This is a genomic window from Streptomyces sp. NPDC024555 (assembly GCF_055559335.1).
Genome location: NZ_JBVHKV010000022.1, coordinates 1 through 115,343, shown reverse-complemented (window position 1 = coordinate 115,343; position 115,343 = coordinate 1). Strand labels below are relative to the sequence as shown.

Here is a 115,343-nt window from a genome sequence, read left to right as displayed (position 1 = left end):
ACGGAAGGAGCGCTCGCAGCCGTCGCAGGTCACGAGGGGAATGACGACGATCTTGCGACGTGGCGGCGGGACGAGGTCGGCGGTGCCGGGGAGCGGCGGTGGCAGAAGCGCGGTGATCCGGCTGCGGACGAACTTCGCCGGGTGTTTGACGGGGACCGGAAGGTCGCTGGTGAGGGCATGGCGTACGGCGTCGGGGTGCGCGTCCCGTTCGAGCCAGGTTGCGACGCCGGGTGCGAGATTCGCGATATCCGCCTCGGACAGGGTCAGCTGGGGCGCGTGACGGCGCAGGTCGGCGAGCAGCGCCGTGGCGGCCCGGTGAAGCTCCTCGGTGGGTGAGTGGGGCCGGGGCAGCGGTGCGGGCCGCTTCCTCGGAGCCGTACGAGCCGGTACGTGGACGAACGCAGCGGGGGCGGGAACCGTCGGAGGTGGGGACGCCGGGGGCTGGAGCGGGGACGGGGGCGGCGGGGGAGCGGCCGGTGTCTGCGGAGGCGGTGGCGGTGGTGGGGCCGTTGTTTCGTCGTGGACGTCCGCGTCAGGACGTGGGGGCGGCAGCGTGGTGATCTTGGGGGCGGTGGTCTTCCGAGTGGCGGGTTCGGGCTTGGCGGGCCTCGGTTCGGCGGATTCGGGTCCGATGGTGCGCGGCTGGTTGTACGAGACCGTACGGGTGACCAAGCGGCCCGTACGGAGCCGTACGCGGCTGCGGTGCAGATAGCCGACCGCCTCCAGTTCGCGCAGGGCGGCCGCGATCCGCGTCTCGCTCTCCGGGAAGCGCTCGGCGAGGACCTTGATGCCGACCTTCGCCCCGGCGGGCAGCGACTGGATGTGCACGGCGAGCCCGATCGCGACGAGCGAGAGCGCGCGGTGCTGGGCGAGGTGGTTGCCGATGACCACGAAGCCGGAGACGTGGCGGACGTTGACGTGGATGACGCCGGAAGTCGGCGTGACGTCGGTCTGAGGCCCGGGTGAGGGTGAGCTGCGCCGGGCGGGCGGGGGCGCGATAGCCTGCGAGGTATCCATTGGGAAGTGCTGTCTTCCTCGTGGTCAGGCCCTCGTTCGAGATTGTCAGTCTCGCCGGGGGCCGTCTCATGTTCTGGGGTGATCGGTCGCCGCGAGCATATGCCAGCCAACCCGCCCCGAATCCAGCCCGATTGCCCTTTGTCACCCGTGCGAGTGATGCAGGTCAGGACGGGGGTGGGGTGGGGTTTGGTTGGGTTTTTTCCCCAAGTTCTTTAAAAGCCTTTAGACGTCGTGGGCCACCACGTCCCGGGCAGCCGGGACGCGGTTCACCGGGTCGTGGAAACCCACGATCCGGTGGTGGGCTGTGGTCAGTGGTCGCCAGCAACGTCGTATCGAGCTTCAGCGACGTGCTTGCCGCTGCCGCCGGGATCGTCCTCGGCCAGCGTGGCCGTGGCGCCCTTGTGGCCGTTCTGTGAGGCGTCAGGTCACAGGACTGGTGTGACCGGTTCTCGGGGGTGCTCACGCCGGTTGCGAGTCACTGCCTGCGAAGGAGATCGTCCGCCCCTCTGATTTTCATCATCCGCGGGCTATTAGGGTTGTCATACAGGCCTTGAGCTGCGGCAGCGGTGTCACATGAAGAAGGGGGGTCTGGTGCTGGAGAAGTCCTCTCCGCTGTGGTGGTTGTTTGCCGCGGTCAGTGTGGTGCTGTACCTCGCCCTGTTTTTTCCAGGGATGGTCAACCGGCGGCAGATGATCTGGGTGTCGTGCGGTCCGGTGGCGGGGTTCCTCGCGATTGCGGCCTTCAGCGCCAACTACGACTGGTCTCTGAACGAACTGCTTCCCGTCTACTGCGGGGGATCCTGGGCATCGCTCTGGGCATCGTGGGCCATTGGGAGGCGATGCGGGCCTTCATGACGTGGCGTGCGGAGAACCCCGGCAAGCCTGACGACGAGGGGCCGGGTGTTCCCTGGATGCTCCAGATAGCCTTCACACTGCCGATTTTCCTCGGTGGCGCGCTCTGGTACGTGAAGACCTACTGACCCTAAGCGGTCCGGGAGCGGAGCCGCCACTCCCCGCTGCGCCGGTCCGTGCAGCATCACGCCCTCGGTGAGGGGGGAGGCAGGCCGGATCGCCCTCCCAGCGGGCGGCGAAGATCCGGACGGGCGTGTCAGCCCGGCTGGGCCCGCGACTTCCGCGTTGAGGAGCGATGCGGCGGGGGATTCGCGGTCGACGACCGGCTCTGCCGTTGCGACCGGGCCAGATCACGGCTGTGGGTGGGGACTGCGCTGAGCAGGGATGGCCGGCACGGCTACGCGGCCCCGCGATGATGGCCTCCACGTCCTCGACAAGGCCGCGACCATGGCCGCCCGCTTCGGGCTGTCCCACCTGCCGGCCAGCATCGAGAACATCAAGGGCACGAGCACGGGGCTGTCCAGCCCCGCCGGCCGGTGAACAGGGAGACAGCAGGCGTGGGCGAGAAGCAGATCATCACCGAGGACCAGTGGTGCCGGGTCAAGCTGATCTGGGACTACCACCTCATGGGCCACCCGCTGCGACCCGCGGACGTGGCGATCGGCCTGGGCAGCCACGACCTCGGCGTCGCCGCGGCTTCCGCGGACCTCTATCACCGCGGCCTGTTCCCGACGCTGGTCTTCACCGGCGGAAACAGCCCCACCACGAAGGCCCGGTTCCCTCGCGGTGAAGCCGTCCACTTCCGTGAGCACGCTCTCGAACTCGGCGTCCCCGATGAGGCGATCGTCGTCGAGCCGAACGCCGCGAACACCGGCCAGAACATCGCCCTCACCCGCGACCTCCTGGCCGCGGCGGGCATCGTCCCGACGACGGTCATGCTGGTCTCCAAGCCCTATATGGAGAGGCGATCCTTCGCCACCGCCCGCAAATTGTGGCCCGGCGTCGAGGTCGTGTGCGCCTCGGAGCCTCTCGAACTGGACGACTACGTCAAGTCCATCGGCGATGAGAAGCTCGTGGTGGACATGCTCGTCGGCGATCTCCAGCGAGTGATCGAGTACCCCAAGCGGGGCTTCGCCATCGCCCAGGACGTCCCGGAGGACGTGCATGCCGCGTACGAGTCCCTCATCCGCGACGGCTTCACCAGCCGCCTCATCTCCTGAGCAGCCCGCCGCCGTCGCCGAGACCTCCACCGTCATCCCGCCGGTCCCGCACAGATACGTGCCGGCGGGATGACGTGTCTCGACCCGGCCCCGTTCGCCGTCCGACCCCGCATCAACGCAAGAGTGGAACGCTCAATGTCATCCCCGCACCCCCTCACCCCCGGCGACAAGCTCCCCGACGCCAAGCTCGCCGAAGCCAAGAAGCTCCTCGGCCTTCCGCGCATCGTCGTGATCTGCGGATCCACCCGCTTCATGGCCGAGATGGCCGAGGCGGATCTGCGGGAGACCGCGGCCGGCCGGATCGTCGTCAAGCCGGGCTGCGACATGAAGTCGCCGCATGAGCTCTGGGCCGATCCCGCCGGGGCGGAGGCGTTGAAGGCGCGGCTCGACGGGCTTCATCGGGCGAAGATCCGGCTTGCCGACGAGGTGCTGGTGGTCGGGGACTACATCGGGGAGAGCACGCGGGCGGAGATCGCGTACGCCCGGTCGCTGGGGAGGCCCGTGCGGTTCACGCATCCCGATGTCGACCCCGGCGGTGAGGCGGGTGACGGGCGCTAGGCACCCAGCTCCAGCGCCGCCGACCGTACTGCGTCCACGACCAGTTCGACGGCTACGTCGGACATATGGGGGCCGATGGGCAGGCTCAGGACCTCGTTGGCGAGGCGTTCCGATTTCGGGAGGGTGGGGGAGGGGGTGTGGTCGGCGTAGGCGGGGGTGCGGTGGACGGGGACCGGGTAGTGGATGAGGGTGCCGATGCCCGCTTCGTCCAGGCGTTGCTGGAGGAGGGTGCGGTGGGGGGTGCGCAGGACGTACTGGTGCCAGACGTGTTCGGCCCAGGGTTCGGTGCCGGGGGTGAGGAGGCCGGGGAGGCCGGTGAAGGCCTCGGTGTAGCGGTGGGCGATGGTGCGGCGGCGGTCGTTCCAGGCGTCGAGGTGGGGGAGCTTGGCGGCGAGGACGGCGGCCTGGATCTCGTCCAGGCGGGAGTTGGCGCCCTTGATCTCGTGGACGTACTTCTCGCGGGAGCCGTAGTTGCGGAGGAGCCGCAGGCGGTCCGCGAGGGCCGGGTCGTCGGTGACGACGGCGCCGGCGTCGCCGAGGGCGCCGAGGTTCTTGCCGGGGTAGAAGCTGAAGGCGACCGCGTGGCCGCTGCCGACGCGGCGGCCGCGGGCGCGGGCGCCGTGGGCCTGGGCGGCGTCCTCCAGGACGGCGAGGCCGTGGCGGTCGGCGAAGCGGCGGAGGGCGTCCGGGTCGACCGGGTGGCCGTAGAGGTGGACCGGCATGACGGCCCGGGTGCGCGGGGTGACCGCGGCGTCGAGCTGGTCGGTGTCGATGAGGAAGGAGCCCTCGGCCGGCTCCACGGGGACGGGGCGCGCGCCGGTCGCCGAGACGGGGAGCCAGCTGCCGACGAAGGTGTGGGCGGGGACGATCACCTCGTCGCCCGGTCCCACGCCGAGCGCCCGGAGGGTCAGCTCCAGGGCGGCGAGACCGCTGGCCGTCGCGACGCAGTGGGCGTTGCCGCAGTAGGCGGCGTAGGCCTCCTCGAAGGCCTCCAGCTCGGCGCCGAGGATGTAGCGGCCGGAGCGCGAGACCCGCAGCACGGCCGCGTCGATCTCCTCCTGCACGCCGGTGGCCCCGTGCATCTCGCGCAGGTCGAAGAAGGGAACCTTGGTCACGTCTGCCTCCGGCTGTCCCGCAGGAATTCCTGGTACTCGCGGTAGTAGTCCGCTTCGTCGTAGTGGTGCGACGCCAGGACGAGGCAGACCCCGCCCGGGGTGAAGTCGCTGAGGTCCCGCCAGACCATCGGGCCGACGTACAACGCCGTCCCGGGGGTGTCCAGGCGGTACTCGGCCTGCTGGAAGCCGTCGTCCAGGCGCAGGGTGAAGCCGCCGTGCGCGGCGACGAAGAGCTGCTCCAGCTCGCGGTGGGCGTGCCCGCCGCGGGAGGTGCCCGCCGCCAGGTCGTGCAGGAAGTAGACCCTGCGGATCTCGAACCCGGCGGTCCACTCCGACTCGGCGACCGAGACGCAGCCGCGTTCGTCCCTGTGCTGTCCGAGTTCGACGATCCGGCTGGGCTTGACCCTGCCGACGGGTGTCTCGGTGATACTCGCTGCCATCGCAGCCACTCCTCGATCGTGTCCGGCGCGCGCGGGGGGATGGCTGTGCCGGTCGGGTCGCTATCGGTCCGTGGTGCCTGCCGTACGGGCCTGCCCCAGCGCGGTCACCTCCGGTCCGTGGGCGACGGCGACGCGGATCGCGTCGCTGATGGTCTCGATGTCGTCGGCACCGACCGCGGGGCCGGTGGGCAGGGCGAGCAGCTGCCCGCAGAGCGCCTCCGCGTGCGGCGCCTCGACCGGCCCGTCCTCGGCGTACGGCTGGAGCTGGTGCATGGCCTGCGCGAAGTACGGCTGGGCCAGGATGTGTTCGGCGCGCAGCACGTGGAGCAGCATGTCCCGGTGGAGTCCGGCGGCCTCCCGGTCCACGGTGACCATCAGGTAGTGGTGGGTGTTGCGGTGCCGCTCGTCGTACTCCAGGACCCGCACGCCGGGGATGCCGGCCAGCGCGACCCGGTAGCGCTCGTAGTTGGCGCGGTTGTGCGCGACGGTCTCCGGAAGCGCGTCGAGGGACGTCAGGCCCATGGCGGCGGCGGCCTCGTTCAGCTTGCCGTTGGTGCCGACGTGCCCCACCCGGCCGTCCGGGCTGAAGCCGAAGTTCCGTACGGCCCGCATCCGGTCGGCCAGCGCGTCGTCGTCGGTGACGATGGCACCGCCCTCGAACGAGTTGACGACCTTCGTGGCGTGGAAGCTGAAGACCTCCGCGTCGCCGAAGCCGCCGACCGGGGTGTCGCCGTAGCTGCACCCCAGGGCGGGAGCCGCGTCGAAGTAGAGCCGCAGCCCGTACTTCTCGGCGATCTTCTCCAGCCTCGGCACGTCACAGGGCTGCCCCCACAGGTGGACGCCGATGATCGCCCGGGTCCGGGGGGTGATCAGCGCCTCCACCCGGTCGGGGTCGATGAGCCCGGTCACCGGATCCACGTCGCAGACCACGTGCCGCAGTCCGCGCCAGCGCACGGCGTGGGCCGTGGCCGGGAACGTCAGGGCCGGGACGATCACCTCGTCACCGATCGCGCCGCCGGTCGCCTCGTCCCCCACGAGCATCTGCAGCGCCACGGTGGCGTTGCAGAGGGAGACGCAGTGCCGCACCCCGGCCAGTTCCGCCACCCGCGCCTCGAACTCGTGCATGAGGGGGCCCATGTTGGACAGCCACTCGTTGTCGAGTACCTGGTTCATGCGGTCGAGGAACCGCCGGCGGTCGCCCTGGTTCGGCCGGCCGACCCGGCGGTCCTCCACGAACGCCGGTGGGCCGCCGAACAGTGCCAGATCCTGTGTGCCGTGCTTCATCCGAACATCCCCCTCTGAAAGCGGACCGGGTCTCCTCAGACCCGTCGCCGATACGCTTGTATGGCCAGTGGGGCGAAGACCGCGGTCATCGCCACGGCCCAGCCGGCCGTCCACCACACCGAGCTTCCGACCGGACCGCCCGTGACCAGCGCGCGCAGCGCGGTCGCCTCCTGCGAGATCGGGTTGATGTCGGCCCAGGTCTGCAACCAGCCCGGCATGGTGTCCGTCTTGACGAACACGTTGCTGCAGAAGGTCAGCGGGATCGCCAGTACCCCGCTGAACATGTGCACGGTGGTGGCGGACTTGGCGGCGAGGCCGACCAGCATGGACAGCCAGGCCAGGCCCGCGGCGAACACCATGGCCAGCACCAGCCCGGCCAGCAGCTTCCAGACGCTCGTGCGCACCTCGAAGCCCTGGAGCGCGCCCACCGCCAGCAGCATCAGCAGCCCGACCCCGACCCGCACCAGGGTGCCGATCAGATGGCCGATCAGCGGGGCGATCCGGGCGATGGGCAGGCTGCGCAGGCGGTCGAAGAGACCGTTGGCGATGTCCTGGTGCAGTCCGGTGCCGGTGGTGAGGACGGCGGTGACCGACGACTGCACGATCAGGCCGGGCAGCGCGAACTGGAGGTAGGCGTCGGTGTCCCCGGCGATGGCCCCGCCGAAGACGTACACCAGCAGCGCGATCACGATCAGCGGCTGGACGACGGCGAAGCCGATGATCTCGCCCGGGTTGGCCTTGAGGTGCATCAGGTTGCGGCCGCCCAGGGTCAGGCAGTGCCGGGTCACCGTCAGCAGGCTCAGCCGGTGCTTGGGTGCGGGCGCGGTGAGCGCGGTCATCGGATGCTTCCTTCCGCCGGCGCGGCCGGCGCGGTTCCCGCGGTGGCCAGCTCGGCCACCCGGTCGCGTTCCTTGCGGCCCTTGCTCCCGGTCAGCGACAGGAACACCTCGTCCAGGCTGGGCCGGCGCAGGGCCAGTTCGGTGACCTCGATGCCCGCCTCGTCCAGGCGGCGCAGCACCGCGCTCGGCAGGGCCGTGTCGTTGATCTGGATGCGGAGCGTGCCGCCCTCCCCGGCGGGGCGGATCCCGCTGATCTCCTCGACGATCCGCCGGGTGGCGTCCAGATGGACGGCGTCCGCCGGCTGGATCTCCAGCGTCTGCCGGTCGGTCTTCGCCTTGAGCTCCTCGGGGGTGCCCTTGGCGATGGCCGTGCCGCCGTCGATCACCACGATGTCGTCGGCCAGCTGGTCGGCCTCGTCCATGTACTGCGTCGTCAGCAGCACCGTCGAACCGTTCGTGACGAGCCGGCGCACGATGTCCCACAGCTCGTTGCGGCTCTCCGGGTCGAGACCGGTCGTCGGCTCGTCCAGGAACAGCACCGACGGCTCGCCCACCAGACTGACCGCCAGGTCGAGCCGGCGGCGCATCCCGCCCGAGTACGTCGTCGCCTTGCGGTCACCGGCGTGGCTGAGCCCGAACCGCTCCAGCAGCTCCGCCGCCCGCTGCCGGGCGGCCGCCCGCTTCAGGCCCAGCAGCCGGGCCACCAGGGCGATGTTCTGGGCGCCGGTGAGCTGTTCGTCGATCGCCGCGTACTGGCCGGTGAGGCCGATGACGCGGCGCACCTCGTGCGGTTGGCGGGCGACGTCGTACCCGCAGACGCGGGCGGTCCCGCCGTCGGGCGACATCAGCGAGGCGAGGATCCGCACCGCCGTCGTCTTCCCCGCCCCGTTCGGGCCGAGGACCCCGAGGACGGTGCCCTCGCGGGCCTCCAGGTCGAGCCCGCTGAGCGCGGTGACCTCGCCGAACCGTTTGACGAGGCCCTCGGTCTCGATGGCGTACGTCATCGGACACCCGCGTTCGCCGGGGCGCCGGGCAGAGCTGCCGTGTCCTTCATGATGGTGTCTCCAGGTGTCGCGTAGGAATCGTTGAGCCAGCCGTCGATCACCTGCGCGGCCCGGCCCGGTCCTCCCGCGGCCAGCAGGTCCATGCGCATCCGGGCGACGCTGCGGCGGATCGCGGGATCGGTGGCCACGTGCTCGACCGCGGCCCGCACCCGCTCGGCCGTGACGTCCTCGCCCGGCAGCTCCACGCCCAGCCCCAGTTCGGTGACGCGCGCCGCGTTGACGCGGTCCTCCGGGGTGTAGGTGACGATGACCAGCGGGGTGCCGAACGACAGGGACTCCAGGATGGTGCTCATCCCGGAGTGGCAGACCACGGCCGACGCGTGCGGCAGGACGGTCCCGAACTCCAGCCACTCGTGCATCTCCACCCGGCCGGACGCCGGCGGCTCCTCGGGCAGATTGCCGGGGCCGACCGCCACCACCAGATGCCAGTCCGTGTCCGCGAAGGCCGCTCCGCAGGTCGTGAAGAAGTCCGGGCGGTCATTGACCTCGGTGCCGAGCGTGATCAGCGCCACCGGTCCGTCCCCGCTCCCGGACGGCCGCTGCCACGAACCCGTCCCGGTCCGGCCGGCCGGAACACTGTGCCCGGTGAACGTGTACCGCTCGTCGAAGGTCTCGCCGAACGGCTGGAACTCCCTCGGCAGCAGCACCAGATTGCGTGCGTCGAAATTGGCCATGAACGGCCACACCGCGTCCCGCTCCTCGCCCTCCCCGGCCAGGAAGTCCGCCACCAGGTCGATGCACTTCCCGAGGTTCTCGTCGGCCCCGGAGAACACCTCCATGGCCAGCGAGTAGTGCTCGTTCGAGGCGACGTACGGGAACAGCTGCGCCGTCGGCCGGCCCCAGCGCCGGGCCGCGGTCCGCGCGGTGAAGAAGCTCTCCAGGTCGTACAGGATCAGATCCGGTACGTCGTCCGCGAACGCCTCCAGCGTGCGCGGCAGGATCACGTCCATCGACTCCCGCAGGAACCCCAGCCCCAGCGCGCCGATGTCCTCACCGGTCACATAGCCGGTGCCGAGCCGGCCGCGCCGCGAGGGATAGCCGACGAAACCGGCCCCGGCCGCCGCCACCGGCCCCGCCATGCGCTCGTCCAGCACATAGCTGACCCGGTGGCCGAGCGCCATCAGCAGACGGCTGAACTCCAGCGTCGGATTGACGTGCCCGTGCCCCGGGAAGACCAGGATCGCGATGTGCTTCGCGCTCATGGATGACTGCTCCTGACTCGTCGGCCGGCCGCTCATCGCAGGGCCGGCTCGTGCAGCCGCTCGCCGATGACCTTGATGACGTCGGCGGCGTGGTCGATCAGGTAGAAGTGACCGCCCGCGTACGTACGCAGCTCGAACCCGCCGTCCGTGTGCGCGCTCCAGGCCGCCACCTCGTCGTGGTCCGCCTTCGGGTCGCTGTCGCCGGCCAGGACGGTGACCGGGCAGCGCAGCGCGGGGCCCGGGGTGTAGCGGTACGTCTCCGCCGCCCGGTAGTCGTTGCGGATGGCCGGCAGCACCATGCGCAGCAGCTCCTCGTCGCCGAAGACCCGCTGGTCGGTGCCGCTCAGCCCGCGCAGCTCGCGGATCATGCCGTCGTCGTCGCGCTGGTGCACCCGCTCGTCGCGGACCCGCGACGGGGCGCGCCGGCCGGAGGCGAACACTCGAAGCGGGAACAGCCCCCGGCGCTCCAGCCGGACACCCACCTCGAACGCGAGCGTCGCGCCCATGCTGTGCCCGAAGAGCGCGAACGGCCGGTCGACGGAGGCCGCCACGGCCTCGCACACCCGGTCGGCCAGCACGCCCAGGTCGTCGATCATCGGCTCGTTGCGCCGGTCCTGACGGCCCGGGTACTGCACGGCCAGCGCCTCGACCCGCGGGCTCAGCGCCTGCGCGACCGGGCGGTAGAAGGAGGCCGAACCTCCCGCGTGCGGCAGGCACACCAGCTGGACCGCCGCTTCGGAACTCGGAAAGTAGCGCCGGATCCACACATCGGTGTCGCTCATGTCGGCCTCTCTCGTCGCGAGCACGGCCGGGGTCCGGGGAGGGGCGGGAGCACATGTCCCGTCGGCCGCTGCTGTCTAGGGAAAGTGGCCGACCGGCCTCGCGGCAGTGCCTCGGCGGGGATCTGAGTGAACACCTAGACCGGCCCGGACCCTCTGGGTCAGCTCCCGGGGCCGTGTTCACCTGGTACGCGACGCCATGGGCCGGACCCGGTCGACCGACCGGAACAGGAGCGCCGCCCCACCGACAGACGAACCGGGGGAGACACCATGCCGCTGACCACCGGGCCGCGCGTGCTGCGTCATGCGGACACGACCCTGCAGACCCGTCTCGCGGAGTCGGCCCGTGCCACGGAGGGCGTGGCCACCAGTCCCGAACAGTTCGAGAAGTGGTACGCCGAACGCTGCGCGGCCCAGGTCCAGGAGGTCACCCGGGTCCCGTTCGACCAGCTGCGCAACTGGTCCTTCGCCGAGGACACCGGCCATCTGGTGCACGACAGCGGCCGGTTCTTCTCCGTGGCGGGCCTGCGCGTCGAGGTCGACGAGGACCCGGTGCGCGAGTGGGCCCAGCCCATCATCCTCCAGCCGGAGATCGGCCTCCTCGGCATCGCCGTACGCGAGATCGACGGCGTCCTGCACCTGCTCATGCAGGCCAAGGCCGAGCCCGGCAACCCCAACGGCGTCCAGCTCTCGCCCACCGTGCAGGCCACCAAGAGCAACTACACCGGCGTCCACCGGGGCCGGCTCGTCCCGTACGTGGAGCACTTCGCGAAGGCCGACCCGCGCACCGTGGTCGCCGACGTCCTCCAGTCCGAGCACGGCGCCTGGTTCTACCGCAAGCGCAACCGCAACATGGTCATCGAGGTCGGCCCCGACGTCGAGGCGGGCGAGGACTTCTGCTGGCTGACGCTCGGCCAGGTGCGCGAGCAGATGCGCATCGACCACCGGGTCAACATGGACGCCCGCACCGTCCTGTCCTGCCTCCCCGGCGCCACCGCCGACGAGGGCAGCCTGCACACCGACACCGAACTCCTCAGCTGGATCACCTCGAACCAGGCCGTCCACGATGTGCAGACCACCGTCGTCGGCCTGCGGGACCTGCCCGGCTGGAAGCTGACGGACTCGTCGATCTCCCACGAGCGCGGCCTCTTCTTCAGCGTCATCGGCGTGGACATCGTCGCCAACAGCCGCGAGGTGGGCGGCTGGACCCAGCCGCTCATCGAACCCCACGGCGTCGGCGTCGCCGCCCTGCTCGTCAAGCGGTTCGACGGGGTGCTGCACGTCCTGCTGCGCGCCCGCATCGAACCCGGCTACATCGACGCCATCGAACTCGCCCCGACCGTGCAGGGCACCCCGGAGAACCACGCCTACCTCGGCGGCCTCGTGCACGCGCAGCTGATCGACGCCGAACGCCGGATGCGCACCGACCGGGTGCTGTTCGACGCCGAGATGTCGGAGGAGGGAGGCCGCTTCCACCACTCCCGCAGCCGCTACATGATCATCGAGGTGGGCGACGACCACCCGGACGAGGAGCCGCCCGGCTTCCTCTGGACGGCACTGCCCCAGATCACCTGGCTGCTCCAGCACCGCCACTACCTCAATGTGCAGGCCCGCACCCTCATCGCCTGCCTGCACGCCTGCACGGACTGACCCATCCGTCGTCCGACACCGCACCGTCACGATCCCGGCAGACAGAAGGGGTATCCCATGAGCGGAAAAACCGAGCAGAGCGAGGCCGTCCGCACCGTCCGCGTGACGCTGGTCGGAGGCCCGGCCGACTTCCCCCAGGCCGACCGGACGATCCACGTCAGCGAGGCCGAGGCGCAGCAGAAGATCAAGATCAAGTACTACGGCGGCTACCAGCACTTCGAGCCCTCCGACGAGCTGGGCGGCTCCAGGGGCCCGGCGTCGAGGATCTTCCGCTGGACCGGTTTCACCAAGATCGCGGAATAGTCGGGAGCAGCGCGCCCTATGGACACCTTGCGATCCAACGACCCCCGCACCGGGAACCCCGCGACCCCCGTCCCGTCATCTGACGGGACCGTCGGGACCCCGGTCGCGATCGTCGGGATCTCCTGCCGGCTGCCGGGGGCGCCGAATCCCGGAGCGTTCTGGACGCTGCTGAGCGGCGGGGAGCGCGCGGTCGGCCAGGTGCCCGCCGGGCGCGAACCGGTCGGCGGGGACTGGGGGGCCTTCATCGAGGGCGCCGACCGGTTCGACGCCGCCTTCTTCGGGATCACCCCCCGGGAAGCGGCCGTACTGGACCCGCAGCAGCGGCTCATGCTCGAACTCGCCTGGGAGGCCTTCGAGGACGCCCGGATCGTCGCCGCCGACCTCAGCGGCAGCGCGACGGGCGTGTTCGTGGGCGCCATGCGCGACGACTACGCCCAGCTGCTGGCCCGCGCCGGCCGGGACGCCGTCAACCACCACACCATGCCCGGCGTGAGCCGCGGCGTCATCGCCAACCGCGTCTCCCACCTCTTCGGCCTGCACGGCCCCAGCCTGGTCCTCGACACCGGCCAGGCGTCCTCCCTCGTCGCCGTGCACACCGCGATGGAGAGCCTGCGCCGCGGCGAGACCACCCTCGCCCTGGCCGGCGGCGTCAACCTCAACCTGGCCGCCGAGACGGGCGTCGCCGCCGAGGAGTTCGGCGGCCTCTCCCCGGACGGGCACAGCTACACCTTCGACCACCGGGCCAACGGCTTCGTCCGCGGCGAGGGCGGCGTCGCGTTCGTCCTGCGGCTGCTCCCGGACGCGATCGCCGCGGGCGACCGCATCCACGGCGTCCTGCTCGGCGGTGCCGTCAACAACGACGGCGCCACCGCCCAGCTGACCACGCCCAGCCGTGAGGCCCAGGCCGAGGTCCTGCGCCGTGCCTACGCCGCCGCCGGGGTCTCCCCGGCCCGCGCGCGGTACGTCGAACTCCACGGCACCGGCACCCCCGTGGGCGACCCGATCGAGGCCGCGGCCCTGGGCGACGTCCTGGGCAGCGCCCGCGAGGACGGTGACCCGCTGCTCGTCGGCTCCGTCAAGACCAACCTGGGCCACCTGGAGGCCGCGGCCGGTGCCACGGGCCTCCTCAAGACCGTGCTGTCCCTGTCCCACCGGCACATCCCCGCCAGCCTCGACTTCGAGGAGCCCAACCCGGACATCCCGCTGGACGCGCTCAACCTGCGCGTCGCGGACCGCCCGACCGCATGGCCCGAGGACGGCCACCCCCGGATCGCCGGCGTCAGCGCCTTCGGCATGGGCGGCACCAACTGCCACCTCGTCCTCACCGAGGCCCCCACCGCCCCCGAAACCCCCCGCCCGGCCACGGACGCCACCCCGTCGGTGGTCCCGTGGCTGCTGTCGGGCCGGAGCGCCGCCGCGCTGCGGGGGCAGGCGTCGGCGCTGGGTGCGCCGGCGGCCGATGCCGATCCGGTCGCGGTGGGCTGGTCCCTCGCGACGACCCGGGCCCGGTTCGAACACCGCGCCGTGATCCTCGGCGCGTACGGCTCCGGCCTCGCGGCCCTGGCTGCGGATGAGCCGTCGGCCACCGTGGTGTCGGGGGTGGCCGGTCCGGTGGGCCGGTCGGTGTTCGTGTTCCCGGGGCAGGGTGCGCAGTGGGTCGCCATGGGCGCCCGGCTCCTCGATGAATCCCCGGTGTTCGCCGATGTGGTGGCCGCGTGCGAGGCCGCGATGGGTGACCTCGTGGACTGGTCCGTCGCCGATGTGCTGCGGGGCGGTGCGGATGCGCCGTCGCTGGAGCGGGTCGATGTGGTTCAGCCCGCGTCGTTCGTGGTGATGGTGGCGTTGGCGGCGGTGTGGCGGTCGTACGGGGTGACGCCTTCCGCTGTGGTCGGGCATTCGCAGGGTGAGATTGCTGCCGCGTATGTGGCGGGTGCGTTGTCGCTTGAGGACGCGCTGCGGGTGGTGTGTGTGCGGAGCCGGGCGATTGCGGGTCTGGCCAGTGGTAACGGGACGATGGCGTCGGTTGGTGCCGGGGTCGCTCAGGTCGAGGAGATCCTGGAGGCGTGGGGCGGCCGGGTGTCGGTCGCCGCTGTCAACGGGCCGTCCCAGGTGGTTATTTCGGGTGAGATCGAGGCCGTGGAAGAGGCCGTGGCCCGGTGTGTGGAGCTGGGGCTGCGGGCGCGTCGTATCGCGGTGGACTACGCCTCCCACTCGCCCGCGATGGACGTGCTGCACGATGAGCTGACCAGCAGTCTGACCGGGATCAGCCCGCGTGCGGGGACGATTCCGCTGCTGTCGACGGTGACGGGTGAGTTCACCGACGGCTCGGACATGACCACCGACTACTGGGTCACCAATCTCCGCTCCCAGGTTCGCTTCGCCCAGGCGATCGAGAAGCTGGCGGCGGAGGAGGGCTACGGCGTCTTCGTCGAGGTCTCGTCCCATCCGGTGCTGTCGGCCGCGATCGAGGAGATAGCCGACGAGGGAATCATCACCGGGTCGCTCCGCCGTGACGACGGCGGGCTCGACCGGTTCCTCGCGGGCGTCGCCGAGCTGTGGGTCCAGGGCGTGGACGTCGACTGGACGGCCGCGTTCCCCGAGACCCGTCCGGCGCTCGTCGACCTCCCCACGTACGCCTTCCAGCGCCGGCGCCACTGGTTCGACTCCGTGGCCCCGGAGGCCGAGGACGGGGCGGCGGCGGCCAGTGCCGTGGCCGGGCGTCTGGCGGCGGCCGAGGGGGAGGCGGAGCAGCGGCGGATTCTGCTGGAGCTGGTGCGTACGCACGCTGCCGCGGTGCTCGGGCACGCGGACGCCGGCGTGATTCCGGCCGGGACGCCGTTCAAGGACCTGGGCTTCGACTCGCAGTCGTCGGTCCTGCTGCGCAACCGGCTGCGCAAGGCGCTCGCCCTGGACCTGCCCACCACGCTGCTCTTCGACCACCCCACTCCGGTCCGGCTGGCCGCGCACCTTCAGCGCGCCGCCGGGGCCGACGCCGCCCCGCGGCTGCCGGAGGCGGCGGGCCGGGCCTCGTACGACGAGCCGATCGCGATCGTCGGCATGGGCTGCCGCTTCCCGGGCGGGGTCAGCTCCCCGGACGACCTGTGGGAGCTGGTGCGCTCCGGCACCGATGCCGTGGCGCCCTTCCCCACGGACCGGGGCTGGGACATCGGACGGCTGCTCGCCGACCCGGACGCACCGGGCGGATCGGCGGTCGCCCAGGGCGGATTCCTCTACGACGCGGGCGACTTCGACGCGGACTTCTTCACGATCAGCCCCCGCGAGGCGCTGGCCATGGACCCGCAGCAGCGGCTGCTGCTGGAGACGGCCTGGGAGGCGCTGGAGCGGGCGGGGATCGACCCCTCGCGGCTCGGCGGCAGCCGTACGGGTGTCTTCGTCGGCGCGATGCAGCAGGAGTACGGGCCCCGCCTGGACGAGGCGGCGGACGGGCTGGAGGGCTATGCGCTGACCGGGACGACCGGCTCCACCGCCTCCGGCCGCATCTCCTACGTACTGGGCCTGGAAGGGCCCGCACTGACCGTCGACACGGCCTGCTCGGCCTCCCTGGTCGCGCTGCACCTGGCCGCGCAGTCCCTGCGCAACGGCGAGTGCTCGCTGGCCCTGGCCGGTGCGGCGACCGTGATGTCCCGGCCCGGCATCTTCGTCGAGTTCAGCAGGCAGGGCGGGCTCGCGCCGGACGGGCGGTGCAAGGCGTTCTCGGACGAGGCCGATGGCACCGGCTGGGCCGAGGGCGTGGGCACCCTCGTCCTGGAACGGCTCTCCGACGCCCGCCGCAACGGCCACCGCGTCCTCGCCGTGGTCGAGGGCACGGCCGTCAACTCCGACGGCGCGTCCAACGGCCTCACCGCACCCAACGGCCCCTCCCAGCAGCGCGTCATCCGGCAGGCCCTGGCCAACGCCGGACTGCGCCCCGACCAGGTCGACGCCGTGGAGGCGCACGGCACCGGCACGGTGCTCGGCGACCCGATCGAGGCCGCCGCGCTGATCGAGGTGTACGGGCGCGGGCGCGCCGCCGAACGGCCCCTGTGGCTGGGTTCGTTGAAGTCCAACATCGGGCACGCGCAGGCCGCCGCCGGTCTCGGTGGTGTCATGAAGATGGTTCTCGCCCTGCGCCACGGACTGCTGCCCCGCACCCTGCACGCGGACACGCCGTCCTCGCACGTCGACTGGTCCGCCGGTGAGGTCCGGCTGCTGACCGACGCCGTGCCGTGGCCGGCCGAGGACCGGCCGCGCCGGGCCGGAGTCTCGGCCTTCGGCGTCGGCGGCACCAACGCCCACGTGATCCTCGCCGAGCCCGCTGGCCCTGCCGGGTCCGTCGAGCCTGTTGAGCCCGCTGGTTCCGTTGAGCCTGTTGAGTCTGCTGAGCCCGCTGGTTCCGTTGAGTCTGCTGAGTCAGCTGGTTCGGTTGAGCCCGACCGGCTCCCCCTGCCCTACGTCCTTTCCGCTCCCACGCCCACTGCCCTGCGCGAGCAGGCCCGGCGGCTGCGGACCGTACTGCGTGGCGAGGAGCCGGCCCGGCCCGCCGACATCGCGTACACCCTGGCCAACGGCCGGGCCCGGTTCCCGGAGCGGGCCGTGGTGCTCGCGGACGGACCCGACGAGCTGGACCGGACCCTCGCCGTGCTCGCCGAGGACGGCGAGACCGACGCGCTGGTACGCGGCCGGGCCGCGGGTGACGACCGGGTGGTGTTCGTCTTCCCCGGCCAGGGCGGCCAGTGGCAGGGCATGGCCACCGAACTGCTCGACTCCTCCCCGGTGTTCGCCGCCCGCATCACCGCGTGCGCGGAGGCGCTGTCGGAGTTCGTGGACTGGTCGCTCCTCGATGTGCTGCGCGGCGCCGAGGGCGCTCCGCCGGCCGACCGGGTCGACGTGGTGCAGCCCGCGCTGTGGGCGACCATGGTGGCGCTGGCCGAACTCTGGGAGTCCCGGGGCATCCGCCCGGCGGCGGTCGTCGGACACTCGCAGGGCGAGATCGCGGCGGCCTGTGTGGCCGGGGCCCTCACCCTGCGGGACGCCGCGCGCGTCGTGGCGCTGCGCAGCCGCGCGCTGCTGGCCCTGGCCGGCACCGGCACCATGGCCTCCGTCTTCGAGTCCCCCGACCGGGTCGCCGCACTCGTGGAGGAGACCGGCGGCCGGGTCTCCGTCGCCGCGGTCAACGGTCCCCGCTCCGTCGTGGTCTCCGGCGAGACCGACGCGGTCGCCGGTCTCCTCGCGGAGTGCGCGCGCCAGGACATCCACGCCCGCGCCGTCCCCGTCGACTACGCCTCCCACTCCGCGCAGGTCGAGCCCATCGAGGCCGAACTGGCCCGGCTGCTCGCCCCGGTCGAACCCCGGCGGGCGCGGGTGCCGTTCCACTCCACGCTCACCTGCACGGTCCTGGACGGCACCGAACTCACCGGCGACTACTGGTACCGGAACCTGCGCGGCACCGTCCGCTTCGAGGAGGCCGTACGGTCCCTCGCCGCGTCCGGGCACCGGATCTTCCTGGAGTCGAGCCCGCACCCGACGCTGACCATCGGCATCCAGCAGACGCTGGAGAGCGCCGGGGCCGACGACGGAGCCGCCGTCGCCTCGCTGCGCCGCGGCGACGGCGGCGAGCGCCGGCTCCGTACCGCGCTCGCCCAGCTGCACGTCCACGGGGTGGAGCCGGACTGGGACGGCCTCCTCGCCGGTACCGGCGGACGCCGGACCGATCTGCCCACCTACCCGTTCGCCCGCCGCCGCTACTGGTGGACGCCGCCCGCCAGCGTCCCGACCGCCGCGGCCCCGGCCCTCCCGGCCGGGGACCGGCGCTACGACGTCGTCTGGCGGCCGCTGGCCGACGCCCCCGCTTCCCCGGCCGCGGGCACCTGGCTGCTCGTCGCCCCGGCCGCTCCGTCCGCCGACCACGACGAGGCCGCCGACGCGCTGCGCGCGGCCGGTGCCGACGTCGTGCTGTGCCGGCTGCCGGACGGCGCGCCGGACGCGGCGGCCCTCGCCCGCGCGGCCGAAGGCGTGGACGTGACCGGGGTGCTGTCCCTGCTGGCCCTGGACGGTGCGGAGGAAGCCGCGCCGGGAGCGGCCGCGACCGTGGGCCCGGACGGTGCGTCGGACGTGGCCGCGACCATGGCTCTGGACGGTGCGTCGGGGGACTCCTCGGCCATCGGCCCGGACGGTGTGCCGGGCGTCGCGTCGGGTGTGGCCGCGACCGCGGCTCCGGACGGTGCGGCCGCCGGCCCGGACGGTGCGCGTGATGTCGCACCGGGCGTGGCCGCGACCGTGGCGCTGGTGCGCGCCCTGGACCGGGCGGGACTCACCGCCCAACTGTGGTGCGCCACCCGGGGCGCCGTGTCCACCGGCCCCTCCGACCCGGCCCCCGATCCGGCGCCCGCCGCCGTCTGGGGCGTGGGGCGCGCGGCGGCCGTCGAGCACCCCCGTACCTGGGGCGGTCTCGTCGACCTGCCGCCGCGCTGGGACGGCCGGGTCCGCGAACGGCTGGCCGCCGTCCTCACCGGGCACGGCGACGAGGACCAGATCGCGATCCGGCCCGCCGCCGTGTTCGCCCGCCGGCTGGTCCGGGCCCTGCGCCCCGCCACCGGGCGGCGGACGTACACCCCGAGCGGCACCGTCCTGATCACCGGAGGCACCGGGGCACTCGGCCGCCGGCTCGCCCGCCGCCTCGCGGAGGGCGGGGCCGCCCATGTCGTCCTGCTCAGCCGGGGCGGCGGCGACCCCGAGGAGATGGCCCGGCTCGCCAGCGAACTGCGCGAGGCGGGCGCCGGACTGACGGCCGCGACCGGCGACGTCACCGACCGCGCCGCCCTGGCCGCCCTGCTCGACTCCATCGGCGCGGACCATCCGCTGACCGCCGTGTTCCACGCCGCGGGCGTCTGCGAACTCGCCCCGCTCGGCGACCTCGCCCCCGAGGACCTGCCCGCCCTCATGGCCGCCAAGGCCGAGGGCGCACGCCTCCTGGACGACCTGCTCACGGACACCCCGCTCGACGCGTTCGTGCTGTTCTCCTCGATCTCCGCCACCTGGGGCGTCGCCGACCACGCCGCGTACGGAGCGGCGAACGCCTGCCTGGACGCCCTGGCCGTCCGGCGGCGCGCCCGCGGGCTCTCCGCCACGTCCGTCGCCTGGGGCCCCTGGAGCGGCGGCGGCATGATCGACGAGGACCGGGAGGCGGCCCTGGCCGCCACCGGGCTGCCGCTGCTCGAACCGGACCCGGCACTCGACGACCTGATGACCGTCCTGGACCACGACGAGACGGCGATCGTCGTCGCCGACGTCGACTGGGAGCGCTTCGCCCCCGTCTTCACCGCCACCCGCCCCAGCCCGCTGCTCCGCGAACTGGTCGCCGCCCCGGCGGACCCGGCCCCCGCCGACGACCCCGGCACACCCGCCTCCGCCCTGCGCGCCGAGCTGGCCGGCCTCACCGAGGAGGCCCAGCGCGATCTGGTCCTGGACCTGGTGCGCCGGCACACCGCGCAGGTGCTCGGCCACAGCGAACCCAAGGACCTCGCCGCCGACCGGGCGTTCAAGGAACTCGGCTTCGACTCGCTCACCGCCGTCGGGCTGCGCGACCGGCTCGCCAAGGCGCTGGGCACCCGGCTGCCCACCACCCTCGTCTTCGACCACCCGACCCCCGCCCTGCTCGCCGAGCACCTGCGGCGCGAGGCCCTGGGCGTGCGGCCCGCCCCGGACGGCGACGCACCGGCCCGTGCCGCGGGCGCCGACGACGAACCGCTCGCCATCGTCGGCATGTCCTGCCGGCTGCCCGGCGGCGTCGACGGACCGGAGGCGCTGTGGCGGCTGCTCGTGGACGAGGGGGACGCCGTCGGCGGCCTGCCCACGGACCGGGGCTGGGACATCGAGTCGCTCTACGACCCCGACCCCGACCGGCACGGCACCAGCTACACCCGGGGCGGCGGATTCCTGCACCGGGCCGCCGAGTTCGACCACGACTTCTTCGGCGTCTCCGCCCGCGAGGCGCTGGCCATGGACCCGCAGCAGCGGCTGCTGCTGGAGACCTCGTGGGAGGCGTTCGAGAACGCCGGAATGGTCCCCGCCGACCTCAAGGGCAGCGCCACCGGGGTCTTCGCCGGAATCCTCGCCAGCGACTACGGCCGGCTGCACGGCATGCCCGGCGAGCTGGAGGGCTACCACGTCACCGGCGGCGCGCCGAGCGTCGCCTCCGGCCGCCTCTCGTACACCTTCGGCTTCACCGGCCCCGCCCTCACCATCGACACCGCCTGCTCCTCGTCGCTGGTGGCCCTGCACATGGCCGCCGGTGCCCTGCGCTCCGGCGAATGCGAACTCGCCCTGGTCGCGGGCGCGTCGGTGATGTCGACGCCCACCCCGATGATCAGCTTCAGTCGGCAGCGCGCCCTGTCCGCCGACGGCCGCTGCCGGTCCTTCGCCGAGGACGCCGACGGCTTCGGCATGGCCGAGGGCGTGGGCGTCCTCCTCGTGGAGCGGCTGTCCGACGCCCGGCGCCACGGCCACCGCGTCCTCGCCGTGGTGCGCGGCAGCGCCGTCAACCAGGACGGCGCGTCCAACGGACTGACCGCCCCCAACGGCCCCGCCCAGCAGCGCGTCATCCGGCAGGCCCTCGCGACGGCCGGTCTGACGGCCGCCGACGTGGACGCGGTCGAGGCGCACGGCACCGGCACCAGGCTCGGCGACCCCATCGAAGCGCAGGCCCTGATCGCCACCTACGGCCAGGACCGGCCCGACGGGCGGCCGTTCTGGCTGGGCTCCGTCAAGTCCAACGTGGGCCACACCCAGGCCGCGGCCGGAGTCGTCGGCATCATCAAGATGGTCCAGGCACTCCGGCACGAGACTCTGCCGAAGACCCTGCACGTCGCCGAGCCCACCTCGCGCGTCGACTGGTCGGCCGGTGAGGTCCGGCTGCTGACGGACCCCGTGCCGTGGCCGGCCCAGGACCGCCCGCGCCGGGCCGGTGTCTCCGCCTTCGGCATCAGCGGCACCAACGCCCATGTGATCCTGGAGGAGGCCCCCGAACCGGCCGCCCCCGCCGACGCCCGGCCCGAGGGCGCCGTCCCCTGGCTGCTGTCCGCCCGCGAACCCGAGGCGCTGCGCGCCCTCGCCGCCGCCCTCGCCCCACTGGCCGGCACCGCCGACCCCTACGACACCGCACACGCCCTCGCCGCGACCCGCGCACGGTTCGAGCACCGCGCCGTCGTCGTCGGGGAGCCCGGCCCCGCCCTCACCGCCCTCGCGGCCGGCGAACCCGCCGGGCAGCTCGTCTCCGGCGCGGCCGGGCCCGTCGGCCGCACCGTGTTCGTCTTCCCCGGCCAGGGCGCCCAGTGGGCCGGCATGGCCGTCGAACTCGCCCGCTGGTCCCCGGTGTTCGCCGCACGCCTCGCCGCGTGCGAGACGGCCATGGCCCCGTACGTCGACTGGTCGCTGACCGAGGTGCTGGCCGGGGCGCCCGGCGCGCCTTCCCTGGACGCGGTCGACGTCGTCCAGCCCGCCTCGTTCGCCGTCATGGTGTCGCTCGCCGCGCTCTGGCAGGCGTACGGCGTCGAGCCCGCCGCCGTGGTGGGCCACTCCCAGGGCGAGATCGCCGCCGCCTGCGTCGCCGGAGCTCTCACCCTGGAGGACGCCGCCCGCGTCGTCTGCGTCCGCAGCAAGGTGCTGACCAAGGTGACCGGGCGCGGTGCCATGGCCATCGTCGCCCTGCCCCAGGATCGCATCGACGCGCTGCTCGCCCCATACGGGGAACGGCTCTCCGTCGCCGCCGTCAACGGGCCCTCCTCCGTCGTCCTCTCCGGCGACCGCGACGCCCTGGAGGACCTGGCCCTCGTCTGCAAGGAACGCGAGATCCGGGTCCGGACGATCCCCGTCGACTACGCCTCGCACTGCGCCCACGTGGAACCCGTCCTGGACGAACTGGCCGCCCTGCTCGCCCCGGTGGCACCGCGCCCGCCCCGCATCCCCTTCTACTCCACCGTCACCGGCGAGTGGATCGACACGGCCGCGCTCGACGCCGCCTACTGGTGCGCCAACCTGCGCCGCCCCGTCCGCTTCGCCGACGCCGTGGGCGCACTCGCCGCCGAGGGCTACGACGCCTGGATCGAGAGCAGCCCGCACCCGGTGCTGCTCGCCGCCGTGGAGGAGACCCTCGACGGCCGCGAGGACGCCTTCGCCGTGGGCTCCCTGCGCCGCGACGACGGAGGCGGCGACCGTTTCCTGCTCTCGCTGGCCGAGGCCTGGGTGCGCGGCGTCCCCGTCGACTGGGACCGGGCGTTCACCACCGCACCCGGCTCCCGCGTGGACCTGCCCGCCTACCCCTTCCAGCGGCGCCGCCACTGGATCGAGGCCCCCGCCGACACCGCCGCCCAGCGGGAACGCGCGCTCGTCGACGGCTGGCGCTACCGCGTCACCTGGACCCCGGTCCCGGCCACCGGCGCCACCGCCCTCACCGGCGACTGGCTCGTCGTCACCCCCGACGCCGGGGTGGACACCGCCCTCGTGCGGACCGTCCTCGACGGACTCGCCGCACACGGCGCGACCGTCCACCCCGTCGGCGTACGGGAACTGACCGGCGGCACCGCCCGGCTCCCCGCCCGCGTCGACGGCGTGCTCTCGCTCGCCGCCCTCGACGACCGCCCCCGCCCCGACGAGCCGGCGCTCTCCACCGGACTGGCCGACACCCTCGCCTGCGTCCGGGCCCTGACCCCGGACGCCCCGCTGTGGCTGGCCACCCGGGGCGCCGTCGGACCCTCGGACGACGACCCCGTACGCCACCCGGTACAGGCCCAGGTGTGGGGGATCGGCGTGGTCCTCGGGCTCGACGAACCCGACCGGCTCGGCGGACTGGTCGACCTCCCGGACCGGCTCGACGACGACGCCCTCGGCCGGCTCGCCGAGGTGCTGTCCGGGACGACCGGGGAGACCGAGGTCGCCCTGCGCGGCCCCGCCGTCCTCGCCCGGCGCCTCGTCCGGGACCCGGCACCCGCCGCCGCCCCGTGGCGCCCGCGCGGCACCGTCCTGATCACCGGCGGCACCGGCGCCCTCGGCTCCCACGTGGCCCGCTGGGCCGCCCGCAACGGCGCCGCGCACCTGCTGCTGACCAGCCGCCGGGGCGCCGACGCCCCCGGCGCCGCCGCGCTGACGGAGGAACTGACCGCGCTCGGCGCCCGGGTGACGGTCGCCGCCTGCGACATCGGCGACGCGGACGAGGCCGCCGCCCTCCTGGCCTCCGTCGACCCGGCCGAACCGCTGACCGCCGTCGTCCACACCGCCGGGCTCACCCAGCCCGAGATCCCCGTCCGCGAGCAGTCCGCCGACGGCCTCGCCCGCATCCTGCGCGGCAAGGCCGAGGGCGCCCGCCACCTGGACGCCCTGACCGCCGGACTGGACCTGGACGCCTTCGTGCTGTTCTCCTCCGGCGCCGGCACCTGGGGCGACGCGGGCAAGGCCGGATACGCCGCCGCCAACGCCTACCTCGACGCCCTCGCGCAGCAACGACGCGCCCGCGGCGAGACCGCCACGGCCATCGCCTGGGGCGCCTGGGACGGCGGTGGCATGGTCGAGGGCGAGGTCTCCGACCTCCTCACCCGGCGCGGCATGCGCCTGATGCGGCCCGAAGCGGCCGTACGGGCCCTGGCCCTCGCCGTCGGCAACGGCGACACCACCCTCGCCGTCGCCTCCATCGACCTGAGCCGCTTCCTCCCCCTCTACACCATGACGCGCGACCGCCGCCTCGTCGCCGCCCTCACCGAGGCCGCCGACCGGGCCGGGGCGGAGACCGCGTCCGGACCGGGCGACACGGCGGGCAAGGCCCGCGCCGACGCGTCCACGGCCCTCGCGGACCGGCTCGCCGGCCTGAGCGCCGACGAACAGGAGAGCACCCTGGTGGACCTCGTCCGCCGGGAGGCCGCCGCCGTCCTCAAGGCGGGACGCCCGGAGGAGATCCGGCCCCGCCGGGCCTTCAAGGAACTCGGCTTCGACTCCCTGACGGCCCTGGAGTTCCGCAACCGCCTCAACACGGCGACCGGCCTGAAACTGCCCGCCACCCTCGTCTTCGACCACCCCACCCCCGCCGCGCTCGCCCGCCGGCTGCGCGACGAACTGGGCGGCGGGACCGACGACGTACTCACCGGGCTGACCCAGCTGGAGGCGCGGCTGGCGGCGCTTCCGGACGAGGAATGGACCCGCCTGGACCTGGACGGCCGGCTGGCCGCCCTGCTGCGCCGGACCGTACCGGTGGCGGCCGCACCGACCGACGCCCCGCACCAGGACCTTGCAGCGGCGACGAACGACGAGATCTTCGACCTGATCGACCGGGAGTTGGGCATCCGATGAGCAGTGGCGCGAACGAACAGCGGCTGCGGGACTATCTGAACCGCGTCACCGCGGACCTGCAGACGACGCGCAGGCGGGTCAGGGAGCTGGAGGACCAGCGGACCGAGCCCATCGCGATCGTGTCGATGGCCTGCCGCTTCCCCGGCGGCGCCGACACCCCCGAGGAGTTCTGGGACCTGATCGCCGCCGGTTCCGACCTCGTCGGCGAACTGCCCGGCGACCGGGGCTGGGACCTGGACGGGCTCTACCACCCCGACCCCGCGCACCCGGGCACCAGCTACACCCGCAACGGCGCGTTCCTGCCCGGCGCCGCCGCGTTCGACGCCGACTTCTTCGGGATCTCGCCGCGCGAGGCGCTGGCCATGGACCCGCAGCAGCGGCTGCTCCTGGAGACGTCCTGGGAGGCCGTCGAACGGGCCGGCCTCGACGCCGAGCGGCTGCGCGGCACACGGGCGGGCGTCTTCGTCGGAGCGAGCCACCAGGGCTACGGGGAAGGCGTCCGCACCGCCCCCGAAGGCGTCGAGGGCCATCTGCTGACCGGCGGTTCGGGCGCCGTCCTCTCCGGACGTATCGCGTACACCCTGGGGCTGGAGGGCCCCGCCGTCACCGTCGACACCATGTGCTCGTCCTCCCTGGTCGCCCTCCACCTCGCGGTGCAGGCGCTCCGCAACGACGAATGCTCCCTGGCCCTCGCGGCCGGTGCCACCGTGATGGGCTCGACCCGCAACTTCACCGAGTTCAGCCGCCAGTCCGGGCTCGCGGTCGACGGCCGGGTCAAGGCCTTCTCCGACGACGCCGACGGCACCGGCTGGGGCGAGGGCATCGGCGTCCTGCTCCTGGAACGCCTCTCCGACGCCCGGCGCCACGGCCACCACGTCCTCGCCGTCGTGCGCGGCTCGGCCGTCAACCAGGACGGCGCCTCCAACGGCCTGACCGCCCCCAACGGCCCCTCGCAGCAGCGCGTCATCCGCCAGGCCCTGACCAACGCCGGAGTCGCCTCGTCCGAGGTGGACACCGTCGAGGCGCACGGCACGGGCACCTCCCTCGGCGACCCGATCGAGGCGCAGGCCCTCCTCGCCACGTACGGCGTGGGCCGCCCCGACGACCGGCCGCTCCTCCTCGCCTCCGTGAAGTCCAACATCGGCCACACCCAGGCCGCGTCCGGTATCGCCGGGGTCATCAAGACGGTCCTCGCGATGCGGCACGGACTGCTGCCCCGCACCCTGCACGCCGAGAACCCCTCCAGCCACGTCGACTGGTCCTCCGGCGCCGTCGAACTGCTCACCGAGGAGCGGTCCTGGCCGCGCGGCGAGCAGCCGCGCCGGGCCGGGGTCTCCTCGTTCGGCGCCAGCGGGACGAACGCGCACGTCATCCTTGAGGAAGCCCCGGACGAGACCGACGCGGACGGGTCGGACACGGACGCTCCGGCCGCCGCTCCCCGGTCCGCCCTTCCCGTCGTCCCGTGGCCGGTCTCCGCCCGGACCGCCTCCGCCCTGCCCGCCCAGGCCGCACGGCTCGCCCCGGTGGCCGCCGCCCTGGACCCGGCGGACCTCGGCCTGTCCCTGGCCACCACCCGCACCGCCCTCGACCACCGCGCCGTCGTCCTCGCCACGGACGCCGAGGACCTGCGGATCCGGCTCGCCGCCCTCGCGGCCGGAGAACCCCTCCCCGGCACGGTGACCGCGACGGCCGGCGACGGCTCCACCGCCTTCGTGTTCTCCGGCCAGGGCGGCCAGCGGCTCGGCATGGGCCGTGAACTGGCCGATGCCTTCCCGGTGTTCGCGGAGGCATTGGACGAGGTGTGTGCGCACTTCGACGGTTTGCGCGAGGTGATGGACGGCGACGCGGAGGCGCTGAAGAACACCGGTTGGGCGCAGCCGGCTCTCTTCGCCGTCGAGGTGGCGCTGTTCCGCCTGGTCGAGTCGTGGGGTGTCCGCCCTGACTATCTCGTCGGTCACTCGGTGGGTGAGCTGGCCGCCGCGCATGTGGCCGGGGTGCTGTCCCTCGCGGACGCCGCCCGCCTGGTCTCGGCCCGCGCCGGTCTCATGCAGGCGCTGCCCTCCGGCGGTGCGATGTGGGCCGTACGCGCGACGGTGAACGAGGTCTCTCCGCTGCTGGTGGAGGGTGCGTCCCTGGCAGCGGTCAATGCCCCCGGCCAGGTCGTCGTCTCCGGCACCCGCGAAGCCGTGGAGGCCGTCGCCGCGCGGCTCACCGACCGTCAGTCGCGGTGGCTGGAGGTCAGCCACGCGTTCCACTCGGCGCTGATGGACCCGATGCTGGCCGAGTTCCGGGCAGCGGCGGACGAGCTGACGTACGCGGCACCCCGCATCCCCATCGTGTCGACGCTGACCGGTGAAACCGTCACCGAGTTCACCGCCGCCTACTGGGCCGACCAGGTGCGCGGCACCGTCCGCTTCGCCGACGCCCTCACCCGCCTCAGGGACCTCGGCGTCACCCGGCTCCTCGAACTCGGCCCGGACGCGAGCCTCGTGGGCGCGATCGACGAGACGTACGACGGTGACGCGCTCGCGGTCCCCGCCCTGCACCGCAGCCGCCCCGAACCCACCACCGCCGTCACGGCCCTGGCCCGCCTCTGGGCGGACGGCGCCGACGTCGACTGGGCGGCCTATTTCGCCCCCGCGGGCGCCCAGGTCGCCGAGCTGCCCACCTACGCCTTCCAGCGCCGCCACTACTGGCTGGAGGACCGGAACGCACCGGCACGCCCCACCGCCGACCCGCTGGACGCATGGCGCTACGGAGTGGAGTGGGTGCCGGGAAGCGCGATCGCCGCTGGTGGGCGGCTCTCGGGCCGCTGGCTGGTGGTGAGTTCCGCCGGTGCCCGGGGCGCCGACGCCGACGCCGTGGTCGAGGGTCTGGGAGCGCGGGGTGCGGAGGCGGTGGAGCTGGTGCTCCCCGCCGACGCGGACCGCGAACGGATCGGCGGCCTGCTCGCCGAGCAGTCCGGGGCCGTCGGTGTGGTGTCGTTGCTGGCCTTCGACGAGGAGGTCTGCGCCGAGCACCCCGCGCTGACGGTCGGGCTGGCACTGAACGTGCTGCTGACCCAGGCGCTCGCCGACCGGGACCAGCCGGTCTCGGTGTGGATGTGTACGCGCGGCGCGATCTCCGCCGTACGGGGTGACGAGGTCGGGCACCCGCTCCAGGGCAGCACCTGGGGTCTCGGGCTGGTCTTCGGGCTGGAGTTCCCGCAGTGGTGGGGCGGCCTGGTCGACCTTCCCGAGGCGACGACCCCGGGGGACCTGGACCGCTTCCTGGACGTCGTGGCCTCCGACGGCGTGGAGGACCAGATCGCCGTTCGCGGCGGCGACGCCCTCGTACGCCGGCTGCGGCGCGAGCCGCAGGGTCCCGGGACGCGGGAGCCGTGGCGTACGAGCGGAACGGCGCTGATCACCGGCGGTACGGGCGGCCTGGGCGCGCACACGGCCCGCTGGCTCATCGAGGCCGGTGCCGAACACCTGGTGCTGACCTCGCGGCGGGGCGCGGACGCGCCCGGGGTCGCCGAACTCGTCGAGGAACTCGGCGCCACCGGCACCCGGATCACCGTCGCCGCCTGCGACGTGTCCGACGCGGCGGCCCTGACCCGGCTCGTCGAGCGGATCGAGGCGGACGGCCCGCCGATCCGCACGGTCGTGCACAGCGCCGGAGTCGGCGGGACCGCCCCGCTCACCGGCACGGACCTGGACGCGTTCGCGGCCGGGGCGGACGTCAAGCTCGCCGGGACCGCCCACCTCGACCGGCTCTTCGACCGCACGGAGCTGGACGCGTTCGTCCTCTACTCCTCCGTGGCCGCCGTCTGGGGAGCAGGCGGACACGGCTCGTACGCGTCCGGAAACGCGTACCTCGAAGCCGTCACCCGCAACCGGCGGGCCCGGGGCCTCACCGGCACGACGATCGCCTGGGGCCTGTGGGCCACGGACGACGGCACCGGACTCGGCGGCACCGTCGACACCGGAACGCTCAACTGGCACGGCCTCACCCCCATGGACCCGCGCACCGCGATCGACGGGCTGCGCCGGGCGATGGCCGACGGGCGGCCGTTCCTCGCCATCGGCGACGTGGACTGGGACGCCTTCACCCCCGCCTACACCGCCGCCCGCCCCCGCCCGCTGATCGAGGGCGTCCCGGAGGCCCGCGCGGCGCTCGGCACCGGCCCGGACGACGCGGCCGACCCGCACACCACCGGGGCGGACACCCTGCGCGAACGGCTGCGCCCCCTGCCGCAGGAGGAGCGCGAGCGCGCCCTGCGCGACCTCGTACGGTCCCACGCCGCCACCGTCCTCGGACACTCCTCCCCGGACGCCATCGACGAGGGACGCCCGCTGCGCGACCTCGGCTTCGACTCGCTCCTCGCAGTGGAGCTGCGCAACGCCCTGATCGCCGACACCGGCCTCAAGCTCGCCACCACCCTCGTCTTCGACCACCCGAACGTCACCCGCCTCGCCGAGCACCTGCACGCGACCCTCTTCGGCGAACAGCCCGGCGCCGAGCCCGCGATCGCCCAGATAGCCACCCGGGGAGCCGACGCCGACGACGCCATCGCGATCATCGGCATGGGCTGCCGCTTCCCCGGCGGCATCGAGACCCCCGAGGCGCTGTGGCAGCTCGTCGCGGCCGGCGGCGAAGTGCTCGGCGGCTTCCCCGACAACCGGGGCTGGGACCTCGACCGGCTCTTCGACCCCGACCCGGACAACGAGGGCCACAGCTACGTCCGCACGGGCGGCTTCGTCCGCGACGCCGGCGACTTCGACCCCGCCTTCTTCGGCATCTCGCCGCGCGAGGCGCTGGCCATGGACCCCCAGCAGCGGCTGCTCCTGGAGACGGCCTGGGAGGCCATCGAGCAGGGCCGGATCGACCCGCACAGCCTGCGCGGCAGCGAGTGCGGTGTGTTCATCGGCGCCGGAAACGGCGGCTACGGCACCGGGCTGCGCCAGCTCCCGGAAGGCGTGGAGGGCCACCTCCTCACCGGGACGGCGACGAGCATCGCCTCCGGCCGGATCTCGTACACCCTCGGTCTGGAGGGCCCGGCGGTCACCGTCGACACCGGCTGCTCCTCGGCCCTCGTCGCCGTACGGCTGGCGGCCCAGGCCCTGCTGACCGGTGAGTGCACGATGGCCCTGGCCGGGGCGGCCTCCATCGGATCCTCGCCGCTCGGATTCATCGAGTTCAGCCGCCAGCGCGGCCTCGCGGAGGACGGCCGGTCCAAGGCGTTCTCCGAGGACGCGGACGGCATGGGCATCTCCGAGGGCGCGGGCGTCTTCGTCCTGGAGCGCCTGTCGGACGCCCGCCGCAACGGCCACCAGGTCCTCGCCGTCGTCCGTGGTTCCGCCATGAACCAGGACGGCGCGTCCAACGGCCTCACCGCCCCCAACGGGCCCTCCCAGCAGCGCGTCATCCGCCAGGCCCTCGCCAACTCCGGCCTGACCGGCGCGGACATCGACGTCGTCGAGGCCCACGGCACGGGCACGAAGCTCGGCGACCCGATCGAGGCCCAGGCCCTGCTCGCCACCTACGGCCAGGACCGGCCCGAGGGCCGCCCGCTGTGGCTCGGCTCGGTCAAGTCCAACCTGGGCCACACCCAGGCCGCCGCCGGTGTCGCGGGCATCATGAAGATGATCCTCGCCCTGCACCACGGCGAACTGCCCCGCACCCTGCACGTCGGCACCCCGTCCTCGCGCGTGGACTGGACGGCCGGAGCGGTGGAGCTGCTGACCGAGGCCCGGGAGTGGCCGCGCGGCGAGCAGCCGAGGCGCGCGGGCGTCTCCGCCTTCGGCGTCAGCGGGACGAACGTCCACCTGATCCTGGAGGAGCCCCCCGCCGAGGACGCGCCCGCGACACCGGCCCCGGCCCCGGCGGTCGTGCCGTGGGTCCTGTCCGGCCGGGGCGCGTCCGCGCTGCGGGAACAGGCGGCCCTCCTCGGATCGCCGACCGCCCTGGACGCCGACCCGGCCGCCGTCGGCTGGTCGCTGGCCACGACCCGGGCGCGGTTCGAGCACCGGTCCGTGGTGCTGGGCTCGTACGAGTCCGCGCTGAACGCGCTGGCCTCGGGCGAGCCGTCGGCCACCGTGGTGTCCGGGGTGGCCGGTCCGGTGGGCCGGTCGGTCTTCGTGTTCCCCGGCCAGGGTGCGCAGTGGGTGGCCATGGGGGCCCGGCTGTTGGACGAGTCGGCGGTGTTCGCCGGGGTCGTGGCCGCGTGTGAGGCCGCGATGGGCGGGCTGGTGGACTGGTCGGTGACCGATGTCCTGCGCGGCAGCCCGGACGCGCCGTCGTTGGAGCGGGTCGATGTCGTCCAGCCCGCCTCCTTCGTGGTGATGGCCGGGCTGGCTGCGGTGTGGCAGGCGTACGGAGTGACGCCTTCCGCTGTGGTCGGGCATTCGCAGGGGGAGATCGCCGCTGCGTATGTGGCGGGTGCGTTGTCGCTTGAGGACGCGCTGCGGATCGTGTGCGTGCGGAGCCGGGCGATTGCCGGGCTGGCCAGTGGTAACGGGACGATGGCGTCCGTCGGTGCCGGGGTGGACCGGGTCGAGGAGATTCTGGAGGCATGGGGCGGCCGGGTGTCGGTCGCCGCTGTCAACGGGCCCTCGCAGGTGGTTATTTCGGGTGAGGTCGAGGCCGTGGAAGAGGCCGTGGCCCGGTGTGTGGAGCTGGGGTTGCGGGCGCGTCGTATCGCGGTGGACTACGCGTCGCACTCGCCCGCGATGGATGTCCTGCACGACGAGCTGACGAGCAGTCTTGCGGGGATCAGCCCGCAGGCCGGGACGATTCCGCTGCTGTCGACGGTGACGGGTGAGTTCACCGACGGCTCCGACATGACCACCGACTACTGGGTGACCAATCTCCGTTCCCAGGTCCGTTTCGCCCAGGCCATCGAGAAGCTGGCGGGGAAGGGCTACGGCGTCTTCGTCGAGGTCTCCTCGCACCCCGTGCTGACCGCCGCCGTGCAGGAGATCGCCGAGGCGGCCGCCGAACGGGCCGGGGTGGAGCCGGGTGTGGTCGCCGGGTCGCTGCGCCGCGACGACGGCGGGCTCGACCGCTTCCTCGCGGGCGCCGCCGAACTCTGGGTGCGCGGTGTGGACATCGACTGGACGGCCGCCTTCCCGGCCCCCCGCCCGGCGCCCGTGGCCCTGCCCACGTACCCCTTCCAGCGTCAGCACTACTGGCTGGAGGACGACTCCACCGTCCCGCTGAGCGAGCCGAGCCCCGTGGACGCCGAGTTCTGGGCGGCCGTCGGCAGCGGAGACGCACAGGCCTTCGCCGACGAACTGGGCGTCGAGGAGGAGACGCCGCTGAGCGCGATGCTCCCGGCCCTCCACGCCTGGCGGATGCGCCGCGCCGAGGCCTCCACGCTGGACGCGTGGCGGTACGCCGTGGACTGGGTGCCGGGGGAGGCGGTCGCCGCCGGCGGGCGGCTTTCGGGCCGCTGGCTGGTGGTGAGTTCCGCCGGTGCCCGGGGCGCCGACGCCGAGGCCGTGGTGCAGGGTCTCGGGGCGCGGGGTGCGGAGGCGGTGGAGCTGGTGCTCCCCGCCGATGTGGACCGTGAGCGGCTGGGCGGCCTGCTGGCCGAGCAGTCCGGGGCCGTCGGTGTGGTGTCGTTGCTGGCCTTCGACGAGGAGATCTGCGCCGAGCGTCCCGCGCTGACGGTCGGGCTGGCGCTGAACGTGCTGCTGACGCAGGCACTGGCCGACTGGGACCAGCGGGTCTCGGTGTGGATGTGCACGCGCGGCGCGATCTCCGCCGTGCGCGGGGACCGGGTGGAGCATCCCGTCCAGGGCAGCAGCTGGGGCCTCGGGCTGGTCTTCGGGCTGGAGTTCCCGCAGTGGTGGGGCGGTCTGGTCGACCTCCCCGAATCCGTGGACGCGGCAGACCTGGACTGCTTCCTGGACGTGGTCGCCTCCGACGGTGTGGAGGACCAGTTCGCCATCCGGAACGGTGGGGCCCTCCTGCGCCGGCTGCGGCGGGACCCGTTGCGGGAGAAGGCGCGCGAGCCGTGGCGTACGAGCGGGACGGCGCTGATCACCGGCGGTACGGGCGGTCTGGGCGCGCACGCGGCCCGCTGGCTCATCGAGGCCGGTGCGGAGCACCTGGTGCTGACCTCGCGGCGGGGCGCGGACGCGCCCGGGGTCGCCGAACTCGTCGAGGAACTCGGCGCCACCGGCACCCGGATCACCGTCACGCAGTGCGACGTCTGCGACTACGACGACCTCGCGCGCATGGTCGACGAGGTCGAGGCCGACGGGCCGCCGATCCGTACGGTCATCCACTGCGCGGGCGTCGGCCACCTCGCCGCGCTGACCGGGACGGACCTGGACGAGTTCGCGGCCGGTGCGGAGGCGAAGCTCGCCGGTACCGCCAACCTCGACCGGCTCTTCGACCGGGACACCCTCGACGCGTTCGTCCTCTACTCCTCCGTGGCCGCGCTCTGGGGCGCCGGGGAGCACGGCTCGTACTCGGCGGGCAACGCCTACCTCGACTCGGTCACCCGCAGCCGCCGCGCCCGGGGCCTCACCGGCACCACCATCGCCTGGGGCCTCTGGTCCGCGGACGACGGCGGCATGGCCGACAAGGTGGACCCGGGATCGCTCAACTGGCGCGGTCTGGCGTTCATGAACCCGCAGACCGCGATGGCCGGACTGCGGCAGGCCATGGCCGACGACGAGGAGTTCCTGGCGATCGGCGAGGTGAACTGGGAGGCGTTCACGCCCGCGTTCACCGCCATGCGCGAACGCCCCCTGCTCGACGGCGTCCCGGAGGTCCGGGCCTACCTGGAGCGCAACGCCGCGCCCACGGCCCGCGAGGAGACGGCCGACGACAACGCGCTGCGCGAGCGGCTGCGGCCCCTCCCGCAGGAGGAGCGCGAGCGCGCCCTGCGCGACCTCGTACGGTCCCACGCCGCCACCGTCCTCGGGCACTCCTCCCCGGAGGCCATCGAGGAGGGCCGGCCGCTGCGCGAACTCGGCTTCGACTCGCTCCTCGCGGTGGCCCTGCGCAACGCCCTGGTCGCCGCCACCGGGCTCAAGCTCGCCGCCACGCTCGTCTTCGACTACCCCAACGTCGCCCGGCTGGTGCGCCACCTCGACGAGGAACTGTTCGGCGGGGCCGCGCCCGAGCCCCGGGCCGTCGCCGCCGCCCCCGGGGCGGACAGCGACGACGCCATCGCGATCGTCGGGATGAGCTGCCGGTTCCCCGGCGGGATCAACGCGCCGGAGGACCTGTGGCGGCTGGTCACCGCCGAGGACGAGATCCTGAGCGCCTTCCCCGACAACCGTGGGTGGGACCTCGACCGGATCTTCAGCCCCGACCCCGACGAGGAGGGCCGCACCTACGTCCGCTCCGGCGGGTTCGTGCACGACGCGGGCAACTTCGACCCTACGTTCTTCGGGATCTCGCCGCGTGAGGCGCTGGCCATGGACCCGCAGCAGCGGCTGCTGCTGGAGGTCTCGTGGGAGGCGATCGAGCACGGCCGGATCGACCCGCACAGCCTGCGCGGCAGCGAGTGCGGTGTGTTCATCGGCGCCGGGAACGGCGGCTACGGAAGTGCCGTGCGCCGGCTGCCCGAGGGCATGGAGGGCCACCTCCTGACCGGTACGGGCCCGAGCATCGCCTCCGGCCGGATCTCGTACACCCTCGGTCTCGAAGGCCCGGCCGTCACGCTCGACACCGGCTGCTCCTCGGCCCTCGTCGCCCTCGATCTCGCCGTCCAGGCGCTGCGGTCCGGCACCTGTTCGCTGGCCCTGGCCGGGGCGGCCTCCATCGCCTCCACCCCGGACGGGTTCATCGGCTTCAGCCGTCAGCGCGGCCTCGCGGAGGACGGCCGGTCCAAGGCGTTCTCCGAGGACGCGGACGGCATGGGCCTCTCGGAAGGCGTCGGCCTCTTCGTGGTGGAGCGGCTGTCGGACGCCCGGCGCCACGGCCACCAGGTCCTCGCCGTCCTCCGTGGCTCGGCCATGAACCAGGACGGCGCCTCCAACGGTCTGACCGCCCCCAACGGCCCGTCCCAGCAGCGCGTCATCCGCCAGGCCCTCGCCAACTCCGGCCTCACCTCCGCCGACGTGGACATCGTCGAGGCCCACGGCACCGGCACCAAGCTCGGCGACCCGATCGAGGCGCAGGCCCTCCTCGCCACGTACGGCAAGGACCGCCCGGCCGACCAGCCGCTGTGGCTCGGCTCGGTCAAGTCCAACATCGGCCACACCCAGCTCGCCGCCGGTGCGGCGGGCGTCATGAAGATGATCCTCGCCCTCCGGCACGGTGTGATGCCGAAGACCCTGCACCTCGGGACGCCGTCCTCCCGCGTGGACTGGGAGGCCGGCGCGATCGAACTCCTTGCCGAGGCCCGTCCGTGGCCGCGCGGCGAACAGCCCAGGCGCGCGGGCGTGTCGGCCTTCGGGATGAGCGGGACGAACGTCCACGTGATCCTGGAGGAGGCCCCCGACGAGGACCTTCCCGCGACGCCGTACGCCGAGATCCCGCCGGTCGCCCCGTGGCTGCTCTCCGGCCGCAGCGCCGAGGCCCTGCGCGAGCAGGCGGCGGCGCTCGGCATCCTCGCGGAGGACACCGACCCGGTCGCGGTGGGCTGGTCCCTCGCGACGACCCGGGCGCGGTTCGAGCACCGTGCGGTGGTGCTGGGTTCGTACGGCTCCGGCCTCGCGGCCCTCGCCGCGGGCGAGCCCGCCGGCCAGGTGGTGTCCGGCGTGACCGGCCCGGTGGGCCGCTCGGTCTTCGTCTTCCCGGGCCAGGGTGCGCAGTGGGTGGCCATGGGTGCCCAACTCCTGGACGAGTCGCCGGTGTTCGCCGAGGTCGTGGCCGCGTGTGAGGCTGCGATGGGCGGGTTGGTGGACTGGTCGGTGACCGATGTGCTGCGCGGCAGCCCGGAGGCGCCGTCGCTGGAGCGGGTGGATGTGGTCCAGCCCGCGTCCTTCGTGGTGATGGTCGCGCTCGCGGAGGTGTGGCGGTCGTACGGGGTGACGCCTTCCGCTGTGGTCGGGCATTCGCAGGGTGAGATTGCTGCAGCGTATGTGGCGGGTGCGTTGTCGCTTGAGGACGCGCTGCGGATCGTGTGCGTGCGGAGTCGGGCGATTGCTGGGCTGGCCAGTGGTAACGGGACGATGGCGTCGGTCGGTGCCGGGGTCACCCAGGTCGAGGAGATCCTTGCGGAATGGGGTGACCGGGTCTCGGTTGCTGCCGTCAACGGGCCCTCGCAGGTGGTTATTTCGGGTGAGATCGAGGCTGTGGAGGAAGCGGTCGCCCGGTGTGTGGAGCTGGGGCTGCGTGCCCGTCGTATCGCCGTGGACTACGCCTCCCACTCGCCCGCGATGGATGTCCTGCACGACGAGCTGACGACCAGTCTTGCGGGGATCACCCCGCAGGCCGGGACGATTCCGCTGCTGTCGACGGTGACGGGTGAGTTCACCGACGGCTCGGACATGACCACCGACTACTGGGTGACGAATCTCCGTTCCCAGGTCCGCTTCGCCCAGGCGATCGAGAAGCTGGCGGGCGACGGCTACGGCGTCTTCGTCGAGGTCTCGTCCCACCCCGTCCTCTCCGCCGCGATCGAGGAGATGGCCGACCGGAGCGTCGTCACCGGGTCGCTCCGGCGCGACGACGGCGGGCTCGACCGCTTCCTCGCGGGCGTCGCCCAGCTGTGGGTGCACGGTGTGGACGTCGACTGGACGGCCGCGTTCCCGGAGACCCGCCCGGCGCTCGTCGACCTTCCCACGTACGCCTTCCAGCACCGGCACTACTGGCTGGAGGACGAGTCCGCCGCCCCGGAGGACGCGTCCGCGCCGGTCGACGCCGCGTTCTGGGCGGCGGTCGAGGGCGAGGACGCGGACGCGCTCGCCGCGACGCTGGGCGTCGAGGACGCCGCGCCGATCGCGACGCTGCTGCCCGCGCTCTCCGACTGGCGCCGCCGCAGGCGTCAGGAATCCGAAGTGGACTCCTGGCTCTACGACGTCCAGTGGCAGCCCCTTCCGCACGGCGCGGCCCCGCGCCTCGACGGTGAGCGGTGGCTGCTGCTCGTCGCGGACGGCGGGCACCGCTGGGCGGACCGGGCCGCGCAGGTCCTGGGCGCCGCCGGCGCCCGGGTGCGGGTCGCCGAGGTGACCGCCACCGACCGGGCCGGGCTGGCCGCGCACCTGCGCGAGGCCGGGTCCGACAGCACCGGGGTGCTCTCCCTCCTGGCCTCCGGCCGGGAGACGGACCTCGAACGGAGCGCGCTGCTCGTCCAGGCCCTCGGGGACGCGGGCCTCACCGCCCCGCTCTGGCTCGCCACCCAGGACGCCGTCTCCGTCGGCGCCTCCGACCGCACCGTCGACCCCGGCCAGGCCCGGCTGTGGGGGCTGGGGCGGATCGCCGCCCTTGAGTACCCGCAGCGGTTCGGCGGCCTGGTCGACCTGCCGGACGCCCCCGACGCACGGGCCGCCGAACGGCTCGTCCGGGCGCTGACCGCACCCGACGGCGAGGACCAGCTCGCCGTGCGGGCCGGCGGTACGTACGTACGCCGCCTGGTCCGCAAGCCGCTGGCCGCGCTGACCCCCGTACGGGACTGGCGTCCCACCGGCACCGTGCTCGTCACCGGGGGCACCGGCGGTGTCGGGGCCGAGATCGCCGCATGGCTCGCGGAGAACGGGGCCGAGCACCTGGTGCTGACCAGCAGGCGCGGCGACCGGGCCCCGGGCGCCGCCGAACTGACGGAGCGGCTGACCGGCCTCGGCGCCCGGGTGACGATCGCCGCCTGCGACGTCACCGACCGGGAGGCGCTGCGCGCCGTCCTCGACGCCGTACCGGCCGATGTGCCGCTCACCGGCGTCGTGCACGCGGCGGCCGTCCTCGACGACTGCCTGATCGACGAACTGACCCCGGACCGCGTCCGCACGGTGCTCGGCCCCAAGGCCGTCGCCGCGCACCACCTGCACGAACTCACCAAGGACGCCGGGCTCGACGCCTTCGTCCTGCTCTCCTCGATGGCCGGGACGCTCGGCGGCCCCGGCCAGGGCAGCTACGCCGCCGCCAACGCGTATCTCGACGCGCTGGCCCTGCGCCGGCGGGCCGAGGGGCTGCCGGCCACCTCGCTGGCCTGGGGCGCCTGGGCGCGGGTCGGGCTCGCCACCGGGGACATGGCCGAGCGGATGGGCCGCAGCGGGGTCGCGCCGATGGCGCCCGAGACGGCCCTGCGCGCGATCGGCCACGCCCTCGACCACGATCTGGGCTACCTCATGGTCGGTGACATCGACTGGCCGGTCTTCGGCCCGAACTGCACGGCGGGCCGCGCCGGGAAGGTCCTCGACCGGCTGCCCGAGGCGCACCCCGCCCCGGCGACCGGCACCGCCGCCAAACCGGCCGAGGAGGGCTTCGCCGCCGGGCTCGCCGGACGGACGCCCGCCGAGCGCGAGCAGGCCCTGTCCACGCTGGTCCGCACCCAGGCCGCCGCCGTGCTCGGGCTGACCGGGCCCGAGGCCGTCGACCCCGACCGGGCCCTGCGCGACCTCGGCTTCGACTCCATCACCGCCGTCGAACTGCGCAACCGGCTCAACACCGTCACCGGGCTGCGCCTGCCCGTCACCGTGGTCTTCGACCACACGGCCGCCGGACCGCTCGCCCAGCACCTGTACGAGCAGCTGTTCGGCCAGGAGTCCGGTGCGGCGCCCGCCGCCCTCCCCGTTCCGGCCGCCGTGCCGGCGGGCGGCGAGGACGACCCGGTCGTCATCGTCGGGATGGGCTGCCGCTTCCCCGGCGGGATCGAGACCCCCGAACAGTTCTGGCAGCTGCTGGCCGAGGGCGGCGACGCCGTGACGGAGTTCCCCACGGACCGGGGCTGGGACCTGGAGGGACACTACGACCCGGACCGGGACCGGCCCGGCACGTACTACGCCCGGGGCGGCGGATTCCTGCGGGACGTCGGCGCGTTCGACCCGGTGTTCTTCGGGATCTCGCCCCGGGTGGCGCCCGCCATCGACCCGCAGCACCGGCTGCTGCTGGAGACCTCGTGGGAGGCGTTCGAACGGGCCGGGATCGACCCGGCGACGGTGAAGGGCACCCCCGTCGGCGTGTTCGTCGGCTCGAACTACAACGACTACGGGCACCGGCTCCTCGGCGTCCCGAGCGAGTTCGAGGGGCAGCTCGCCACCGGCAGCGCGTCCAGTGTGACCTCGGGCCGGGTGGCGTACACCTTCGGGCTCGAAGGGCCCGCCGTCACCGTGGACACCGCCTGCTCGTCCTCGTTGGTCGCCCTGCACCTGGCCGCCCAGTCCGTGCGCTCCGGCGAATGCGCCATGGCGCTGGCCGGCGGGGTCACCGTGATGTCCACCCAGGACACCTTCATCGAGTTCAGCCGGCAGGGCGCCCTCTCGCCCGACGGGCGCTGCCGGGCCTTCTCCGCCGACGCGGACGGGGCCGGCTGGGCCGAGGGCGTCGGCATGCTCCTCGTCGAGCGGCTGTCCGACGCACGGCGCCACGGGCACCCCGTCCTCGCGGTGGTGCGCGCCAGCGCGGTCAACCAGGACGGCGCGTCGAACGGGCTGACCGCGCCCAACGGGCTCGCCCAGCAGCGGGTCATCCGGCAGGCCCTGGCCAACGGCGGGCTCAGCCCCGCCGACGTGGACCTGATGGAGGCCCACGGCACCGGCACCTCGCTCGGCGACCCGATCGAGGCCGACGCGCTCCTCGCCACGTACGGGCAGGGCCGCTCCGGCGACCGGCCGCTGTGGCTCGGCTCGGTCAAGTCCAACATCGGGCACACCCAGGCGGCGTCCGGCGTGGCCGGGGTCATCAAGACCGTGCTGGCCATGCGGCACGGCACCATGCCGGGCACGCTCCACGCCTCCGAGCCGACCCCGCACGTCGACTGGTCGGCGGGCACCGTACGGCTGCTCACCGAGGCCCGCGCCTGGCCGGAGGGCGACACGCCCCGCCGCGCCGCCGTCTCCTCGTTCGGCGTCAGCGGCACCAACGTCCACATGATCATCGAGCAGGCCCCGGCGGAACCGGCCGCACCCGCCACCGGCGAGGACGGCCCCGCCGACGGAGCCGTACCGCTGCCGTTCGTCCTGTCCGCCCGCAACGCCGCCGCGCTGACCCAGCAGGTCGACCGGCTGAAGGACGTGCTCGACCGGCGCCCGGAGACCGGCCTCGCGGCCATCGGGCGCGCGCTCGCGGCCCGTTCCCGCTTCGAGCACCGGCTCGTGGCCTGGAGCGGCGACCGCGCCGGGCTGCGCGAGCAACTCGACGCCTGGCTGGACGGGCGCACCACCGCCCCCTCGGCCGCCGGTACGGCGAGCGGCGGACGCACCGCGTTCCTGTTCTCCGGCCAGGGTGCGCAGCGGCTCGGCATGGGCCGCGAGCTGTACGGGACGTTCCCCGTGTACGCCGACGCCTTCGACGAGGTCTGCGCCCATGTGGACCTGGAACTCCCGCTGCCGCTGCGCGACATCGTGTTCGCCGCCGAGGACGGGGAGCGGGCCGGACTGCTCGACCGCACCGAGTACACGCAGCCGGCGCTGTTCGCCGTCGAGGTCGCGCTGTACCGGCTCCTGGAGTCCTGGGGCGTCCGCCCCGACTACCTGATCGGGCACTCCGTCGGCGAACTGGCCGCCGCCCATCTGGCCGGGGTCTTCACCCTTCCCGACGCCTGCCGCCTGGTCGTGGCACGGGGCCGGCTCATGGGCGAACTGCCCGCCGGGGGTGCGATGGCCGCCCTGGCCGCCACCGAGGACGAGGTGCTGGCGCTGCTCGCGGGCCTGGAGGACCGGATCGCGGTCGCCGCGGTCAACGCCCCGGACGCCGTCGTGGTCTCCGGCGACACCGCCGAGGTCGACCGGATCGCCGCCCACTTCGCCGAACTCGGCAGAAAGACTAGGCGTTTGCGGGTCAGCCATGCGTTTCACTCGCCCCATATGGACGCGATGCTGGACCGCTTCGCCGAGATCGTCCGGGACATACCGATGTCACCGCCGACGATCCCGCTGGTGTCGGACGTGACCGGGGAGACCGCCACGGCCGACCGCCTGTGCACGCCCGCGTACTGGGTGGACCAGCTGCGCGGCGCCGTCCGGTTCGCCGACGGCGTCCGCACCCTCTCCGAGGCGGGCGTCACCCGCTTCCTGGAGGTCGGGCCCGACGCCGTGCTCGCCGCGATGGCCCGGGACTGCCGTGCCGACGACGCCCCCGGCACGGTCGTGCCGCTGCTGCGCCGGGGCCGCGACGAGACGCGCTCCGCGCTCGGGGCCCTCGCCGAGCTGTACGTCCACGGCGGCGGCTGCGACTGGCCGGCCCTGCTGCCGGACACCCCGCCCGCCGAACTGCCCACCTACCCCTTCCAGCGCCAGCGCTACTGGCTGGACGCACGGCCCTCGGGCGATGTGCGGGAAGCCGGACTCGACGCGGCGGGCCACCCGCTGCTCGGCGCCGCCGTGCGGCTCGCCGACGACGGCGCGCTGTTCACGGCCCGGCTCTCGCGCCGGAACCACCCCTGGCTCGGCGACCACGTCATCGCCGGCCGCGCGCTCCTGCCCGGCACGGCGTTCCTCGAACTCGCCGTGCGCGCCGGTGACCAGGTCGGCTGCGGCGGTGTCGGCGAACTGACGCTCCAGGAGCCGCTGGTGCTCCCGGAGACCGGGGCCGTGCAGGTCCAGGTCCGGGTGGGCGCCGCCGACGCGGACGGGGCCCGTACGGTCGAGGTGCACTCCCGGGCCGACGGCGAGGGCGCCGACGCGCCGTGGCGGCGCCACGCGGGCGGCACCCTGCTGCCCGGCACCCCGGCCGCCGGACCGGCCCCCGAGGCCTGGCCGCCGGCCGGCGCCGACCCCGTCGCCCTCGACGGCTTCTACGGGCGGCTGGCCGAGGCCGGCAGCGACTACGGGCCGGTGTTCCAGGGGCTGCGCGCCGCCTGGCGCCGGGACGCCGAGGTCTTCGCCGAGGTGTCCCTGCCCGAGGGCACGGACGCCACCGGCTTCGGCCTCCACCCGGCGCTGCTCGACGCCGCCCTCCAGGCGGTGTCCCTCGGCGCGCTCGGTGACGCGGGGCGCAGTGTCGTCCCGTTCTCCTGGCAGCGGGCCGCCCTGCACAGCACGGGCGCCACGGTCCTGCGGGTCGCGCTCACGGACATCGGTGAGAACACCGTGTCCGTCCGCGCCTGGGACCCGGCCGGCACCCCGGCCGTGTCCGCCGACGCGCTGGCGTTCCGCCCGGTCAGCGGTACGGCGGCGGCCGGTCCGCGCACCGATCTGCTGATGCGCACCGCCTGGCAGCCGCTCCCGGCCGCCGAACCGCGCGGCCACGCCTGGGCCGTCGTCGGGGACGCCGCGTCGTCCGGCCCGACGGCCGCCCTCGGCCGGGCCGTCGTCCTCACCCCGTACCCGTCCCTGTCCGGTCTGGCCGACGCGGTCGCCACCGGCACCGCCGCCCCCGACCGGGTCCTGATCGCCGTCCCGGCCTTCGACGGCGAACCGGCCGCCGCGGCCCGCGAGGCCACCCACTGGGCCCTGGAGCTGGTGCAGGGCTGGCTCGGCCACGCGGGGCTCGCCGGGTCCCGGCTCGTCCTCGTGACCCGGGGCGCCGTCGCCGTCGGCTCCGACACCGAACTGACCGATCTGCCCGCCGCCACCGTCCACGGACTGGTCCGGGCCGCGATCACCGAACACCCCGGCCGCTTCGCCCTCCTCGACATCGAGGACGGCGAACCGGCGGCCGCCGCCCTGGCCGCCGCGCTCACCTCCGACGAGCCGCGGACCGTGCTGCGCGGCGGCACCGCGCTGATGGCCCGGCTGGCCCGGGTCCGGCAGGACGCGGAGCCCGCCGCGGCCCCCGTCTGGAACCCCGCCGGCACCACCCTGGTCACCGGAGCCACCGGCACCCTCGGCCGGCTGGTCGCCCGCCACCTCGTCACCGAGCACGGTGTACGCCGGCTGCTGCTCATCAGCCGCAGCGGATCCGCCGCACCGGGGGCCGCCGAGCTGGAGGCCGAACTCACCGGCCTGGGCGCCGAGGTGACGGTCGCCGCCTGCGACGCCGCCGACCGGGACGCGCTGCGCCGGCTGCTCGACGCCGTCCCCGCCGCGCACCCGCTGACCGCGGTCGTGCACGCCGCGGGCGTCGTCGACGACGGGGTGATCACCTCGCTGACCCCGGAGCGGATCGACGGGGTGCTCGCGCCCAAGGCCGACGCCGCCGTGAACCTGCACGACCTCACCGCGGAGCTGGACCTCGACGCGTTCGTGCTGTTCTCCTCCATCGCCTCCACGTTCGGCGGCGCGGGACAGGGCGCGTACGCCGCCGGGAACGCCTTCCTGGACGCGCTGGCCGTCCACCGCAGGGCCCTCGGACTGCCCGCGGTCTCCCTGTGCTGGGGGCCGTGGACCGAGCTGAGCACGATGACCGGGAAGCTCGACGCGGCCGACCACGCACGGTTCGCCCGCGCCGGCATCGTCTCGCTGTCCACGGCCGAGGGGCTGGAACTGCTCGACGCCTCGCGCACCGTCGACGAGGCGGTCCTCGTACCGGTCCGGCTGTCGCTGGACGGGCTGGACGCCGAGCAGGTGCCGCCGCTGCTGCGCGGACTCGTCCGGGCCGCGTCCCGGCCGGCCGCCGCGCACACCGTGCGGGAGAGCGCCCCCGAGGCCCCGGCCGACCGCTTCGCGGGCATGACCGGACCCGAGCGGGCCCGCGCCCTGACCGGCCTGGTCCGCGACGAGGCGGCCGTCGTCCTCGCCTACGGGCCCGGCGAACGCGTCGACATGGACCGGGGATTCCTGGAGATGGGCTTCGACTCGCTCAGCGCCGTCGAACTGCGCAACCGGCTCGGCAAGGCCACCGGTCTCACCCTGCCCGCGACCCTGCTCTTCGACTACCCGACCCCGGCCGCGCTCGCCGCGCACCTCGACGAGATCTTCCCGTCGGACAGCGCGCGCGTCCTGGCCCCGCTCCTGCTGGAGCTGGAGAAGCTCGGCGCCAACCTGCCCGACACGACCGCCGACGACGAGCTGCGCGGCGCCGTCGAGAGCCGGCTGCGCGACCTGCTGGACCGGGTGGCCGGGCCCGGCGCCCCGGCGCCGGCGCCCGTGGCGCCGGACGCGGTGATCGACGACGTCGACGCCGCCTCCGACGACGAGATCTTCAAGTTCCTCGACGGGCTGGACCGGTGAGCGGCGGACCGGAGGAGGAGAACGTGCATCAGGCCGGCTGGTCCGGACGAGGGGGAGACCGATGAGCAGTCCCATGAACGAGGAACGGCTGCGCGACTACCTGAAGCGGGCCACCGCCGACCTGCAGCGCACCCGCCGCAGGCTCGCGGAGTACGAGGCGAAGGACACCGAGCCCGTCGCCATCGTCGGCATGAGCTGCCGGCTGCCCGGCGGGGTCACCTCGCCCGACGAGCTGTGGCAGCTGGTCGCCGACGGCACCGACGCCGTCTCCGAGTTCCCCACGGACCGGGGCTGGGACCTCGCCGCGCTCTACGACCCCGACCCCGACCGGCCCGGCACCTGCTACTCCACCCAGGGCGGCTTCCTCCACGAGGCCGCCGAGTTCGACGCCGAACTCTTCGGGATGAGCCCCCGCGAGGCCCTGGCCACCGACCCGCAGCAGCGGCTCCTCCTCGAAGCGTCCTGGGAGGCCCTGGAACGCGGCGGGATCAACCCCGCCTCGCTGCGCGGCAGCCGCACCGGCGTCTACGTCGGTGTCATGTACAACGACTACGGGGGGCGGGTGCGGCAGCCCCCGCGCGGCCTGGAGGGCTACATCGGCAACGGCAGCTCCCCGAGCATCGCCTCCGGCCGCATCGCCTACACCCTCGGCCTCGAAGGGCCCGCGGTCACCCTCGACACCGCGTGCTCCTCCTCGCTGGTCGCCCTGCACCTGGCCTGCCAGTCCCTGCGGTCCGGCGAAGCCGACCTGGCCCTGGCCGGCGGCGTCACCGTCATGTCCACCCCGGTCACCTTCGTCCAGTTCAGCCGGCACCGGGGCCTGGCCCCCGACGGGCGCTGCAAGTCCTTCGACGACGGCGCCGACGGAACGGGCTGGTCCGAGGGGGTCGGGCTGCTCACCCTGGAACGCCTGTCCGACGCCCGGCGCAACGGCCACCCCGTCCTCGCCGTGATCCGCGGCTCCGCCATCAACCAGGACGGCGCCTCCAGCGGCCTCACCGCCCCCAACGGCCCCTCCCAGCAGCGCGTCATCCGCCAGGCCCTGGCCAGTGCCGGACTCACCCCCGCCGACGTGGACGCCGTCGAGGCGCACGGCACCGGCACCAAGCTCGGCGACCCCATCGAGGCCCAGGCCCTCATCGCCACGTACGGCAAGGACCGCCCCGAGGACCGGCCGCTGTGGCTCGGCTCCCTGAAGTCCAACATCGGGCACGCCCAGGCCGCCGCCGGAGTCGCCGGGGTCATCAAGATGGTCCAGGCGATCCGGCACGGCAGCCTGCCCCGGACCCTCCACGTCAACGAGCCCTCCCGGCACGTCGACTGGTCCGCCGGACGGGTCCGGCTCCTCACCGAGACCCGGCCGTGGACCGCGACGGACCGCCCCCGCCGGGCCGGCGTCTCCGCGTTCGGCGTCAGCGGCACCAACGCCCATCTGATCGTCGAACAGGCCCCGCAGGAGGAACCGGCCCCGCAGGACGCGGACGCGCCCGCCCCCCCGCGCACCCTGCCCGTGATCCCCTGGGTGGTCTCCGCGAAGACCGCCGAAGGCCTCGCCGCCCAGGCCCGCGCCCTGCTCCCCGGCGTCACCGGCCACCACCCCCGGGACGTCGGCCACGCCCTCGCCGTCACCCGCGCCGCGCTGGAACGGCGCGCCGTCGCCGTCGGCACCGGCGCACAGGACCTGACCGCCGCCCTCACCGCGCTCGCCGACGGCGACACCACCGCACCCGGGGCCGTGACCGGGCAGCTCCTCGACGGCCCCGTGGCCTTCATGTTCAGCGGCCAGGGCTCCCAGCGGGCCGGCACGGGCCGCGAACTGTACGCCGCGTACCCGGTGTTCGCCCGTGCGCTGGACGAGATCTGCGCCCACTTCGACACGGGGACGGGCACCCCGCTGAAGACCGTCATGTTCGAGGACACCGGGCTCCTCGACCGCACCGAATACACCCAGCCCGCGCTGTTCGCCCTCGAAGTGGCCCTGTTCCGGCTGCTGGAGTCCTGGGGCGTGCGGCCCGACCACCTCATCGGCCACTCCATCGGCGAACTCGCCGCCGCCCACGCCGCCGACGCGCTGTCCCTGGCCGACGCCTGCCGGCTGGTCGCCGCCCGCGCCCGGCTCATGCAGGCACTGCCCGGCGGCGGCGCCATGCTCGCCGTACGCGCCACCGAGGCCGAGGTCACCGGACTGCTCGGGCCCCGGGTGTCCATCGCCGCGATCAACGCCGCCGATTCCGTGGTCCTCTCCGGCGACGAGGACGAGGTGGAGCGCGTCGCCGCCGAACTCACCGGCCGCGACACCCGACGCCTCACCGTCAGCCACGCCTTCCACTCCGCGCACATGGACGGAATGCTGGAGGAGTTCCGTGCCGTGGCCCGGACCGTGGAGCACCGCAGGCCCACCGTCCCGGTCGTCTCCAACCTGACCGGGCAGCCTGTCGAGGAGTTCACCGCCGACCACTGGGTGCGCCACGTCCGCGACGCCGTCCGCTTCGCCGACGGCATCGACCGGCTGCACGCCCTCGGCACCCGCCGGTTCGTCGAACTCGGCCCCGCCGGCCCGCTGTGCGCGGCCGTCGCCGACGACCGGACCGCGCAGGCCCTCGTACGCCCCCTGCTGCGCAAGGACCGGCCCGAGGCCGAGACCCTGACCGAGACCGTGGCCCGGCTCTGGGCCAGCGGCGTCCCCGTCGACTGGGCCGCCTTCTACGAGGGCACCGGCACCCACCGGCCCACCCTGCCGACCTTCGCCTTCCAGCACCGGCGGTTCTGGCTCGACGCCCCCTACCCGCAGCGCGACACCTCGGCCGGCCACCCCGTCCTCGGGGCCGGAACGGAACGCGCCGACGCCGACGGCCACGTCTTCACCGGCGAACTCTCCGTCGCCACCCACCCCTGGCTCGCCGACCACCGCGTCGCCGACCGCATCCTGGTCCCCGGCACCGCCTTCCTCGAACTCGCCCTGCGCGCCGGCACCGACATCGGCTGCCCCCGCGTCGACGAACTCGTGCTCGCCGAACCCCTCGTGCTGGAACCCGCCGACCGGATCACCGTGCAACTGGCCGTCGGCGCCGCCGACCCGTCCGGCCGGCGCACCGTCACCGGCTACGCCCGGCCCGAGACCGACCTCCCCGACCAGCCGTGGACCCGCCACTTCACCGGCAGCCTCACCCCGGACGCGGACCCGGCCCCCTTCCCGGACCCCGCCGACTGGCCGCCCGCCGGCGCGACCCCCCTGGACACCACCCACCTCTACGACGAACTGGCCGAAGCCGGACTGGCGTACGGGCCGCTGCTGCGCGGACTGCGCGCCGCCTGGCGGCTCGGCGACACCGTCCACGCCGAGGTCGAACTCCCCGAGTCCGCGCACATCGAGGCCGAGCGCTTCGGACTGCACCCGGCGCTCCTGGACGCCGCCCTGCACGCCTCCGCGCTCGCCGGGGACACCTCCGACGCCGCGATCCCCTTCACCTGGACCGGCGTCGCCCTGCACACCCCCGGCACCACCGCACTGCGCGTCACCCTCGACCGGTCCGGGCCGCGCTCCCTGACCCTGACCGCCACCGACACCGCCGGAACCCCGGTCGTCTCCGTCGAATCGCTGCTCGTCCGCCCCCTGCCCGGCGACCGGCTGCGCGCGCTGCCACGCCACCGCGACGCCCTGTTCCGCGTCGAATGGCCCGAGGTCCCCGCCGGCCCCGCCCCCGCCTCCGTCCCCGAGGTCATGGACCTGCCGGGCGGGCCCGCGCTCCCCGACGACCCGCACGCCGCCCTGCGCGAGGCCCTGCACCGCACCCTCGCCCTCCTCCAGGACCAGCTGTCCCGGCCGGAGAACCCCGACGGCACCCCGCTCGTCCTGCGCACCCGCGCCGCCGCCCGGCTGCCCGGCGAGAGCGGCGACATCGACCCCGTCGCCGCCGCCGTCCAGGCCCTGGTGCGCAGCGCCCAGTCGGAGAACCCCGACCGGTTCGTCCTCGTCGACACCGTCGACACCGCCGACTCCGCAGACATCCCGGTGACGGCCCTCCCGTACGACGAACCGTCGCTGCTGTGGCGCGAGGGCCGCTGGTACGCGCCCCGCCTCGCCCGCCCCGAACCCCGCACCGAGGAGACCGCCCCGGCCTTCGCGCCCGGGGGCACGGTCCTGGTCACCGGAGCCACCGGCCTCCTCGGCCGCGCCCTGTGCCGGCACCTGGTCGACCACCACGGCGTCCGCCACCTGCTGCTCACCAGCCGGTCCGGGCCCGGCTCGGCGGACGCCGCCGAACTGACCGGGCTGGACGCGGACGTCCGCCTGGTGTCCTGCGACGTCACGGACAAGGACGCCCTCGCGGACCTGCTCGCCACCGTGCCCGCCGCCCACCCGCTCACCGGGGTCATCCACCTGGCCGGTGTCCTGGACGACGGCATCATCCAGTCCCTGACGCCCGATCGCCTCGACTCCGTCCTCGCCCCGAAGGTCGGCGGCGCACTCCACCTGCACGAACTGACCCGCGACCTGCCCCTCACGGCGTTCGTCCTGTTCGCCTCGGCCGCCGGCACCTTCGGCGGCCCCGGCCAGGGCAACTACTCCGCGGCCAACGCCTACCTGGACGCGCTCGCCGAGCACCGGCGGCGCCAGGGGCTCCCCGGCCTCTCGCTGGCCTGGGGCCTGTGGGAGGGCCAGGACGGCATGGTCGGCGGGCTCTCCGACGTCGATCTGCAACGCGCCGCCAGCATCGGCGTCCTCAGCCTCGGCGGCGCCGAAGGACTCGCCCTCTTCGACACGGCACTCGGCCGGCCCGAGAGCAACCTGGTGCCCGCCGCCTTCGACTTCCCCGTCCTGCGCGGCCAGGACGGCAAACAGGCCATGCACGCGCTGCTGCGCGGACTCGTCCGCCACGCCAAGCCCGCCGCCGGCCCCGCCGCCACCCGCCAGATCCGGATGATCGACCTGGTCCGGGCCCGGGTGGCCGCCGTCCTGCGGCACACCTCGGTGAACGCCGTCGACCCCGACAAGTCGTTCTCCGAACTCGGCTTCGACTCCCTGATGGCCGTCGAACTGCGCAACACCCTCAGCGAACAGACCGGCCTGCGCCTGCCCGCCTCCGTCATCTTCGACCAGCCGACCCCGGCCGCGCTCGCCGCCCACCTGGAGTCCCTGACGGCCGGCCCGGCGACCGCACCCGGCACCCCCGCGCCCGCACCGGCCGCCGCCACCACGGACGACGAGCCGATCGCGATCGTGTCCATGGCCTGCCGGCTGCCCGGCGGCGTCGCCACTCCCGAAGCGCTCTGGGACCTCGTGCTGCGCGGCGAGGACGCCGTCGGACCGATGCCCCGGGACCGAGGCTGGGACCTCGAAGCGCTCCTGGACCCGGACGCCGACCGGCCCGGCACCAGCTACGCCTCCGAGGGAGGCTTCCTCACCGGGGCCGACCGCTTCGACCCCGCCCCCTTCGGGATCTCCCCGCGCGAAGCCCTCGCCATGGACCCCCAGCAGCGGCTCCTCCTCGAAACGTCCTGGGAACTCTTCGAACGCGCCGGACTGCCCGTGCGCTCCCTGCGCGGCACCGACACCGGCGTGTTCATCGGCCTGATGTACACCGACTACCCGTCGCTGCTGCACGGCCGCGACCACGACCTCGAAGGCCACCTCGGCACCGGCACCGCCGCCAGCGTCGCCTCCGGCCGGCTCGCGTACACCTACGGCCTGGAGGGCCAGGCCGTCACCGTCGACACCGCCTGCTCCTCCTCGCTCGTCTCCGTCCACATGGCGGTGGCCGCGCTGCGCTCCGGCGAGTGCTCGCTCGCCCTGGCGGGCGGCACCACCGTCATGTCGACGCCGACCGTCTTCCAGGAGTTCAGCCGGCAGCGCGGACTCGCCGCCGACGGCCGCTGCAAGCCGTTCTCCGAAGGCGCCGACGGCACCGGCTGGGGCGAGGGCGTCGGCCTGCTCCTCCTCGAACGGCTCTCCGACGCCCGCCGCAACGGCCACACCGTCCTCGGCCTGGTCCGCGGCTCCGCCGTCAACCAGGACGGCGCCTCCAACGGGCTCACCGCCCCCAACGGGCCCTCCCAGCAGCGCGTCATCCGCCAGGCCCTCGCCGACGCCCGGCTCGACGCCGCCGACATCGACGCCGTCGAGGCGCACGGCACCGGCACCCCGCTCGGCGACCCCATCGAGGCCCAGGCCCTCCTCGCCACCTACGGCCAGGAACGCGGCGACGGCACCCCGCTGCTCGTCGGGGCCCTCAAGGCGAACCTCGGCCACACCCAGGCCGCCGCCGGAGTCGCCGGAATCATCAAGACCGTCCAGGCCATGCGCCACGGCGTCCTGCCCCGGATCGTCCACCTGGACGCGCCCTCGTCCCGCGTCGACTGGGACTCCGGAGCCGTCCGCCTCCTGGACGGCAACGAGGAGTGGCCCGACACCGGACGGCCGCGCCGCGCCGCCGTGTCCTCCTTCGGCATCAGCGGCACCAACGCCCACGTCGTCCTCGAACAGGCACCGGACGAACCGGACACCGCCCCCGCCGAGGACCGCGAACCGCCCGCCGCCGTCGCCTGGACCCTGTCCGCGCCGAGCGAGGCCGCCCTGCGCGCCCAGGCGGAGAGCCTGCTCCCCGCCCTGCGGGACACCGCACCCGCCGACGCCGGACTGACCCTGGCCACCGTCCGCACCCCCTTCGAGCACCGCGCGGTCGTCGTCGGCGCCGACCGGGACGAACTCCTCGGCGGACTGGCCGCACTGGCCGCCGGCGAACCGGGCGCCCACCTCGTCGAGGGCACCGCCCGCCCGGCGAGCCGCCCGGTGTTCGTCTTCCCCGGCCAGGGCTCCCAGTGGGCCGGCATGGCCGCCGAACTGATCGACACCTCCCCGGGGTTCGCCCGCTCCATCGCCCGCTGCGAGGACGCCCTCGCCGAGTTCGTCGACTGGCGCCTCACCGACGTCCTGCGCGGCGCGCCCGGCGCCCCCGGCCTCGACACCGACGACGTGGTCCAGCCCGCGACCTTCGCCGTCACCGTCTCCCTCGCCGAACTGTGGCGCTCCTACGGCGTCGAACCCGCCGCCGTCATCGGCCACTCCCAGGGCGAGATCGCCGCCGCCTGCTTCGCCGGGGCCCTCACCCTGCGCGACGCCGCCCGCGTGGTCTGCCTGCGCGGCCGCGAGGTCACCGCCCTCGCCGGACTCGGCGGACTCCTCTCCGTCGCCGCCCCCCTCGAACGGGTCGGGGAACTGCTCACCCCGTACGAGGGCCGGCTGCACATCGGCGCGGTCAACAGCCCCCGCGCGGTCATCGTCTCCGGCGACGCGGACGCCCTGAAGGAGTTCGCCGCCGACTGCACCGGACACGACCTCCGCACCCGGACCGTCCCCATCAACTACGCCTCGCACTCCCCGCACGCGGACGCCGTCGAGGACCGTCTCGCCGAGGTCCTCGCCCCGGTCACCCCCACGGCCCCCGAGGTGCCGTTCTTCTCCACCGTGACCGCCGACTGGGCCGACGGCCCCGTCTTCGACGCCGGGTACTGGTTCCAGAACCTCCGCCGCCCGGTCCGCTACGCCGACTCCGTGCGGGCCCTCGCCGAGCAGGGCTTCGGGCCGCTGATCGAGGTCAGCGCCCACCCCGTGCTCACCGCCGCCGCCGAGGAGACCCTCGCCGACCGCGACGACACGGTGGCGCTCGGCACCCTGCGCCGCAACGACGGCGGACTCGCCCGCTTCCTGCGCTCCGTCGGCGAGGCCCACATCGCCGGTGTCTCCGTCGACTGGACCCGCGTCTTCGAGGGCACCGGCGCCCGGCGCACCGCCCTGCCCCCGTACACCTTCCAACAGCGCCGCTTCTGGCCCGAGTTCGCCCCGCTCGCCGCGTCCGCCGCCGACCCGGCCGAGGCCGAGTTCTGGCGGGCCGTCGGCCACCAGGACCTCGACGCGCTCACCGCGCACACCGGCCTGGACCGCACCGAACTGGCCCCCGTCCTGCCCGCCCTGTCCCGCTGGCACTCCGGGCGCCGGCTCCGCACCACGCTCGACGACTGGCGCTACCGCACCGCCTGGGAACCGGTGACCGCCCCCGAGGCCCCCCTCACCGGAACCTGGCTGGTCCTGCGCCCCACCGACGGCCCCGACGCCCTGACGGACGCCACCGTCCGGGCCCTGACCGCGGCGGGCGCCGACCTCGCCGACGTCACGGTGGACACCGCCGAGAACGACACCGACCGGCTGGCCCGGCGGATCACCGACGCCCTCGACGGCCGCCACCCGGCGGGCGTCCTCTGCCTCACCGGACTCGACGACAGCCCGCACCCCGGCCACCCCGCCGTGACCGCCGGACTCACCGCCGCCCTCACCGCGGTCCGCGCCCTGAGCGCCCTGGACCTGGACGCCCCGCTCTGGCTGGCGACCTCGGGCGCGCTCGGCACCGGCCCCGGCCGCCCGCCCCGCAACCCGGCCCAGGCCACCGTCTGGGGCACCGGAGCCGTACTCGGCATCGACCTGCCCCGGGACCGCTGGGGCGGACTCGTCGACCTGCCGGACGACCTCGACGCGGACAGCGCCCGCCATCTGTGCGCCGTGCTCGGCGGCACCACCGGCGAGGAACAGCTCGCCGTCGACACCACCGGCGTCCGGGCCCGACGCCTGGTCCACGCCCCCGCCGAGGGCCCGGCCACCCCCTGGCAGCCCCGGGACACCGTGGTGATCACCGGCGGCACCGGGGCGCTCGGCAGCCGGCTGGCCCGCTGGGCCGCCCGGTCCGGGGCCGACCGGATCGTCCTGGTCAGCCGGCGCGGCGAGGCCGCCGACGGCATGCCCGAACTCATGGACGAACTCGTCGACCTGGGCGCCGACGTCGTCGTCGCCGCCTGCGACCTGGCCGACCGGGCCGCCCTCGGCGACCTGTTCGCCAAGATCGGCTCCGACGGCCCGCCCGTCCGCGCGGTCCTGCACACCGCAGGCACCAGCGGACGCGCGCTGACCACGGACGCGCTCACCCCCGCCGACCTCGCCACCGTCCTCGGCCCCAAGGTCACCGGCACCCGCCACCTCGCCGAGCTCACCGAAGACCTGGAACTCGACGCCTTCGTCCTGTTCTCCTCCGGCGCCGGCACCTGGGGCGACTCCGGCCGCATCCCGTACGCGGCGGCCAACGCCCACCTCGACGCCTTCGCCGTCGAACGCCGCGAAGCGGGCCTGCCCTACCTCTCCGTCGCCTGGGGCGCCTGGGACGGCGGCGGCATGGTCGACACGGACACCGCCGCCCATCTGCGCCGGGCCGGAAACCGGCCGATGGACCCCGACACCGCCGTCGCCGCCCTCGCCGACGCCGTCGGCCGCCGGGACCACAACCTGGTCGTCGCCGATCTCGACTGGGAGTCCTTCGCCCCCGCCTACTCCGCCGCCCGCCCCCGCCCGCTCATCCTCGGCGTGCCCGAGGCACGGCAGGCCCTCACCGACTCCGGCCCGTCCGACACCGACGGCGACACCGCGACCGCGCTCGTCCGCGAACTCTCCGCCCTGGACGCCGCCGCACGCCAGCGGCTCCTCCTCGACCGGGTCCAGCGCGAGGCCGCCGTCGCCCTCGGCCACGACTCACCCGCCGAACTCCGCGCCGACCGCTCCTTCCGGGACATCGGCTTCGACTCCCTGACCGTGGTCGCCCTGCGCAACCGGCTCTCCGCGCTCACCGGACTGAAGCTCCCCACCACACTCGTCTTCGACCACCCCACCTTCCCCGACCTCACCCGCTACCTCATGGACCGGCTGTTCGGAGACGGCCAGGAGACGGCGGCACAGAGCCCCGAGGAAGCCGCCACCTGGTCCACGCTCCGCACCATCCCGCTCAGCCGGCTCCGCGAGACCGGCCTCCTGGACGCCCTGCTGGAACTGGCCGCCGCCCCCCAGCAGCCCGCCGCCGCCCCGGAACCGGACACCGGGGAGCGCATCGACGACATGAATCTGGCCGACCTGGTCGAGCTGGCGCTCGGCACGGACACCACCGCACAGGAAAGCTGACATGACCGCACCCTCGGACAAGATCGTCGACGCCCTGCGTGCCGCGCTGCGCAGCAACGAACAGCTCAAGCAGCGCAACGAGCGCCTCGAACAGGTCGCGCGCGAACCGATCGCGATCGTCGGCATGGGGTGCCGGCTCCCCGGCGGAGCCGACAGCCCCGAGCGGCTGTGGGAGCTGCTGGCCGGCGGCGGGGACGCCATCTCGCCGTTCCCCGACCGGCCCGGCTGGGAGACCGACTCCCTCGTCGACCCCGACCCCGACCGGCGCGGCACCACCTACGTCAGCGAGGGCGGCTTCCTCCACGACGCCGACGGCTTCGACGCGGGCTTCTTCGGCATCTCCCCGCGCGAGGCCCTGGCCATGGACCCCCAGCAGCGGCTGCTCCTCGAAGTCGCCTGGGAGACCCTGGAGAGCGCACGGATCTCCCCGGCCTCGCTGCGCGGCACCGCCACCGGGGTCTTCACCGGGGCCACCGGCCAGGACTACGGCCCCTTCGTCCACGAGTCGGGCATCGACACCGAGGGCTACCTCGCCACCGGCGTCGCCACGAGCGTCGCCTCCGGCCGCATCGCCTACGTCCTGGGCCTCGAAGGCCCGGCCGTGACCGTGGACACCGCCTGCTCCACGTCCCTGGTGGCCCTGCACCTGGCCGTGCAGTCCCTCAGGTCCGGCGAATGCTCACTGGCCCTGGCCGGCGGCGCCCAGCTGATGACCAGCCCGTCCACCTTCCGCGAGTTCAGCCGCCAGCGGGGCCTGGCCCCCGACGGCCGTTGCAAGCCCTTCTCGGAGGACGCCGACGGCACGGCCTGGAGCGAAGGGGTCGGCCTGCTCCTCGTCGAACGCCTCTCGGACGCCCGCCGCAACGGCCACCGCGTCCTGGCCGTGGTGCGCGGCACGGCCGTCAACCAGGACGGCGCGTCCAACGGCCTCACCGCCCCGAGCGGCCCCGCCCAGCAGCGCGTCATCCGCCAGGCCCTCGCCAACGCCCGCCTGACCTCCGCCGATGTGGACGCCGTCGAGGCCCACGGCACGGGCACGAAGCTCGGCGACCCCATCGAAGCCCAGGCCGTCCTGGCGACCTACGGCCAGGACCGCCCCGCCGACCGCCCCCTGTGGCTCGGCTCGGTCAAGTCCAACCTCGGCCACACCCAGGGCGCCGCAGGTGTCGCCGGTGTCATCAAGATGGTCCAGGCGATGCGCCACGACCTCCTGCCGAAGTCCCTGCACCTCGGCACCCCGTCGTCCCATGTCGACTGGTCGGCCGGAGCGGTGGAGCTCCTGGCCGAGGCCCGGGAGTGGCCGCGCGGCGAACAGCCCCGGCGCGCGGGCGTCTCGGCGTTCGGCATGAGCGGCACGAACGCCCACGTGATCCTGGAGGAGGCCCCCGCCGAGAACGCCCCTGAGGCCCCGTCCCCGGCCCCGTCCGTGGCCCCGTGGTTGATGTCGGGGCGGAGTGCCGCCGCGCTGCGGGGGCAGGCCGAGGCGCTGGGTGCGCTGGCGGCCGATGACGATGCCGATCCGGTGTCGGTGGGCTGGTCGCTGGCGACGACCCGGGCGCGGTTCGAGCACCGGTCCGTGGTGCTGGGCTCGTACGGCTCTGGCCTTGCGGCCCTGGCTGCGGGCGAGCCGTCGGCCGCCGTGGTGTCCGGGGTGGCCGGTCCGGTGGGCCGGTCGGTCTTCGTGTTCCCCGGCCAGGGTGCGCAGTGGGTGGCCATGGGGGCCCGGCTGTTGGACGAGTCGGCGGTGTTCGCCGAGGTCGTGGCCGCGTGTGAGGCCGCGATGGGCGGGCTGGTGGACTGGTCGGTGACCGATGTGCTGCGCGGCAGCCCGGACGCGCCGTCGCTGGAGCGGGTCGATGTCGTCCAGCCCGCGTCGTTCGTGGTGATGGTGGCGCTCGCGGAGGTGTGGCGGTCGTACGGGGTGACGCCTTCCGCTGTGGTGGGTCACTCGCAGGGTGAGATTGCTGCCGCGTATGTGGCGGGTGCGTTGTCCTTGGAGGACGCGCTGCGGATCGTCTGCGTGCGGAGCCGGGCGATTGCGGGTCTGGCCAGTGGTAACGGGACGATGGCGTCCGTCGGTGCCGGGGTCGCTCAGGTCGAGGAGATCCTGGAGACGTGGGGCGGCCGGGTATCGGTCGCTGCCGTCAACGGGCCCTCGCAGGTGGTTATTTCGGGTGAGGTCGAGGCTGTGGAGGAAGCGGTCGCCCGGTGTGTGGAGCTGGGGCTGCGGGCCCGTCGTATCGCCGTGGACTACGCCTCCCACTCGCCCGCGATGGATGTCCTGCACGACGAGCTGACCAGCAGCCTGACCGGGATCAGCCCGCAGGCCGGCACGATTCCGCTGCTGTCGACGGTGACGGGTGAGTTCACCGACGGCTCGGACATGACCACCGACTACTGGGTGACGAATCTCCGCTCCCAGGTCCGTTTCGCGCAGGCGATCGAGAGGCTGGCCGCTGACGGGTACGGGGTCTTCGTCGAGGTTTCCTCGCATCCGGTGCTGTCGGCCGCGATCGAGGAGATAGCCGACGAGGGAATCGTCACCGGGTCGCTCCGGCGCGACGACGGCGGCCTGGACCGGTTCCTCGCGGGCGTTGCCGAACTCTGGGTGCACGGCGTGGACGTCGACTGGACGGCCGCGTTCCCCGAAACCCGCCCGGCGCTCGTCGACCTCCCCACGTACGCCTTCCAGCGCAGCTCCTACTGGCCCGAGGTCCGTGCCGAGGAGGCCGCCGCCGGTGGTGAGGGGACCGCCGCCGACCGGGAGTTCTGGGCGGCGGTGGAGCGGGCCGACGCGGAGGCACTGGCCGGGACGCTGGACGCGGAGGCGGCGGTCATCGATCCGCTGCTGCCCGCGCTCGCGGACTGGCGGCGCAAGCAGCGCGAGCAGGACACCACCGACTCCTGGCGCTACGAGGTGAAGTGGCGCCCGTGGCGCGCCGGTGACGGGCGGCCCGAGCTGGCCGGGGACTGGCTGGTGGTCCTGCCCGAGGGCGAGGCCGGGACCGAGTACACCGCCGGTGTTCTGGACGCCCTGCGCACGCACGGGGCCGAGGTGCGGACCCTGGTGACGGCGGACGGTGACGGCGGACGGGAGGCGCTGGCCGAGCGGCTGCGCGCGCTCGTGCCGCAGCCGGCCGGGGTGCTGTCGCTCCAGGCGCTCGACGAGCGCCCCTGCTCCGGGCAGCCGGCCGTGCCGTCCGGGCTCGCGGCCACGGTCGCGCTGGTCCAGGCACTGGGGGACGCGGACATCGCCGCTCCGCTCTGGATCGCCACCCGGGGCGCGGTGGGCATCGGCTCCTCCGACCCGGAGCCCAGCACGGCGCAGGCGGGGATCTGGGGGCTCGGCCGGGTCGTCGGGCTCGAACACCCCGACCGCTGGGGCGGGCTCGTCGACCTGCCCGCGCTCCTCGACGCACGCGGCGCGGCACGGCTCGCCGCCGTGCTGGCCGACGGCGGCGAGGACCAGATCGCGCTGCGCGCCTCGGGTTCCTTCGTACGCCGTCTCGTCCACGCCCGGCCCGAGGACGCCCGGGTCCGCCGCTGGCGCCCGCACGGCACCGCGCTGGTCACCGGGGCCACCGGCGGCATCGGCGCCGAACTGGCCCGCTGGCTGGCGGCCGAGGGCATCGACCATCTGATCCTGACCAGCCGCCGCGGTGCCGAGGCGCCCGGGGCGGCGGAGCTGCGCGACGAGCTGACCGGGCAGGGTGTCGGCGTCACGCTCGCGGCCTGCGATGTCGCGGACCGCGCGGCCCTGGGCGAGGTCCTCGCCCTGGTGCCCGAGGCGCATCCGCTGACGGCGGTCGTGCACGCGGCGGGCGTCGGGGAGTTCGCGCCCCTGTCCGAGCACCGCGCCGACGGCCTCGCGGACGTCCTGGCGGCGAAGACGCTCGGGGCCACCCACCTCGACGCGCTGCTCGGTGACCGGCCGCTGGACGCGTTCGTGCTGTTCTCGTCCAGTGCCGGGGTCTGGGGCAGCGGTGGCCAGGCGGTCTACGCGGCGGCCAACGCCCACCTCGACGCCCTCGCCCACCGCCGCCGGGCGGCGGGCCGGACCGCCACCTCGGTCGCCTGGGGCGCGTGGGGCGGCGCGGGCATGGCCGCCGACGACTCCATGGCCCGCCATCTGGGGGCCCGGGGCATCCGGGCGATGGCGCCCGCCTCCGCGTTCGCCGCGCTGCGCGCCGCCGTCGAGCGCGACGAGACCGCCGCGATCGTGGCGGACATGGACTGGGAGCGCTTCGCGCCCGCCTTCGCGTCCGCCCGTCCCCGCCCGCTCCTCGACGAACTCCCCGAGGCCGTACGCGCCCTGGCGGGCGGGCAGCCGGAGGGCACCGGGCCGGACGCCACCGACGACACCCTGCGCCGCCGCCTCGCCGGACTCACCCCGGCCGAGCAGCAGCGCGAACTCCTCGATCTGGTGCGCGCCCACGCCGCCGCCGTCCTCGGCCACGCGGACGCCGACGCGATCGAACAGGGCCGTGCCTTCCGCGAGCTGGGCTTCGACTCGCTCACCGCCCTGGAACTCCGCAACCGCCTGGGCACCGCCACCGGGCTCCGGCTCCCCGCCACCCTGGTCTTCGACCACGCCCAGCCCCGGCTGCTGGCCGCCTTCCTCCGTACCGAACTCCTCGGCGACACCTCCGCCGCCCAGCACACCGGCACCCCGGGCACCGGACCGGCGGCGGCCGACGAGCCCATCGCCATCGTCGGCATCGGCTGCCGCTACCCGGGCGACATCCGCTCGCCCGAGGACTTCTGGAAGCTGCTCGCCACCGGGACGGACGCCCTGTCCGCACTGCCCACCGACCGGGGCTGGCCCACCGACGTCGCCGGGGTCCGCGAAGGCGGATTCGTGTACGACGCGATCGACTTCGACGCCGGTTTCTTCGGCATGAGCCCGCGCGAGGCCCTGGCCACCGACCCGCAGCAGCGGCTCCTGCTCGAAACGGCCTGGGAGGCGTTCGAGCACGCCGGGATCGACCCGTCCTCCGTGCGCGGCAGCCGTACGGGCGTCTTCATCGGCTGCAACAGCATGGGCTACGGCAGCGGGCTGCCGTCCGTCCCCGAGGAGGTCAAGGGGCATCTGCTCGTCGGCAACGCCACGAGCGTCGTCTCGGGCCGCGTCGCGTACAGCCTCGGCCTGGAGGGCCCGGCGGTCACGCTCGACACGGCCTGCTCCTCCTCGCTGGTCGCGCTGCACTGGGCCGCCCAGTCCCTGCGCTCCGGCGAGTCCACGATGGCCCTGGCCGGCGGTGTCGCCGTCCTGGTGACCCCTGACAGCTTCACCGAGTTCAGCCGCCAGGGCGGTCTCGCCGGGGACGGCCGGTGCAAGGCGTTCTCGGACGACGCGGACGGTACGGGCTGGGGCGAGGGCGCGGGCGTCCTCGTCCTGGAACGGCTCTCGGACGCGCGCCGCAACGGCCACCGCGTCCTCGCCGTGGTGCGCGGCACCGCCACCAACCAGGACGGCGCCTCCAACGGGCTCAGCGCCCCCAGCGGCCCCGCCCAGCAGCGCGTCATCCGCCAGGCACTGGCCACCGCCGGGATCTCGGCCGCCGAGGTGGACGCGGTCGAGGCGCACGGCACGGGCACCCGCCTGGGCGACCCGATCGAGGCGCACGCCCTCCTCGCCACGTACGGCCAGGACCGGCCCGAGGACCGCCCGCTGTGGCTCGGTTCCGTGAAGTCGAACTTCGGCCACACCCAGGCCGCCGCCGGGGTGGCCGGTGTCATCAAGATGGTCCTCGCGATGCGCCACGGCGAACTCCCCAGGACGCTGTACGCGCAGACGCCGTCCACGCACGTCGACTGGTCGGCGGGCGCCGTGGAACTGCTGTCCGAGGCACGGGCCTGGCCCGCCGGCGACCGGCCGCGCCGGGCCGGGATCTCCGCCTTCGGCATCAGCGGCACCAATGCGCACATCATCCTCGAAGAGGCGCCCGCCGCACCGGAACCCGTCCGGGCCGAGGCCCCGCTGCCCGTCGTCCCGTGGCTCGTCTCCGCCCGGTCCCGCGAGGCCGTCGCCGCCCAGGCCGCCCGACTGCGCTCCGGCGCTGTGGAGGCGGGCGCGGCGGACGTGGCCCTCTCCCTGGCGACGACCCGGGCCGCCCTGGAGCACCGCGCCGTCGTCCTCGGCACCGGCACCGACGACCTGCTCGACGGGCTGGGCTCCCTGGCCGACGGCGCCCCCGCCCCCGGCACGGTGACCGCGACGGCCGGTGACGGCCTCACCGGGTTCGTGTTCTCCGGCCAGGGCGGGCAGCGGCTCGGCATGGGCCGCGAACTCGCCGATGCCTTCCCGGTGTTCGCGGAGGCGCTGGACGAGGTGTGCGCCCACTTCGACGCCCTGCTCGACCGGCCCCTGCGCGACGTCGTGTTCGGGGACGCGGAGGCGTTGAAGAACACCGGCTGGGCACAGCCGGCGCTCTTCGCCGTCGAGGTCGCCCTGTACCGCCTGGTCGAGTCCTGGGGTGTCCGGCCGGACTACCTGGCCGGACACTCGGTGGGTGAGCTGGCCGCCGCGCATGTCGCCGGGGTGCTGTCCCTGGCCGACGCGTGCCGGCTGGTGGCGGCCCGTGCCGGTCTGATGCGCGCACTGCCGTCCGGTGGTGCGATGTGGGCCGTACGCGCCACGCTCGACGAGGTCACCCCGCTGCTGGTGGAGGGCGTTTCCGTGGCTGCGGTCAACGCGCCCGGCCAGGTGGTGCTTTCGGGCACCCGTGAAGCCGTCGAAGCGGTGGCCGGGCAGCTCACGGGGCGTCAGTCGCGGTGGCTGGAGGTCAGTCACGCCTTCCACTCCTCGCTGATGGACCCGATGCTGGACGCCTTCACGGCCGTCGCCGCCGAGCTTTCGTACGAGACACCCCGCATTCCGATCGTGTCGACACTGACCGGCGAGCAGGTCAGCGGGTTCACCGCCGCGTACTGGACCGAGCAGGTGCGTGGCACGGTCCGTTTCGCGGACGCGGTGATCCGGCTGAAGGATCTCGGGGTCACCCGGTTCCTGGAGCTGGGCCCGGACGCCACCCTCACCGGCGCCATCGACGAGACGTACGCGGACGCCGCGTCCGTGGGTGCGCTGCTGCGCCGGGACAAGCCGGAGCCCGTCACCGCCGTCACCGCGCTCGCCCAGCTGTGGGCGGCCGGGGCCGAGGCCGACTGGGAGGCGTTCTTCGCCCCGGCCGGGGCACGGGTCACCGATCTGCCCACGTACGCCTTCCAGCGGCGGCGCTACTGGCTGGGCGCGGGAGCGGAGTCCCGGGACAGCTGGAACCACCGGGTCGTCTGGCGCCCCCTCGCCGAACGGCCCGGACCGCTCGCCGGGCGCTGGCTGGTGCTGGCGCCCGGGACCGGTGACGACCCGCTCGTCACCGGGCTCGCCGACGCGCTCCGGGCCGCGGGCGCGGACCCCGAGGCGGTCGCGCTCGCCCCGGACGCGGACCTCGCGCCGCAGCTCGCCGCGTACGCGGGGGCGGCCGGAGTCGTCTGCCTGCCGACCGGCGCCGCCGGGGACGGGGCCGCCCGCACCGGCTGGCTCGCGGACGTGGTGCGCGGGCTCGGCGAGGCCTCCGTCACGGCACCGCTGTGGTGCGTGACCAGCGGGGCCGTCGCCACCGGGGACGGCGACGAGGCACCCGACCCCGAGCAGGCCGCCGTCTGGGGGCTGGGCCGGGTCGCGGCGATCGAACACCCCGACCGCTGGGGCGGACTGGCCGACCTGCCGGCCCGCCCGGCCGCACCGGACCTCGAACGGCTCGCCGGTGTGCTGGCCGGGGAGACCGGCGAGCACGAGATCGCCGTCCGCGCCACCGGGCTGTCCGTGCGGCGGCTGGAACGCGTGACCGGCCCCGCCCGCCCCGCGGGCGAACTGCCCCTGGGCGCCACCGTGCTGGTCACCGGCGGCACCGGGGCGCTCGGCGGCCACGTCGCCCGGTGGCTGACCGGCCACGGCGCCCGGCACCTCGTCCTCGTCGGCCGCCGGGGCCCGGACGCGCCCGGCGCCGCCGCGCTCCGCGACGAACTGACCGAGGCGGGCGTCCGCGTCACGCTCGCGGCCTGCGACGTCTCCGACCGGGACGCGCTCGCCGCGCTGCTCGACGGACTCGACGCCGACGGCGTCCGCGTCGACGGCGTCGTGCACGCGGCCGGCATCGTCGACGACGGGCTGCTCCACACCATGACCCGCGCCCAGCTGGACGCCATCTGGGCGGCGAAGGCCACCGCCGCCGCGCATCTGGACACGCTGCTGGCCGACCGTGCGCCGGACGCCTTCGCCCTGTACTTCTCCTCCCTCGCCGGCACGCTCGGCTCCGTCGGCCAGGCGGGCTACGCGGCGGCCAACGCCTACCTCGACGCGCTCGCCGAGACCCGCCGCCGGGCCGGGCGGCCCGCGCTGTCCGTCGCCTGGGGCCCCTGGGCCGGTGACGGCATGGCCGCCGACGGCGACCTCGCCGAACGGATGCGGCACACCGGGCTCAGCCCCATGGCCGCCCCGGCCGCGCTCGCCGCCCTCGCCCACGCCCTGACCGGCGACGCGCCCTGCACGGTGATCGCGGACGCCGACTGGGCGCGGATGTCCGCCGGCCGGTCCGGCGGGCTCCTCGCCGCACTCGCCGCCCCCGAGGACAGCGCCGACCAGCCGGGCGGCGACGCGCCGACCCTGCGCCGCGAGGTGCTGGCCCTGCCCGAACAGGCCCGGCACGCCGCCCTGCTCGACGCGGTCCGTGCCCAGGCCGCCCAGGTCCTCGGGCACGCCTCCGGCGCCGACGTCGAACCCGGGGCCGCGTTCTCCGCGCTCGGCTTCGACTCCCTGCTCGCCCTGGACCTGCGCGGCCGGCTCGCCGCGCTCACCGGTCTCGCCCTGCCCGCCACCCTCGTCTACGACCACTCCAACGCCGACGCGCTCGCCCAGCACCTCCTGAACGAGCTGACCGGCGCCGCCGACGACACCGCCGACGCCCTCCTCCCGGCCGCCCGGACCGGTGCCGGCGACGAACCCATCGCCGTCGTCGGCATGAGCTGCCGCTTCTCCGGCGGCATCCGCACCCCCGAGGAGCTGTGGCGGCTGCTCACCGACGGAGCGGACGGCATCGGCCCCTTCCCCGAGGACCGGGGCTGGGACACCGCCGGCCTCTACCACCCGGACCCGGCCCACGAAGGCACCTCGTACGCCCGCGAGGGAGGCTTCCTCCACGGCGTCGCGGACTTCGACGCCGACCTGTTCGGCATCAACCCGCGCGAGGCCCTGGCCATGGACCCGCAGCAGCGGCTCCTCCTCGAATGTTCCTGGGAGGCCTTCGAACGGGCCGGGATCGACCCGCGTTCCGTCCGCGGCAGCCGCATCGGCGTCTTCGCCGGGACCAATGGCCAGGACTACCCCGCCGCCCTGCACAACTCCGACGAGAACGTCGCCGGTTACCTCGCCACCGGCAGCTCCGCCAGCGTGTTCTCCGGCCGCATCTCGTACACCTTCGGGCTCGAAGGGCCCGCCATGACCGTGGACACCGCCTGCTCCGCCTCGCTCGTCGCCCTGCACCTGGCCTGCCAGGCGCTGCGGGCCGGTGAGTGCAGTGCCGCGCTGGTGGCCGGGGCGTCCGTGATGAGCACTCCCGGCGCGTTCGTGGAGTTCAGCCGCCAGCGCGCCCTGTCGCCCGACGGCCGCTGCAAGGCGTTCTCGGAGGACGCCGACGGCACCGGCTGGGGCGAGGGCGCCGGCGTCGTCATGGTGGAACGCCTCTCCGACGCCCGGCGCAACGGCCACCCCGTCCTCGCCGTCATCCGCGGCACCGCCGTCAACCAGGACGGCGCCTCCAACGGGCTCAGCGCCCCCAGCGGCCCCGCCCAGCAGCGCGTCGTCCGCCAGGCGCTCGCCGCGTCCGGCCTCACCCCGCAGGACGTCGACGCGGTCGAGGCCCACGGCACCGGCACCACGCTCGGCGACCCCATCGAGGCCCAGGCCCTCCTCGCCACGTACGGGCAGGACCGGCCCGAGGACCGGCCGCTGTGGCTCGGCTCGCTCAAGTCGAACATCGGGCACACCCAGGCGGCGGCCGGAGTCGCCGGCGTCATCAAGACCGTCCTCGCCCTGGGCCACGCCACCCTGCCCAAGACCCTCCACGTCTCCACCCCCACCCCGCACGTCGACTGGGACGGCGTGGAGGGCGGCGGCGTACGGCTGCTCACCGAACAGCGGGCCTGGCCCGCACTCGACCGGCCGCGCCGCGCCGGTGTCTCCGCGTTCGGCGTCAGCGGCACCAACGCCCACGTCATCCTGGAACAGGCCCCCGACACCGAGGAACCCGCGAGCGACGCCCCCGCCCCCACCGCCCCGTTCTCCGACGCGGTGCTGTGGACACTGTCCGGCAAGACCCCGCAGGCCCTGACCGACCAGGCCGCCCGGCTGCTCACCCACGTCACCGCCCCCGGCGCACCGGCCCCCGCTGCCGTCGCCCGCGCCCTGGCCACCACCCGCGCCGCGCTCGACCGGCGCGCCGCCGTCATCGGCACCGGCCCCGACGAACTGCTCGCCGGACTGACCGCGCTCGCCGAGGGCCGCGAGTCCGCCCACGTCGTCACCGCCACGGCCGGCACACCCGGCAGGACCGTGTTCGTCTTCCCCGGCCAGGGCGCCCAATGGGCCGGAATGGCCACCGAACTGGCCGCGTCGTCCCCGGTGTTCGCCGCGAAACTCGCCGAGTGCGAGGACGCGCTCGCCGCCCACGTCGACTGGCGGCTCACCGACGTCCTGCACGGCGCCCCCGGCGCCCCCGGCTACGACCGCGTGGACGTCGTCCAGCCCGTGCTGTTCGCGGTCATGGTCTCCCTCGCCGCGCTCTGGCAGTCCTGCGGCGTCCGCCCGCACGCCGTGATCGGCCACTCCCAGGGCGAGATCGCCGCCGCCTGCGTCGCCGGCGCCCTCACCCTGCCCGACGCCGCCCGCGTCGTCGCCCTGCGCAGCCGCGCCCTGACCGCGCTCGCCGGAAGCGGCGGCATGGTCTCCGTGATGCTCGCACCCGAACCGGCCGCCGACCTCGTCGCCCGCTACGAGGGCCGCTGCTCCGTCGCCGCCGTCAACGGACCCGCCTCCGTCGTGATCTCCGGCGACGTGGACGCCCTCGACGAACTCCTCGCCCACTGCGAGAGCACCGGCGTCCGCGCCAGGCGCATCCCCGTCGACTACGCCTCGCACAGCGCCCACGTCGACCGCATCGAGGACGACGTCCTCGCCGCGCTGCGCCCGATCCGGCCGCAGCGCCCCACCGTCCCCATGCTGTCCTCCGTCACCGGCGAGTGGATCGACGGCGAGGAGACGGACGCCGCGTACTGGTTCCACAACCTGCGCCGCCCCGTGATGCTCGACCCCGTCGTCCGCACCCTCGCCGGCCAGGGCCACCGCGCCTTCCTGGAGATGAGCCCGCACCCGGTCCTCACCGTCCCCGTCCGCGAGACCGTGGACGACCTCGCCGACGACACCCCGGCCACCGGACAGGTCCACGTCGGCGGCTCGCTGCGCCGCGACGACGGCGGCCCGCGCCGCTTCGCCGCCTCGCTCGCCGAGGCCCACTGCTCCGGCGTGGAGATCGACCGGCACGCGGTCACCGCGACCCCCGACGGCGACACCACCCGCGCCGGCCTGCCCACGTACGCCTTCCAGCACCGCCGCTACTGGCCCCGCCCTGCCGCACCGGCCCCGGACCGGACCACCACCGACCCCGCCGACGCCGGATTCTGGACGGCCGTCGAACAGCAGGACACCGACGCCCTCGCGGACACCCTCGGCGTCGGCGCCGCCGCCCTCGGCGAGGTGCTGCCCCAACTGTCCGCCTGGCGGCGCACCCGCCGCGACGCCGCCGCCCTGGACGCCTGGCGCTACCGCGCCGTATGGCGCCCGCTGCCCGAACAGCGCCCCGCCCACCTGACCGGCACCTGGCTCCTGCTCGTCCCGGAACTCCCCGGCACCGCCGACGACGGTGTCCGGGAGTGGTGCGCGGCGGTCGGCCGGGCCCTGGCCGACGCCCCCGGCGTCACCCTGAGGACCGCGACCGTCGACCCGGCCACCGCGACCCGCGCCTCCCTCACCGACCTGCTGCGCGGCCACCGGGCCGACGCCGGCCCGCCGCACGGAGTCGTCTCCCTGCTCGGCACCGACGTCCGCCCGCACCCCGAGCACCCCGCCACCCCCGCCGGAGTCTCCGCGACCCTGCAACTCGCCCAGGCCCTGGCCGACACGGACGACGACGCGCCCCTGTGGCTGCTGACCCGCGCCGCCGAACTGGCCGCCCCCGGCGACCGGCTCACCGACCCCGTACAGCGCCAGATCTGGGGCCTGGGCCGGGTCATCGGCCTGGAACAGGCCGACCGCTGGGGCGGGCTCGTCGACCTGCCCGCCGCACTCGACACCTCCGACGCCGAACGGCTCCGCCACCTCCTGGCCGGACGCGGCGACGAGGACCAGATCGCCCTGCGCCGCCAGGGCGCCCTCGTCCGCCGCCTGGCGCCCGCACCGCTCGGCGACACCCCGCCCGCCCGGTCCTGGCAGCCCCGGGACACCGCCCTCGTCACCGGCGGAACCGGCGGCCTCGGCGCCCACATCGCCCGCTGGCTCGCCGCCGCCGGCACCGGACACCTCGTCCTCGCCGGCCGCCGGGGCCCCGACGCGCCCGGCGCCGACGCCCTGCACAAGGAACTCACCGCGCTCGGCGCCGACGTGACCATCACCGCCTGCGACGTCGCGGACCGGGACGCGGTGGCCGCACTCCTGGCCGGACTCCGCGACGAGGGCCGCCGGCTCCGTACGGTCGTCCACGCCGCCGGACTCGTCCAGGCCACCCCGCTCACCGAGATGACCCCCGCCGAATGCGCGGACGTCCTCGCCGCCAAGACCCTGGGCGCCACCCATCTCGACGAACTGATCGGCGAGTACTTCGACGAGGACGCACTCGACGCCTTCGTGCTGTTCTCGTCCAACGCCGGCGTCTGGGGCAGCGGCGGCCAGGCCGCCTACGCCGCCGCGAACGCCGCACTCGACGCCCTCGCCCAGTCCCGCCGCGCCCGCGGCCGCACCGCCACCTCCGTCGCCTGGGGCGCCTGGTCCGGCAGCGGTATGGCCGCCGACCCGGCCGCCGAGGAACAACTGCGCCGCCGGGGCGTCGACGCCATGGCCCCCGACCGGGCCCTCGCCGCCCTGCGCCAGGCCCTGGAACACGACGAGACACTGCTCACCGTCGCGGACATCGACTGGCCGCGCTTCGCGACCGGCTTCACCGCCGCCCGGCCCCGGCCGCTCCTCGCCGAACTCCCGACCGGCGCCCCGGCGACGGACGGAGCCGGCCCCGACGCAGCCGCCGGACAGCCGGACGACGCGTTCGCCGACCGGCTGCGCGGCATGGTGGCCGCCGAACGCGACGCCGCCCTCCTCGGACTCGTCCGGACCGCCGTCGCCGCCGTCCTCGGCCACGACGAACCCGACGCCATCGAGGTCGACCGCCCCTTCAAGAGCCTCGGATTCGACTCCCTGACCTCCGTGGAGCTCCGCAACCGGCTGACGAAGGCGACGGGCGTCAAACTGCCCGCCACCCTCGTCTTCGACCACCCCACGGCCCTGGACCTCGTCGCGAGGCTGCGCACCGGACTCCTCGGCGAGCAGCCCGCACCGCTCGCTCCGGACCAGGCAGTTCTTCAGGAGCTGGACAAGATTGAGGCCGGAATTTCAGCTCTTTCCCCAGACCACGACCTCGACGCCGTCCAAGCCCGGCTGCGCAGCCTACTGTCGGCGCTGGGGGACAGGCAGACCGTGGATGACGAGGTGCCCGTAACCCGCAAGTTGGAGACAGCGACAGACGACGAGCTGTTCGAATTCATCCACAGGGAGTTCGGTAAGTCTTCCTGAGCGAAAGCCGAAGCTACCGTCTCCCGTGGCGACGCCAACAGGAGACGGTCCGTACGGTGAACGAGGACAAGCTTCGCGACTATCTCAAGTGGACGACGGCCGACCTTCACGAGACCCGCAAGCGGCTCCGTGAAGTGGAGGACGCGGCCCGGGAACCCATCGCGATCATCGCGATGAACGGCCGGTTCCCCGGCGGCGTCCGCTCGTCCGAGGATCTGTGGCAGCTCGTCGTGGACGGGGTGGACGCCATGTCCCCCCTCCCGCGCGACCGCGGCTGGGACCTGACCCTGCCCGGCATCGGCCCCGGCACCCACGGGGGATTCCTCGACGGCGCCGGGGACTTCGACGCCGCCCTGTTCGGGATCTCGCCCCGCGAGGCCCTGGCCATGGACCCCCAGCAGCGGCTGCTCCTCGAAGTCGCCTGGGAGTCCCTGGAGCGCGCCGGCATCGCGCCGATGGCCACGAAGGGCGGCAAGATCGGCGTCTTCATGGGCGGCTCGCCGTCCCGTTACGACGTCCTCCTCGACGCCGACGACGAACTCGGCGGCTACATCATGACCGGCAGCGCGGGCAGCGTCCTGTCCGGCCGCATCTCGTACGCGCTCGGGCTCGAAGGCCCCGCCGTCACCGTGGACACCGCCTGCTCGTCCTCCCTGGTCGCCCTCCACCTCGCGGCCCAGTCGCTGCGGGCCGGGGAGTGCGAACTCGCCCTGACCGGCGGCACCACCATCATGTCGACGCCCGGCGCCTTCGTGGAGTTCGAACGACAGGGCGGCATGGCCGGCGACGGCCGCTGCAAGGCCTTCTCCGACGACGCGGACGGCACGGGCTGGGGCGAGGGCGTCGGCGTCCTCGTCCTGGAACGGCTCTCGGACGCCCGGCGCAACGGACACGAGATCCTCGCCGTCGTCCGGGGCAGCGCCGTCAACCAGGACGGTGCGTCGAACGGGCTCACCGCCCCCAACGGCCCGTCCCAGCAGCGGGTCATCCGCCAGGCCCTCGCCAACGCCCGGCTGTCCCCGGCGGACGTGGACGCCGTCGAGGCGCACGGGACGGGCACGAAGCTCGGCGACCCCATCGAGGCGCAGGCGCTCCTGGCCACGTACGGCCAGGACCGCCCCGAGGACCGGCCGCTGTGGCTCGGCTCCATCAAGTCGAACATCGGGCACACCCAGGCCGCGGCCGGTGTCGCCGGCGTCATGAAGATGGTCCTCGCCCTGCGCAACGGCCTCCTCCCGAAGACCCTCCACGCCGGGACCCCGTCGTCGCACGTGGACTGGTCCGAAGGCGCCGTCGAACTCCTCGACCGGGCACGCCCCTGGGCACCCGGCGAGCACCCGAGGCGTGCCGGTGTCTCCGCGTTCGGGGTCAGCGGCACCAACGCCCACGTGATCATCGAAGAGGCCCCGGCCGCCGAGGAGTCCCCGGAGCCCGGCCAGGAGCCGGCCGCCGCCCCGGACCCCCTCACCCTGCCCCTGGTGCCCTGGCCGGTCTCCGCGAAGACGGCGGCCGGGGTCGCGGGCCAGGCCCGCAGCCTGGCCGCCGGTGCCGCCGCCCTGGACGCGGCCGACGTCGGACTCACCCTGGCCACCACCCGGGCCGCCCTGGAACACCGCGCCGTCGTCCTCGGCACCGACCCCGAGCACCTGCGCGCCCAGCTCGCCGACACCCTCGTCCCCGTCGAGACCCGAGGTGGCCGGACCGGCTTCGTCTTCTCCGGCCAGGGCGGCCAGCGGCTCGGCATGGGCCGTGAACTGGCCGACGCCTTCCCGGTGTTCGCGGAGGCCCTGGACGAGGTGTGCGGTCACTTCGACGGTTTGCGCGAGGTGATGGACGGCGACGCGGAGGCGCTGAAGAACACCGGCTGGGCGCAGCCCGCACTCTTCGCCGTCGAGGTCGCGCTCTTCCGGCTCGTCGAGTCCTGGGGCGTCCGCCCCGACTACCTGGTCGGCCACTCGGTGGGTGAGCTGGCCGCCGCGCATGTGGCCGGGGTGCTGTCCCTCGCGGACGCCGCCCGCCTGGTCTCTGCCCGTGCGCAGTTGATGCAGGCGCTGCCCTCCGGCGGTGCGATGTGGGCCGTACGCGCCACGCTCGACGAGGTCACCCCGCTGCTGGCCGAGGGCGTCTCGGTCGCCGCGGTCAACGCGCCCGGCCAGGTCGTGCTGTCCGGCACGCGCGAGGCCGTCGAAGCGGTGGCCGCGCAGCTCACCGGGCGTCAGGCCCGCTGGCTGGAGGTCAGCCACGCCTTCCACTCCTCGCTGATGGACCCGATGCTGGCCGGGTTCGGTGCGGCGGCGGAGGAGCTGACGTACGAAACGCCCCGCATCCCGATCGTCTCGACGCTGACGGGCGAGCTGAACGAGGAGTTCACGGCGGCGTACTGGGTGGACCAGGTGCGCGGCACGGTCCGGTTCGCCGACGCCGTCGCCCGGCTGAAGAACCTGGGCGTGACCCGTCTGCTGGAGCTGGGCCCGGACGCCTCCCTCGTCGGGGCCGTCGGCGAGGCGAGCGACGACACGGTGTCCGCCGTCGCGCTGCTCCGCCGCGACCGGCCCGAGGGCCCCGCGGCCGTGACCGCGCTGGCCCGGTTCTGGGCGGAGGGCGGCACGGTCGACTGGGCGGCGTTCTTTGCCCCGACGGGTGCCCGGGTCGTCGATCTGCCGACGTATGCCTTCCAGCATCAGCGCTACTGGCCGGATGTGCGGCGGGCGGCGGTGGTGGCGGCTCCGGCGGCCGACTCCGCTTTCTGGGACGCGGTGGAGCGCGGTGACGACGAGCTGTTCGCGGCCGAGTTCGGCGTCGATGCCGGAGCGCCTCTGCGGGAGACCCTTCCGGCCTTTGCGGCCTGGCAGCGGCGGCGCCGCGAGCGCGAGGCGGCGGACAAGCTGCGGTACGAGGTGTCCTGGACGCCCGTCCAGGCGTCCGCCGTCGATGTCTCGGGCGGCGGCTGGCTGATCGTCGAGCCCTCGGACACCGAGGACGCCTGGGCGGACGCGCTGGCCGGCGAACTGACCGGGCGCGGCGCACAGGTCACCCGGCTGCGCCTCGGCTCCGGCGATCTGGAGCGGCCGGCGCTGGCCGCCCGGCTCGGTGAGTTCACCGGTCACGCCCGGGTGGTGTCCTTCCTCGGCCAGGACGAGTCGGGCCCGGCCGGTGTGGCCGCCTCGGCCGTTCTGGTGCAGGCGCTCGGGGACGCGGGGGTCGTCTGCCCGGTGTGGTCGGTGACCGCCGGAGCGGTGTCCGCCGGTCCGGGGGATGCGGTGTCGCATCCGGTGCGGGCCGGTGTGTGGGGCCTCGGCCGGGTCGTGGCCCTGGAGGAACCGGGGCGCTGGGGCGGGCTGGTCGACGTTCCGGAGTCGGTGTCGCGGGAGGCTGTCGGCCGTCTGGTCGAGGTGCTGTCCGGTGGGTACGGCGACGAGGACGAGATTGCCGTACGCGGCGCAGCCGTTCTCGGCCGCCGTCTCGCACCGGCCGTCGTGCGGCCGGGGGAGGCGTCCTGGTCGCCGTCGGGGACCGTGCTGGTCTCCGGCGGTACGGGGGCGCTCGGTGCCCGTGTCGCGCGCTGGGCAGTGGAGCGGGGCGCCGAGCGCGTCGTCCTCATCAGCCGGCGTGGCCCGGAGGCCGAAGGCGCTTCCGAGCTGCGGGAGGAGCTGTCGGCGCTGGGCGCCGAGGTCGACGTCGTCGCCTGCGACGTCTCCGTACGGCAGGACGTGGACGCCCTCTTCGAGCGCTTCGACATCTCCGCCGTCGTCCACACCGCCGCCGTCCTGGACGACGGAGTGGTGGACGGACTGACCCCTGAACGCGTGGCCGGTGTCTGGGGCGCGAAGACGCAGGGTGCCTGGAACCTCCACCACGCCTCTCTGGGCCGCGAGTTGGACGCGTTCGTGCTGTTCTCGTCGGCTGCCGGTGTGTGGGGCGGTGCGGGGCAGGGCGCGTACGCGGCGGCGAACGCGGCGCTCGACGGACTGGCGGAGCACCGCCGGGCGCAAGGGCTGCCCGCGTCCTCGATCGGCTGGGGGCCGTGGGCGGAAGGCGGGATGGCGGACGACGCCACCGTCCTCGCCCGCATGGACCGGGGCGGCGTACGGCCGCTGGACCCCGCCACCGCGCTCAACGCCCTCGGATCGGCGGCGGGGTGCGTGACGGTCGCGGACATGGACTGGGAGCGGTTCGTTCCCGGAGTGACCGCGCTGCGCGCCAACCGGCTCTGGGACGAGGTCGCCCCGCGCAGCCTCACCACGACCGAACCGCGCACGGCCACCGGCGCGCTGAAGGAGCGCTTCGCCGGGCTGGCCCCCGCCGCCCGCCGCACGGGGCTCATGGAGACCGTGCGCGGACTGGCCGCCACGGTGCTCGGCTTCGACGAGCCGACGGCCGTCGGGGTCTCCACGGCCTTCCGCGACCTGGGCCTCGACTCATTGATGGCGGTGGAACTGCGCAACGCCCTCACCACGGCCTCGGGCCTGAAACTGCCGTCGACGGTGGTCTTCGACTTCCCGTCCGTGGAGGCGCTGACCGACGAACTGCTGTCCCGGCTCTTCGGTACGGAGGACGAGGCGGCGGCCCCGGCCGTGCTGTCCGTGCCCCGGGCCGTGGCGGACGATCCGGTGGTCGTGGTGGGCATGGGCTGCCGCTTCCCGGGCGGCGCGGACTCCCCGGAGGCGCTGTGGCGCCTGCTGTCCGAGGGCACCGACGCCCTCGGCGGCTTCCCCGCCGACCGCGGCTGGGAACAGATCGGTCTGACCGGTGGCGGCTACACCCCGGTCGGCGGCTTCGTCGAAGGCGCGGCGGACTTCGACGCCGGGCTGTTCGGCATCTCGCCGCGCGAGGCCCTGGCCATGGACCCCCAGCAGCGGCTCCTCCTGGAAGTCGTCTGGGAGTCCCTCGAACAGTCCGGCGTCGCGCCGTCCTCGCTGCGCGGCCTGCCCGTCGGCGTCTTCGCCGGCACGAACGGGCAGGACTACCCGGCCCTGCTCGGTCTGACCGGCGAGTCGGGCGACGGCTACGGCGGCACCGGCAGCTCGGGAAGCGTCCTGTCCGGCCGCGTCTCCTACGCGCTCGGCCTCGAAGGCCCGGCCGTCACCATCGACACCGCCTGCTCCTCCTCCCTCGTCGCCCTCCACCTCGCCGCGCAGGCGTTGCGCGCGGGGGAGTGCGATCTCGCCCTGGCCGGCGGGGTGACGATCATGTCCACGCCCGGCGCGTTCATCGAGTTCGAACGCCAGAACGGTCTGGCCGGGGACGGCCGCTGCAAGGCGTTCTCGGACGACGCGGACGGCACGGGCTGGGGCGAGGGCGTCGGCGTCCTCGTCCTCGAACGGATGTCGGACGCGCGCCGCAAGGGCCACCAGGTCCTCGCCGTCGTCCGGGGCAGCGCCGTCAACCAGGACGGTGCGTCGAACGGGCTGACCGCGCCGAACGGTCCGTCGCAGCAGCGGGTCATCCGCCAGGCGCTGGCCACGGCCGGGCTGTCGCCCGCCGAGGTGGACGCGGTGGAGGCGCACGGTACGGGGACGACGCTCGGCGACCCGATCGAGGCGCAGGCCCTGCTTGCCACGTACGGCCAGGACCGGCCCGACGGACAGCCGCTCTGGCTCGGCTCGATCAAGTCGAACATCGGACACACCCAGGCCGCCGCCGGGGTCGCGGGCGTCATGAAGATGATCCTGGCGATGCGTCACGCGACGCTCCCCAGCACCCTGCACGTCGGCACCCCGTCCACCCATGTCGACTGGACGGAGGGCGCGGTCGAACTGCTGGACCGGGCGCGTGCCTGGGCGCCCGGCGAGCGGCCGAGGCGGGCCGGTGTGTCCGCGTTCGGGGTCAGCGGCACCAACGCCCACGTGATCATCGAGGAGCCCCCGGCCCTGCCGCCGGAATCCGACGCGGCCCCCGAGTCCGCGCTGCCCCTGGTGCCCTGGCCGGTGTCGTCGAAGACGGCGGCCGGACTCACGGACCAGGCCCGGCGCCTGGCCGCGGCGGCCGACGGACTGGACGCGGCCGACATCGGCCTCTCCCTGGCCACGACCCGGTCCGCCCTGGAGCACCGGGCCGTCGTCCTCGGCACGGACACCGACACCCTGCGCACCCGGCTCGGCGAACACCTGGCCCCGGTCACCGCCCGCGACGGCCTCACCGGCTTCGTCTTCTCCGGCCAGGGCAGCCAGCGCCTCGGCATGGGCCGTGAACTCGCGGACGCCTTCCCGGTGTTCGCGGAAGCCCTGGACGAGGTGTGTGCGCACTTCGACGGGCTGCGCGAGGTGATGAACGGTGACGCGGAGGCGCTGAAGAACACCGGCTGGGCGCAGCCCGCCCTCTTCGCCGTCGAGGTCGCGCTCTACCGCCTGGTCGAGTCCTGGGGCGTCCGCCCCGATTTCCTCGTCGGCCACTCGGTCGGTGAGCTGGCCGCCGCGCACGTCGCCGGTTCGCTCTCCCTGGCCGACGCCTGCCGGCTGGTCTCCGCCCGCGCGACCCTGATGGCGGAACTGCCCCCGGGCGGTGTGATGTGGGCCGTACGGGCCACGCTCGACGAGGTCGCCCCGCTGCTGGTCGACGGCGCGTCCGTCGCGGCCGTCAACGCCCCCGGCCAGGTCGTCGTCTCCGGCACGAACGAGGCCGTCGAGGCCGTCGCCACGCAGCTCATCGGCCGTGAGGGCCGCTGGCTCCCGGTCAGCCACGCCTTCCACTCGCCGCTCATGGACCCGATGCTGTCCGACTTCGCGGCGGCGGCGGGCGCGCTGACGTACGACACCCCGCGCATCCCGATCGTCTCCACCCTCACCGCCGAACCGGTGACCGGGTTCACCGCCGCCTACTGGGCCGACCAGGTGCGCGGCACCGTCCGCTTCGCCGACGCGATCACCCGGCTCAAGGGCCTCGGCGTCACCCGCTTCCTCGAACTCGGCCCGGACGCGAGCCTGGTGGGCGCGATCGGCGAGACCGACGAGGACGCCTTCGCCGTCGCCGCGCTCAGCCGCAAGCAGCCCGAGCCCGTCACCGCCGTGACGTCCCTGGCCCGGCTCTGGGCGGCCGGGGCGGACGTCGACTGGGCGGCGTTCTACGCCCCGACCGGGGCCCGGATCGTCGAGCTGCCCACGTACGCCTTCCAGCACCGGCGCTACTGGCCGGAAGCACGCCGGGCAGTCGTGGAGGGCACCCCGGCGGCCGACGCCGCGTTCTGGGAGATCGTCGAGGGCGGCGACCCGGCGGCCTTCGCCCAGGCGCTCGGCCTCGCCCCCGACGCCGGACCGGACAGCGTCCTGGAGGCCCTGCACGCCTGGCAGCGGCGCCGTGGCGAGAGCGCCCACGTGGACCGGCTCGCCCACCGCATCGACTGGACCCCCACCGGAACGGTCACCGGACCGGCGGTCTCCGGGACCTGGCTGGTCGTGGAACCGGACACGGCCGGGACCGACGAGCCGTGGGCCGACGCCGTCGCCGCCGAACTCGTGGCGCGCGGCGCCCGGGTCACCCGGCTGCGACTGGACCCCGGCACCCTGGACCGGACCGCCCTGGCCGCCCGCCTCACCGAGTCCACCGGCGACGGCGGCCCCACCCACGTGGTGTCCTTCCTCGGCCAGGACGAGCGGGAGCACCCCGGCCGCCCCGGTCTCACCCACGGCCTCACGGCCACCACCCTCCTGGTGCAGGCCCTGGCCGGCACCGGGGCGGACGCCCGCGTGTGGTCCGTGACCTCCGGCGCGGTGTCCGCGGGCGCGGGCGACGCGCTCACACACCCCGCACGGGCCGCCGTCTGGGGCCTGGGCCGGGTCGCCGCCCTGGAGGAGCCCGAGCGCTGGGCCGGTCTCGTCGACGTGCCCGAGCGGCCGTCGGACTCCGCCACCGCCCGGCTCACCGACGTCCTGACCGGCGGCGCCGACGGCGAGGACCAGCTCGCCGTACGCGGCGGAGCCGTGCTCGGCCGCCGGCTCGTCCCGGCCCCCGCACGGCCCCTCGGCGGCACGGGATGGACGCCCACGGGCACCGTCCTCATCACCGGCGGCACCGGCGCGCTCGGCGCCCGGGTGGCCCGCTGGGCCGTGGACCGCGGCGCCCGGCACCTCGCGCTCGTCAGCCGCCGGGGCGAGGACGCCCCCGGCGCCGCCGCCCTGCGCACGGAGCTGGAGGCGGCCGGCGCGACCGTCACCTTCGCCGGCTGCGACCTCGCCGACCGCACCTCCCTCGCCTCCGCCCTCGACCTGATCGAGGCGGACGGACCGGCGATCCGGTCCGTGTTCCACACGGCCGGCCTCACCGAGGGCGTCGCCTTCGCGGACACCGACGCCGACTCGCTCGCCGCGATGCTCGGCGCCAAGGCCGCCGGAGCCGCCCACCTCGACGCCCTGCTCGGCGACCGCGACCTCGACGCGTTCGTGCTCTACTCCTCCATCGCCGCCACCTGGGGCAGCGGCGGCCAGAGCGGCTACGCCGCCGCCAACGCACGCCTCGACGCCCTCGCCGCACAGCGGCGCGCCCGGGGCCGGGCCGCCACCTCCCTCGCCTGGGGCCCCTGGGACGGCGGAGGCATGGCCGCCGCCGAAGGCGCCCAGGACGATCTGCGCAGGCGCGGACTGACCGCCCTGCCGCCCGACGACGCGATGGCGGCGCTGGAGTCCGCACTGGACTCGGGCGAGCCCGCCGTGACCGTCGTGGACATCGACTGGGACCGCTTCCTGCCGACCTTCACCCTGCGCCGGCCCAGCGCCCTGTTCGCCGCCTTCGACCCGGCCCGCGCTTCCCGCCCCGACGCCGGCCGGGACCGTACGCCCGGCACCGACGGCGACGCGACCTCCGACCGGCTGCGCGAGGAGCTGAGCGGCCTCGACGACCGGGACCGCCGCCGCCGTGTCCTCGCCCTCGTGCGCGGCGAGGCCGCCGCCGTCCTCGGCCATGCCAACGCCACGGCCATCGACCCCGAACACGCCTTCCGCGACCTCGGCTTCGACTCGCTGACCGCCGTCGAGTTCCGCGACCGGCTCCGTGTCGCGACCGGCCTTCCGCTCCCCGCCACCCTGGTCTTCGACCACCCGACCTCGGCCGTCCTCACCGACCACCTCGTCGGCCGGCTGCTCGGCACCGAGCACCGCCCCGAACAGGCCGAGGCCGCCCGCGCGGCCCTGGACGAACCGGTCGCGATCGTGTCGATGGGCTGCCGCTTCCCCGGCGGCGCCACCGACCCGGAAAGCCTGTGGCGGCTGGTCTCCGGAGCGGCCGACGCCATCACCCCGTTCCCCACCGACCGGGGCTGGGACCTCGAAGCCCTCGACGCGTCCGGTTCCGACTTCACCCGCGAGGGCGGCTTCCTGCCCGGCGCGGCCGACTTCGACGCCGCGTTCTTCGGGATCTCGCCGCGCGAGGCCCTGGCCATGGACCCGCAGCAGCGCCTCCTCCTCGAAGTCGCCTGGGAGTCCCTGGAACGCGCGGGCATCGCCCCGCTCTCCCTCAAGGGCGACACGGTCGGCGTCTTCGTCGGCGCGGGCAGCTCCGGCTACCTCAGCCAGGTCAACGACGTGCCCGACGGCGTAGGCGGCCACCTCATCACCGGCAACTCCGGCAGCGTCCTGTCCGGCCGCATCTCGTACGCCCTCGGGCTGGAAGGCCCTGCCGTCACCGTCGACACGGCCTGCTCCTCCTCGTTGGTCGCCCTGCACCTCGCCGTGCAGGCGCTGCGCTCCGGCGAGTGCTCCCTCGCCCTCGCGGGCGGTGCCACGGTCATCGCGGGCCCGGACGCCTTCATCGACTTCGCCCATCAGGGCGGGCTCGCCACCGACGGCCGGTGCAAGGCGTTCTCCGACGACGCCGACGGCACCGGCTGGAGCGAGGGCGTCGGCCTGCTCCTGGTGGAGCGGCTGTCGGACGCCCGCCGCAACGGCCACCAGGTCCTGGCGGTCGTGCGCGGCACGGCGGTCAACCAGGACGGTGCGTCCAACGGTCTGACCGCGCCGAACGGCCCGTCCCAGCAGCGCGTCATCCGCCAGGCCCTGGCCAACTCCGGCCTGACGGCCGCCGAGGTGGACGCGGTGGAGGCCCACGGCACCGGCACCAAGCTCGGTGACCCGATCGAGGCGCAGGCGCTCCTGGCCACCTACGGCCAGGACCGTCCCGACGGACAGCCACTGTGGCTGGGTTCGGTCAAGTCGAACATCGGGCACACCCAGGCGGCGGCCGGGGTCGCGGGCATCATGAAGATGGTCCTCGCCCTCCACCACGCCGAACTGCCCCGCACCCTGCACGCCGCCACTCCGTCCACGCACGTCGACTGGACGGCCGGCGCGGTCGAACTGCTCGCCGAGGCCCGCCCCTGGCCGCGCGGCGCACGCCCGCGACGGGCCGGCGTCTCGGCCTTCGGCGTCAGCGGCACCAACGCGCACGTCATCGTCGAAGAGGCCCCCGCCCCGGAACCGCAGGCCGTGACGGTCACGGACCCGGTCGCGCTTCCCGTCGTCCCCTGGGCCGTCTCGGCCCGCTCCGCCGAGGGCCTGGCCGCCCAGGCCGGGCGACTGGCCGACGCGGTGGCGGACCTGGACGCGGCCGACGTCGGCCGGTCCCTCGTCACCACCCGGTCCTTCCTGGAACACCGGGCCGTCGTCCTCGGCACCGGCACCGCCGAACTCCGCACCCGCCTGGAGGCCCTGGCCTCCGGCGAACCGACCCCGGGCCGGGTCACCGGCCTCTCCCGCGAGGGCCTGACCGGGTTCGTCTTCTCCGGCCAGGGCGGGCAACGCCTCGGCATGGGCCGTGAACTGGCCGACGCCTTCCCGGTGTTCGCGACCGCTCTGGACGAGGTGTGTGCGCACTTCGACGGGTTGCGCGAGGTGATGGACGGTGACGCGGAGGCGCTGAAGAACACCGGCTGGGCGCAGCCCGCGCTCTTCGCCGTCGAGGTCGCGCTCTACCGGCTCGTCGAGTCCTGGGGCGTCCGCCCGGACCACCTGATCGGCCACTCGGTGGGCGAACTGGCCGCCGCGCATGTGGCCGGGGTGCTGTCCCTCGCGGACGCCGCCCGCCTGGTCTCCGCCCGCGCGACGCTCATGCAGGCGCTGCCCTCGGGCGGCGCCATGTGGGCCGTACGCGCCACCGCCGACGAGATCACCCCGCTGCTGGTCGACGGCGCGTCCCTGGCGGCGGTCAACGCCCCCGGCCAGGTCGTCGTCTCCGGCACTCGCGAAGCCGTCGAAGCGGTCGCGGACCGGCTCACCGACCGTCAGGGCCACTGGCTGGAGGTCAGCCACGCCTTCCACTCGGCCCTGATGGACCCGATGCTGGCGGACTTCGCGACGGTGGCGGGCGAGCTGACGTACGCGGCACCCCGTATCCCCATCGTGTCGACGCTGACCGGTGAAACCGTCACCGAGTTCACCGCCGCCTACTGGGCGGACCAGGTGCGCGGCACGGTCCGCTTCGCCGACGCCGTCACCCGGGCCAAGGACCTCGGGGTCACCCGCTTCCTCGAACTCGGCCCGGACGCGAGCCTCGTGGGCGCGATCGGCGAGACCGACGACGAGGCCTTCGCCGTATCGGCACTGAACCGCAAGCAGCCCGAGCCCACGACCGCCGTCACCGCGCTCGCCCACCTCTGGACGCACGGCGCCGAGGTCGACTGGGAGGCGTTCTACGCGCCGACCGGCGCCCGTACCGTCGCGCTGCCCACGTACGCCTTCCAGCACGAGCGCTACTGGCTGGAGGGCGGCGCCGGGATCTCCGACGCCGGCACCCTGGGCGCCGAACCGCTCAAGCACCCCCTGCTGAGCGCGGCCGTGGAACTCTCCGACGGCGGCGGGCACGTCTTCACCGGCCGGATATCCGACCGCACCCACCCCTGGATCGCCGAGCACCGGGTCGCGGGCGAAGCCGTGTTCCCCGGCACCGGATACGTCGAACTCGCCGTCGCCGCCGGAGACCACCTGGCCTGCGACCGCATCGAGGAACTGATCCTGGAAGCGCCGCTCGTCCTGCCCGAACAGCAGGCCGTCCAGGTGCAGGTCATGGTCGAGACCCCCGACGCGACCGGCCACCGCGCCTTCCGCATCAGCTCCCGCAGCGGCGCACAGCCGTGGACCCGGCACGCCAGCGGCGTCCTCGGCACCGTCCCCGGGCCCGCGCACACCGGGCTCACCGCCTGGCCGCCCGCCGGGGCCACCCCCGTCACCATCGACGGCCACTACCCGGCCCGCGCCGAGAACGGCTTCGGCTACGGCGCCGTCTACCAGAGCCTCAGCGCCGTCTGGCGGCGAGAGGGCGCGCTGTACGCCGAAGTCGCGCTCGGCGACACGTTCCGCGCCGAGGCCGACCGGTTCGGCCTCCACCCCGCCGTCCTCGACGCCGCCCTCCAGGCACTCTCCTACGACGCGAACGCGGACGGCGCCGCACGCCTCCCGTTCGTCTGGAGCGGCATCACCCTCCACGCCAGTGGCGCCTCCCTGCTGCGCGTCGCCCTCACCCCGGGCCCGGTCGACGGCGCGTTCACCGTCACCGTCGCCGACACCTCCGGCGAGCCCGTGCTGACGGCGGACGCGCTGACCCTGCGCCCCTACGACGGCACCCCGTTCTCCGCCCCCGACCGGGCACCGGCCACGGCCGCCGAGACCCCGGCACCCCGCCGCACCGGCCGCCGCAAGGCCGCCGCGGCCGTCTCCGGCGGCGCCCAGGCGCTCCGCGACCGCCTCGCCGCCCTGCCCAGGACCGAGCAGCGCGACGCCCTCCTGGAGATCGTGCGCCGCCGGGCCTCGATCGTCCTCGAACAGCCGCCCACCCAGGCCATGAACGCGGAACTGCCCTTCCGCGAACTGGGCTTCACCTCCCTCACGGCCGTCCACCTCCGCGACGCGCTCATGGAGGAGACCGGTCTGCGGCTGCCCGCCACACTCGTCTTCGACTACCCGACCCCGCGCGCCCTCGTCGACCACATCCGCGACGCCCTCCTCGGCGGACCCGAGCCCGGCACCTCCCCGGCCGCGCGCACCCGCACCGCCGCCGACCTGGACGACCCCATCGCCATCATCGGCATGAGCTGCCGCTACCCCGGCGGCATCCAGACCGCCGAAGACCTGTGGCGCCTCGTCTCCGACGGCACCGACGCGATCTCCGGCTTCCCGACCGACCGCGGCTGGGACCTGGAGGCCCTGTACGACCCGGACCCGGACAACCCCGGCACCTGCTACGTCCACGAGGGCGGCTTCCTGCACGACGCCAGCCGGTTCGACGCGGGCTTCTTCGGCATCAGCCCGCGCGAGGCCGTCTCCATGGACCCCCAGCAGCGGCTGCTCCTGGAGACGTCCTGGGAGGCCATGGAGCACGCCGGCTTCGACGTCCACACCCTGCGCGGCAGCAGCACCGGCGTCTTCGCCGGTGTCACCTACCAGGACTACGGCGGCCTGCTCGCCGCGGCGAAGGAGAGCTCCGAGGGCTTCCTCGGCACCGGCAACTCGCCCAGCGTGCTCTCCGGCCGCGTCTCGTACTCCTTCGGCCTCGAAGGCCCGGCCGTCACCATCGACACCGCCTGCTCCTCCTCCCTGGTGGCCCTCCACTCGGCCTGCCAGGCGCTCCGCGAGGGCGACTGCACGATGGCGCTCGCCGGCGGGGTGACCGTCATGTCGACCCCGATCTCGCTGATCGAGTTCAGCCGTCAGCGCGCCCTCGCCGAGAACGGCCGCTCCAAGCCGTTCTCCGACGACGCCGACGGAGCGAGCTGGGGCGAAGGTGTCGGCATGCTCCTCCTGGAGCGGCTGTCGGACGCCCGCCGCAACGGCCACCAGGTCCTGGCGGTCGTGCGCGGCACGGCCGTCAACCAGGACGGTGCGTCCAACGGTCTGACCGCCCCGAACGGTCCGTCCCAGCAGCGCGTCATCCGCCAGGCCCTCGCCAACTCCGGCCTGACCGGCGCGGACATCGACATCGTGGAGGCCCACGGCACCGGCACCTCGCTCGGCGACCCGATCGAGGCCCAGGCCGTCCTGGCGACCTACGGCCAGGAGCGCACCGACGACGACCCGCTGTGGCTGGGCTCCATCAAGTCGAACATCGGCCACTCCCAGGCCGCGGCCGGTGTCGCGGGCATCATCAAGATGGTCCAGGCGATACGCCACGGCCTGATGCCGAAGTCGCTGCACCTCGGCACCCCGTCCTCGCGCGTGGACTGGACCGAGGGCGCCGTCGAACTCCTCGCCGAGGCCCGCGACTGGCCGCGCGGCACACAGCCCCGGCGCGCGGCCGTGTCGGCGTTCGGCATGAGCGGCACGAACGCCCACGTGATCCTGGAGGAGGCGCCCGCACCGGAGAGCCCCGAACCGGCCCCCGCCGAGCCCCTTTCCGCGGAACCGCTGTCGGCGGTGCCGTGGATCCTGTCGGGCCGGAGCGCCGAGGGCCTGCGCGGCCAGGCCGCCGCGCTGGACGCCCTGACCGACGCCGACCCGGTGGCGGTGGGCTGGTCCCTGGCGACCACCCGGGCCCGCTTCGAGCACCGCGCCGTCGTCCTCGGCCCGTCCTACGCGACCGGCCTCGGCGCCCTGGCAGCGGACGCCCCCGCCGCCGGAGTCGTCTCCGGGGTCTCCGGCCCGGTGGGCCGCTCGGTGTTCGTCTTCCCGGGCCAGGGCGCGCAGTGGATCGCCATGGGGGCCCGGCTCCTCGATGAATCGGTCGTGTTCGCCGGGGTCGTGGCCGAGTGCGAGGCCGCGATGGGCGAACTCGTGGACTGGTCGGTGACCGATGTCCTGTCCGGGGTGGAGAGTGCTCCGTCCCTGGAACGGGTCGATGTGGTGCAGCCCGCCTCCTTCGTGGTGATGGCCGGGCTGGCGGCCGTATGGCGGTCCTACGGCGTCAAGCCGGCCGCCGTCGTCGGTCACTCGCAGGGTGAGATCGCCGCCGCGTATGTGGCGGGTGCGTTGTCGCTTGAGGACGCGCTGCGGATCGTGTGCGTGCGGAGCCGGGCGATTGCCGGGCTGGCCAGTGGTAACGGGACGATGGCGTCGGTCGGTGCCGGGGTCGCTCAGGTCGAGGAGATTCTGGAGGCGTGGGGTGACCGGGTGTCGGTCGCCGCTGTCAACGGCCCGTCCCAGGTGGTTATTTCGGGTGAGGTCGAGGCCGTGGAAGAGGCCGTGGCCCGGTGTGTGGAGCTGGGGTTGCGGGCGCGTCGTATCGCGGTGGACTACGCGTCACACTCGCCCGCGATGGATGTCCTGCACGACGAGCTGACGACCAGTCTGGCGGGGATCACCCCGCAGGCCGGGACGATTCCGCTGCTGTCGACGGTGACGGGTGAGTTCACCGACGGCTCCGACATGACCACCGACTACTGGGTGACCAATCTCCGTTCCCAGGTCCGCTTCGCGCAGGCGATCGAGAAGCTGGCGGGGGAGGGCTACGGCGTCTTCGTCGAGGTTTCCTCGCATCCGGTGCTGTCGGCCGCGATCGAGGAGATAGCCGACGAGGGAATCGTCACCGGGTCGCTCCGCCGTGACGACGGCGGCCTTGACCGGTTCCTGGCCGGTGTGGCCGAGCTGTGGGTGCACGGTGTGGACGTCGACTGGACGGCCGCGTTCCCGGAGACCCGACCCGCCCGCGTCGACCTCCCCACGTACGCCTTCCAGCGCCGCCCGTACTGGCCGGAGTTCGACACCGCGCCCGCGGTGACCGCCGACGGCGGCACGGCGGCGGACCGGGAGTTCTGGGCGGCGGTGGAGCGGGCCGACGCGGAGGCGCTGGCCGGGACGCTGGACGCGGAGGCGTCGGTCATCGATCCGCTGCTGCCCGCGCTCGCGGACTGGCGGCGCAAGCAGCGCGAGCAGGACACCACCGACGCATGGCGCTACCGGGTCAGCTGGACCCCACTGTCCCCGGCCGACGGAGCACCGCTCACCGGCACCTGGCTGCTCGTCACCCCCGAAACCGAAACCGAGGACGGGGGTACGGACGCACCGTCCGCCACCGACGTCTGGGCCGACACCCTCGCCCAGGAACTGTCCGGCCGGGGCGCGCGCGTCCGGTTCCTGAGGCTCGACGGGGCCGCGCAGGACCGCGCGACCCTCACCGAACGGCTCAACGGCCTCATCGGGGCCGGCACCTCCGAAGGCGCCCAGGACACCGGATCCACGGACCGCGACGCGTACGCCGGAGTCGTCTCGCTGCTGGCCCGGGACGAACGGCCCACCGACGGGCTGTCCGGGCTGCCCCGGGGCCTGGCCCGCACCGTCGCCCTGACCCAGGCGCTCGGGGACGCGGGCATCGCCGCCCCGCTCTGGGCGCTGACCTCCGGGGCGGTCGCGGCGGCCCGCTGGGACGTCGTCACCCGGCCCGCCCAGGCGGCGGTGTGGGGGCTCGGGCGCGTGGCCGCGCTGGAGCACCCGGACCGCTGGGGCGGACTGGCCGATGTCCCGGAGACCGCCGACGCGCGGTCCGCACGCCGCCTGGTGAACGCCCTCGCCGCGGGCGACGAGGACCAGATCGCGCTGCGCGCCTCGGGCCTCTTCGCACGGCGGCTCGTCCGCGCCCCGCACCCGGCGGCCACGGACCCGGGCACCGGCTGGACGCCCACGGGCACCGTCCTCGTCACCGGCGGCACCGGCGCCCTCGGCGCCCGGATGGCCCGCTGGGCGGCCGGGAACGGCGCCGCGCACCTGGTGCTCACCAGCCGCCGGGGCGCCGACGCCCCCGGCGCACCGGAACTCGCCCGGGAGCTGGAGGAACTCGGCGCCCGGGTCACCCTGGCGGCCTGCGACATGGCCGACCGCGCCCAGGTCGCCGCCCTCCTCGGCGGGCTCGCCGACGACGAGTCGGCCCCGCTGACGGCGGTCGTCCACGCGGCCGGTGTGCTCGCCGACGGCATCCTCGACGCGCTCGGCCCCGAGCGCATCGCCCAGGTCATGGCACCCAAGGCGCACGCCGCCCTGCTCCTGGACGAGACGGTCCGGGACCTCGGCATCCGGCTCGACGCGTTCGTCCTGTTCGCCTCCACCGCCGGCATCTGGGGCGGGCCCGGCCAGGCGAACTACGCCGCCGCCAACGCGGTCCTGGACGCCCTGGCCGAGCGCCGCAGGGCCGACGGACTCGCCGCCACCTCGATCGCGTGGGGCCCCTGGTCCGACGAGGGCATGGCCGACAGCGCGGCCGTCGAGGCCCGCCAGCGCAAGGGCGGGGTCCACGCACTGGCCCCCGAATCCGCCGTCGCCGTCCTGCGGCAGGCGGTCGGGGAGGACGAGGCCACCCTCACCGTGGCCGCCATCGACTGGGCCGTCTACGCGCCCGCGCTCACCGCGAGCCGCCGCTCCACGCTCCTCGACGGCATCCCGGAGGCCCGCACGGCCCTGGAGGCCGCGAGCACCGGCACCGCCACCGGCAGCCCGGACTCCCTGGCCGCCCGGCTCGCCGGACTCACCGAGGCCGAACGGGAACGCGAACTGCTCGACCTCGTACGCGGCCACGTCGCCGCCGTCCTCGGCTTCGCCGCCCCCACCGACGTGGACCCGGCGCGCGTCTTCTCGGACATCGGCTTCGACTCACTGACCGCGATCGAACTGCGCAACCGGCTCAACACGGCGACCGGACTGCGGCTGCCCGCCACGCTGATCTTCGACCACCCGACCCCGACCGCCCTGACCCGGCTGCTGCGCGAGGAACTCGTCGGCCTCGCCGACCCGGCCCCCGCCGCCGCACTCCCGGCCACCACCGCCGCCCCCACCGGCCGCGACGACGACCCGGTCGCCATCGTCGGCATGAGCTGCCGCCTCCCCGGCGGCGTCTCCTCACCGGACGAGCTGTGGCGGCTGGTCTCCGAGGGCGTCGACGCGATCACCGACTTCCCGGACGACCGGGGCTGGGACATCGACGGGGTGTACGACCCCGACCCCGACAAAGCCGGGACGACGTACACCCGGCACGGCGGATTCGTCCACGGCATCAGCGAGTTCGACGCCACGCTCTTCGGCATCAACCCGCGCGAGGCGCTGTCCATGGACCCGCAGCAGCGGCTGCTCCTGGAGACCGCGTGGGAGGCCACGGAACGGGCGGGCATCGACCCGCTGTCCCTGGCCGGGAGCCGGACGGGCATGTTCGCCGGCAGCAACGGCTCCGACTACGGCGGACTGCTCATCGCCTCCCCGCAGGGCGCGGACGGCTACTTCATGACCGGCAACGCCTCCAGCGTCCTGTCCGGCCGCGTCGCGTACACCCTCGGACTCGAAGGCCCGGCGGTCACCGTCGACACGGCCTGCTCGTCCTCGCTCGTGGCCCTGCACCTGGCCGCGCAGGCCCTGCGCGGCGACGAGTGCGACCTCGCCCTCGCGGGCGGTGTCACGCTCATCTCGACGCCCACCCCGTTCGTCAGCTTCAGCCGGCAGCACGGCCTCGCCGTCGACGGCCGCTGCAAGGCGTTCTCGGACGACGCGGACGGCACGGGCTGGGGCGAGGGCGTCGGCGTCCTCGTCCTCGAACGCCTCTCCGACGCCCGCCGCAACGGCCACCAGGTCCTCGCGCTCGTCACCGGCAGCGCCACCAACCAGGACGGTGCGTCGAACGGGCTGACCGCGCCGAACGGTCCGTCGCAGCAGCGGGTCATCCGCCAGGCGCTGGCCACGGCCGGGCTGTCGCCCGCCGAGGTGGACGCGGTCGAGGCGCACGGTACGGGGACGACGCTCGGTGACCCGATCGAGGCGCAGGCCCTGCTTGCCACGTACGGCCAGGACCGGCCCGACGGACAGCCGCTCTGGCTCGGCTCGATCAAGTCGAACATCGGGCACACCCAGGCCGCCGCAGGCGTGGCCGGGCTGATCAAGATGGTGCAGGCCATGCACCACGAGGTCCTGCCCGGCACCCTGCACGTCAGCGAGCCGTCGACCCACATCGACTGGACGGCCGGAGCGGTGGAACTGCTCGCCGAGGCCCGTCCGTGGCCGCGCGGCGAACGGCCGAGGCGCGCGGGCGTCTCGTCGTTCGGCATCAGCGGCACCAACGCGCACGTCATCATCGAGGAGGCGCCCGCCGCCGCCCCGGTGCCGGAACCGTCCGTGGACGTCACCCTCCCGGTGGTGCCCTGGCCGGTGTCCGCGAAGACGCCCGCCGCCGTCGCCGCCCAGGCCGGACGACTGGAGTCCGGCACGGACGGCCGCGGCGCCGTGGACATCGGACTCTCCCTGGCCACGACCCGCGCCGCCCTGGACCACCGCGCCGTCGTCCTCGGCACCGGCACCGACGACCTGCGGACGGAACTGTCGGCCCTGGCCGCCGGCGAACCCACCCCCCGCACCCTCACGGGCCGCGCCCGCGCCGGCGCCACCGCGTTCGTCTTCTCCGGCCAGGGCGGACAGCGCCTCGGCATGGGCCGCGAACTCGCCGCCACCTTCCCGGTGTTCGCGGAGGCGCTGGACGAGGTGTGCGCCCACTTCGACGCCCTGCTCGACCGGCCCCTGCGCGACGTCATGTTCGAGGACGCGGAGGCACTGAAGAACACCGGCTGGGCGCAGCCCGCCCTCTTCGCCGTCGAGGTCGCGCTCTTCCGGCTCGTCGAGTCGTGGGGTGTGCGCCCCGACCGTCTCGCCGGTCATTCGGTGGGTGAGCTGGCCGCCGCACATGTCGCCGGGGTGCTGTCCCTGGCCGACGCCGCCCGGCTCGTCGCCGCCCGCGCGCGGCTGATGCAGGACCTGCCGTCCGGCGGTGCGATGTGGGCCGTACGCGCCACGCCCGACGAGGTCACCCCGCTGCTGGTGGAGGGCGTTTCCGTAGCTGCGGTCAACGCGCCCGGCCAGGTGGTGCTTTCGGGCACCCGTGAAGCCGTCGAAGCGGTGGCCGCGCAGCTCACCGGGCGTCAGGCCCGCTGGCTGGAGGTCAGTCACGCCTTCCATTCCTCGCTCATGGACCCGATGCTGGACGCCTTCGCGGCCGTCGCCGCCGAGGTGGCGTACGAGACGCCTCGTGTCCCGATCGTGTCGACACTGACCGGCGAACCCGTCACCGAGTTCACCGCCGCGTACTGGACCGAGCAGGTCCGTGGCACCGTCCGCTTCGCGGACGCGGTGACCCGGCTGAAGGATCTCGGGGTCACCCGGTTCCTGGAGCTGGGCCCGGACGCCACCCTCACCGGTGCCATCGACGAGACGTACGACGGCGACGTCCTCGCCGTGTCCGCGCTGAACCGCAAGCAGCCCGAACCCGCGACCGCCGTCACCGCGCTCGGACACCTCTGGACGCACGGCACCGAGGTCGACTGGGCGGCGTTCTACGCCCCGACCGGGGCACGGGTCACCGATCTGCCCACGTACGCCTTCCAGCACCAGAGCTACTGGCCGCAGGCCCCCGTGCGGCATCGCGGCGACGTGACCGCCGCCGGGCTCGCCGACGCGGGGCACCCGCTGCTCGGCGCCGCCGTCCCGCTGGCCGGGGACGACGGGCGGCTGTTCACCGCGCGCATCGGCGTCCGGGACCTGCCGTGGCTCGCCGACCACGAGGTGATGGGCACGATCCTGTTCCCCGGCACCGGCTTCCTGGAGCTGGCGATGCGCGCGGGCGACGAGGTCGGCTGCGACCGGGTCGAGGAACTGACCCTGGCCGCCCCGCTGGTCCTGCCCGCCGACGGCGGCACCGTGCAACTACAGCTCCGGGTCGCCGCCCCCGACACGACCGGCCTGCGCCCGCTGACCCTGCACGCCCGCCGCGACGACGCCCCCGCCGACACCCCGTGGACCCTGCACGCCACCGGGCTCCTCGGCGACGGCCGGCCGGAAGCGGCCCACGACCTGGCCGCCTGGCCGCCGCCCGGCGCCGAGCCCGTCGACGTCTCCGAGTTCTACGCGATGTACCGGCAGGGCGGATTCGCCTACGGCCCCTCGTTCCAGGGGCTGCGCCGCGCCTGGACCACCGGCGACGAGGTCTACGCCGACGTGGTGCTCGACGAACCCCACGCCACCGACGCCGCCGCCTACGGACTGCACCCGCCGCTGCTCGACGCGGCGCTCCAGGCGCTGACCTTCCTCGCCCTCGACGGCAGCGGCAAGAGCAGACTGCCGTTCTCCTGGTCCGGCGTCTCGCTGTACGCCTACGGGGCGTCCAGCCTGCGCGTACGGCTCGCCAAGGCCGGACCCGACGCGCTGACCCTGGACCTCGCCGACGGAACCGGACAGCCGGTCGCCCGGGTGGAGTCCCTGGCCATGCGCCAGGTGTCGGCCGCGCAGCTGCACGGCTCCCCGGCCACGGCCGCCCGCCCGCAGGACGTCTTCCGGCTCGACTGGCTCCCGGTGTCCCTGCCGGACACCGCCCCGGTCACCGGCCGTACATGGGCGGTGCTCGGCGACACCGGCACCGGCATCGACCCGCTGGGGCTCGCGGACGCGCTGGAGGCCCGGCTCGTGCCCGCCCTGGACGCGCTCGGCGCCGAAGAACCCGTCCCCGACGTGGTGTTCGTCCCCTGCGGGGGCACCCGCTCCTCCGGTGCGGCCGACGCCGGCACCATGGCGGCCGACGTCCGCGACCTGACCGCCCGCGTCCTGGACCTCCTCCAGCACTGGCTCTCCGACAGCCGGTACGCCTCCGCCCGGCTCGTCCTCGTCACCAGCGGCGCCGTCGCCGCCGGTGACCCCGACGGGCCCGGCGATCCGGCCGCCGCCGCCGTCTGGGGCCTCGTCCGCTCCGCCCAGTCGGAGGAGCCCGGCCGCTTCGTGCTCGCCGACATCGGCCCCGGCACCCTCACCGACGGAACCGCGGCCGGACTCCTCGCCGCCGTCCTCGCCTCCGACGAAGCCCAGGTCGCCGTCCGCGACGGCGCGGTCCGGGCCGCCCGGCTCGTCCGGCCCGCCCCGGACGACAGCCTGCTGCCCCCGGCCGGTGCCGAGGCCTGGCGCCTCGACAGCACCGCACGCGGCAGCCTCGCCAACCTCACCCTCGCCGCCGACCCCGAACTGCTGGAACCCCTCGGACCCGACCAGGTCCGCGTCGCCGTGAAGGCCGCCGGACTCAACTTCCGGGACGTGCTCAACGCCCTCGACATGTACCCCGGAGAGCCCGGACCCATGGGCGTCGAAGGCGCCGGCGTCATCACCGAAGTCGGCCCGGACGTCACCGGGTTCGCCCCCGGCGACCGCGTCCTCGGCATGTTCGGCAAGGCCTTCGGACCGGTCTCCGTCGCCGACCGCCGCATGATCGCCCGGATGCCCGAGGACTGGACCTTCGAACAGGCCGCGTCCGTCCCCGTGGTCTTCCTGACCGCCTACTACGCACTCGTCGACCTCGCCGGACTCAAGCCCGGCGAATCCGTCCTCGTGCACGCCGCGGCCGGCGGCGTCGGCATGGCCGCCGCCCAGCTCGCCCGGCACCTCGGCGCCGAGGTCTACGGCACCGCGGGCCCCGCCAAGCACGACACCCTGCGTTCCCTCGGCATCGACGACGCCCACCTCGCCTCCTCCCGCGACCTCGCCTTCGAGGACCACTTCCGCACGACCGCGGGCACCGGCGGCATCGACGTCGTCCTCAACTCACTCGCCCGCGAGTACGTGGACGCCTCGCTGCGGCTGCTCGGCGGCGGCGGACGGTTCCTCGAAATGGGCAAGACCGACGTCCGCACCCCGCAGAGCATCGCCGACGCCCACCCCGGCGTCAGCTACGCCGCGTTCGACCTCATCGAGGCCGGACCCGAACGCATCGGCGAGATGCTCGCCGAGATCCTGCGCCTCGTCGAAACGGGCGCCCTGCACCCGCTGCCCCTGGCCACCTGGGACGTGCGCCGCGCCCCCGAGGCGTACCGGCACGTCAGCCAGGCCCGACACATCGGCAAGGTCGTCCTCACCCTCCCCGGCCGCCCCGACCCGGACGGCACCGTCCTCGTCACCGGCGGCACCGGCGGCCTCGGCCACTACGTCGCCCGCCACCTCGTGGAACACCACGGAGTCCGCAACCTGCTGCTCACCAGCCGCAGCGGCCCCCGGGCCGAGGGCGCCGAAGGCCTCGCCGCCGAACTGGAGAAGCTCGGCGCCCGGGTCCGCATCGAGGCGTGCGACGCCGCCGACCGGGACGCACTCGCCCGCACCCTCGCCACCGTCGACGAGGAACACCCGCTCACCGCGGTCGTCCACGTCGCCGGAGTCGTCGACGACGGGGTCATCCCCTTCCTCACCCCCGACCGCCTCGACACCACCCTGCGGCCCAAGGCCGACGCCGCCCTCAACCTCTACGAACTGACCAAGGACAGCGGCCTCGCCGCCCTCGTCCTCTTCTCCGGCGCCGCCGGCACCCTGGGCGGCGCGGGCCAGGCCAACTACGCGGCGGCCAACGCCTTCCTGGACGAGTTCGCCCGCTGGGCACGCCACCGCGGCGTCCCCGCCGTCGCCCTGGCCTGGGGCCCGTGGATCGCCGACCGGGGCATGACCGGGCACCTCACCGACAACGACATCGCCCGCATGGCGAAGGCCGGACTCCAGCCCCTGGACGCACCGGCCGGACTCGCCCTGCTCGACTTCGCCCTGACCACCGACGAAGCCGCCCTGCTCCCGATGCGCCTGGACACCTCACCGCGCGCGTTCACCGCCGGACCCGTCCCCCCGATGCTCCGCCACCTCGCGGGCAGCGCCGCACCCCGGCGCACCCAGGCCGCCACCGCGGCCGCCCCCGAACCGGCCGCCGCACTCGCCGACCGGCTGCGCGCCCTGCCCGCCGCCGACCGGACCGACCACCTGCTCGACCTGGTCTGCGCCCAGGCCGCCGCCGTCCTCGGCCACGGCTCGGCCGACGACATCGACCCGGACGAGGCCTTCCTCGGCTTCGACTCCCTCACGGCCATCGAACTGCGCAACCGCATGGGCGCCCTCACCGGCACCCGGCTGCCCGCGACGCTGGTCTTCGACTACCCGACCCCGGCCTCGCTCGTCGCGTACCTGCTGGCCGACCTCGTCCCCGACACCGCACCCGACCCCGGCCCGGCCACCGCACCCGGCACCGTCGCGGACACCTCCACGGCCGGATCCGCGGCCCTGGACGAGATCGAACGGCTGGAACAGACCCTGGACCGGCTCGCCGGCTCCGGCGACGCCACCGTGCGGCAGCGGCTGCGCGCCCTCGCGGAACGGTGGGGCGACGGGGCCGGGACCCCAACGACGACGGGCGCGGAGAACGGACCGCCCGCGGACGACGACGAGGCCGACGCACTCGCGTCCGCGACGGCCGACGAACTCTTCAGAATGATCGACGGCGAATTTGGTGGGACGTCTTGAGCGAGAACCGCGTGGTCAACGCCGACGACGAGCAGCAGAAACTGCTCGGCTACCTCAAGAAGGTCACCGGCGACCTCCGCCAGGCCCACCGCAGACTGCGGGAGATCGAGGCCGCCGGCACCGAACCCATCGCCATCGTCGGCATGGGCTGCCGCCTCCCCGGCGGCGTCCGCTCCCCCCAGGACCTCTGGCAGCTCCTGGACCGGGCCGGCGACGGCATGTCCACGTTCCCCGTCGACCGCGACTGGGACCTGGACCGGCTCTTCGGCCCCGACTCGAACCTGCCCGGCACCAGCCACGCCCGCGAAGGCGGATTCACCTACGACGCCACCGAGTTCGACCCCGCCTTCTTCGGCCTCAGCCCCCGCGAAGCCCTCGCCATGGACCCGCAGCAGCGCATGCTGCTCCAGGCCTCCTGGGAGGCGTTCGAACACGCGGGCATCGACCCCACCACCCTGAAGAACACCGACACCGGCGTCTTCGTCGGCGCCGCCTCCACCGGCTACGGCTCCCACCTCACCGAGCTTCCGCAGGGCGTGGAGGGCTACCTCCTCACCGGCAACTCCATGGCCGTCGCCTCCGGCCGCATCGCCTACACCCTCGGCCTCAAGGGCCCGGCCGTCACCGTCGACACCGCCTGCTCCTCCTCCCTGGTCGCCCTCCACATGGCCGTCCAGTCCCTGCGCTCCGGCGAATGCTCCCGGGCGCTCGTCGGCGGTGTCACCGTCATGTCGACCCCCGGCATGTTCCTCGAATTCAGCCGCCAGCAGGGCCTGTCCGCCGACGGACGCTGCAAGGCGTTCTCCGACGACGCCGACGGCACCGGCTGGTCCGAGGGCGCGGGCCTCATCGTCCTCACCCGGCTCTCCGACGCCGTCCGCGACGGCCACCGCGTCCTCGCCGTGGTGCGCGGCACGGCCGTCAACCAGGACGGCGCCTCCAACGGCCTCACCGTGCCCAACGGCCCCTCGCAGCAGCAGGTCATCCGCCAGGCCCTGGAGAACGCCCGGCTGACCCCGGCGGACGTGGACGCCGTCGAGGCCCACGGCACCGGCACCAAGCTCGGCGACCCCATCGAGGCCCAGGCCCTCCTCGCCACGTACGGCAAGGACCGCCCGGCCGACCGCCCGCTGTGGCTCGGCTCGGTCAAGTCCAACATCGGGCACACCCAGGCCGCCGCCGGGGTCGCCGGAGTCATGAAGATCGTCCTGGCCCTGCGGAACGAGTCCCTGCCCAAGACCCTGTACGCGGAGAAGCCGTCGACCCACGTCGACTGGGCGGCCGGCGGCGTCGAACTGCTCACCGAGGCCCAGGACTGGCCCCGGGGCGAACGCCCCCGCCGCGCGGGCATCTCGTCGTTCGGCATCAGCGGCACGAACGCCCACGTCATCGTGGAGGAGGCCCCCGCCCCCGAGGAGCGGGAGCCCGCCCCGGAGGCGAAGCGCCCCGCCGGCACCGTGAACCCGCCGGTGCTGCCCTGGCCGCTCTCCACCCGGCAGCCGGAGGCCCTTCCCGCACTCGCGGCCCGCCTCCACACCGCCCTGACCGCCCACCCCCGGACCCGCCCCCAGGACATCGGCCGCACCCTCGCCACGGGCCGCGCCGCGTTCGAGCACCGGGCCGTGGTCCTGGCCACCGACGCGGAATCCGCCCGGGACGCCCTGACCGCCCTCTCCACCGGCGCCCCCACCTCGGCCGCCCACCTCGTCCAGGCCACCCCCACCGCCCGCAGCGGCGGCCGGGCCCGGCGCCGCCTCGCATTCGTCTTCTCCGGCCAGGGCGGCCAGCGGGTCGGCATGGGCCGCGAACTGGCCGAGGCCTTCCCGGTGTTCGCGGACGCGTTGGACGAGGTGTGCGGTCACTTCGACGGGTTGCGCGAGGTGATGAACGGCGACGCGGAGGCGCTGAAGAACACCGGTTGGGCGCAGCCCGCTCTGTTCGCGGTGGAAGTCGCGCTGTTCCGCCTGGTCGAGTCGTGGGGCGTCCGCCCGGACTATCTCGTCGGTCACTCGGTGGGCGAACTGGCCGCCGCACACGTCGCCGGGGTGCTGCCCCTGCCGGACGCGTGCCGGCTGGTCGCGGCCCGCGCCGAACTCATGCAGGCGCTGCCCTCCGGCGGTGCGATGTGGGCCGTGCGCGCGACGGCGGACGAGGTCGTCCCGCTGCTCACCGAGGGCGTCTCGCTCGCGGCGGTGAACGCCCCGGGCCAGGTCGTCGTCTCCGGCACCCGCGAGGCCGTCGAGGCGGTGGCCGCGCGGTTCACCGACCGTCAGGGCCGCTGGCTGGAGGTCAGCCACGCCTTCCACTCGCCGCTCATGGACCCCATGCTCTCCGAGTTCCGCGCGGCGGCGGGCCGGCTGACCTACGCGGCCCCGAGCATTCCGATCGTCTCGACGCTGACCGGTGAAACCGTCACCGAGTTCACCGCCGCCTACTGGGCCGACCAGGTGCGCGGCACCGTCCGCTTCGCCGACGCCGTCACCCACCTCACGTCCCTCGGCATCATCCGGTTCCTGGAACTGGGCCCGGACGCCACCCTGACCGGTGCCATCGACGAGACCTGCGACGGCGGCGTCCTCACCCTGGCGGCACTGCGCAGGAACCTGCCCGAACCGGTGACCCCCGTGCGCGCCCTCGCCCAGCTCTGGGCCGACGGCCACCCCGTCGACTGGCACCCCTTCTACGACGCCACGGACGCGGAGTTCACCGACCTCCCGACGTACCCGTTCGCCCGGGACCGCTACTGGATGCAGAACCCCGAGGGCTCCCGCCCCCGCCCGGCGCGCGACGCCGGCGACCGCCTCCGGTACGAGGTGTCCTGGACACCGCTCCAGCCGGCCGGAGCCGACCGGCCGAAGGACTGGCTGCTCGTCGAGCGCTCCGGTGTCGAGGACGTGTGGGCGGACGCGCTGGCGGAGGAGCTGACGGCGGGCGGCGCGGAGGTGGTGCGGCTGCGGCTCGGTTCCGGTGAGCTGGAGCGGTCGGCGCTGGCGGCCCGGCTCGGCGAGTTCACCGGCCGTGCCCGGGTGGTGTCGTTCCTCGGCCAGGACGAATCCGGGCCGACCGGTGTGGCCGCGTCGGCGGCGCTCGTGCAGGCGCTGGGCGACGCGGGGATCGCGGGCCCGGTGTGGTGGGTGACCTCGGGTGCCGTTGCGGCGGGTCCGGGGGATGCGGTGTCGCATCCGGTGCGGGCCGGTGTGTGGGGTCTCGGCCGGGTGGTCGCCCTGGAGGAGCCCGGCCGCTGGGGCGGGTTGGTGGACGTTCCGGACGAGACGTCACGCGAGGCCGTCGGCCGTCTGGTCGAGGTGCTGTCCGGCGGGTACGGCGACGAGGACGAGATCGCCGTACGCGCCGGAGCCGCCCTGGGCCGCCGCCTCGTGCCCGCGTCGGTTCCGACCGGCGAGGAGTCCTGGTCGCCGTCGGGGACCGTGCTGGTCTCCGGTGGTACGGGGGCGCTGGGTGCCCGGGTGGCGCGCTGGGCGGTGGAGCGGGGCGCGGAGCGCGTCGTTCTGATCAGCCGGCGTGGCCCGGAGGCCGAAGGCGCAGCGGAGCTGCGGGAGGAGCTGTCGGTGCTGGGCGCCGAGGTCGATGTCGTGGCCTGCGACGTCTCCGTACGGGAGGACGTGGACGCCCTCTTTGCGCGCTTCGACATCTCTGCGGTCGTGCACACGGCGGGTGTCTTGGACGACGGAGTGGTGGACGGTCTGACGCCCGAGCGCGTGGCCGGGGTCTGGGGCGCGAAGACGCAGGGTGCCTGGAACCTCCACCATGCCTCTCTGGGGCGTGAGTTGGACGCGTTCGTGCTGTTCTCGTCGGCTGCCGGTGTGTGGGGCGGTGCGGGGCAGGGCGCGTATGCGGCGGCGAACGCGGCGCTGGACGGGCTGGCGGAGTTCCGCCGTTCTCAGGGCCTGGTCGCGTCGTCGATCGGCTGGGGTCCCTGGGCGGAAGGCGGCATGGCGGACGACGCCACCGTCCTCGCCCGAGCCGAGCGGGGCGGACTGAGCCCGCTCGCCCCCGAGGCCGCGCTCGGCGTTCTCGCCTCGGCCTCCGGCTGTGTCACGGTCGCGGACGTGGACTGGGAGCGGTTCGTTCCCGGGATGACGGCGCTGCGTGCCAACCGGCTCTGGGACGAGCTGGCCCCGCGCCCGCCGGAGCGTCCGGCGGCCCCCGGCGGGGGACTGCGGGAGCGGCTGGCCAAAACGGCGGGGGCCGCTCGGCGGTCCCTCGTACGGGACGTCGTGCGCGGGCAGGTCGCAGCCGTGCTCGGCTTCGCGAGCCCGTCGGCCGTGGAGGTCACGAAGGCCTTCCGGGACCTGGGCTTCGACTCGCTCACCGCCGTCGAACTCCGCAACGCCCTCACCGCCGAGACCGGGCTCACCCTCGCCTCGACGGTGGTCTTCGACTACCCCTCGGTCGAAGCGCTGACGACCTACGTCGTCACCGAGATGTTCGGCGCGGACGCGGACGCGGACGCGGAGGCCGGCACCGGCCAGGACATCAGGCCCGTCCTCCCGGCCGTGACGGACGATCCGGTTGTCGTGGTGGGCATGGGCTGCCGCTTCCCGGGCGGCGCGGACTCCCCGGAGGCGCTGTGGCGCCTGCTGTCCGAGGGCACCGACGCCCTCGGCGGCTTCCCCGCCGACCGGGGCTGGGACCTCGGCGGCGCCGCCGCTCACGGCTTCGCCCCCGTCGGCGGCTTCGTCTCCGGCGCGACCGACTTCGACGCCGACCTCTTCGGCATCTCGCCGCGCGAGGCCCTGGCCATGGACCCCCAGCAGCGGCTCCTCCTCGAAGTCGCCTGGGAGTCCCTGGAGCGCTCGGGCATCGCCCCGTACGCCCTGCGCGGCCTCCCCGTCGGCGTCTTCGCCGGCACGAACGGCCAGGATTACGCGGCCCTCCTCGCCGTCGCCGGTGAATCGGGCGACGGCTACGGCGGCACCGGCAACTCCGGGAGCGTCCTGTCCGGCCGTATCTCGTATGCGCTCGGTCTGGAAGGTCCGGCTGTCACGATCGATACGGCGTGTTCGTCGTCGTTGGTGGCGATGCATCTGGCGGCGCAGGCGTTGCGGTCGGGTGAGTGTGATCTTGCGCTGGCCGGTGGTGTGACGGTGATGTCGACGCCGGGTGCGTTCGTGGAGTTCGAGCGGCAGGGCGGTCTGGCGGGTGATGGCCGGTGCAAGGCGTTCTCGGACGATGCGGACGGTACGGGCTGGGGCGAGGGCGTTGGCGTGCTCGTCCTGGAGCGGCTGTCCGATGCTCAGCGCAACGGCCACCAGATCCTTGCTGTCCTTCGTGGCAGCGCGGTCAACCAGGACGGTGCGTCGAACGGTCTGACCGCCCCGAACGGCCCGTCCCAGCAGCGCGTCATCCGCCAGGCACTCGCCCATGCACAGGTGTCCCCGGCGGATGTCGACGCCGTGGAGGCCCACGGGACGGGGACGAAGCTGGGCGACCCGATCGAGGCGCAGGCGTTGCTTGCCACGTACGGTCAGGACCGTCCCGAGGACCGGCCGCTGTGGCTGGGTTCGGTCAAGTCGAACATCGGGCACACCCAGGCCGCCGCCGGAGTGGCCGGGGTCATGAAGATGATCCTGGCGCTGCGGAACGAGACGCTGCCCCGGTCCCTTCACGTCGGTACTCCGTCCTCGCACGTCGACTGGACGGCTGGTGCGGTCGAGCTGCTGTCCGAGTCCCGTCCCTGGACACGCGCCGAACGCCCGCGACGGGCCGGGATCTCCTCCTTCGGGGTCAGCGGCACGAACGCCCACGTGATCATCGAAGAAGCCCCCGAACCGGCCGAGACCCCGGTGCAGGCCCCGGACATCACGCTGCCGCTGGTGCCCTGGCCGGTGTCCTCGAAGTCGGCGTCCGCCCTCACCGCCCAGACACGGCGGCTCGCGGCCGGCACGGAGGGCCTGCACGCCACCGACGTGGCCCTGTCCCTGGCCACGACCCGGGCCGCTCTGGAACACCGGGCCGTCGTCCTCGGCACGGACACCGAGGACCTGCGCACCCGGCTCGGCGAGCAGGTGACTCCGGTCGTCGCCCGCGACGGCCTGACCGGGTTCGTGTTCTCCGGGCAGGGGAGCCAGCGGGTCGGCATGGGCCGTGAACTCGCGGATGTCTTCCCGGTGTTCGCGGAGGCGTTGGACGAGGTGTGTGCGCACTTCGACGGTTTGCGCGAGGTGATGGACGGTGACGCGGAGGCGCTGAAGAACACCGGTTGGGCGCAGCCCGCGCTCTTCGCCGTCGAGGTGGCTCTGTTCCGCCTGGTCGAGTCGTGGGGCGTCCGCCCGGACTATCTCGTCGGCCACTCGGTGGGCGAACTGGCCGCCGCACACGTCGCCGGGGTGCTGTCCCTCGCGGACGCCGCCCGCCTGGTCTCCGCCCGCGCGCAGTTGATGCAGGCGCTGCCGTCCGGCGGCGCGATGTGGGCCGTGCGCGCGACGGCGGACGAGGTCACCCCGCTGCTGGCCGAAGGTGTCTCGCTCGCGGCGGTGAACGCCCCGGGCCAGGTCGTTGTCTCCGGCACCCGCGAGGCCGTCGAGGCGGTGTCCGCGCGGCTCACCGACCGCCAAGGCCGCTGGCTGACCGTCAGCCACGCCTTCCACTCGCCGCTCATGGACCCGATGCTGGCGGAGTTCCGAGCGGCGGCGGGCGAGCTGGCCTACGCGGCACCCCGCATCCCGATCGTCTCGACGCTGACCGGCGAGCAGATCAGCGAGTTCACCGCCGCCTACTGGGCGGACCAGGTGCGCGGCACGGTCCGGTTCGCGGACGCGGTGGCCCGCCTGAAGGACCTCGGGGTCGCCCGTTTCCTCGAACTCGGCCCGGACGCGAGCCTGGTGGGCGCGATCGGCGAGACCGACGAGGACGCCTTCGCCGTCGCCGCGCTCAGCCGCAAGCAGCCCGAGCCCACGACCGCCGTCACGACCCTCGGCCGGCTCTGGGCCGACGGGGCGGACGTCGACTGGGCGGCGTTCTTTGCCCCGACGGGTGCCCGGGTCGTCGATCTGCCGACGTATGCCTTCCAGCATCAGCGCTACTGGCCGGATGTGCGGCGGGCGGCGGTGGTGGCGGCTCCGGCGGCCGACTCCGCCTTCTGGGACGCGGTGGAACGCGGTGACGACGAGCTGTTCGCGGCCGAGTTCGGCGTCGACGCGGGGGCACCGTTGCGGGAGACCCTTCCCGCCTTCGCGGCCTGGCAGCGGCGGCGCCGCGAGCGCGAGGCGGCGGACAAGCTGCGGTACGAGGTGTCCTGGACTCCGCTCCAGCCGGCCGGAGCCGACCGGCCGAAGGGCTGGCTGCTCGTCGAGCGCTCCGGTGTCGAGGACGTGTGGGCGGACGCGCTGGCGGAGGAGTTGACGGCGGGCGGCGCGGAGGTGGTGCGGCTGCGGCTCGGTTCCGGTGAGCTGGAGCGGGCGGCGCTGGCGGCCCGGCTCGGTGAGTTCACCGGTCAGGAGCGTGTGGTGTCGTTCCTGGGCCAGGGCGAGTCGGGTTCGGCCGGTGTCGCGGCCTCGGCCCTTCTGACGCAGGCGCTGGGCGACGCGGGAGTCGACCGCCCGGTGTGGTGGGTGACCTCGGGTGCCGTTGCGGCGGGTCCGGGGGATGCGGTGACGCATCCGGTGCGGGCCGGTGTGTGGGGTCTCGGCCGGGTCGTCGCTCTGGAGGAACCGGGGCGCTGGGGCGGGCTGGTCGATGTTCCGGAGTCGGTGTCGCGGGAGGCTGTCGGCCGTCTGGTCGAGGTGCTGTCCGGTGGGTACGGGGACGAGGACGAGGTCGCGGTACGCGGCGGAGCCGTTCTCGGCCGCCGTCTGGCGCCCGCCGTCGTGCGGCCGGGGGAGGAGTCCTGGTCGCCGTCCGGGACCGTGCTGGTCTCCGGCGGTACGGGCGCACTGGGCGCCCGCGTCGCGCGCTGGGCCGTCGAGCGGGGCGCCGAGCACGTCGTCCTCATCAGCCGGCGCGGCCCGGATGCCGAAGGAGCCCCGGAACTGCGGGACGAGATCGCCGCCCTCGGGGCCAAGGCCGATGTCGTCGCCTGCGATGTCTCCGTACGGGATGACGTGGACGCGCTCTTCGCCCGGTTCGACATCTCTGCGGTCGTGCACACGGCGGGTGTCCTGGACGACGGAGTGGTGGACGGTCTGACGCCCGAGCGCGTGGCCGGGGTGTGGGATGCGAAGGCCCAAGGCGCCTGGAACCTCCACCATGCCTCCCTGGCAAGGAAGTTGGACGCCTTCGTGCTGTTCTCGTCGGCTGCCGGTGTGTGGGGCGGTGCGGGGCAGGGCGCGTACGCGGCGGCGAACGCGGCGCTCGACGGACTGGCGGAGCACCGCCGGGCGCAAGGGCTGCCCGCGTCCTCGATCGGCTGGGGACCCTGGGCGGAAGGCGGGATGGCGGACGACGCCACCGTCCTCGCCCGGATGGACCGGGGCGGCGTACGGCCGCTGGACCCCGCCACCGCGCTCGATGTCCTCGGCTCCGCGCACGGCTGCTTCGCGGTGGCTGATATGGACTGGGAGCGGTTCGTGCCGTCCGTGACGGCGCTCCGGGCCAACCGGTTCTGGGACGAGGTCGCCCCGCACCGGCCGGAGCCGGTCGCCGCCGGGGCCGGCGGACTGGGCGAGCGGCTGGCCGGGCTGTCGGACGTGGCCCGGCGCGCGCTGGTGACGGACGTGGTGCGCGGCCGGGTGGCCGCCGTGCTGGGCTTCGCCGACCCGGCCGCCGTGGAGGTGTCGCGGGCCTTCAAGGATCTGGGCTTCGACTCGCTCACCGCCGTCGAACTCCGCAACGCCCTCACCGCCGAGACCGGGCTCAAGCTCCCCTCCACGCTCGCCTTCGACCACCCGACCACCCTGGCCCTCACCGACTTCCTGCTCGGTGAACTCGCCGGGGACGCGGGCGGCGAGGTCCGGGACCTGGCCGCCGAACTGGACCGGATCGAAACGGCCCTGCTGGCCCTGCCCCCCGCCGAACACGCACGGCTGCGCGTCGCCTCGCGCCTGCAACAACTGATGAAACGACTGGATGGTGCGCCGTCCGACCCGGACGCCGCGGATCTCTCGGCAAAGATCGAAGCCGCTACATCCGACGACATCTTTGCTCTTATCGACCATGAGATCGGGAAGCGGTGAGCTTGATGAGTAACGAGGACAAGCTTCTCGGGTACTTGAAGAAGGTCACGCTTGAGCTTCACGAGACCAAGCAGCGCCTGCACAGCGCGGAGACCGCCGGTACCGAACCCGTGGTCGTCGTCGGCATGGGCTGCCGTTTCCCGGGTGGTGCGAACTCCCCGGAAGAACTCTGGCGCCTGGTCGCGGACGGCGTGGACGCCCTCGGCCCGTTCCCCCCGGACCGGGGCTGGGACGGCCACCGGGGCACCGGCGGCTTCGTCGAGGGCGTGGCGGACTTCGACGCCGGGCTGTTCGGTATCTCGCCGCGCGAGGCGCTGGCCATGGACCCCCAGCAGCGGCTGCTCCTGGAGGTCGTCTGGGAGTCCCTGGAGCGCTCGGGTATCGCCCCGTACGCCCTGCGCGGCCTCCCCGTCGGCGTCTTCGCCGGTACCAACGGGCAGGACTATCCGGCGGCCCTGGCCATGGCCGGGGAGTCCGCCGAGGGCTACGGCGGCACCGGCAGCTCGGGCAGCGTGCTGTCGGGCCGCGTCTCGTATGCGCTCGGTCTGGAAGGTCCGGCCGTCACGATCGATACGGCGTGTTCGTCGTCGTTGGTGGCGATGCATCTGGCGGCGCAGGCGTTGCGGTCGGGTGAGTGTGATCTTGCGCTGGCCGGTGGTGTGACGGTGATGTCGACGCCGGGTGCGTTCGTGGAGTTCGAGCGTCAGGGCGGTCTGGCCGGGGACGGTCGGTGCAAGGCGTTCTCGGACGATGCGGACGGTACGGGCTGGGGTGAGGGCGTCGGTGTCCTCGTCCTGGAGCGGCTGTCCGACGCGCAGCGCAACGGTCACCAGATCCTTGCTGTTCTGCGTGGCAGCGCGGTCAACCAGGACGGTGCGTCCAACGGTCTGACCGCCCCGAACGGCCCGTCCCAGCAGCGCGTCATCCGCCAGGCCCTGGCCAACTCCGGCCTGACGGCCGCCGAGGTGGACGCGGTGGAGGCCCATGGCACCGGCACCAAGCTCGGTGACCCGATCGAGGCGCAGGCGCTGCTCGCCACGTACGGTCAGGACCGTCCCGACGGCCGGCCGCTGTGGCTGGGATCGGTCAAGTCGAACATCGGGCACACCCAGGCCGCCGCCGGAGTGGCCGGGGTCATGAAGATGATCCTGGCGTTGCGGAACGAGACGCTGCCGCAGTCCCTTCACGTCGGTACTCCGTCCTCGCACGTCGACTGGACGGCCGGTGCGGTCGAGCTGCTGTCCGAGTCGCGTCCCTGGCCGCACTCCGATCGGACCCGCCGCGCGGGCGTGTCGTCCTTCGGCATCAGCGGCACGAACGCCCACGTGATCATCGAGGAAGCCCCCGAACCGGCCGAGGAACCGGCGCCCGTCGCGGGCGCCCCCCTGCCCCTGGTGCCCTGGCTCCTCTCCGCGAAGACCGCGGCCGGACTCACGGACCAGGCCCACCGCCTGGCCGCCGCCACCGCCGGCGCGGACGCCGCCGGCATCGGCCTCTCCCTCGCGACGACCCGGGCCGCCCTGGAACACCGGGCCGTCGTCCTCGGCACGGACACCGACACCCTGCGCACCCGGCTCGGCGAGGAGCTGGTCCCGGTCACCGCCCGGGGCGGTCTCACCGCCTTCGTGTTCTCCGGGCAGGGCGGCCAGCGCCTCGGTATGGGCCGTGAACTGGCCGCCGCCTTCCCGGCGTTCGCGGAGGCCCTGGACGAGGTGTGTGCGCACTTCGACGGGTTGCGCGAGGTGATGAACGGGGACGCGGAGGCGCTGAAGAACACGGGCTGGGCGCAGCCCGCTCTGTTCGCGGTGGAAGTCGCGCTGTTCCGTCTGGTCGAGTCCTGGGGTGTCCGTCCGGACTATCTCGTCGGTCACTCGGTGGGCGAACTGGCCGCCGCACACGTCGCCGGGGTGCTGTCCCTCGCGGACGCCGCCCGGCTGGTCTCGGCCCGTGCGCAGTTGATGCAGGCGCTGCCGTCCGGCGGTGCCATGTGGGCCGTACGCGCCACGCTCGACGAGATCACCCCGCTGCTGGTCGACGGCGCGTCCGTCGCGGCCGTCAACGCCCCCGGCCAGGTCGTCGTCTCCGGCACCCGCGAGGCCGTCGAAGCGGTTGCCGCGCGGCTCACCGACCGCCAAGGCCGCTGGCTGGAGGTCAGCCACGCCTTCCACTCGCCGCTCATGGACCCGATGCTGGCGGAGTTCCGGGCGGCGGCGGGCGAGCTGACCTACGCGGCACCCCGCATCCCAATCGTCTCCACCCTCACCGCCGAACCCGTCGACGTCCTCACCGCCGCCTACTGGGCGGACCAGGTGCGCGGCACGGTCCGGTTCGCGGACGCGGTGACCCGGCTGAAGGACCTCGGGGTTACCCGCTTCCTCGAACTCGGCCCGGACGCCACCCTGACCGGTGCCATCGACGAGACGTACGACGGCGACGTCCTCGCCGTGGCGGCCGTCAACCGCAAGCAGCCCGAGCCCGCCACCGCCGTCACGACCCTCGCCCGCCTCTGGGCCGACGGGGCGGACGTCGACTGGGCGGCGTTCTACGCCCCGACCGGGGCCCGGGTCACCGCCCTGCCCACGTACGCCTTCCAGCACCAGCGCTACTGGCCGGCCGCCCGGCTCACCGCGGGCCCCGTGCCGCTCGGGTCCGTCGGGGCCGGGCACCCGCTGCTCCAGGCCGTCATCAGCCTCGCGGACTCCGGGGACGTGCTGTTCCTCGGTGCGCTCTCGGCCCAGGCGCAGCCGTGGATCGCCGACCACCGGGTGGCCGGCCGGATCCTCCTGCCCGGCACCGGGCTGCTCGACCTCGCCCTGTGCGCGGGCGAGCACACCGGCTGCGAACGGGTCGAGGAACTCACCCTGACAGCGCCCCTGGTCGTCCCGGAGACCGGCGTCGTCCACCTCCAGCTCCTCGTCGGCGCCCCGGACACCACCGGCTGCCGCCCCGTCCAGATCTCCTCCCGGCAGGACGGCGAGCCCGCCGACCGGTGGACCCGCCACGCCACCGGTCTCCTCTCCCCGGCCCGGGACGAGGAACCGGCGCACGACCTCACCCAGTGGCCCCCGGACGGGGCCACCGCACTGGACACGGACGGGCTCTACCCGGCCCTGGCCGGGCTCGGGCTCCAGTACGGCCCCGTCTTCCGGGGGCTGCGCCGGGCCTGGCGGCGGGACGACGAGATCTTCGTCGAGGCCCTGCTCGACACCCCCGCCCCGCTCTCCGGCGCCGACGCCCACCCGCTCCACCCGGCCGTCCTGGACTCCGTCCTGCACGCCATGGCGCTCGGCGCCCCCGGCGGCGAAGGCGAGAGCGGAAACGGGGACGCGACCGGGCACCTGCCGTTCTCCTGGAGCGGGGTGACCCTGCACGCCGTCGGCGCCGGTGCCCTGCGGGCGCGGCTGACGCACCTCGGGCCGGACAGCGTCTCCGTCCAGGTCGCCGACGTCACCGGCCGGCCCGTCGCCGACATCGCCGCGCTGACGCTCCGGCCGATGGCCCCGGACGCGGGCGGCACCGGGGACACCGGAACCACCGGTCCGCGGGACGCCCTCTTCCGCCTCGACTGGACGCGCGTCCCGGCACCCGAGACCCCCGCAGGAACGGACGCGCCGGTCCTGGCCCTGCTGGACGCGGACGGCGGCCCGGACACGTACCCCGATCTGGCGGCGCTGCGCACGGCCGTCGACGCCGGCGGGCCCGTCCCCGGCCTGGTCGTCACCAGGGCCCCGCGGCCCGCACCCGCCGCCGAGGGCGACGACGAGACCCCCGACCGGGTCCACCGGGCCGTCCTCGACACCCTCGCCCTCCTCCAGGACTGGCTCACCGACGACCGCTTCGCCGACGCCCGGCTCCTCCTCGTCTGCGACGGGGCCGTGGCCGCCCGGACCGGGGAGAACGTCCGGGACCTGGCCGGGGCCGCCGTCTGGGGCCTCGTACGGTCGGCCCAGTCCGAACACCCCGACCGCATCCAGCTCATCGACGCCCCGGGCGTGCTGCGCGAGGTGGCCGCCCTGGCCGCTGTCGCGGACGGCGAACCGCAGCTCGCCGTCCGCGACGGCGCACTCCTCGCCTGCCGGCTGGCCGCCGCCCCGCCGGCCGGGGAGGCCCCGGCGTACGACCCCGACGGCACCGTCCTCGTCACCGGCGCCACCGGCGAACTCGGCGGAGTGATCTCCCGCCACCTCGTCACCGCCCACGGCGTCCGCCGGCTGTTGCTCCTCAGCCGGCGCGGACCCGACGCGCCCGGCGCCGCCGCGCTCACCGCCGCCCTCACCGAACTGGGCGCCGACGTCAGCCTCCTCGCCTGCGACACCGCCGACCGCGACGCGCTCGCCGCCGCCCTCGCCACGATCCCCGCCGACCACCCGCTGACCGGTGTCGTGCACACCGCCGGGGTCCTCGCCGACGCGACCGTGACGTCCATGACGCCCGACCAGGTCGCGCACGTCCTGCGCCCCAAGGTCGACGCCGCCCTCCACCTGCACGCGCTGACACGCGACGCCGGACTGTCGGCGTTCGTCCTCTACTCCTCCGTCTCCGCCGCCCTCGGCGCGCCCGGACAGGGCAACTACGCCGCCGCCAACGCCTTCCTCGACGCGCTCGCCCAGCGCCGCCGCGCCGAAGGACTCCCCGCGCTCTCCCTGGGCTGGGGCCTGTGGGACGGCTCCGGCGAGATGACCGGCGAACTCGGCGAGGCCGACCGGCGGCGCATGGCCCGGGGCGGCATGGTGCCGCTGAGCACCGCCGACGGCACCGCGCTGTTCGACCTCGCCCCCGCCGCCGGGCACGCCACCGTGCTGCCCGTCCGCCTCGACCTCGCCGTCCTGCGCGCCTCCGCCGACCATCTGCCGCCCGTCTTCCGGGGCCTCGTCCGCGCCCCGAAACGGCGCGCGGCCACCGCCGGGACCGCCGCCGCGCACTCCCTCGCCGACCGGCTCACCGCGCTCCCCGACGACGAACGGCTCACCGCGCTGAGCGACCTCGTCCGGGAACGGGCCGCCACCGTCCTCGGCCACGGCTCCGCCGACGACGTCGCCCCCGACGTGCCGTTCCGTGAACTCGGCTTCGACTCGTTGACCGCCGTCGAACTCCGCAACCACCTCAACGCCGCCACCGGGCTCCGGCTCTCCGCCACCCTCGTCTTCGACCACCCCACCGCCGAAGCCGTCGCCCGCCACGTCCGGGAACGGCTCTTCGGCGAGGAGGCCCCCGCACCGGCCGCCCCCGCACGCCGCCCCGGCCGCGCCGACGCCGACGACCCCGTCGTCATCGTCGGCATGGCCTGCCGCTACCCCGGCGGCGTACGCGACCCCGAAGGGCTGTGGGACCTCGTCCGCACCGGCGCCGACGGCGTCACCCCCTTCCCCGAGGACCGGGGCTGGGACCTCGACCGGCTCTACGACGCCGACCCCGACACCGGCGGCGCCAGCTACGTACGCGAAGGCGGATTCCTGCACGAGGCCGCCGAGTTCGACGCCGCGTTCTTCGGGATCTCGCCCCGCGAGGCCCTCGTCATGGACCCGCAGCAGCGCCTCCTCCTGGAAACCTCCTGGGAGGCCGTCGAATCGGCCGGCATCGACCCGGCCACCCTGCGAGGCCGGCGCACCGGAGTCTTCGCGGGCGTCATGTACCACGACTACCTGGCCCGGCTGCACACCGTGCCCAAGGGTGCCGAGGGCTTCCTCGGCACCGGATCGGCCGGGAGCGTCGTCACCGGCCGCGTCGCCTATCTGATGGGCCTCGAAGGCCCGGCCGTCACCGTCGACACCGCGTGCTCCTCCTCCCTGGTCTCCCTGCACCTCGCGGCGCAGGCCCTGCGCGACGGTGAATGCGACACCGCGCTGGCCGGCGGCGTCACCGTCATGGCCACCCCCGGAACGTTCATCGACTTCAGCCGGCAGCGCGGCCTCGCCCCCGACGGCCGCTGCAAGTCCTTCTCCTCCACCGCCGACGGCACCGGATGGGCCGAAGGCGTCGGCATGCTCCTGCTCGAACGGCTCTCCGACGCCCGCCGCCACGGCCACCGGGTCCTCGCCGTCGTCCGGGGCTCCGCCGTCAACCAGGACGGTGCCTCCAACGGGCTCACCGCCCCCAACGGCCCCGCCCAGCAACGCGTCATCCGCCAGGCGCTCGACCGGGCCGGACTGCGCCCCGCCGACGTCGACGCCGTCGAGGGCCACGGCACCGGAACCGTCCTCGGCGACCCCATCGAGGCCCAGGCCCTGCTGGCCACCTACGGCCAGGACCGGCCAGGGGACCGCCCCCTGTGGCTCGGCTCCCTCAAGTCCAACATCGGGCACGCCCAGGCCGCCGCCGGAGTCGGCGGCATCATCAAGATGGTGCAGGCCATGCGGCACGGCGTCCTCCCGCCGACCCTGCACGTCGACCGGCCCAGCGACGAGGTCGACTGGTCCGGCGGACAGGTCGAACTCCTCACCGAGGCCGTCCCCTGGCCCGAGTCCGGCCGGCCCCGCCGCGCCGGAGTCTCCTCCTTCGGCATCAGCGGCACCAACGCGCACGTCATCCTGGAGGCCCCGGCCGCACCGCGCGACACCGCCCCGGCCCCCGCCACCCGGCCCGCCCCGCCCGTCCTGCCGCTCCTGGTGTCCGCCCGCACCGAGGCCGCCGTCCCCGGCCAGGCCGCCGCCCTCCGCGACCACCTGGCCCGCCACCCCGGACTCGACCCGCTCGACGCCGCGTACTCCCTCGCCACCACCCGCCCCCTGTTCGGCCACCGGGCGCTCGCCGTCGCCGCCGACCGCGAAGGACTCCTCGCCGCACTCGACGCCCTCGCCACCGGGGCCCCCGCCCCCGGCACCGCACTCGGCCGCGCCGCCGCACCCCGTACCGCCGTGCTCTTCACCGGACAGGGCAGCCAGCGCACCGGCATGGGCAGCGAGCTGTACGCGGCCGCACCCGCCTTCGCCGAGGCCCTGGACGCCGTGTGCGCCCACCTCGACCCCGCACTCGGCACCTCCCTGCGCGAGATCATGAACAGCGACGAGGAGGCGCTCGCCCGCACGGGATACGCGCAACCCGCGCTGTTCGCCCTCGAAGTGGCGCTCTACCGGCTGCTGGAATCCTTCGGCTTCGCGCCCGACCGGGTCGCCGGACACTCCGTCGGCGAACTGGCCGCCGCCCATGTGGCGGGCATCCTCACCCTGGAGGACGCCTGCCGGCTCGTCGCGGCCCGCGCCCGGCTCATGCAGGCTCTCCCCACCGGCGGCACGATGCTCGCCCTGCGCGCCACCGAGGACGAGGTCACCCCCCTGCTCGGCCCCGGCGTGGACCTCGCCGCCGTCAACGGGCCCCGGGCCGTGGTCCTCTCCGGCGAGGAGGACGCCGTCCTCGCCGTCGCCGCACGGTTCCCGGACCGCCGGGCCAAACCGCTGCGGGTCAGCCACGCCTTCCACTCGGCCCGGATGGACCCGATGCTGGAGGAGTTCCGCCGCGTCGCCGCATCCGTCACCCACCACCCCGCGAAGATCCCCGTCGTGGCCACCGGCGGCACCCTCGCGGACGCGCCGGACGCCTGCGCGACGCCCGAGTACTGGGTGCGGCAGGTCCGCGAGACCGTACGCTTCCACGACGCCGTCACCCGGCTGCGCGCCGACGGGACCGGCACCTTCGTCGAACTCGGCCCCGACCCCGTCCTCACCGCCGCCGTCGGCGAATGCCTCGCCCCCGACGACACCACCGAAGCCACCGGAGCCGCCCCCGTCGTGCGCGTGGCCGCGCTGCGCAGGGGCCGCCCGGAGACCGGGACGCTCGCCGCCGCCCTCGCCCCGCTGCTCGTCCACGGAAACGCCGTACGGCGCCCGGAGTTCTACGAGGGCACGGGGGCGCGCCGCGTCGACCTGCCGACGTACGCCTTCCACCACCAGCGGTACTGGGCCGAGAACGCCGCCGTCCCCGCCGATCTGGCGGGCGCCGGACTCAGCGGCGCCGACCATCCGCTGCTCGGCGCCTGCGTCCCGCTGTCCGGCGGCGGGACCGTCTGCACCGGGCGGCTCACCACCACCGCCCACCCGTGGCTCGCCGACCACGTCGTCGCCGGGACCCCGCTGCTGCCCGGCACCGCACTCGTCGACCTGGCCGTGCACGCCGCCGACCACGCCGGCTGCGGACGCGTCGACGAACTGGTGCTGTCCGCGCCCCTGCCCCTGGACACCGAGGGCCGGCAGCTCCAGGTCCTGACCGCACCCGACGGCACCGACGGCCACCACACCGTACGGATCTCCTCGCGGCCCGCCGACGCCCCCGCCGACACCCCCTGGACCCTGCACGCCACCGGAACCCTCGCCCCGGAGGCCGACGCCCCCGCCCCCTTCGACACCACCGCCTGGCCGCCGCCCGACGCCGCCGAAGTACCGCTCGACGGGCTCTACGACGACCAGGACCCCGACGGGACCGGCGTCGCCTACGGACCGGCGTTCCAGGGGCTCGTCGCCGCCTGGCGGCGCGACGGCGAGCTGTACGCCGACGTGGCCCTGCCCGAACCGGCCCCCGACGACACCGGGCGCTACGGACTGCACCCCGCGCTCCTGGACGCGGCCCTGCACGGACTCGCCCATCTGCTGCCCGGCGCCGCCGGACGGCTCGTCCCGTTCTCCTTCGCGGGCGCCGCCCTGCACGCCCAGGGCGCCACCGCGCTGCGCGTCCGGCTCACCGCGACCGGCCCCGACCAGGTGGCACTCGACGCCGCCGACCCCGAGGGCCGGCCCGTCGCCTCCGTCGCCTCGCTCACCCTGCGCCCCCACGCCGCCGCCCGCCCCCGCGAGGCGTCCGCCGCCGACGGACTGTTCCGCGTCGACTGGCAGCCGGTGCCCGCACCGCACCGCACCACGGGCACGGGATACGACCGCTGCGCCCTCGTCGGCGCCGACGCGCTCGGCATCATGGACCCGCTGACCGAAGCGGGCGTGTGGACCGAGTCGTTCGCCGACCTGGACGCCCTGTCGGCCGCCGCGTCCGCCGGCATGACCCTCCCGGACACCGTCCTGGTCACCCTCGCCTCCGACCCGGCCGCCGACCCCGTCCGCGCCCTGCGCGACCTCACCGGAGAAGCCCTGCGCACCGTCCGGGAATGGACCGCCGACGAGCGGTTCGCCGGGGCACGGCTGGTCTTCGTCACCCGCAACGCGCTCGGCGACGGCACCGCACGCCCCGACGACCTGCCCGCCGCCCCGCTCTGGGGCCTCGTCCGCACCGCCCAGTCCGAGAACCCCGGCCGCTTCCACCTCGTCGACCTCGACACCGCCGCGGCCTCCGTCCTCGCCCTGCCCGCCGCCTTCGCCACCGGAGAGCCCCAACTCGTCGTACGTGACGGTGAGTTGAGGGCCGCCCGGCTGGTCAGGGCCGCCGCGCCCGAGGAGGCGGACACCGCCGCGTGGAACCCCGACGGCACCGTGCTCCTCACCGGCGCCACCGGCGCCCTCGGCGGCACGGTCGCCCGGCACCTCGTCACCGAGCACGGCGTACGGCATCTGCTGCTGCTCAGCCGCCGCGGACCCGACGCCCCCGGCGCCGCCCCGCTGCGCGACGAACTCACCGCGCTCGGCGCGCAGGTCACCCTGGCCGCCTGCGACGCCGCCGACCGGGACGCGCTCGCCCGCGCCCTGGCCGCCGTCGACCCGGCGCACCCGCTGACCGCCGTCGTCCACCTCGCCGGCGTCCTCGACGACGGCGTCCTCACCTCGCTCACCCCCGACCGCTTCGACACGGTGCTGCGCGCCAAGGCCGACGCCGCCCTGCATCTGCACACCCTGACCCGGGACTCCGGACTCGCCGCCTTCGTGCTGTTCTCCTCGTCCGCCGCCACCTTCGGCACCCCCGGCCAGGCCAACTACGCCGCCGCCAACGCCTTCCTCGACGCCCTCGCCGAACAGCGGCGCGCCGACGGACTGCCCGCGACCTCGCTGGCCTGGGGCGCCTGGGAGAACGGCATGGCCGGAAAGCTCGACGGAGTCGACCGGGGCCGCATGGCCCGGGGCGGCGTCCTCGCGCTCAGCGACCGCGACGGGCTCGCCCTGCTCGACGCCGCGCTCCGCGCGGACCGCGCCCAGTACGTGCCGCTGCGGCTCGACACGGCGGCCATCGGCCCCGACCCCGCCCCGCTGCTGCGCGCCCTCGCCCGCCCCGCCGCCCGGCGCACCGCCGCCGCGGCCGGGCCGGCCCGCACCAGCGCATCCGGGCTGCGTGCCCTGACCGGGGCCGCCCGCCACGACGCCGTCCTCGACCTGGTGCGCGGCGCCACCGCCGCCGTCCTGGGCCACGCCTCCGCCGAGGCCGTCGAGCCCGACCAGCCCTTCCTCGAACTCGGCCTGGACTCCCTGACCTCCGTCGAACTGCGCAACGCGGTGGCCGCCGCGACCGAGCTGCGGCTCCCCGCCACCGTCGCCTTCGACCACACCTCGCCCCTCGACCTGGCCGCCCACCTCGACACCCTGCTCGGCACCGGCCCGGACCCGGCGTCCGGCGGCGCGGACCCGGCACCCGCCGGACCCGACACCGACGAGACCATCGGCCGGCTGTTCCGCCGCGCCTGTGAGGAACGCCGGCTGCGCGAGGGCTTCGACCTGCTCCAGAGCGTCGCCCGGCTCCGCCCGACCTTCACCGACCCCGACGAGGTCGACACCTCGCCCACCTCCGTCCGCCTCGCCAAGGGCGACGAGCCGGTCCGGCTGGTCTGCTTCGCCTCACAGGTCGCGCTCGCCGGAGTCCACCAGTACGCCCGGTTCGCCTCGGCGTTCCGCGACGTACGGGACGTCACCGCACTCGCCGTCCCCGGATTCGCCCCCGGCGAAGCACTGCCCGCCACCGAGGACGCCCTCATCGGACTGCTCGCCCGCATGGTGCGCGAACAGGTCGGGGACGCCCCCTGCGTCCTCCTCGGCTCGTCCTCCGGCGGCGTCCTCGCCTACGCCACCGCCGCCCGCCTCGAACAGGAGGGCCGCGCCCCCGCCGGCGTCGCCCTCATCGACACCTACGTCCCCGGAGACGACTCCCTCGGCCAGTTCGAGGACCAGCTCCTGGGCGGCATGTTCGAACGCGAGGCCGGCTTCGCCCGCCTGGACGCCGCCCGGCTCTCCGCGATGAGCTGGTACTTCAACCTCCTCGGCGGCTGGCGACCCGCCCCCATCGCCTCCCCCGTCCTCCTCGTCCGCGCCGGGGAGCCCATGCCCGGCGGCGAGGGCCTCGACCCCGAGAAGTGGCAGACCGGCTGGGACCGCGCCGACGACATCGTGAACGTGACCGGCAACCACTTCACGATGATGGAGGACCTGGCCCACACCACGGCGGAGGCCGTGGACCGCTGGATCCGCCGGCGCGAGCCGGTCCGGAGCGAGCCCGGAATGTGAGCTGCCCCGAGTTTTCGTACGGGCCCTCTACACCCGGCTGGACCACCTCACCGAGCCTGCCCCGCCCGACACGTAGCCCGACTTCGGCTGACTACACAGCGGCGGGGCCGGTCAGGATCACCCTGCCCGGCCCCGCCGCTGATCGACTTCACGGGCCGGGTGAGAGGTCGCGGTGGTCAGCCGGACGTGACGCGCCGTACCTCGTAGCCGTACGCCTCGTCGGCGTCGGTGTCGAAGTACAGCACCGGACGGTCGCCGGCCTCCTTGACCTGGAGGACCGTCGCCTCGCTGTCGTCCGATAAGGACCCGCCGGCATCGAACCCGAGCTCGATCGTGCCGTCGCCGCCGGAGAGTTCCCACTCGCCCCCGCCGGACAGACGTCCGTCGCCCGGCGGGGGGTCGCTGAAGCTGAAGACGAAAGCGCTGCGCGGGATGCCGGACATCTCGAACCGTCCGTCGGCCCCGAACCTCACCGTGCCGCCCCCGGTGCCCTGCCAGACGCCCGTGAGCTGGTCGGAGCCGAGCTCGGCCCCCTCATCCGACCCGCATCCCGCCAGGGCGGAGATGCCGAGCAGGACGAGGCAGGGAAGGACCGTGATCGCCTTGCCTGTACGTCGCACCTTCATGCCGGCCTACTGGTAGATGGTTTCCTGCCCCTTGACGTCGACGCGGAAGTCGGCGAAGTAACCACCTGTGTACTGCGGTGTCTTGTTGAACACGTCTTGCCACTTCTGGTGGCCCGGCACGAACGGCTCACTGTCGATGCCGGTCCAGGCATAGTACTGGACGGTCAGGCAGGGCGGCGTCGTTCAGTGAGTCTGTCCGGTTTGATCACGTGATGCTGAGGTTGGGCAGGGCTGGTTGGCGTCGCGAGCTGGTGGCGGAGGCTGGCGGTACTGCTCATGTGTTCGTTCAGGTCGGGGCTCTGCGGCCAGGATGCGCAGTCGCTGCCTAGGCGGAACGCCGGTCCCGCGGGATGTGACAGACGGGCTATGAGACAGTCACGGCACGGCTCACCGATCGTCACCGAGAAGAAGGACCCATGGGAACGTTGCCCGTTGTCACTGGCCACGATGAGTTTGATGCCTTGGTTGTCAGGACTGACTACCGCGACGACCAAGCGTGGCAGGACGTGGTGGCAGCACTGATGGAGCCCTGGGGAGACAGGCAGTACGAGGCTCAGGTCCACTTCATCAACGATCCGGCCTGGGTGGAGGCGACCATCGACGAGGTACTGACTGCGGTCAGCAGTGATGAGAATCTGTCCGTCGTCTTCATTGCCGACCGGGTATGCATGCAGGCCGAACTCCACCCGCTGCTGGCGGTCACCACGCTGACGCGGGAGGACTGCGTCGACGATGAGGACTATGAGCGACTGACCGAGTGCGGCCGTGAGTTCCGCGCAGTCCCCGCAGGGGTCCACGAGGTCTACGCGAACCTGAGTATCGGCAACCTGGGCTTCGAAGAGTTCGCGGCATGGGCCCAGGATGATCCCGAAGGGGTCTTCCGGCCCTTTTGAACGGAGCGAAAGTTACGACTGCGTCGTTCAGGCAAGTGAATCTGGGGTGATGGGGCTTCAGCAGCCTGGGCAGGGCCATGAGGTTCTCGCCGGGGCTGACGCGGAGACAGGCGCCAGTGGTGATCATGAGGTGTCGAGTCCCTGATCACCACAACGGAAGACCGTGTCTGCCCGCTCATCTTCGCTCATCCCGAGCCCTCTGGGGCAACTCACCGACGCCGCACCGACCGCCCCCGATGATCTCCCCAGTCTGTTGGCGTGCCTGGCTCAGGTGCCCGATCCTCGCCGGGACCAGGGCCGGCGCCACCCACTCGCCTTCGCCCTGTCCCTGGCCGCGTGTGCGGTCCTGGCAGGAGCGAAGTCCCTTACCGCGATCGCGGAGTGGGCAGCCGACGCCCCGCCACACGTCCTGGCCCGGCTCGGCGGTCCGTGCCGGGAGCCGGACCGAGGCCCCGTCGCCCCGGCCGAGGCCACAGTGCGCCGTGTCCTCCAGTGCATCGACGGAGACGCGCTGGATACGGCCGTCGGAAGTTGGCTCGCCGGGCGCGAACGCACAGCCGGCCAGAAAGAGAACGACGACAGCGACCGGCCCTTGCCCTCCCTCGCAGTGGACGGCAAGACCGTGCGCGGTGCCCGCCGCACCGACAGCACCCAGGTCCACCTGCTCGCCGCGATGACGCAGACCGGCCTGGTCACTGCCCAGCGCGAGGTGGACGGCAAGACCAACGAGATCACCGTCTTCCAGCCCCTGCTAGCCCCGTTCGACCTGCACGGCACGGTGGTCACCTTCGACGCCCTTCACTCGCAGACCGCCCACGCACGCTTCCTCGTCGAGGACAAGCACGCCCACTACATCGCACTGATCAAGGGCAACCACCCCACCCTGCACCGGTGGCTGAAGGCCCTGCCATGGCGGGAAGTACCACTTCAGGACAAGGCCCGGGCCACCGCACACGGCCGCGACGAGATCCGCCGGATCAAGGCCGCCACCGTGACGGGGATCCCGTTCCCACATGCGGTGCAGGCCATCCAGATCGTGCGCCGCAGGCAGATCGTTACTACCGGCAAGGTCACCCTGGAACGCATCTACGGGATAACCGACCTGACCGCGGAGCAGGCCGACGCAACCGAGATCGCACGCCGCGTCCGCAACCACTGGGGCATCGAGAACAAGATCCACCACGTGAGAGACACCACGTACGACGAGGACGCCTCCCGCGTACGCACCGGCACGGCTCCACGTGCCATGGCATCCTTACGCAACCTGGCCATCGGTGCTCTCCGACTCGCCAGCCAGACGAACATCGCCGCTGGACTCCGCCACCACACCCGCGACGCAAACCGTCCACTGAGGTTCTTCGAGTTGGCCACCGATCGGGTGATGGGCCGGAAGCGCAACGAGCGAGGCCCCCGGGCTGTTGATCGAGATGTTTGACGTCTCAAT

At 74.5% G+C, this 115,343-nt stretch carries 23 protein-coding genes and 3 pseudogenes (1 of these 26 running past the window's edge); 17 read left to right on the top strand and 9 right to left on the bottom strand.

The genetic code is table 11. From position 1 onward, the window contains the following. Window positions 1-1,017 carry the 5' portion of a helix-turn-helix domain-containing protein gene (locus ACZ4FH_RS30810; RefSeq protein WP_467309062.1) on the bottom strand. Its footprint begins 96 nt before the window's first position, so 1,017 of the gene's 1,113 nt are visible here — the first part of the coding sequence; it begins with the start codon at window positions 1,015-1,017; its stop codon lies beyond the left edge, outside the window. Window positions 1,018-1,608: 591 nt separating this feature from the next. On the opposite strand from ACZ4FH_RS30810, the gene ACZ4FH_RS30805 reads away from it, so the two are divergent. The 5 genes and pseudogenes from ACZ4FH_RS30805 to ACZ4FH_RS30785 all read left to right on the top strand — a co-directional run bounded on the left by ACZ4FH_RS30805 (window position 1,609) and on the right by ACZ4FH_RS30785 (window position 3,647). Next, window positions 1,609-1,872, top strand: a complete 264-nt coding sequence (locus ACZ4FH_RS30805) for a hypothetical protein (protein WP_467309061.1) — start codon at window positions 1,609-1,611, stop codon at window positions 1,870-1,872. Then, window positions 1,869-1,997 carry a hypothetical protein gene (locus tag ACZ4FH_RS30800; protein WP_467309060.1) on the top strand — a complete coding sequence of 43 codons (129 nt, stop codon included), beginning with the start codon at window positions 1,869-1,871 and terminating at the stop codon, window positions 1,995-1,997. Before ACZ4FH_RS30805 ends, ACZ4FH_RS30800 begins: the two co-directional genes overlap by 4 nt. Window positions 1,998-2,180: 183 nt before the next feature. Continuing rightward, window positions 2,181-2,409 (top strand): annotated as a pseudogene (locus ACZ4FH_RS30795) (hypothetical protein); the annotation flags it as partial. A gap of 17 nt (window positions 2,410-2,426) precedes the next feature. Then, window positions 2,427-3,089, top strand: a complete 663-nt coding sequence (locus ACZ4FH_RS30790) for a YdcF family protein (RefSeq protein WP_467309059.1) — start codon at window positions 2,427-2,429, stop codon at window positions 3,087-3,089. 135 nt (window positions 3,090-3,224) lie between these two features. Next, window positions 3,225-3,647: a hypothetical protein gene (locus ACZ4FH_RS30785; RefSeq protein ID WP_467309058.1), complete on the top strand. Its 423-nt coding sequence runs from the start codon at window positions 3,225-3,227 to the stop codon at window positions 3,645-3,647. On the opposite strand, the gene ACZ4FH_RS30780 is transcribed toward ACZ4FH_RS30785, so the two are convergent. From ACZ4FH_RS30780 to ACZ4FH_RS30750, 7 genes are read right to left on the bottom strand one after another with little or no spacing between them, the layout of a single operon-like run. Then, window positions 3,644-4,762 (bottom strand): DegT/DnrJ/EryC1/StrS family aminotransferase, encoded by a 1,119-nt coding sequence (locus ACZ4FH_RS30780; protein WP_467309057.1) that lies wholly within the window; start codon window positions 4,760-4,762, stop codon window positions 3,644-3,646. The two genes, ACZ4FH_RS30785 and ACZ4FH_RS30780, sit on opposite strands and share 4 nt — an antisense overlap. Next, window positions 4,759-5,202 (bottom strand): sugar 3,4-ketoisomerase, encoded by a 444-nt coding sequence (locus tag ACZ4FH_RS30775; RefSeq protein WP_383641551.1) that lies wholly within the window; start codon window positions 5,200-5,202, stop codon window positions 4,759-4,761. Before ACZ4FH_RS30775 ends, ACZ4FH_RS30780 begins: the two co-directional genes overlap by 4 nt. Window positions 5,203-5,262: 60 nt before the next feature. Then, the gene (locus ACZ4FH_RS30770) at window positions 5,263-6,486 is read right to left on the bottom strand and encodes a DegT/DnrJ/EryC1/StrS family aminotransferase (RefSeq protein ID WP_467309055.1); all 1,224 of its coding nucleotides are present in this window, start codon (window positions 6,484-6,486) and stop codon (window positions 5,263-5,265) included. A gap of 35 nt (window positions 6,487-6,521) precedes the next feature. After that, window positions 6,522-7,325, bottom strand: coding sequence for an ABC transporter permease (locus tag ACZ4FH_RS30765; RefSeq protein ID WP_383641555.1), 804 nt, complete (start codon window positions 7,323-7,325; stop codon window positions 6,522-6,524). Next, on the bottom strand, window positions 7,322-8,329 hold the full coding sequence (locus ACZ4FH_RS30760; RefSeq protein ID WP_467309053.1) for an ATP-binding cassette domain-containing protein: 1,008 nt from the start codon (window positions 8,327-8,329) through the stop codon (window positions 7,322-7,324). Before ACZ4FH_RS30760 ends, ACZ4FH_RS30765 begins: the two co-directional genes overlap by 4 nt. Continuing rightward, window positions 8,326-9,591, bottom strand: a complete 1,266-nt coding sequence (locus ACZ4FH_RS30755; RefSeq protein WP_467309051.1) for a macrolide family glycosyltransferase — start codon at window positions 9,589-9,591, stop codon at window positions 8,326-8,328. The genes ACZ4FH_RS30760 and ACZ4FH_RS30755 overlap by 4 nt, the downstream gene beginning before the upstream one ends. Before the next feature lie 32 nt (window positions 9,592-9,623). Further along, on the bottom strand, window positions 9,624-10,373 hold the full coding sequence (locus ACZ4FH_RS30750; protein ID WP_383641564.1) for a thioesterase II family protein: 750 nt from the start codon (window positions 10,371-10,373) through the stop codon (window positions 9,624-9,626). A 267-nt stretch (window positions 10,374-10,640) separates the two neighbouring features. Here ACZ4FH_RS30750 and ACZ4FH_RS30745 point away from each other — a divergent pair, with 267 nt between their 5' ends. The 10 genes and pseudogenes from ACZ4FH_RS30745 (at window position 10,641) to ACZ4FH_RS30700 (ending at window position 112,380) form a co-directional block, all read left to right on the top strand. Next, complete coding sequence (locus ACZ4FH_RS30745) at window positions 10,641-12,020, top strand: NDP-hexose 2,3-dehydratase family protein (protein ID WP_467309049.1); 1,380 nt, start codon at window positions 10,641-10,643, stop codon at window positions 12,018-12,020. 57 nt (window positions 12,021-12,077) lie between these two features. After that, window positions 12,078-12,323, top strand: a complete 246-nt coding sequence (locus ACZ4FH_RS30740) for a DUF5988 family protein (RefSeq protein ID WP_383641570.1) — start codon at window positions 12,078-12,080, stop codon at window positions 12,321-12,323. An 18-nt stretch (window positions 12,324-12,341) separates the two neighbouring features. Next, window positions 12,342-24,656: an SDR family NAD(P)-dependent oxidoreductase gene (locus ACZ4FH_RS30735; RefSeq protein WP_467309046.1), complete on the top strand. Its 12,315-nt coding sequence runs from the start codon at window positions 12,342-12,344 to the stop codon at window positions 24,654-24,656. After that, entirely contained in the window at window positions 24,653-43,810 is a 19,158-nt protein-coding gene (locus ACZ4FH_RS30730) for a type I polyketide synthase (protein ID WP_467309044.1), read from the top strand. The genes ACZ4FH_RS30735 and ACZ4FH_RS30730 overlap by 4 nt, the downstream gene beginning before the upstream one ends. A 73-nt stretch (window positions 43,811-43,883) precedes the next feature. Continuing rightward, window positions 43,884-53,804: a type I polyketide synthase gene (locus ACZ4FH_RS30725; protein WP_467309088.1), complete on the top strand. Its 9,921-nt coding sequence runs from the start codon at window positions 43,884-43,886 to the stop codon at window positions 53,802-53,804. Window position 53,805: 1 nt separating this feature from the next. Continuing rightward, complete coding sequence (locus ACZ4FH_RS30720) at window positions 53,806-67,698, top strand: type I polyketide synthase (protein ID WP_467309043.1); 13,893 nt, start codon at window positions 53,806-53,808, stop codon at window positions 67,696-67,698. Window positions 67,699-67,754: 56 nt separating this feature from the next. Continuing rightward, a complete protein-coding gene (locus tag ACZ4FH_RS30715) occupies window positions 67,755-91,883 on the top strand; it encodes a type I polyketide synthase (RefSeq protein ID WP_467309041.1) in 24,129 nt (8,042 codons plus the stop codon). A 38-nt stretch (window positions 91,884-91,921) separates the two neighbouring features. Continuing rightward, a pseudogene (locus tag ACZ4FH_RS30710) lies at window positions 91,922-94,633 on the top strand (type I polyketide synthase); the annotation flags it as partial. A 474-nt stretch (window positions 94,634-95,107) separates the two neighbouring features. After that, window positions 95,108-100,777: pseudogene (locus ACZ4FH_RS30705) on the top strand (type I polyketide synthase); the annotation flags it as partial. Between the two features lie 245 nt (window positions 100,778-101,022). Continuing rightward, window positions 101,023-112,380, top strand: coding sequence for a type I polyketide synthase (locus ACZ4FH_RS30700; protein WP_467309039.1), 11,358 nt, complete (start codon window positions 101,023-101,025; stop codon window positions 112,378-112,380). A gap of 176 nt (window positions 112,381-112,556) precedes the next feature. Here the strand turns inward: ACZ4FH_RS30700 and ACZ4FH_RS30695 are convergent, their stop codons facing one another. Then, window positions 112,557-113,006: a hypothetical protein gene (locus ACZ4FH_RS30695; RefSeq protein WP_467309038.1), complete on the bottom strand. Its 450-nt coding sequence runs from the start codon at window positions 113,004-113,006 to the stop codon at window positions 112,557-112,559. Between the two features lie 416 nt (window positions 113,007-113,422). On the opposite strand from ACZ4FH_RS30695, the gene ACZ4FH_RS30690 reads away from it, so the two are divergent. Together ACZ4FH_RS30690 and ACZ4FH_RS30685 are read left to right on the top strand one after the other, a co-directional pair. Beyond that, the gene (locus ACZ4FH_RS30690) at window positions 113,423-113,899 is read left to right on the top strand and encodes a DUF6924 domain-containing protein (RefSeq protein WP_467309037.1); all 477 of its coding nucleotides are present in this window, start codon (window positions 113,423-113,425) and stop codon (window positions 113,897-113,899) included. Between the two features lie 163 nt (window positions 113,900-114,062). Further along, entirely contained in the window at window positions 114,063-115,334 is a 1,272-nt protein-coding gene (locus tag ACZ4FH_RS30685) for an ISAs1 family transposase (protein ID WP_467309035.1), read from the top strand. The last annotated feature ends 9 nt before the right edge of the window (window positions 115,335-115,343 follow it).

What these genes read in the sequence shown, in the direction of transcription:
- ACZ4FH_RS30785 (WP_467309058.1), top strand. Translation starts at nt 3,225, where the DNA reads ATGTCATCCCCGCACCCCCTCACCCCCGGCGACAAGCTCCCCGACGCC.
- ACZ4FH_RS30735 (WP_467309046.1), top strand. Translation starts at nt 12,342, where the DNA reads ATGGACACCTTGCGATCCAACGACCCCCGCACCGGGAACCCCGCGACC.
- ACZ4FH_RS30730 (WP_467309044.1), top strand. Translation starts at nt 24,653, where the DNA reads ATGAGCAGTGGCGCGAACGAACAGCGGCTGCGGGACTATCTGAACCGC.
- ACZ4FH_RS30725 (WP_467309088.1), top strand. Translation starts at nt 43,884, where the DNA reads ATGAACGAGGAACGGCTGCGCGACTACCTGAAGCGGGCCACCGCCGAC.
- ACZ4FH_RS30760 (WP_467309053.1), bottom strand. Translation starts at nt 8,329, where the DNA reads ATGACGTACGCCATCGAGACCGAGGGCCTCGTCAAACGGTTCGGCGAG.
- ACZ4FH_RS30700 (WP_467309039.1), top strand. Translation starts at nt 101,023, where the DNA reads ATGAGTAACGAGGACAAGCTTCTCGGGTACTTGAAGAAGGTCACGCTT.
- ACZ4FH_RS30770 (WP_467309055.1), bottom strand. Translation starts at nt 6,486, where the DNA reads ATGAAGCACGGCACACAGGATCTGGCACTGTTCGGCGGCCCACCGGCG.
- ACZ4FH_RS30755 (WP_467309051.1), bottom strand. Translation starts at nt 9,591, where the DNA reads ATGAGCGCGAAGCACATCGCGATCCTGGTCTTCCCGGGGCACGGGCAC.
- ACZ4FH_RS30690 (WP_467309037.1), top strand. Translation starts at nt 113,423, where the DNA reads ATGGGAACGTTGCCCGTTGTCACTGGCCACGATGAGTTTGATGCCTTG.
- ACZ4FH_RS30800 (WP_467309060.1), top strand. Translation starts at nt 1,869, where the DNA reads ATGACGTGGCGTGCGGAGAACCCCGGCAAGCCTGACGACGAGGGGCCG.
- ACZ4FH_RS30765 (WP_383641555.1), bottom strand. Translation starts at nt 7,325, where the DNA reads ATGACCGCGCTCACCGCGCCCGCACCCAAGCACCGGCTGAGCCTGCTG.
- ACZ4FH_RS30720 (WP_467309043.1), top strand. Translation starts at nt 53,806, where the DNA reads ATGACCGCACCCTCGGACAAGATCGTCGACGCCCTGCGTGCCGCGCTG.
- ACZ4FH_RS30745 (WP_467309049.1), top strand. Translation starts at nt 10,641, where the DNA reads ATGCCGCTGACCACCGGGCCGCGCGTGCTGCGTCATGCGGACACGACC.
- ACZ4FH_RS30750 (WP_383641564.1), bottom strand. Translation starts at nt 10,373, where the DNA reads ATGAGCGACACCGATGTGTGGATCCGGCGCTACTTTCCGAGTTCCGAA.
- ACZ4FH_RS30695 (WP_467309038.1), bottom strand. Translation starts at nt 113,006, where the DNA reads ATGAAGGTGCGACGTACAGGCAAGGCGATCACGGTCCTTCCCTGCCTC.
- ACZ4FH_RS30740 (WP_383641570.1), top strand. Translation starts at nt 12,078, where the DNA reads ATGAGCGGAAAAACCGAGCAGAGCGAGGCCGTCCGCACCGTCCGCGTG.
- ACZ4FH_RS30775 (WP_383641551.1), bottom strand. Translation starts at nt 5,202, where the DNA reads ATGGCAGCGAGTATCACCGAGACACCCGTCGGCAGGGTCAAGCCCAGC.